Genomic DNA, 115,343 nt, shown 5'->3' with positions numbered 1-115,343 from the left:
ACTCAATTCCGGTATTCTGGCTGGCCCAGCTATTTATTTTGCTGTTTGCGGTTAAACTGAATTGGTTGCCTATAACCGGCCAAATCAACCCGCTGTACAATATTGATAATCGTACCGGTTCCATTTTATTAGATATCTGGTTCAGCGATACCGACTACAAGCTGGCCGCCCTGCGCGATGCCGCACAACATTTGGTCTTACCGGTAGCTGTGCTAGCTATTATGCCGCTCACTATGTTGGTGCGCATAACCCGTACCGCTACCTTAGAAGTGTTGCAGCAAAACTACATTCGCGCTGCTCGCGCACGCGGCTTGTCGGAACCGCACTTGTTGTGGAAGCATGCCCTGCCCAACGCTATGCAGCCGGTAGTATTGCAACTTGGCTTACAGTTCAGCATTTTGATTACGAACACTATTATCACCGAAGCTATTTTCAACTGGCCCGGTATTGGTAGTTGGTTAATTAAAGGGATTTATGAGCGTGACTACCCGGTTATTCAGGGTACTTTGCTCACTCTTGCCGGCTTAATTTTGCTGGTTAATGTATTGGTTGAACTCTACCACGCCTGGCGTTACCCCCAGGTACGGAAAGAACTTTATGCCGAACACTAAATTGTACTTTCAATACCGCGAACCGTCGCCATTAATGCAGGTTTGGATTAACTTCCAAAGCAATCCCTTTGCGTTGTCCGCGCTGTACTGTTTCGGCTTTATTACGCTCATGATGATACTGGCTCCAGTGGTATCACCCTTTGATGCAAACCAGCAGTTCAGCGACCTTACTTCATTGCCGCCGTCATGGGATGACGATGGTAAAATGCGCTACTTTTTCGGCACCGATGACTTAGGTCGCGACATGCTGTCGCGCATTATGCATGGCGCCAGATATAGCCTGGGCTATCCCATTCTGATTGTATTATTTGCTGGCATTATAGGTACGGCGCTGGGTGCCGGTGCCGGCATGACACGTGGCCTGAAATCCTCGACACTGAATCACCTGCTGGACGTATTGCTGTCGATACCATCGCTGCTGTTAGCACTAATCATTATTGCTATTTTAGGTCCGTCACTGGAAAACGTGGTGATTGCGCTGTCGTTAGTGTTAATACCCCAGTTTATTCATGCGGTACGAAACGCCGTACACGATGAGATCTACAAAGATTATGTGGTAGCCGCAAAACTGAACGGCTGTTCCACCTGGTACATTCTTACCCGGGTTATTCTGCCAAACATCACCACTGTTATCGTTATGCAAACCACCTTGGCGCTGTCTACCGCCATACTGGATATAGCCGCGCTAGGTTTCCTTGGCCTTGGCGTACAACCACCAGCACCCGAATGGGGTACTATGCTGGCGCGCAGTCTGGATCAAGTGTACTTATCACCCTGGCTGATGGTTCTGCCGGGGCTGGCGCTGTTTTTAACGGTGTTTTCTATTAACGTAATCGGTGATAGCTTGCGGGCGGCCATTCAAGAAAGGATCCGCAACTCATGAACTTGCTTGATATCCGCAACCTCAGTATTGAAATGGACACCAGCCAGGGGCCAATCAAGGTGCTGGATAAAATGAGCCTGCAATTACGCGAGGGCGAAATCCACACCTTAATTGGTGAGTCCGGCTCAGGTAAAAGCTTGCTAGCTAAAGCCATATTAGGTTTTATCAATCCTCGCTGGCGCGTCATAGCTGACCGCTTGTGGTGGAATGGTAGCGACCTGCTCAGCATGACCCCGGCGCAACGCAGAACTATTACCGGCCGCGATATGGCTATGATTTTCCAAAACCCCCGTAGTTATCTGGACCCAAATAGTACGGTTGGCGAACAGCTGCGGGAAGCTATTCCAAGCGGCGATTTAGAAGGGTTATTCCTGCGCCGGCGGGCGGACCGTAATACCCGTGTAACCCGCTTGCTGCATCGGGTTGGGGTGAAAAATCACGACGATGTCATGAATAGCTATCCGTTTGAGCTTTCCGACGGTGTGGCACAAAAAGTGACTATCGCCATGGCTATAGCGCACAAACCCAAACTACTAATAGCTGACGAACCTACCACTGCCATGGAGCCCAGTACCCGCGCCCAAATTTATAAGCTGCTGGAACGCCTGAGCGTAAGTCAGGGTATGTCGGTATTAATGATTACTCAGGACATGGGGAGTATTATTCCGCAAAGCGAGCGTATTAGTCTGGTTTATTGCGGTCAGTTAATGGAAAGCGGTCCGCTTGAAGAAGTTACCAAAACACCGCGTCATCCATATACTCAGGCCATGTTAAGTATGTCGCTGCACGACACCGACAAAATGGAGCCTAAACAGCGCTTAACTGGCCTGTCGGGCGCTATTCCAACCTTGCAGCATTTACCTATTGGTTGCCGGCTTGGTCCGCGCTGTCCTCGTGCTCAAAAAAAATGTGTACAACAACCGCGGCTGGATAAAGTGCAAGAGCAATTATATGCCTGTCACTTTCCGCTAACCTATAAGCAATCCGACGACAAGCCAGACGCTCCTACCCAACCGAAATCATCTGATTCTGATAAGGAGCAATAACGTGAGCTGCTTATTAGAAGTAAAAGGCCTGTATAAAAATTACATTCATAAAAGTGGCTGGTTGCCGGGTAAGCGCGTGTGTGCGCTGGAACCCATAAGCTTTACGCTGGCAAAAGGCGAGTCGCTAGCAGTTATGGGTGAAACCGGTTCAGGAAAAACCACCTTAGCTAAACTGATAGCCGGAGCTGAACCGCCATCGGGTGGTGAAATATTATTGAACGGAGAACGCCTGGAAACCGGCAACTATCGCCAACGATGCCGCCACATTCGAATGATTTTTCAGGACAGCTTAGGCTCACTAAACCCGCAAACAACAGTGGGTCAGCAACTATTAGAGTCACTTAAGTTCAACACCGACTTAAGTAATCAAGAGCAAGTCGATCGCGTAAATGAAACCTTGATGAAAGTTGGGTTACTACCCGATCACTTCTTTTTCTATCCGCATATGCTCTCCAGTGGCCAGCAACAACGGGTTTGTATTGCCCGCGCTATTGTTATTAATCCGCAGATTATTGTAGCCGATGAAGCCTTGGTAGGACTGGATCCATCAGTTAGAGCTCAAATCATTAATTTGCTGCTGGATTTGCAGCAAGATATGGGAATTTCCTTTATTTTCATATCACATTCGCCGGAAATCGTTAAACACGTTGCAGACAAGATCTTGATAATGCATCGTGGTAAAATGATTGAGTTTGGAAAAACGTCTGAGCTGATCAAGAACCCAACGGAGCACGTAACAGAGTTATTGTTGCAATCCGGAATAATTAAAAATCAGCTGTAATTCTCAAGCACTAGGGAGTCAACACATTGGAAACAGGTACACTTATTTCGCTTGCCCTTTATTTTATCGCGATGATGGGCATTGGTTTATATGCGTACAAAAAGTCGACCGATAGTATTTCCGGCTACATGCTCGGTGGCCGTCAATTAGGCCCCGCTGTAACTGCATTGTCGGCCGGCGCCTCAGACATGAGTGGTTGGATGCTCATGGGCTTGCCCGGCGCTATCTATTTGTCTGGCGTATCGCAGTTGTGGATCGCGGTAGGTTTGGTGGTTGGTGCTTATCTTAACTACTTAATTGTAGCGCCACGCTTGCGCACCTACACCGAGGTCGCGAATGACTCAATAACAATTCCTGACTATTTTGCGAACCGTTTTAACGACAAAGGTCGTCGCCTGCGCATTTTCTCGTCACTGGTTATTATTGTGTTTTTCACCCTTTACACCTCAGCCAGTCTGGTTGCCGGCGGTAAGCTATTCGATAGCTCATTCGGCCTGGATTACACCACCGGGTTATGGGTAACCGCCGGTGTCGTTTGTGCATACACCCTATTTGGCGGCTTCTTAGCCGTAAGCATGACCGACTTTGTGCAGGGCTGTATTATGTTCGTGGCACTGGTACTGGTTCCCTTGGTTGCTTTTGCTGACCTGGGCGGATTCACCAGCGTGACTCAGCAAGTCAGCAATTTAGACCCGAATTATCTGGAGTTCTTTAAAGATGCAGCCGAGTCTGATCCCATGTTGGCGAACCTGTCCTTCTTAGGAATCATATCCCTGCTCGCCTGGGGTTTGGGTTACTTCGGTCAGCCGCACATTATTGTTCGTTTTATGGCTATTCGTTCAGTTCGTGATATCAAAAAAGCGCGTCGCATTGGTATTACCTGGATGACGGTATCTATTATCGGTGCCATGGCAACGGGTTTCGTAGGTATTGCCTATGTAGAAAAAACTCAAATGCAATTAGCCGATGCTGAAACTATCTTCATTATATTTTCACAGTTTCTGTTTCATCCGTTAATTGGTGGTTTCCTGTTAGCCGCTATTCTGGCAGCTATTATGAGTACTATCTCATCACAGCTACTGGTTACCTCCAGCTCACTAACAGAAGACTTTTACAAGGCATTCCTGCGTCGCGACGCCAGCCAGCGCGAACTGGTTTTCGTCGGCCGTATGTCAGTACTGCTGGTGTCTATTGTGGCCATCTTACTGGCGCTTGACCCGGATAGCTCAGTATTGAATCTGGTTAGTAATGCCTGGGCAGGCTTCGGTGCAGCCTTCGGTCCAGTTATTATCTTCAGCTTGTTCTGGAAACGCATGAACCGTAACGGTGCGTTGGCCGGTATGCTGATAGGTGCAGGCACGGTATTGTTCTGGATTTATGGCCCAACCTTGAATGGCCAGCCGCTAGGCTCGTACGTTTATGAAATCATTCCAGGCTTTATCTTGTGTAGTATTGCCATTGTGGTGTTCAGTAAACTAACCGCTGAACCTGATACGGCGCTGCAGGATAAGTTTGACGAAATGGAACGTGAACTGAAGAAAAACACTGCTTAAGCTTTAACTAGCCGTAAGCAAAAAAAAGCCGCACTTAACAAGTGCGGCTTTTTCATATCCATAAATCTAACTTAACCGACTTTCAAATAACTCGATTTCAGATTCGATCAATTCACGCATGCGAATGGTGGTTTCATAACCAATATCAATAGCTTCATCGCCGCGCTCAAATTCAAGAATACCAATGTGGCCTAGCTTAGGCTGAATCAATACATCGGCAGGATCACCCGCCATTCGCGCTTTAGTAATACGCTCCTGCATAATATCAATACCTCCAGCCATCACCCCAAAAACCCCCGGAGATTTCTCCTCAGGCCCACTAAATTTCTGTTTTACGCCGTCAAAGTAGTTCTGGCTTTGGCTTAAGAAGTGCTTGAAAAAGCCCTGATCAGGATCTTCCCCTTTCACCCGCTCTTCCTGCACATCTAATGCAGCCTTGTCTTCCTCAGATGGCGGTGACATATTTCGAGGCGACTTCCCGGCGGTTCTGGTGTTTAGCTGTGAATTCAAATGCACAGCAATAACAAAGTCTGCGCCTAAAGCACGAGTTAATGAAATAGGCACCGGATTTACCAACCCGCCGTCGACTAACCAACGCTCGTCGTAGCGCGCAGGCGCAAGTAGCCCTGGCATTGCACAGGAAGCTCTTGCTGCATCGTATACGTCGCCATTGCGTAACCAAATTTCACGTCCTGAGTACAGGTCTGTTGCTACCGCGCCATAAATAATAGGTAGGTCTTCTATATTAATGGCACCGAACTGTTCGCGGGCATGATTAAATACTTTTTCACCGACCACCAGGCCGCCATGACTTAAGCCGAAATCCAGCAAGTTAAAAACCTGCCAGCGATTCATGCCGCGAACCCATTCTTCAATTTCGCCCAAACGGCCAGATGCATAGCCTGCACCTACTAATGACCCAATTGAAGTACCACCGATAATCGAGACTTTAATGCCCATTTCATTTAAGGCTTTAATTACGCCAATATGCGCCCAGCCTCGTGCTGCGCCCGATCCCAGAGCTAACGCAATATGAACATCTCGCATACGTTCCTTTCCTTACAATGTTAATGGTAATATGCTTACTATCATACGCTCAATTGGTGAAGCGAACCAAGCCAGGGTAATTCACAATTATGTTCTTTTACGTTGCCAGACAACCCATTTTAAATCGGGATAAGAGCCTGTTTGCCTACGAATTATTGTTCCGTGACGGCATGAACAATGCGTTCCCCAATATCAGCGCCGATGAAGCCACCTCCAAGCTGGTTGAAAGCAGTCAGTTTAGCAGTGGTATTGACGATTTGACCGGCGGTAAACTTGCTTTCATTAATTTTGCCGAAGAAGCCATTATTAATCAGTTACCCACCTTACTGCCAAACGAAACAGTGGTTGTTGAAGTTCTGGAAACTGTTACTCCGAATAAAAACCTGGTTCATGCATTAACCACATTGAAATCCAAAGGTTATACCATAGCTTTGGATGATTTCATTTATGATGAAGCATGGAATCAAGTGTTCCCACACGTAGATATTATCAAAATTGATATTCAAATAAGTGGGCTGTCAGAAATTAACGAGCTTCGCCGTAAACTAAAAGATTATTCGTTTAAATATCTTGCTGAAAAAGTGGAAACCTATGAAGAGTTCCAACTAGGTTCAACCTTAGGCTTTGACTACTTTCAGGGTTACTTCTTTTCGAAACCGGAAGTTATTCAAAAGCGAGCGTTGAACCCTTCTCAGATTGCCTTCGCGGATTTATTATTTGAAACCAGCAAACTCGACATGGATGTAAACAAAGTTTGCGCCTCTATTGAACGCGACGTTGGCCTTTCATATAAGTTACTGCGGTTTGTTAATTCATCAGCCTTTCATCGCTCACGTAAAATTGAAAACCTGAAACAAGCGATTGTGTTTCTGGGGCAGCAGGAATTACAAAAGCTAGTGGCCGTTATTGCCGCCGCCCAGTTAAGCGACAACAAACCTAGTGAGCTGATGCGACTGTCTATTACCCGGGCTCGATTCTGTGAACATCTGGCGGTTTTATACGGACGCAAAGATGACGCACCTAAAGCTTTTTTAACCGGCTTGATGTCACTTATTGACGCCATTATGGACGACGAGCTCAAGAATATTTTGGACCGTATTCCATTGAGCCAGGACATTTATGATGCCCTGATAGATAAGCGTGGCGTATTGGCTTATTTACTAGCTTTGGCCGTAAGTTACGAGAATGCAAACTGGGCTCGTACCTCACAAATTGCGAAGAAGTTGAAAATAAGCGAGGCTGATTTACCAGACTTATATTTAGACGCCACCAGCTGGGCTAACGCCTATAGCGAGTTTGACGAAGAAGAATAAAAAATGACCATGGTTCATTTACAGTAATGAATCACGGTCACTTAATTGAGAGCTTAACTCAAGCGGCATAAGCCGCTTTATTAAATTAGGTCTTCGTTTAACTCTTCACCAGGTGATGCTTTACCTGCTTTTCCTTTCGCAGGCTTCGCTGATGCTTCTTCTTTGTCACCACCTTTTACCGGTTTCGCCAGTAACATGCTGCGCAGGTTCTTTTCAATTTCATCAGCAATTTCAGGATGCTCAACCAAATACTTCATGGAGTTGGCTTTACCCTGACCAATCTTGTCGCCTTTATAGCTATACCAAGCGCCCGCTTTATCAACCAGCTTATGCTTCACGCCTAAATCGATTAGCTCACCGTTTTTAGAAATGCCTGAGCCATACATAATTTGGAATTCAGCTTCACGGAAAGGTGGTGCAACTTTGTTTTTAACCACTTTAACCCGAGTTTCGTTACCGACAATTTCATCGCCCTCTTTCACCGCACCAATACGGCGAATATCAAGCCGAACCGAAGCATAGAACTTCAGTGCATTACCACCGGTAGTAGTTTCAGGGTTGCCGAACATAACACCAATTTTCATACGTATTTGGTTGATGAAAATGCACAGGCTGTTTGATTTCTTAATGTTTGCCGCTAGTTTTCGAAGCGCCTGTGACATTAATCGTGCCTGCAGACCCATGTGGCTATCGCCCATGTCACCTTCAATTTCAGCACGAGGTGTTAGCGCTGCAACCGAATCCACGATAACAACATCAATAGCCGCCGAGCGAACCAACATGTCACAAATTTCCAACGCTTGTTCGCCGTTATCTGGTTGAGAAACCAGTAATTCGTCAACATTCACGCCCAGTTTGGCAGCGTAAACCGGATCCAAAGCATGCTCAGCATCAACGAACGCACAAGTTTTACCTGCACGCTGAGCTTCGGCAATAACCTGTAACGTTAAAGTTGTTTTACCGCTGGATTCAGGACCATAAATTTCAACGACCCGTCCGTAAGGTAAGCCACCAATGCCAAGCGCAATATCGAGGCTTAATGAACCAGTTGAAACCGACTCCACATCCATGGCATGGTTATCGCCCAGACGCATAATTGAACCTTTACCGAACTGACGTTCAATTTGACCTAAGGCCGCGTCTAATGCTTTTTCTCTATCAGTACTCATGTTGTGCTCCAATATATAAACTGTGGTGGCCACACTTAATTCGATTTCCAGTTAGTATACTGTGTATTTGTACAGTATCAATAAAAACTCCGAATTTTTTTGGAAATTACGGCTAACTAACTGTTAAATATGTTTATTTAGTGTTTCCATTCTCATCTAAATGACGCTGGCAACGAAGCGCTTCCAGTATAGTTGCGGTTCGTACCTGATGCCGATTGCCTTCAAAATGACGTGACCAGGACGTTACCCCGGTGGTGGTCGCCAGGCCAAACCAGACCAACCCGACAGGTTTACCTGGCGTGGCTCCGCCCGGGCCGGCAATGCCCGTTACCGCAATGCCAACGTGAGCATTTAATGATTGCCGAACGCCAGTGGCCATTGCTTCCGCCGTAGCCGCAGATACTGCGCCCTGGTCGTCAAGAATAGTTGAGGAGACGCCGAGCTGTTGTTGCTTCACTGCATTACTGTACGAAATGATGCCACCGTGGAACCAGTCAGAACTTCCCGCTATAGCGCTGATGGCGTATCCTATACCTCCGCCGGTACAGGACTCTGCGGTGGCTATATGCAATTTCCGTTTAGAAAGCCACTGCCCCAGTTCAGCTGCGGCTTGTAGTACGATAGAATCAACCATTGTTTGAACTCCTAGAACAAGGCGCGCAGGAAAATGGATACCAATACGCATGTCTGAATCGTTACGCTCAGCTCCAACACAGTCTAATCATACGCCCATGATGCAGCAATACTTACGCATTAAGGCGGAACACCCCGATATTTTATTGTTCTATCGCATGGGTGACTTTTACGAATTATTCTTTGATGATGCAAAACGTGCCGCCGACTTACTGGATATTTCCTTAACCAAGCGCGGCAGCAGTGCCGGTGAACCTATTCCAATGGCTGGCGTGCCCTACCATGCAGTGGAAAACTATCTGGCCCGGCTAGTTCAACAAGGCCAGTCGGTGGCCATTTGCGAACAAATTGGCGACCCGGCAACCAGTAAAGGTCCGGTTGAGCGTCAAGTGGTACGTATTGTAACACCTGGCACCGTAACCGATGAAGCCTTGTTACCCGATCGCAAAGATAACTTACTGGTAGCAATAAAACCCCAATTACACCGTGGCAAACTCAGTTACGGAGTTGCCGCGCTAGATATCAGCAGCGGTCGCTTTACTGTGTCAGAACAAGCCAATGATGAGAGTTTGCAAGCCGAGTTGGCGCGTTTGCAGCCGGCTGAGCTACTGTATCCGGAAACCAACACCACCGAACTCTGGCAAGACTACTGCCGCAGCCTGCGCCGGCGCCCCGACTGGGAATTCGACGCCGACACCGCGCGGCAGCAACTACAACAACAGTTCCAGACTCAGCATTTAGACGGCTTTGGTATTGGCGAACTCGAATTAGCCATTGGTGCCGCCGGCGCTTTATTAACTTATATAAAAGAAACCCAGCGCACCGCCCTGCCGCATTTGCGAACTATTGTGCATGAGTTGCCCGACAGTGCCTTGATTCTGGATTCAGCCACACGGCGGAATCTGGAACTAACGCAAAGCTTAAGCGGCGCGGCTACAGCCGTTGCGGACGTACTGGATAACACCGTATCGGCTATGGGTAGCCGTATGTTTAAGCGCTGGTTACAACAACCTTTACGCGATCAGAGTCAGCTTAAACGTCGTTACGCGGCAGTTGCCGCCTTTAGCGACACCAACATGCGCGATTCCTTACGTACCCAGTTAAAGCAATTGGGCGACATAGAGCGCATTAGTTCGCGCATTGCATTGCGTAGCGCCCGACCAAGAGATCTTGCTCGTTTGCGCGACAGTTTGGCCTTACTGCCTGATATTCGGGCACTACTAACGCCAGCACCACTACAAGAATTTAGTGCGCAATGCCCGCCGTTTACAGAGCTAACAGAAACCCTGGAACGTGCCTTGATTGAGCAGCCGCCGGTGTTGATTCGGGACGGTGGAGTACTGGCAACAGGATACGACGCCGAGCTGGATGAATGGCGGGATCTGGCCAACGGCGCGACCAGTTATTTAGCGAAACTGGAGCAACAGGAACGCGAGCGCACCGGCATTAGTTCATTAAAAATCGGTTATAACCGCGTGCATGGTTATTACCTGGAGGCCAGCCGCAGTGCCTCCGCTTCAATTCCCGACGACTATCAACGTCGGCAAACGCTGAAAAATGCCGAACGCTACATTATTCCAGAGCTAAAAGAACACGAAGAAAAGGTGTTAAGCAGTCAAAGTAAGGCACTGGCACGCGAAAAATGGCTGTACGAAGAACTATTAAGCTTGTTGCAGCCGCATGTCGCTGAACTTCTGACCATGGCATCAGCCTTAGCGCAACTGGATGTGTTAGCTGGCTTTGCCGACACCGCCGAGCAGCATAACTATATTCAGCCCGAGCTTATGTCTACTCGCGGTATCAACCTGCGCGATGCGCGACATCCGGTGCTGGAACAGTTGCAGGATGACCCCTTTATTCCAAATTCTGTAAGTTTGAATGCAAAGCGTCATCTGTTGCTAATCACCGGCCCCAACATGGGCGGTAAATCTACCTATATGCGCCAAACTGCGCTGTTAGTCATACTGGCACATATTGGCAGTTACCTGCCTGCCAGCAGCGCCACAATAGGTCCTGTTGACCGTATTTTTACCCGTATTGGCGCTGCTGACGATTTGGCCTCAGGGCGCTCTACCTTTATGGTGGAAATGACTGAAGCGGCGGCTATTATGCACAACGCCACCGCACATAGTCTGGTGCTTATGGATGAAATTGGCCGCGGCACCTCAACCTACGATGGTCTGGCTCTGGCCTGGGCCTGCGCAGAAGAACTGGCGAAACAAAATCAAGCATTAACTTTGTTCGCGACTCACTATTTCGAACTCACTGAGCTAGCCGAGCAATTACCCGGCTGTGCCAATGTTCACGTGGAAGCCGCCGAACACGGCGATACCATAACCTTCTTACATAGTATTCAAGAAGGCGCTGCCAATAAGAGCTTTGGTTTACACGTAGCGCAGTTGGCTGGTATGCCACAACGGGTTATGCAAGTAGCCAAACAGCAATTATTGCGCTTAGAGCAGCTGCCGGCGGCCACTCCACAGGCGCAGCAGCAACTGTCGTTACCAACTCAGGTTGAATCTCAGCAAACTAAACCGCATCCGGTTATTGATGCGCTGGCCAAGGTGCAGCCCGATCAATTAAGCCCACGCGAAGCGCTGGATTTAATTTACGCCTGGCAACAGGAATTAAAGGAATAAAAGCCATAAAAAAAAGGTGCCAGCAGGCACCTTTTTTGGTTTATTCAAGAAACTTATTAGCTGGGTGTGAACAGTGAATCCAGCGTCAGCCCCTGATGTTTCAGGTTGTCTCGCAACTTGCGCAACGCTTCAACCTGTATCTGCCGTACGCGTTCACGGGTCAGACCTATTTCACGCCCTACATCTTCCAGCGTAGCTGGCTCATAGCCAAGCAAGCCAAAGCGGCGGGCTAATACTTCCCGTTGTTTCTCGTTTAAGCTTGATAACCAGTCAACAATGTTCGAACGCATGTCGTCGTCCTGCATCACCCCTTCCGGGCCATTGTCGTTCTCGTCAGCAATAACATCTAGCAGTGCTTTGTCATTGTCGCCGCCAATAGGAGTGTCGACCGAAGAAATACGCTCGTTCAGGCGCAGCATGCGGGTAACATCTTTTACCGGCTTATCTAAACTCTCCGCAATATCTTCCGCAGTAGGCTCATGATCTAACTTATGTGCGAGTTCGCGTGCTGCCCGCAAATACGTATTTAGCTCTTTCACCACGTGAATAGGCAACCGAATAGTACGGGTTTGATTCATGATAGCCCGTTCAATGGTCTGCCGGATCCACCAGGTAGCGTAAGTTGAAAAACGGAACCCGCGCTCGGGATCGAATTTCTCAACAGCACGAATCAGGCCTAAATTACCCTCTTCTACTAAATCCAGTAGAGCTAAGCCTCGGTTGGTGTAGCGTCTTGCGATTTTTACAACCAGTCGCAAGTTGCTTTCAATCATTCGTTTGCGAGCGCTCTCATCACCTTTCAGAGAGCGGCGGGAGAAGTAAACTTCTTCTTCAGCAGTAAGTAATGGCGAGAAACCAATCTCACTAAGGTACAACTGAGTTGCATCCATTTTTTTCTGATACGACTGCCGCGAAGCTATGGCTTCTTCCAGCTCGCCGTCATCAGTAGTTTCCTCAGCCGAATCGTCACCGATTTTTTCCAGTGCGTCTTTTTCGTCAATATCGTCGCGAACGTCTTCCTTACCCTGGTTCATCGTTTACCTCCTACTACCTGACTATTGTCAGCTTAGAACAGCCGTCATACCAAAAGTTTCATTGCCGAAGCTTGAAGCCTTTTGTTGTAAGACTCACTGCTTCGGTAAATAATTCCTAGGATTAACCGACTTTCCTCGAAACCTCACTTCAAAATGCAACTTAACGCGGTCGGCGTCGGAACTGCCCATTCGAGCTATTTCCTGACCTGCCGTAACGAACTCTTGTTCTTTCACTAAGAGCTCATCGTTGTGCGCGTATGCGGTTATAAAATCATCATTATGTTTCAATATGATTAAACGACCAAAACCGCGCAACGCGTTGCCAACATAAACTACTTTTCCTGCCGCGGCAGCCACTACCGGGTCGCCCCTGTCGCCGCCAAAATCTAATCCTTTATTCCCTGCTTGCTGCAGTGAAAAGTCACTAATAATCTGCGACTTACTTGGCCACTGCCAGTTTATATCTTCATTCGTTAAAGTTGGTTCGGTTCCAGTTGATGGCACTACCACCTTTGGTGCAGTTTTCTTCCTGGAAACTAACTCTTTACTATTATTTTTAACATACTCTTTCTTTTGTTGCGACGCAACGGATGCCTCGGCGGCTTTACGTGGACTTTTCGATACAGGCTGAGCGGGTTTCGGTGATGGTGTGCTTTTAGCAGTTTGGCCACTGCTCGCAGAGCCCTGTAAACGCAGGGTTTGGCCAGGGTAAATCGTATAGGGTGCATTAATATTATTCAGTTTGGCCAGTTCGCGTACATCTTTGTTGGCGCGAAACGCAATTGAATAGAGTGTTTCACCAGGTTCAACCTGATAGCTGGTTGCCGCTAAACTGGCGCGTTCATAATCATAAATGGTTTTACCGGTGTAAACGGAGGCGACTGGCGCAGGCTCGGTGCGTGCACCACAGGCCACCAGGCCAGTGCAAAGCACCAGCATGATGACACGCTGTGATGTTAATCGTTGTACGTTAACGCAACCAAACATAGGCACATACCGCCACAATAACCAGCAACCAGCCAATGGTGTCCACATAACGACGCAGTGCTACAGCCATTTTCGGACCACCGCTACGCATCAGCCAGGCCACTAAGAAAAACCGTAAGCCTCGACTAATAAGTGAGGCTATAACGAACGGAATCAAGGCGATGCCAAGCATACCACCGGAAACCGTGAAGAGTTTGTAGGGTATGGGCGAAAAGCCGGCAATAAAAACAATCCAAAAGCCCCATTGATCAAACCATTGCTGCACCACGGCCAGCTTTGCTTCGTAGCCGGCCCACTCAATCATGGGCATAACCAGAGTATCGAATGCCAGATAGCCAAGGGCATAACCAACCAAAGCACCCAGTACCGAAAAGATGGTGGTAATTGCAGCAAAGTACCAGGCCCGTTTCGGCTGCATCATGGCCATAGGTGCCAGCATCACGTCTGGTGGAATCGGGAATATCACACTTTCGCTAAAGCTTAAGCCTGCCAAAATAGCGGGCGCGCGGCGATGTTGGGTCCAACCTAGCACTTTATCGTAAAGTGCTGAAAATACCTTCACAGCAGTGCTCCTTGCACAAGGGGTACGAATCTGACATCACCAATTCGTTGTTGTTCATAATCATCACCAAAACGCCGAATCACGTACAAGGTTTGTTGTTCAGTACCCACCGGAATAATCATCACACCGCCGTCGGCAAGTTGTTCAAGCAAGCGCTGCGGCACTTCTTTGGCAGCCGCAGTAACGATAATGCCATCGAACGGAGACTTACTTGACCAGCCTTCCCAACCGTCACCATGGCGGGTCATTACGTTGTGTAAATCCAGCTGTTTTAAACGGCGCTTGGCCTGGTACTGCAAGTGAGAAATCCGTTCAACCGAATACACTTTATCAATAAGCTGCGCCAGTATTGCCGTTTGATAGCCAGACCCGGTGCCAATTTCCAGCACTTTATGGCAATCATGCTGCAACAATAGCTGCGTCATCGTTGCCACCATTAGTGGCTGCGAAATGGTTTGGCCGTTGCCAATGGGCAACGCCGTATTCTCATAAGCCTTATGCACCAGCGATTCCGGCATAAACTTATGGCGCGGCGTTTGCTCAATAGTGCTCAGCACGGCATCATTGGCGATGCCCTGTTGCTTCAGTAAGGTGGTCAGGCGTTTTGCCATACCTTGGAAATTATTCATTATCATGAGGTTTTCGTTAACCACTCCTGCAAACGATCCTGATGCGACTTCGCTGTCATGTCTAAACTTAGCGGCGTAATAGAAACAAAGCCTTTGTTAACGGCGTCAAAGTCAGTGCCCTCGGCATCATCCTGATGCCCACCAATAGGACCGTACCAAAATATATGACGACCAAAGGGGTCTTTGTCCTGCACCATAGTATCGGCGCGATGACGGCGCCCTAAACGCGTAACCCGGGTCCCTTTCAATTTATCGTAATCAACCGCTGGCACGTTAATATTTAAAATGGTATCTAGCCGCAGTGGCTGTTCGTCCATTTTGCTTACCACATCAGCAACTACCTGCGCGGCAGTGTCGTAGTAATCATGCCCACGGCTACCCATAGAAACCGCAATAGACGGTAGGCCCATATAACGGCCTTCCATAGCGGCTGCCACTGTGCCTGAATAAAGCACGTCATCACCCATATTAGGCCCGTCGTTAATACCGGAAACCACCAAATCGACGTTTTCAGCAAACGGTGAATTGGTGCCCAAATGCACGCAGTCGGTAGGCGTACCATTGAGTGAATAGAAACCATTTTGCAGCTTATGCAACCGCAGTGGATTATGCAGTGTCAGTGAGTTGCTGGCACCACTACAGTTGCGATCTGGTGCAATAACCTTCACGTCAGCAACTTTTACCAAAGCCTTGTATAAAGCTTCAATGCCAGGTGCGTGCACCCCGTCATCATTACTCAGCAGAATTTTCATCATTTTGGTAATCAACTATGGTTATTAGTTCACGAATAATACTGGTGGCAAAACAACCAGTAGGTAAATAAAAACTCAGCCAACAGTTGTTCGGGTTAGCTTCATCAGGCGTTAAACTGGCTTGCTCTAAGCCCAGTAAAAGTGCCCGGCGTTCTTGTTTCAGGCCATGTTGTTGCAGGCCTTGCGCCAGTATTGGGTGTGCCTGTGCACAGCTTAATTCTAACTGGTGCACCGCACCTTCTGAAGGTGGTTCGCCCACGCCCCATAGTGGTGCTGTTAAGCGTATATCGCCACTATTAAAGCGTTCCAGCAAGGTTTCATCCAGTTCGCTGGCAACAAAGAACGAACGACTACCCGCCAACTGCATCACGTCACCAGCTTCTGCGGCTAAACGCTGCTGTGCAACGCGTTCAGATACCACCTGATTAAAAATAAATGAACGTGCTGCGGATAGTAACAAACCTTGTTTATGCCGACTAACCCGGCGCTTACGGCCAGCCTGAAACCAACGCTGGGCATCGCTAATATTCCGATAGCCATGACCAAAGCGCTGGTCACCAAAATAATTAGGTACACCGCTGCTGCAAAGTTTTTCAAACCGCTGTTGCAGCGCCGCCATGTCGCTTACATCTCGCAAACAAATACTAAAGTGATTGCCTTTGTGGCTGCCGGTTTTTAGTTTGCGCGATTGTCGACGAGTCTCTAACACCCGAAACTCTTGGTGCTCAAGTGCTTGCCAGTCGAGCATATCTTTGCCCGGTAACTGAATAGAAAACCACTGCCGGGTAACTGCCTGGCGATCTTTCATGCCGGCAAAACCAACATCTCGCTCCTGCACCCCAGCAAAAGCAGCCAATTGATCGGCCACGTAGCGCGTGTTCGCGCCCCGCTTTTCTACCCATAACCACTGATGCTCGCCGGGCTCATCAGGCGCAGGGCTAAAGTCTTCAGTGACCTGAAAATCTTCCGGCTGCAACTTAAACTGTGCGCTAACAGCAGGCTTACCATGCAAAAATGCCCACTCAGGGGCGCCTGCTGCAGTCTCTTCTTTTAATTCTGTCATTCCACCAACCGTTTTGTAATCAGTGCTACACAATGGCACGCTATGCCTTCTTCCCGGCCAACAAAGCCCAGCCGTTCGGTGGTAGTTGCTTTCACGTTCACCTGATCAACCTCGGCGTTCAACATACCGGCAATACGCTCCCGCATCTTGCCAATATGAGGTGCCATTTTCGGCGCCTGGGCCACAATAGTGACGTCCAGGTTACCCAATTGCCAACCGCGCTCGCGAATCAAGCCAAACACGTGCTGCAACAATACGGCGCTGTCGGCACCTTTAAATTTTGCATCGGTATCGGGAAAGTGCTGACCAATATCACCTAATGCCAGTGACCCCAATAAGGCATCAGCTACTGCGTGCAGCACCACGTCGCCGTCTGAGTGCGCCACCAGCCCGGTGCTATGGGGAACTGTGACACCACCCAGAATTAATGGCTGCTCGCTACCGAATTTATGTACGTCGTAGCCATGTCCAATTCGCATTACTGCTCCCTACTTAGTTCCAGGTATAGCCGCGCCAGCTCTAAGTCCGCCGGCCGGGTAACCTTAATATTGGTTGCCGAACCCGATACCAACTTAGGTTTATAACCACACCGCTCAACTGCCGAAGCTTCGTCAGTTAAGCCAGGATCATCTACGCCTATTTGCTGCAGTGCGCGCTGCAAAATATTGGTGGCGAAAACCTGAGGTGTCATGGCGCGCCATAACTGATTGCGATCTAGCGTCGCTTCGCTATTGTCAGTTGCGTCAGCGCGTTTCAAAGTATCATCCACAGGTAACGCCAATAACGCCCCTGCTTCACTACTTAATCCCGCAGTAATAACCCGCTCCAGGTCGTCAGTGCGTAAACACGGACGAGCGGCGTCATGCACCACCACATGGCTGTACCCGGCCGCAGCGGCAGCTGCCACGCCAGAGGCTACCGAAGCAGCACGGCAATGGCCCCCGGCTACTCGCGTTAGTGGCCAGTGCCCGGGAAAGTCCAAACTTTGATACCAGGGGTCGTCACCGGCCACTGCAATAAACACATGCTTAATACGTGGGTCGGTAAGTAACGCCGTGAGCGTATGTAGCAGTATTTCCTGCCCCGCTAAGCGTAAATACTGTTTAGGTTTGTCGTGCTGCATGCGGCTGCCGTAACCGGCAGCAGGAACAATAGCCGCCACTGCGGTAGTTGCCGTCATATTAATTTTTCACCGGAACAATTCGAAAGAAGGTTTCGCGCTGTTTAATCAGGCCAAGCTCGTTACGGGCGCGTTCTTCCAGCGCCTCTTCACCATCGCGCAAGTCGGCGATATCGGCAGCCAGCAACTGATTACGCTGACGTAAACGTTCATTGGTTTCTTGCTGGCGGGTCACTTCTTGCTGCAGCCGCCAGTAATCGGGCACACTATTCTTCCCCAACCACAAACGATATTGCAGCGCTAGAAACAAGCTCAGCAGTATTAGCATAACCAAACGCATAGCTATTCTCACGGCGAAAACTAGCGTCATTATGAAGTGTTAATGAGTGGCTGAAAAGTGCTTTACCCAAATTGTACGAAGATTGTTGCAAGAACCCGTTAACGAAGGTCTAAACTTGGTCGGGAATACGCAGAACCTGACTGGGGTTGTCCCAGTTCAAAGTCGCCGCCAATAACACTTCACGTAAACTTAAAGTACGCGGATCCGTGCGGCCTTTATGGCTCCATTGATGGCCACAACAAGCTGCGGTTAAATTGATTTTTTCCGGTTTCACCAGCGTAATAGAAGCCCCCTGCATCGGTTCCGCCCGACCGCTTTGGTCGTCGTCCGCCTCATGAATAGATTCACCACTATAACTGAACCAACCCCATTCATTTAAATGAATGCGCTGTTCTTGCGTATCGATGCGATCTATAGAGTCCAGCAATACCCGTTGCTGAATGGGTGTGGCCACAATAACCGGAACCACTAAACCAAGCGCAGCATGACGTTGGAGCCATTTTTGCGTGCGCTCTTGCTGGGCAGGAGTCACTTTCAATTGTTTCTTCTGGGGGGCGTGCCAACTGCCGTTTTGAACATCCAGTTGCAGTGGCGACTCAGTGGCAAGCATGCCACGGGCGGCACGGCGAATATAGTAGGGTAAGCTGCGTAAACGTGCCTGGAACCAACGTACCGTAACGGCGTTAGCAGGCACAGATTGGGCTAAATAAGCGAGTTCACGTTCGTACAACACGGTGCAAAGCTCAGCATAATGGCTATGCTGTGCCAGAGGCTGGAAAATATCCGCTTGATCAACCATGCCTCTGCACCAGTGTCTGAACCATCATCTAGCCCTCTCACCTTTGCAGCCAACCGCAATTACGCCATTGGCTGCAAATTTACGTCCGTTTGGTTGTTACGCTTAGCCTTTAGCCGCAACAACTTCAGCACGACCGCGGTAAGCAACATCACCGAGTAACTCTTCTTCGATGCGCAACAACTGATTGTATTTTGCGACCCGGTCAGAACGGCATAACGAGCCCGTTTTAATTTGACCAGCCGCGGTACCTACAGCTAAATCAGCAATGGTTGCATCTTCAGTTTCACCGGAGCGATGCGAAATCACAGCAGTGAAACCAGCCTCATTCGCCATGCGAATAGCCGCTAAGGTTTCCGATAAGCTACCAATTTGATTGAACTTAATCAAAATAGAATTACCGATTTTTTCACGAATACCGCGTTCCAGTATGGCTGTATTGGTAACAAACAAGTCGTCGCCAACCAACTGTACGCTATCGCCCAAGCGCTCGGTCAGTATTTTCCAACCATCCCAGTCGCTTTCATCCAAACCGTCTTCAATAGAAATAATCGGATAGCTTTCGCAAAGCTCGGCCAGGTAGTTGGCAAAACCAGCCGCATCAAACGACTTACCTTCACCGGCTAAGTTATATTTACCGTCTTTATAAAACTCTGACGCGGCACAATCCAACGCTAAGGTAATGTCATCACCCATGCGATAGCCGGCTTTCTCAACGGCCTCAACAATAACAGTCAGGGCTTCTTCGTTTGACGCCAGATTCGGTGCAAAACCACCTTCATCGCCAACAGCAGTGCTTAAGCCACGTGCTTGCAGTACCTTTTTCAGCGCGTGGAAAATTTCCGCACCCATGCGCAGGCCTTCTTTAAAGCTGGAAGCGCCTACTGGCTGAATCATAAACTCTTGAATATCAACGTTGTTGTCTGCGTGCTCACCACCGTTAAGAATGTTCATCATTGGCAGCGGCATGCTGAATTTGCCAGGCGTGTTATTCAAATCGGCAATGTGAGCGTACAAAGGTATTTGTTTGCTTGCTGCAGCCGCTTTGGCAACCGCCAGCGACACTGCCAGAATGGCATTGGCGCCAAGCTCAGCTTTGTTTTCAGTACCGTCTAAGTCAATCATCAACTGGTCAATATGTTGCTGATTGGTCGCGTCCTGACCTAACAATACCGGGGTGATTTTTTCTTTAATATTGGCAACGGCAGCTTGTACGCCCTTACCTAAATAACGTTGCTTGTCGCCGTCACGCAATTCCAGCGCTTCACGGGATCCGGTAGAGGCACCGCTTGGTGCCGCAGCGCGGCCCCAGTATCCACCTTCAACAAAAACATCAGCTTCAACCGTTGGGTTACCGCGTGAATCCATAATTTCGCGCGCGACAATTTTAGTAATCACTGCCATGACTTTACGTAGCTCCTGCAATAAAAATTAGCGCCGCTTAACCGCGGCGATCTTTTTGATAGGCTTTTGCAGCGGCAATAAAGCCGCCAAACAATGGATGTCCGTCACGTGGGGTTGAAGTGAACTCCGGGTGGAATTGCGCTGCAACAAACCAACGGTGTGATGGAATTTCAATAATCTCAACCAGACTATTGTCATGCGACAAGCCAGTAATTTTTAAACCAGCCGCTTCCAGTGTTTCAACATAGGTGTTGTTTACTTCATAGCGGTGACGATGGCGCTCTTCAATAATGTCCTGGGCATAAAGTTCACGTGCTTTGGAACCTTTCACCAGATTACATTGCTGTGAGCCCAGGCGCATAGTGCCACCTAAGTCAGAGTGCTTATCACGCAACTCTTTCTGGCCTTTCGCGTCCATCCATTCGGTAATCAAACCAACCACCGGATGTGGTGTGTTTTCGTTGAATTCAGTACTGTCGGCGCCTTCAAGTTTGGCCACGTTGCGAGCAAACTCAATCATCGCAATTTGCATACCTAAACAAATACCTAAGTACGGGATATTGTTTTCGCGGGCATACTGCGCGGCCATAATTTTACCCATGATGCCACGCTCACCAAAACCGCCGGGGACCAAAATAGCGTCAACATCAGCTAATTTAGCAACACCTTTGGTTTCTACGTCCTGCGCATCAATGTAACGAATATTCACCGTTAAACGGTTCTTCAAGCCGGCATGTGCCAGCGCTTCATTCACTGATTTATAGGCATCGGGTAATTCAATGTACTTACCCACAAAACCAACGGTGACTTCACCGCTGGGGTTGGATTCCTGATACAACACTTGTTCCCACTCGGATAAATCCGCGGGCGGGCAATCAAGCCGGAAGCGTTGTACCACAATCTCATCCAGCCCCTGGGATTTCAAAATGGCTGGAATTTTATAAATACTGTCTACGTCTTTTAAGCCAATAACTGCGCGTTCTTCCACGTTGGTGAACAAGGCAATTTTTGAACGCTCCTGAGATGGCAACGAGCGATCGGAACGGCATACCAGCACATCTGGCTGAATACCGATAGAACGCAGCTCTTTCACAGAGTGCTGCGTTGGCTTGGTTTTTACTTCACCCGCCGCGCCTAAGAATGGCACCAGGGTAAGGTGCATAAACAGGGTGCGATCACGACCTACTTCAGTGGCTAACTGACGAATAGCTTCTAAGAAAGGTTGTGATTCAATATCACCAACGGTGCCGCCAATTTCGATAATAGCCACATCAAAGCCGTCGCCACCTTCAACAATACGGCGTTTAATTTCGTTGGTAATGTGCGGAATAACTTGAATAGTAGCGCCAAGAAACTCACCTTTACGCTCGCGACGAATAATATCTTCGTACACGCGGCCAGCGGTAAAGTTGTTCTTTTTGGTCATGCGCGTGCGAATGTAGCGCTCGTAGTGCCCTAAATCCAAATCGGTTTCTGCACCGTCCACAGTCACGAACACTTCGCCGTGCTGAATAGGACTCATAGTGCCGGGGTCGACATTAATATAAGGATCTAGTTTAAGAATGGTCACGGATAAACCGCGTGCTTCCAGAATTGCCGCCAGTGAAGCTGCTGCAATGCCTTTGCCCAGCGAAGATACAACACCGCCGGTGACGAAAATATAATTAGTTGCCATGAGAAACCTAAGTCGTCAGGGTAAATTGGGAATTGCGTTTTCAGACGGGAAAACAGTATACCCGATAGGCTGCCGTCCGACAATTATTTCTCCTGTTGCTTCACCGCCTGCCACTCTTCTTCCAGCCCCGCCAAGGTCAGCTGCTGAGGATTTTGCTCACGCTCACGCAAGCGTTCTTCAATGGCCTGAAAGCGCCGTTTAAACTTGCTGTTCGCGCTGCTTAAGGCGTGCTCGGTATTCACACTTAAATGACGGGCTAAGTTGGTTACCGCGAATAATAAGTCTCCCACTTCTTCCGCAATCGCAGCTTGGTTACGCTCGGAACGATGCAATTCAGCTTCTACTTCTTCCAGCTCTTCACGAATTTTTGCAATGACTGGCTCGGGATCAGGCCAGTCAAAACCAACGGTTGCGGCGCGCTTTTGTAGCTTAGTGGCCATTAATACCGCTGGCAGATTGCTTGGCACACCATCAAATACACTGTGAGTTTGACCTTTGTCGGCGCGTTCCTGCTGCTTGATTTGCTCCCAGCGTGCTTTGATTTCAGCATCAGTGCTGGAGGTTTCGTCACCAAATACATGTGGGTGCCGACGAATCAGCTTTTCCGCCATACCAGCGGCTACCGCATCAAAATCGAACCAGTTCTGCTCAGCAGTTAAATGGGTATAGAACACCACCTGGAACAGCAGGTCGCCCAACTCGTCTTTAATTTCGGCCGGGTCACCTTCGGTTAACGCCGCGGCAACCTCGTAGGCCTCTTCAATGGTATAGGGAATCAAACTGGTCAGGGTTTGCTTGAGATCCCAGGGACAGCCACTATCAGGGTCGCGTAAACGCGCCATAACTTGCTGTAATTGCTGAATACCCGAAGAACTAGCCGCTGTTGTCATAATATTCCTGTTGTTTGGTTTACCCACTTTAGTGCCTGGTGGTTAATGCGTACCAGAGCGGCGAACCTGCTGCACGCCTGACAGCTGACCTAGCCGTGACATAATGCGCTGCAAATCGTCGCTGTCTTGTAACATCACCCCCAGCGAAACAGTTGCTAATTGGCTTTCTTCATCAGAAAAGCTATCCAATTGCACCACACTGGCTTTCTCATTCGCTAACACACTGGTGATATCGTGCAGCAAACCGTGCCGATCCAGTGCCGAAATGCGTACATCTGCACGGTACTGCCCAGTTTGCTTACGGCGACTCCAGGACACATCTATGGCCCGTTCCGGATGTTGTTGTAGTAAATGCTGCAACTGCTCACAGTCGCGTCTATGTACCGACACGCCGCGGCCTAAAGTAACAAAGCCCATAATGTCCTCACCCGGCAATGGCTGGCAACATTTGGCAAATTGCATTAGCAGGTTGCCAATACCCTCAACCGTCACATCGCTGCTGGGTTTACGCGCTTTTTGTGGGCGCCGTTGAGTTAACCGCTCCAGCCGTTCGGCAGTAGTGTCGGTGTCCGGCTTCAGTTGATTCACCACCTGATGCAAACGCACGTCGCCAGCACCAATACCGGCTAACAAATCATCCAGATGTTGCACATTAAACTTGCTCAGAGCTTTCTCTGCATGTTGCAGAGTTAAACTGTATTTTTGCAGTTCGTGCTCAAGCAAATCTTTACCCGTGGCAATATTTTTATCGCGATCGAGCTTTTTAAAATAGGTTTGTACCTTCGCCCGCGCCCGTGCCGTTTGTAAGTAACCCAACTGCGGATTCAACCAGTCGCGCCGTGGCTGCGCGGATTTTTGCGTCAGGATTTCAATGCGGTCACCGTTTTGCAAGTGGTAGGTGAACGGCACAATACGACCGTCAACCTTGGCACCCACACAACGATGACCAATTTGACTGTGTATGTAATAAGCAAAATCCAGTGGGGTCGAACCGGCCGGCATATCAATGACTTCACCCTTAGGGGTAAATACATACACCCGATCTTCGAACACCTGCGAGCGAATCTCGGCTACCAGGTCGTCGTTCTCGGCCATATCGTCATGCCAGGCCAGTAACTTGCGTAACCAGGCAATTTTCTCTTCAAAGCCCTGCCCGCGCCCGCTTACCGCACCTTCTTTGTACAGCCAGTGTGCGGCTACGCCCAATTCGGCGTCTTCATGCATATCACTACTACGAATCTGAATTTCTACGTGTTTGTCTTCCGGCCCTACTACTACGGTGTGAATAGACTGATAGCCGTTGGCTTTTGGCGTGGCTACATAGTCATCAAATTCAGAGCCTATATGCCGCCACCGGGTGTGCACCACGCCCAGCGCGCCATAACAGTCTTTCAATGAGCGGGTAACAATGCGAACCGCACGAATATCAAATAGCTGATCAAAATGCAGATGCTTTTTCTGCATTTTTCGCCAAATGGAATAAATGTGTTTGGGGCGACCATAAACTTCGGCGTGAATATCCTGCGCTTGCAAAGCCTGCTGCAGGTTGCTTACGAAGGTATCTATGTAATTTTCGCGATCGACCCGACGCTCGTGCAGTTTTTTCGCAATATCTTTATAGGTAATGGGGTGCAGGTAACGGAATGATAAATCTTCCAGTTCCCACTTTAACTGACCAATACCCAGGCGGTTGGCCAGTGGTGCGTATATATCCTGACATTCTTTGGCGGCTAATACGCGGGACTCTTCGTCAGCGTCTTTTACTTCGCGCAGAAAACAGATGCGCTCGGCTAGTTTTATTAATACCGCCCGAACATCGGCCACCATCGATAGCAGCATGCGCCGCACATTATCAATTTGCCCGCTGTCAGGGGTACCATGGCGGAAGTGCTGCAAGGAGCTAATAGTTTGCATTTGCCGCACGGCTTGCAGCAATATTGGCAGGTCTGGTCCACCCCACTGGCTGGCTTGTTCATCGCTCACTAAACCGGCATCCGCAGCCGGCGTATAAAGCGCAGCAACCAGAGAATCAGTGTCCAGATTAAGGCTAACCAGTATTTCGACCATTTCCTGGCCTTTTAACAACAACTGCGGGTCATTCTTACACAGCTGCTGCAGCCGCTTGGCATGCGCAGTCAAAGCTTCAGTCTTTGTTTCAGACTGCAAACTTGCTAACCAATCCCCTTGTTCAACTGAGGGATTATCCACATGCGTACTGCGGATATGCACCATCGGCCACCACTCCTCTTATGCGATTTTATCGCCACTTCAGACAGTATTAACCTTACCGCAGCAGAGCTAAAAATATCCAGCGTTAATGCACTTAATGTGCTTCAAAGCATGCCATGGTTTCAATGTGGTGGGTTTGCGGAAACATATCTACAATGCCGCAGTGCTGAAGCTGGTAGCCAGCCTCGGCTAGCAGCCTGGCATCGCGGGCAAAAGTGTCAGGCGCGCAGGACACGTAAACAATACGCTGCGGCCGATTCGGCAATTTCAGTAGTTCGGTTAGTGCCTGCTGGGCACCGGCACGTGCGGGGTCCAACAACACCTTATCAAAGCTTCCCATAAGCAGCTCGGGAGCCCACCAGGTGCTATTTAAGTCAGCACTTAACGCGCTGATATTGGTAATGCCGGCTTGCCGGGCATTGCGCTGTAACTGCATAGTCATGCGCGAATCACCTTCCACGGCCAGCACACTTGCAGCAGCAGCGGCCATGGCCAAAGTGAAGTTACCAGTACCTGCGAAGAGCTCCAGAATCCGGTCTTGTGGTTGCGGATCCAGCCACTCTAAAGCTTGTGTAACCATAGCTTCGTTCAAGCCGCTATTGGCCTGAATGAAATCGCCCGGGGTAAAAGACAGCTCGCGACTGTGAACTTGATAAAGCGGCAAAGGCGATGATTCTGCTAGTGGCGCTACTTGGTTGTCATGGTGCTGTAGCCATATGGCGACCGACTCTTGCGCGTGCTGCCATTCAAGCAACTGGTCCCGGTCTTGCTCAATCACCGGTGTAGTCAAACGCAGCAGCACTATTGGATGTGGTGCTGCCAACAGTTCCACATGCCCCAGCGTGGCCGCTAGGTGCAATTTATTAAGTAGTTGGCTTAGTTCCGGCAACAAGGCTGCTAATGGCTCACTAAGCACCGGGCATTGCTGCAATTGGACAATGTCATGGCTTTGCTGAGCACGTAAACCCAGCGTCAATTTGCGTTCGCGCTTATGCCAATGGCACGCCAGGCGGGTACGCTGACGATACTGCCAGGGCTCACCGGCAAGTGGCGTCGCCCATTGCTGCGGTTGCAGTTGCGCAAACTTTTGCAGCAACTCGCTCACCACCTGATCCTTGTGTTCACGCTGGTCGTTAATAGTCAGATGTTGCAAATCGCACCCGCCACAGCGCCCGTAATATGGGCAAGGCGGGTCTACTCTGGCCGGACTGTCATTGTGGCGATGCTTAAGCTGCGCTTGTGGCGGTTTTTGCAAGATGGCATCAATGCGTTCGCCCGGTAGCGTATTGGCCACAAAATAGGCGCGTTGTTCATGCCGAACTACGCCCCGACCCTGATGATCGAGCGCACTTACGGTCAGGTTTTGAATGCTCTGACGCGGTTTAAGTTTTGGTTTGGGTTTAAAAAACTGAGCCATAAAACGTACTAATCACCAGCAGTTTCAAGTATGACGTAAGCCAGCGCATACTCACGTTCGTCACTAATACTGATATGACTGGCGGTAATGCCAAATTCGTGAGCAAGATTTTTAGCTGCTGCTGACCATTCAAATAGTGGCCGACCGAGCGGATCGTGCGTAATGGTTATATCCTGAAAGCTAAGCTGCTGCCCAATGCCAGTACCAAACGCCTTAGCGCAGGCCTCTTTGGCTGCAAAGCGTTTGGCCAGAAATGCGGCCGGTTGCGCCGCCTCGGCAAACTGCTCTAGCTCCACCGCCGTGAGTACGCGTCGCGCCAAAGCATCGGAGCGCTGTAGCGACTGCCCGATGCGTTTTACTTCAACAATGTCTGTACCAATACCAAATATGGCCATGCTACAACAAGCCTATTGCGAACACTGGCGAGCTGCCAGCATCAACTGCTTCATATCGCGCACCGCGGTGTCCAGACCTACCAGCGCCGCCCGGGCAATAATGGCATGGCCAATGTTTAATTCAAGCAACTCAGGAATAGCGGCTACCGGCGCGGTGTTGTGGTAATGCAAACCATGCCCGGCATTTACCTTTAAGCCCAGGCTAACCGCATAACGGGCAGCTTCAGCGATAGTTGCTAAAGCGTCTTGTTGCGCTTTAGGGTCGCTCTGCTCGGCATAATGTCCCGTGTGTAATTCAATAAACGGAGCACCCGTTGCGGCAGCCGCCTCAAGTTGCGCTTTATCGGTATCAATAAATAATGAGGTTTGAATACCAGCAGCGGTTAACCGGCTTACGGCGTCGGTAATTTTTTGCTGTTGGCCAGCAACGTCCAACCCACCTTCAGTGGTTAATTCTTCGCGTTTTTCCGGTACCAGACAGCAAAATGCCGGCTTTATGCGCTCGGCAATGCCAAGCATTTCGTCGGTTACCGCCATTTCCAAATTCATTCGCGTTTGTAGCGTTTGAGCCAGCACTTCAACATCGCGGTCGTTAATATGACGGCGGTCTTCGCGCAAATGAATGGTAATGCCATCGGCACCCGCTTGCTCGGCAATGGCTGCCGCGGCAACAGGATCAGGATAGTTCACCCCACGCGCATTACGAATGGTAGCGATGTGATCAATATTCACACCCAGCAAAATTTGATTTCCAGCAACTAACATTCCAACTGCCTCCAAGTAACTGGCGCTTCTTAAGCCAGCGGCTGTGTGTAATTTTTAAATAATTCACGGCTGCGCAAAGGTTGATCACCGAGATATGGGGCCAGTGCCTGACGCATTAATCGTTTGAGTAGTTCTAATTGTGCCAGCGAACTGATTTCTAAATCTACCAGTTGGGCAATATCTTCTGCATTATAGTGCCGTTGCCGATGTTGGCCGCCTGCCTCTGGGCCAGACTGATGGGTTAGCTTTCCACTTAATTCAGCAGTAAACCCCTCACCCGGACGAAACTCTACAATACCCTGCACCGGCAGGGGCGCATTCGTTAAGCAGTCCGTTGACCAGTCAAAAGCTAAGCCCAAATGGTTGAGCAGTTGCCACTCAAAGCGCCGCAGTAACGGCTCAACTTGCTCAACATCACGCAATTGCAGCAGGGTTTGGGCATACTCTTCGAATAAGCTTTCGAACGACTGGTGCAAACGGGTTAACCGCTGTACCAGTTCATTCAGATAAAAAGCACTGTAAAGCTGAATGCCGTTAAGCGCCGGCAATAAAGGGTTCACAGCTTCCGCATGCGTGAGCGTTTGTAACTCACTACGGCCACGGTACTCAACCTGAATGGGAGCAAAGGGCTGTAGCACACTCCGCCAGGGACTTTTAGGCCGCCGCGCGCCCTTTGCGATAACCCGAACCCGACCTTCCTGACGTGTTAATAAGTCGCACATCAGGCTGGATTCCTGGTACGGCCAGCGATGTAACACATAGGCCGTGTCCATACTGCTTAGTCCTCGTTGTAACCCAGGCTTCGCAGTGCGCGCTCGTCATCCGCCCAGCCAGATTTCACTTTTACCCACAATTGTAAATGTACTTTACTACCAATCAGTGGTTCCAGATCTCTGCGGGCTTCAGTACCAATGGTTTTTAATTTACTACCACCCTGGCCAATCACCATGCGCTTCTGGCCTTCACGTTCTACCAGAATCAAAGCGTGAATGTGCGTGGTACCACTAGGTGCCGTTTGAAATTGTTCAATTTCAACCGTGGTCGCATACGGAAGTTCTTCACCCATAAATCGCATGAGCTTTTCGCGAATAACTTCAGCGGTCATAAAGCGGATGGAGCGATCCGTCACATAGTCTTCCGGGTAATGGTGTTGACCAGGACGCGCATAGGTTTGTACAACTTTACGCAAACTATCAACATTATCACCCATTTTCGCCGAAACTGGCACAATTTCAGCGAAGTTAAAGCGCTCAGACAGCTGCTTAATGTGTGGTAATAAGGTATCGCGGTCAACAATCTGATCGATCTGATTCACCACCAAAATAACCGGGCGATTCGCTTTGGTTAGCTTTTCTAAAACCAGTTCGTCATCCGCTTGCCAACGTACACCTTCAACGACAAACAAAACTGCCTCAACGCCACCAATAGAACTGGACGCAGCACGATTCATTAAACGGTTAATGGCTTTCTTTTCGTTAGCATGCAAGCCCGGTGTATCCACGTACACAATTTGGCAATCGCCTTCGGTTTCAATACCTAAAATACGATGCCGGGTAGTTTGCGGCTTTTTCGAAGTAATACTGATTTTTTGACCCAAAATGCGGTTCAACAGCGTTGATTTACCCACGTTCGGTCTACCAACAATGGCAACAAAGGCGGTTGACTGATCATCGTTCGGAACATGCGGGGTCTGCTCGCTATCGTTGTCGGATGCGATATTTAACTCTTTCTTTAATTCGTTTAAATCAGGCGTCGTGGCCATAACTTTCCTTTATCTTTTGTAGCAACTGCAAAGCGGCTTGTTGCTCGGCTTTGCGGCGGCTGGTGCCGGTAGCCAATTCTGGCTCCGGAAAAATTTCAGTGCGGCAACTTACCGTAAACTGTTGATTATGCGCCTGCCCCTCGGCCGCAATGACCTCATATTCAGGCACAGGCATTTGGCGTCCCTGTAAGTATTCCTGCAGTCGGGTTTTTGGGTCTTTTTGCCCCTGCCCCGGCTTTATTGTTGTTAGTGTTTGTGCATACCAGCCACGCACTACTTCAGTGCAGGTGGCCATATTGGCTTCCAGATACATAGCACCCAGCATAGCCTCTAAGGTATCGGCGAGAATTGACTCGCGGCGGTTACCACCACTTTTCATCTCACCGGGACCTAGTATTAAATAGTCGCCCAAGCTGAAGCTTTTCGCCAGTTTCGCCAGTGCTTTTCCACATACTAGCGTAGCGCGCATACGGCTTAAATCGCCTTCAGGCACCTCGGGAAACTGCTCAAACAGTGCTTCTGCAACAATAAAACCAAGAATAGAATCGCCTAAGAATTCCAGCCGCTCATTGTGTTGGCTGTCGGCACTGCGATGCGTCAACGCCTGCTGTAGACGTTGCTTGTTGTTGAAGGTATAACCAAACGCTTGCTCTAACTTGCGTAACGGCGGTTTTGGTAGACTCACGTCTGCTCCCGCTTTTATTGAACCGAACCAAGGCGCTGCCAGCGAATTCCGGTTGGAATCCAAGCTGGTAACCAGCTATCAGCGTCACGATCCATATCGAAACTCATCCAGATAAACACCGCACGACCAACCAGCAAATCTTCGTGTACAAATCCCCAGAAGCGGCTGTCTTCAGAATTGTCGCGGTTGTCGCCCATCATAAAATAGTGACCTTCAGGAACAATCCACTCGTCTGAGCCAGTACCTGCTTGCTTGTAATAGTTCTGACTGTAAGGCACATCGGCTGAATCAACCAGTATTTCATGGCTAACGTCACCCAAGGTTTCCGTGTAACGGTCCAGGGGATACGGGCCACGGAAGTACTCGGCACGGCCGGCAATTTCCTTATTAACTACTTCCAACTCAGCACAATCGCTCTGGCCTTCGGCGCAGGCAGGTTCAATGTACAACGTCTTATTGCGATAAATAATACGATCGCCAGGTAAGCCCACAATACGTTTAATGAAATCAACGCTCGGGTTCGGCGGAAATTTAAATACTGCCACTTCACCACGCTTAGGTTTATCCATAGTCACGATTTCGTTGCGCGCCAAAGGATCGCGCAAGGCGTAGCTAAACTTTTCAACCAGAATAAAATCGCCACGTAACAGGGTTGGCATCATCGATCCTGATGGAATTTGAAACGGTTCATACAGGAAGGTGCGTAATATCAGCACCGCTGCAATAATTGGAAAAATTGACTGAGAGTATTCAGCCCAGACTGGCTGAGGCGCCAGTTGCTGACGCATGTCTTCACTCAGCTCAGTATTCAGTCGTTGTGCTTCGTCCTGCAGTTTCTGCTTTCTTGCCGGGCGAAATTTCCAGGCATCAATAGCCCATAGAATGCCGGTTAAGACAGTGATAACTGTTAGAAAAATAGAAAAATAATTGGCCATAGCGTTACTCGCTTATTTACCCACTTTAAGTACTGCCAGAAACGCTTCCTGCGGCACTTCCACATTGCCTAACTGCTTCATCCGTTTCTTGCCTTCTTTTTGCTTCTGCAACAATTTCTTCTTCCGACTCACGTCACCGCCGTAACATTTCGCGGTTACGTTTTTACGCAGTTGCTTCACCGTAGAGCGAGCAATAACGTGATTGCCTATGGTGGCCTGAATGGCAATATCAAACATCTGCCGTGGTATCAGTTCACGCATTTTGTCTACGACCTGACGGCCACGCGTTTGCGAATGTTCGCGGTGCGTAATAAGCGCCAGTGCGTCAACACGCTCGTTGTTGATCAGTATATCAACCCGCACCATGTCGGCTTCCTGAAAGCGCTTAAACTGGTAATCCAATGACGCATAGCCACGACTGGTTGATTTTAACCGGTCGAAAAAGTCCATAACCACTTCAGCCATTGGCAACTCATAAGTTACCGCTACCTGCTTACCGTGATAGTTCATGGAAGTCTGTACACCACGCTTGTCCACACACAGTGTAATAACATTGCCCAGGAACTCTTGCGGAACCAGAATATGTGCTTCCACAATAGGCTCGTAAATCACGTCGATGTCATTTACCGGTGGCAGGTTTACCGGGTTATCTACACTGACTTCTTTGCCATCGGTACGCAGCACTTTATAAACTACCGTAGGTGCTGTGGTAATTAGGTCAATGTCGTACTCGCGTTCCAGCCGCTCCTGAATAATTTCCATGTGCAGCATTCCTAAAAAGCCACAACGGAAACCAAAACCAAGTGCAGAGGAATTTTCAGGCTCATAGAATAGAGAGGCATCATTCAGAGAAAGTTTACCCAGCGCATCACGGAAGTTTTCATAATCTTCCGACGAGATCGGGAACATGCCGGCATATACCTGCGGTTTTACTTTTTTAAAGCCCGGTAAGGCGCCCACAGCGCTGTTTTTGGCCAACGTTAGAGTGTCCCCTACCGGAGCACCCAGAATGTCTTTAATACCGGCAATCACGTAGCCCACTTCGCCGGTACGCAAAATACCGGTTTCCGTTGCTTTCGGTGAGAAAAAACCAACTTTATCAATTTGGTGAACTTGTCCGGTGGACATTACTTTCATTTTGTCGCCGGCACGTAAAATACCGTTTTTCACCCGCACCAATGACACCACGCCCTGATAGTTGTCGAACCAGGAATCAATAATCAGTGCCTGCAGCGGCGCTTCGGCGTCGCCACCTGGAGGTGGAATTTGGCGAACAATACGTTCCAGTACATCATCAATACCAATACCGGTTTTAGCCGAGCATTGCACGGCATCAACAGCTTCAATACCAACAATGTCTTCAATTTCTTCAGCAACGCGCATGGGGTCGGCTTGTGGTAAGTCGATTTTGTTTAAAACCGGTACCACTTCCAAATCCATTTCTATAGCCGTGTAACAGTTAGCCAGGGTTTGTGCTTCTACCCCTTGCGCCGCATCTACTACCAGCAGAGCGCCTTCACAACCGGCCAGGCTGCGCGATACTTCATAGGAAAAGTCAACGTGGCCCGGAGTATCAATGAAGTTCAGCTGGTAACTTTCGCCATCCGCAGCGTTGTAATACAAGGTCACACTTTGCGCTTTAATGGTAATACCGCGCTCACGTTCTAAATCCATGGAATCCAGAACCTGTTCGGCCATTTCACGATCGGCAAGGCCGCCACAATGCTGAATCAGACGATCGGATAGCGTGGATTTACCGTGGTCAATGTGCGCAATGATAGAGAAGTTACGAATATTACTTTGCTTGAACGCCCGTTCCGGCATTAGATACCTCAGAAAACGTTAACTAATAGTGAATCAACAACATGAAAAACAGCTGCTGATCATACTTAGATTATGCGCTAAAACAAAGGACTTTCGCCGTTCACAGCAAGCGGATATCTACACCTTGCTGCAATTTCACGTCACGCTGACGTAAATAGCGACGCAAACCACGAAAAGTTAACCACATGGCAGCAAATGAGAAGAGAATAATCAGGCCTTCGGGAAGCGTGCTCAGGCTTTGCAATAGCGCGGCTACAACGGCCAGGGAGAGTATCGGTAAACCATACATTAATAACGAAAAACGGGTAATCACTTGCTCAGGAATCAAAAGTTCAACTTGTTGCCCCGGCGTAACGGTAACTGATGAGATAACTTCAAATTGAGCCTGACGGTTGCTAAATACTTTGCTAATAATGCCTGCGCCGCAAACAGATTGCTGTTCGCAACTGCCGCAGCCGGTTTTTAATTCGGTCGACACTGTGATGCGCTGCCCATCAACCGCAACAACTTCGGCAAGTTCTCTAATCATGGCTGCGTTCCGGTACTCACCACAGGTTCAACGGCAATATTTTCGGCAATTCGCTGGGCGGTAGGAACGGGTATGCTACCCACCACGGTAACCACAAACTCATTGTTTTGCAGCGAGTAAAGCGAGTCAGAGCCACTAATGGCCACCGGCTGCATTGGCGGGGCGTCAGCTTCCGCAATATACACGGAGAACTCCGTTAGCCCATCGCTAAACAAGAAATAATCAGCGCGTATGCCAGTCATAGCTAACCGGTGATGATTGCTACGTAGCAATTTAAACCCTTCTGGTAACCAACCCGGCAACAATTTATAGCGCACCTGCATTAACCTGTCGGTGTCATACAGTAATGGCGGACGCGGTACATCACGCAGTTCTTCTAAATTGGCCGGAAAGCGTGGATGAATAGCCAGCGACGTTAACTGAATTTGTTCTACAACGTCACCCTGTGGAGTCACCATGGCACTTTTCAACAACATGCCGGTTTCTTTATCAAGCCACAGCGAGTAACCAAATCGTAAGTTGTCACGACTAATCACGCGAATGTGCTGAGCATCACGATCGGCAACTCGCGCGCCACCGACAGGTAGTGCCCGGTAGTAATCAGATAACTGATCAAAATTTTCGTAAAAGCCGGCAGGAATCAAGCCGTGCACCACATTCGAGCGCAAACTATAAGAGTTAGATGCCGGTTGATAATAAGCGGTTTGGTCGTCAAAGCGCAGAACCCGAAAGTCTGGTCCGTTTAAGCGCATCACTAATTCAACTTCTTGCTGGCTTTCATCAAGCCCATGTAACCAGCGTAGCGGTTCAATGCGGTCGTCTTGCACATGAACTAAGGCCGCATCAAAGTTCAGCTGCCGCAAAGCCTGAGCCATGCGGTTATACCAGCTAGCACCAATGTCTTCGTATTCGGCCCGATCGGCTTCGGAGGGCTCTTCTACCTGAATAGCTGCTGAGGTATTCGGATCCGTTGCTTGCTGGGGAAGCGCAAGCACAGGCGCCGAGGAGAAGCTAAATAGCAGCCCGGTTAACAGCAGTGGCGCCACAGTGGCATACTTAATCGTCATTGCGGCGGCTGCGACTCCGGTGTAGTTTCTGGTTCTGCTTGCTGACGCAATTGCAGCTGCTGCTGATGGTCAATCAAATAAGATTGCAGTTGACGCCGCTGTTGTTGTTGCGCGTCGCTGCCAGGCGTTGCGACAGCTTTATTAGCACCCGGGCTACCAACTGAGTTGTAGCTAACCGGATTACGTCCACCTAGTGGATTAGTAATAAGCGCAGGTTCCATACTTTGCCCTGAGCTTTCGCTACCCGGCATTGGTTGGTTCCACTGCTGTACCGATAGCACTGCCACAATGGCAACGCTGGCCGCAACGGCTGCACTGGCAGCTGGCTTTAACCAACGCATAGCAGCTTTGGTGCGAGCACCACCGGCGGCCACTGAAATACCTACAACCGAACTTTCTGTTGTATCTGAAGCGGCTTCTGCAGCCACCCGCGCGGCTACTTGTGCGCTAATGTCTAGTGGTTGGCCTACTTCAGCATCACCACGTAACACGCTTCCTACTAATGCATAGCGCTGCCACAAAGCTCGCTGCTCTGCGGTTAGCACCTCTGTTAGCGAATCCGTGTTAACGGCAGCGCCTGCGGCAGAGGTTTCAGTTTCCGCTTCATGCAGGCTTGACGCTTCGTTGTCCAGCCATGCTGAGGTTAACTGTTGCTTTGTAAATGACATATATTGCTTCCCCAATGGTTACCGTTCCAGTAACGGCCGCAATTGACTATCAATTGCTTCACGAGCCCGAAAAATTCGTGATCGAACTGTACCTATAGGACAGTCCATTTCGATCGCAATTTCCTCATAACCCATACCTTCTAGCTCACGTAGAGTAATAGCTCTACGCAAATCTTCCGGCAGTGCATCGATAGTTCGCATCACCACATCGCGGATTTCATCTGTTAACAACAGACTTTCCGGCGATGCGCTATCTTTTAACGCGCCACTGCCTTCGTAAAACTCTGCATCATCCGCATCAATATCTGATGAGGGTGGTTTACGCCCTTGCGAAACCAGGTAATTTTTCGCTGTATTTACCGCTATGCGATAAAGCCAGGTATAAAATGCACTATCGCCACGGAATCTGGGCAACGCCCGATAGGCTTTCAAAAAAGCTTCCTGAGCAACATCTGCCACGTCACCGGGCTGCTTGACATATCTTGATATCAAGCTCATTACCTTGTGTTGGTACTTCTTTACCAGTAAATCGAAAGCAGCCTGATCTCCTTGCTGTACTCTTTCGACCAACATCTTATCGGTTTCCTGTTCGCTCATCCGAGCCTGATCTCCCCAACTTCTTGTGCACACTCAGACGGGCATTGCTAGCGTTACAAGTTCTGACCGAGGGTGTGTTAAAAAGTTCGCATTAATTGTTTAAAAGAGTAAAATCCTTTCGTATTCAAAGTCCAGTTTGGTATTTCGCTCGTATCACCAAACCCTATCCGACGATTCATTAGCCGCTAATTCATGCAACAACTTATGCAACAAAAACCAACCTATGAAACAGATGTACTTATCATCGGAAGCGGCGCTGCCGGACTAACACTAGCATTGCACTTAGCTGAGCACGCGCGCATTTTGGTGCTAAGTAAAGGGCCGCTGACAGAGGGCTCTACATACTACGCCCAGGGTGGTATCGCTGCTGTCTTTGATGAAGATGATAGCATTGATAGCCATATTGATGACACTTTGGTTGCCGGTGCCGGCTTGTGCAGTCGTGAAGCGGTAGAATACACCACCCAAAACGCCCGGGCTAGTTTACAGTGGTTAATTGATCAAGGGGTTGGCTTTGATCAAATAGATAGTAATGCGGGCGCGCCCCGTTATCACTTAAACCGTGAAGGTGGACATAGTCACCGCCGTATTTTGCATGCTGCCGACGCAACCGGTAAAGCAGTGCAAACCACCTTGGTCGACCGCGTTCGTCAACACCCTAACATTCAGCTGTTAGAACGCTTTAATGCCGTTGATTTAATTACCAGCCGGCAAACTGGCAGGCCACACGCGGTTTATGGTGCCTATATATGGAACCGTAAACATGAGCAGGTAGAAACCGTTGCCGCCAAGTTTGTGGCTCTAGCAACCGGTGGTGCCAGTAAAGTGTACCAGTATACCAGCAACCCTGATGTTGCCAGTGGTGATGGTATTGCCATGGCATGGCGCGCAGGTTGTCGCACCGCCAATATGGAATTCAATCAATTCCACCCGACCTGTCTATACCACCCCGGCGCGCAAACTTTCTTATTAACCGAAGCATTGCGTGGTGAAGGTGCGCTGCTGAAACGCCCCGACGGCAGTCGCTTTATGCCGGAGTTTCACGAAGCTGCGGAACTGGCTCCGCGCGATGTCGTAGCACGCGCCATCGATTACGAAATGAAACGTTTGGGCGCTGATTGCATGTATCTGGACATTTCGCATCAACCTGCCGATTTTATTAAGGAACACTTCCCCACTATTTATGAGAAGTGTTTGGCGCTTGGTATTGATATGACCAAAGAGCCGCTGCCGGTAGTGCCGGCAGCACATTATACGTGCGGCGGCGTCGTTACCGACTTACATGCACAAACTGATGTTCCTGGCTTATATGCCATTGGCGAAGTGGCCTACACCGGTTTGCATGGTGCTAACCGTATGGCCAGTAATTCGTTGCTGGAGTGTGTGGTGTTTGCGCAAGCGGCCGCCAAACACATTATTCAACGATTGGATAAAGTACAAATTACGACTCAATTACCAAGCTGGGATGAAAGCAAGGTAAATGACTCTGACGAAGAAGTTATTATTCAACATAACTGGCACGAGTTACGTTTGTTTATGTGGGACTACGTGGGTATTGTTCGCACCAATAAGCGCTTAGAGCGAGCACTCAGACGGATTGAAATGCTACAGCATGAAATTCATGATTATTATGCCAACTTTAAAGTTAGTAATAATCTGCTGGAGCTTCGCAATCTGGTGCAAGTGGCAGAACTTATTGTGCGTTCCGCCATGGAGCGTAAAGAGAGCCGTGGCCTACATTACAACCTGGACCACCCCGACCTGCTGCCGGAAGCTGTGCCTACGCTACTAACGCCAGCTCAGTTCCGTACCAACCCGGGTAATACGGCGTAAGCGTCGAAACTCAGTACGTGTTAAGCCGAACGACCATAGCCATAACCAGCAATGTTGTTGCTTATGGGTAAGGCGTATACAAACTAACCAGGGCAATATCAGCGCTGGTGCCGACAGTTGCCAGCAATTGGCCGCTGGCAAAAAATACCAGCGCTGGGCCAGTTCATCGGTAGCAACTACGCGAGTAGTCGCCTGAGCGCGCCAGGGCAGTTTATAGCGAAACTGCCACAAGCGTGGCTGCATATTAAACTTTCACTCGCGCCAGCAGCACTTGAATAATTTCTTTCAAGCCTTCGTCTTCACATTTCTGATGACCCATTATCCAAGCAAACAAATCAGGATCGTCACAAGTCAGTAAACGCCGGAATAACGCTTGTTGGCGTTCATCTAAATCATCATAAACTTCTTCAGTAAATGGCAAAAACAACACATCGAGCTCCACCATGCCACGGCGACAAGCCCAGCGCAGCCGACGCTTATCTTTCAATATTTCTTCCGATTGTTTTAGCTCGAACATGCCATTGCCTCTTCTTATATAGAACGATTTCAAAGCCAGAGAAAGATTCTCTGCCAGTTAACCCTTGTAAACGAATTCACTGCCCCAATAATTATGGGTAACATTCATTACTGAGGTTGAAACGTGTTAGCGACAGAGTTTACCAAAGCTGCCCCTGAATACGTAACGGTTTCGTTATCTGATTATGGTGCCATTCAACTTTCTGGCGATCAGGCGGAAACTTTTCTGCAAGGGCAAGTGACTTGTGATGTACGCCAGCTTACCAAAGATCAGTGGCTATACGGCGCGCATTGCGACAATAAAGGTAAGACTCTCAGTATTTTTCGCATCTGCCGATGGGCTGACAGCTGGTTGTTAATTCAGCCAAAAGCCAGTATTCCGTTATCGTTGCAGGAACTGAAAAAATACGCTGCGTTTAGCAAGGTTGAAGTTACCGATGCCAGTGACGAATACGTTTTCACTGGGGTGTTTGGTCACGCTGCCCCTGCCCGACTCGCTGAACAGTTACAACAGCCCTTAGTTGAGCCGGTTCATCAGACCGACGAACACGTGGTGCTGCAAGTTGGTACCGAGCCTGCTCAGTACTTGATTGTGGGCAGCTCAGACGTCACCGCAAATAGTGAAAAGGCGCCAGAAATTGTCTGGCGGGCACTGGAGATTGAACGTGGTCGTGCTACCCTAGGTAACGAAACTGTGCAAACGTTTGTGCCGCAAATGCTCAACCTGCAGGCACTGAACGCAATCAGCTTCAGTAAAGGATGTTATATCGGCCAGGAGACGGTTGCCCGAATGAAGTATTTGGGCAAACAAAAACGCGCACTGTTTCGTTTAGTCGGAACAGGCTCGCCAGCGGTTGCAGGCGCAACTATTGAAATGGCGATTGGCGATAATTGGCGTCGTGCCGGTACGGTTATTAATGCAGTGAGCCGTACCGATCGTCAGCTGGATCTGTTGGCAGTTATGCCCAGTGACAGCGACAACCAAACCAACTACCGGTTGCAGGGCGATGACGCAAGTCTTCTGGAAATACACTCACTGCCTTATAACTTGGATGAATCATGAGCGAAACTATTAATCAGGATAAAGTCGTAGCCATTAATTACGCGGTTAAAACAGCGGACGGCCAATTATTGGATGAATCAAAAGAAGGTCAGCCGTTAAGCTTTATCTTTGGCCGCGGCATGCTGATCAAAGGACTGGAAAACGCCTTAGAAGACAAGAAAGTTGGCGACAAATTTTCAGCAGAAATTTCTTCAGCAGATGCTTATGGTGAGCGCCATGAAGGCCTGATCCAAAGTGTTCCTCGCAACCTGTTTGGCGATGCTGAAGTAGCTCCGGGCATGCAGTTCCGTGCCAGCACTGACAACGGCGAACAATCTGTTGTTATTGTTGATGTGAGCGAAGAAGAAGTGACTGTTGACGGCAACCACCCATTAGCGGGTGTTGATCTGAACTTTGATGTAGAAGTTCTGGAAGTACGTGCAGCAACAGAATCTGAACTAGAACACGGCCATGTGCACACCGATGGTGAGCACGACCACTAGGGTGGGCTGACGATAAAAACCGCGCCCCGGCGCGGTTTTTTGCCTTTCATTGCAGGTAGCTTACTGAAGAAGGCATAACTAATGTCCCAAGATATAGCTTTACCTCCCGTAACTAATACTGCCCAAGGCGATGAACGTCGTAACGGCATTGAGATTGAACTTAATGGCCTGACGCTGGATCGACTTGCTGAAGTTGTTGCCGATGAACTCAACTTAAAGATTAAACAGACCGGCCGCTATGAGCGCAAGCTGGTTGGTGATGATGCTGGTGACTGGGTGGTGGAAGTCGACTTTCGACTTCTCAAAGAAATGGGTCAGAAACAGCGCGACAATGGCGATTTAGCCGATGACGTAGCTGTATTTGCCGAAGATACGCTAAGCCGGTTAGCTGACCATGTGGTGCCGCTGGAGTTAGTTTCGCCACCACTACCTATGTCACGCATGACTGAAGTTAATAAGCTGGTTGAGGTGTTGCGCAATAAAGGCGCACAGGGAACCTCGGCACGAGCAATTAATGCCTTCGGGTTACAATTTAACCCTGAGGTTCCAAGCACTGAAGCTGATTCCATTGTCCCTTATTTAAAAGCCTTTTTATGCTTAGAGGAATGGCTGATTCAACATAGCGAGGTCAATTTAACCCGTAAATTTACCAGTTATGTGTCACCGTTTCCGAAAACTTACATTAAAAAAGTGATTGCGGCGCGCTACCAACCAAGCCAGCGTGAAATGATTGACGATTATATAGATGACAACCCAACCCGTAATCGGTCGCTGGATTGCTTACCTTTGTTTATGCATTTAGACGAAGACCACGTGCGTGAGCGCTGCTCCGACCCCTTAATAAAATCCAGGCCCACCTTTCACTATCGCTTACCGAACTGTGAAATTCATGTACCTGATTGGGGCATACATCTGGCCTGGCAAGACTGGCTGCAAGTTGAACAATTAGCGAACGACAAGGATCGTTTGCATGCCTGTTGTAAAGCCTATCAGCGGTTCTTAAATAATCCGTTAAAACGTTGGTTCGGTAACTGGGGAAAACAGCTGAAACAGGAGTGGTTGATAACCAATGACTAAACCCGTTATTGCTATTAGTGGCCCGCAAAAGGGCTCCAGAGGTCCGCGCTGGTGTGTAGCTACCGTGGTGAAATGGTTAGGTGCTACCCCGCTACAGTTACGCCCTGAAGATACTATTGATAAAGACTCATACGACGCTATTGTAATTACCGGTGGTCACGACATTGATCCTGTACTTTACGCCGCAGAACCCGAAGTTGAGCCTAAGTACGACAAACAACGCGACGAGTTTGAGAGCGATTTGATCGATCATGCGGTGGCTAACGATTTACCTATGCTAACCATTTGCCGCGGTGCGCAGCTGCTGAATATTCGCTGCGGTGGTGATTTGTTCCAGGATTTGAGTACCAAACGTAAGCGCACCTCGAAACGTCGTTCCATTTTCCCATTTAAAACCTTGTGCACCCAACCGGACAGCCGCGTTGCCAAAATCATGGGTTGCACCGACTGCAAAATAAATACGCTACATAATCAGGCCATTAATAACTTAGGTGATGGGTTGGTTATTGTGGGGCGCGATCAAGACGACATAGTGCAAGCGATTGAGGCACCCGACGCCACCTTTCGTATTGGCGTGCAGTGGCATCCGGAATTTCTGATTTATATGCGCCGTCAGCGCGCGTTATTTGCCGCTCTCATTGCTGCCGCAAAACAGCGCAACGGCAGTAGGCAAGTAACTTAAAGCGTGCTAACGTGCTGCGCATTCTCTGACCACGCAGGTTGTTAAATCATGAACAAAAAAGCATCTGAACAAACCCTGGTAGCACAAGCACTAGGCCACATTGACAAAGAAACTCAGGCCGTTGTTTTGCCCATACATATTGCTACGACTTACCTGCGTGGCGAAGACAACAGCTACCCTTCCGGTAATGTTTATTCCCGTGACAACAACCCAACGTACAAACCAGCAGAAGAATTACTAAGCACGCTGGAACAAGGTGCGCAGGCATTACTTTTTAGTTCGGGCATGGCGGCGGCGGTAAGCGTATTTCAGGCGTTACGCCCGGGCGACCGCGTACTTATACCTAAAGTCATGTACTGGGCACTGCGCAATTGGTTACTTACCTTAGGCCGCGATGGTGGGCTTGAAGTAGTCAGTGTTGATATGACCGACACCGACGCAGTAGCAGCTGAGCTCAAAGCCGCACCAACGCGTTTGCTCTGGCTGGAAACACCGGGCAACCCGCTGTGGAGCGTAAGTGACATAGCCGCTATTAGTGCTTTAGCCAAACAACAGCAAACTCTGATTGCGGTAGATTCCACTTGTGCCACGCCATTGCTGACGAAACCGCTGACCTTAGGGGCCGATATTGTGATGCACTCGGCCACTAAGTATCTGAACGGTCACTCTGACGTGATTGCCGGTGCGCTGGTATGCGCCAAGGGCACCGAGCAATCTGAGTTTTGGTTACGGGTGCGCCAGGTGCGCTCGCAAGGTGGTGCTGTGCCAAGCCCACACGATGCTTCGCAATTGTTACGCGGTATGCGGACTTTATTTTTACGAGTTCGGGAAAGCTGCAATAATGCCATGATGTTAGCCACCGAACTGGAACAACACCCACAAGTATTGGAAGTACTCTACCCGGGGCTTCCCTCTCATAGCGGTCACGCCATTGCCAAGCAACAAATGCACGGCGGCTTTGGCGGCATGTTGTCGGTACGTTTAAAAGGTAACGAGCACTTTAGCGGCGAGCAGATTGCCATTCGTACCGCTGCCAAAACCCAGATTTGGAAACGCGCTACCTCGCTAGGCGGCGTGGAAAGTCTGATTGAGCACCGTGCCAGCGTAGAAGGTGAAGGTACCCCCTGCCCGCCTGACTTACTGCGACTGTCAGCCGGTATTGAAACGGCTCAGGACTTGCTCGACGACTTAACTCAGGCGATGACGGCGGCCGCTAAAGCTAATTGATAAACTTAAAAGGTGAAGCTATTACTAGCTTCGCCTTTTACTTATGAGCCTACCAACCTTACGAACCTTCGAACAAGTAACGATCAATAAAGAAATCAGCGGTCAGTGATTCTAGCTTATCGCTAAAGCGCTCAGTGGCATTAGCAGGCACTTTCCAGCCCAATGGGGTCATGGTGAGTAGCTGCTGGCAGGTGGAAGAATCCGGTGCAATAGTTAACGTCAGGCGTTCGCGCTGCTCATGCCTAAGTTGTGGGTATTGGGTAACAACATCGCTATGTAGTTGCGGCTCGGCGTACAACGCTTGTTTAAACTCAAACAAATGCTTAGGTGCCGGAGTGACCGTGAACAGTTGCCCACCGGGTTTTAAACACCGCGCTATTTCATCAGCGTCTGAGGGCGCATACACCCGCATAATCAAATCAAAGCTATTCGACCAGTAAGGGAGCTGGTAAGCACTAGCCACGGCCCAGTTAAGTTCACTGTAGCGCTTAGCCGCCAGCTTCATGCCAGCTTTGGCAATATCCATACCGTAGCTGTCGCTACCGGCGGGTAATACCGAGGAAATATGCTTCGTGTAGTAGCCTTCACCAGCACCAATATCCAGTAAGCGGATACCATTGCCAGATTCAAACTTTGGGAGTTGATCAGCAACGAGTTGCTGTAGTGCTTGTACCAGCGGCGCATAGTGGCCGGCTTCCAGAAAGGCTCGACGAGCTTGCAGCATGTCTTTGCTGTCACCCGGGTCCAGCGAATTCTTTTGCTGCACTGGCAGCAAATTCACATAGCCTTCCCTGGCTACATCAAAACTATGGCGCTTATCACAGCGCCAGCTGCGCTCGGTCAGCACTAAGGGTTGCTGACAGAGCGGACATTGATAACAACTAGCCACGCGGACGCATGTGCGGGAACAACAACACGTCACGAATAGTTGGCGAACCGGTTAGCAGCATCACCAGACGGTCAATACCGATACCCTCACCCGCGGTTGGCGGCATGCCGTGTTCTAATGCGGTAATGTAATCTTCGTCATAGAACATGGCTTCGTCGTCACCAGCTTCTTTTTGCTGCACTTGTTCCTGGAACCGCTGCGCCTGATCTTCGGCATCGTTCAGCTCCGAGAAACCATTGGCCAATTCACGGCCACCGGCAAAGAACTCAAAGCGATCGGTAATAAACGGGTCGTTGTCATTGCGGCGAGCCAGCGGAGAAACTTCAGCTGGGTAGGCCGTAATGAACGTTGGTTGCAGCAACTGGTGTTCTGCCACTTCTTCAAAAATTTCGATTTGAATTTTACCCAAGCCCCAGTTGGACTTCACTTTAATACCTAAGGTTTCAGCAACTGTAGTGGCTGATTCCAACGTACCAAGTTGTTCCACCGTGACTTCTGGTAAGTATTTCAAAATAGCTTCCAGCACCGTCATGCGTTCAAATGGACGCCCGAAGTCGTAGGCAACGCCCTGACTTTCAAAGCTGGTGGTACCGAGAATTTCTTCGGCCATACCGCGCAGCATCTGCTCGGTCAGGTCCATCAAATCCTGATAGTCGGCATAAGCCCAGTAGAATTCCAGCATGGTGAATTCTGGGTTATGACGAGTTGAAAGGCCTTCGTTGCGGAAGTTACGGTTAATCTCGAATACTTTCTCAAAACCACCCACAACCAGACGTTTCAAATAAAGCTCCGGCGCTATACGCAAATACAGCTCCATATCCAGCGCGTTGTGGTGCGTGACGAAAGGTCGTGCCGCTGCGCCACCTGGAATGGTTTGCATCATTGGCGTTTCCACTTCCAGAAACTGCTGCTGGTTTAAAAAGCGACGAATGTAGTCCACTACTTTGGAGCGAACAATAAAGGTTTCGCGCGAGCTTTGGTTGGTAATCAAGTCCAAATAACGCTGACGGTAGCGGGTTTCCTGATCGGATAAACCATGGAACTTGTCGGGTAACGGACGCAGCGCCTTAGTTAGTAAACGCACATCGTCTACCTGTACGCTAAGCTCACCAGTATTGGTTTTGAACATGATGCCGCTAGCACCAACGATGTCGCCTAAATCCCATTTTTTAAACTGTTCGTTATAAAAACCTTCAGCCAGATTATCGCGAACCACATAAAGCTGAATTTGTCCGGACATGTCCTGCACGGTCGCAAAACTTGCCTTACCCATAACCCGCCGGGTCATCATGCGGCCGGCAATCTTCACGCGAATAGCTTTTTCGGCCAGTTCGTCTTTACTGAACTGGTCGTAAGTTGCATGCAAATCTGCAGCAACCTGATCGCGGCGAAAGTCATTTGGGAATGCAACGCCCTGCTCTCGCAGCGCGGCAAGCTTGGCTTTGCGCTGGGCGATCTGCTCGTTTACGTCCAACTCTGCTGCTTGCGTTTTATCTGTCATGTTTCCGGTTCCTGTGTCGTCGTCTTACTTACCCAAAAGGTTTCGTAGTTTAGGTTCGGCTTAGGCTGTTACAGCCCTGATTTTAAGCTTGCTTCAATAAAGGGGTCTAAGGCGCCATCTAACACGGCTTGCGTATTGCGATTTTCAACGCCGGTGCGCAAGTCTTTAATGCGTGCATCGTCCAGTACATAAGAACGAATCTGACTACCCCAGCCAATGTCAGACTTGGAATCTTCCATGGCCTGCTTCTCAGCATTTTGCTTTTGTAATTCCAATTCAAATAATTTCGCGCGTAATTGCTTCATGGCAGCATCACGGTTTTTATGTTGCGATCGGTCGCTCTGACACTGCACCACCGTATTAGTAGGTTCATGCGTAATACGAATCGCTGAGTCCGTTCGGTTTACGTGCTGACCACCGGCACCTGAGGCACGGTAGGTGTCTATGCGTAAATCGGCCGGATTAATTTCAATCTCAATGTTGTCGTCTACTTCCGGGTACACAAACACCGACGCAAATGACGTGTGGCGGCGATTACCGGAATCAAAAGGTGACTTACGCACTAAGCGATGCACCCCGGTTTCAGTACGTAACCAACCGAATGCATACTCACCCGGCACGCGTATGGTTGCTGATTTAATACCAGCCACATCGCCTTCCGACAGTTCTGTTATTTCAGCTTTGAAATCGTGCGCTTCTGCCCAGCGCAAATACATGCGTAACAGAATATTTGCCCAGTCCTGTGCTTCGGTACCACCGGAGCCTGACTGAATATCTACGTAGCAATCAGACGCATCATGGTCACCTGAGAACATGCGACGAAACTCAAGGTCTTCCAGCCGCTTCTCCAGCCCTTTCAACTCGGCACAGGCCTCGTTATAGGTTTCTTCATCTTCGGCTTCAACGGCCAGATCTACCAGACCTTCAACATCGTCCAGACCTTGCTGTAAACTGTCTAAGGTTTCTACTGTTTGTTCTAATGCCGCCCGTTCTTTACCAAGCGACTGCGCGCGCTCCTGATCGTCCCACACTTTCGGGTCTTCAAGCTCACGAGTTACTTCCTCTAAGCGCTCAACCTTGTCGGAGTAGTCAAAGATACCCCCGAAGCGAATCACTGCGTGACCGCATATCTTTTATGGCGACATAAGTTGCATTAGTTTCAAACATAAAGTGAATTCACCTGTTCGTCAGTATAGGTTGATAACGACTTGTCTAATTTCATTATACGAAAGCGCGATATTCTAACGCAAAGCGCTGAAATGCTCTACCAACAACTGCACCGTTGTACGGCCCCGGAAGGTATTTAATTGGGGTTTGTAAATACAGTGAATACGATCACAGGCTAAATTCGGCCACAGCGTGGTATCAACATTAAAGCTTATGGCATCAATGCTAATATTATCAGCGGTGTGCAGCACCATTTTCAGATGTCGTTCGCCAACAATACGCTGATTCACCAGACGGAATTCATCATCAAATAAAGGTTCGCTAAAACCCTGCCCCCAGGGACCGGCTTGCTGCAATTGCTGTACGAAACTCTCATGTAACTCAGTTGCGCCTAAACCGCCATCAGACCATAAGGTACGGGTTAACTGGGCTTCACTTAAGTGACTTGCAGCTACTTCTGCGGCTACTTCCCGAAACGCTGACAACTGCCCTACCGGTAAGGTTAAACCCGCCGCCATGGCATGCCCGCCAAAGCGGGTAATCATGCCCGGGTGCAGGCTGTGAATACGTTCCAGTAAGTCACGAATATGTAAACCGGGAATGGAACGCGCCGAGCCTTTCAACTCGCCGTCGCCAACCTCGGCAAAAGCAATTACCGGGCGATGGCATTGCTCTTTCACCCGTCCTGCCACTATGCCAATAACACCCTGATGCCAATTGGCTTCAAATAACGTAATTAACGGCGGTAATGAACCCGAATCTTCGGCAAAACCAGCTACATAAACCTCGGCTTCTTCACGCATTTCGGTTTCAATGCTGCGGCGCTCGCGGTTAAGCGTGTCTAGTTGATTGGCCATGTCCATAGCCGCCGGGTAACTTTGGGTAAGTAAACATTCAATGCCCAGACCCATGTCATCCAACCGACCCGCCGCATTAATGCGTGGTCCTACGGTAAAACCTAAATCGCTGGCCTGTAGCTTGGCCGCCTCGCGTCCGGCAACTTGCAACAATGCCTGAATGCCCGGCCGGCAAGCGCCCGCGCGAATGCGTTGTAACCCCTGTTGCACCAAGATGCGGTTGTTACCGTCCAGTTGCACCACATCAGCAACAGTGCCAACGGCAACTAAATCCAGCCAGTCTGCCAGGTTTGGCAGGTCTTGTTGGCCCTGCTCACGCAGCACATTGCGAAGTGCCAGCAGCACGTAAAATGCCACGCCAACACCAGCTAAGTTCTTGCTCGGAAAGTTACACTCAGGATGGTTCGGATTCACAATTACATCGGCATTTGGTAACTCATGCCCGGGTAAATGGTGATCGGTAACTATCACCTGCATGCCCGCGTCTTTCGCAGCCTGCACACCAGCGTGACAGGAAATACCATTATCCACGGTAATCAGCAGTTCGCTGCCTAACGCCTGCGCCTGCTGCACCACCGATTCCGACAACCCATAGCCATCGGCAAACCGGTTTGGTACCAGATAATGCACCTGCTGGGCACCAAAGGCTTGCAACGCAGACACCATAAGCGCGGTGCTGGTGGCACCATCGGCATCAAAGTCGCCACAAATACAGATAGATTGTTGCCTGGCAATGGCGCTGGCCAGCAGCTCTGCCGCGGCTCGGGAACCATGTAACTGGTCGAAGTGAGTTAGCCGGGCGGCTTTTAGCTCAAGCTCGTCAGCAGATTTTACGCCACGACGCGCATAAATTTGCCGAATCAGCGGATGCAACTGATTCGGCAAATGGTCATCGGGTAATTGCGGGTAACGCTTTACCACATAATCAGCAGTCATAATGATTTACTGTGGCTGGCTGGCAGCGCGTTTCTCAATTTCTTCCAGCAAAGCACGCGGCGGCATAGCGCCTGCTATTAATTCGCCATTTTCAGTAATAATAGCGGGGGTACCGCGAACACCAAATTTACGGCCCAGCAGAAAGTGTTCTTCAACCGGATTGGAACAAGTGGTTAGCGCAATATCTTCTTCAGCTTTGGCTGCAGTTAATGCGGCTTTTTTGTCAGCTGCACACCACACGGCCTGCAATTGTCTGCCACCAGTACCTTGCATACCATTGCGTGGAAACGCCACATAGCGCACTGAAATACCAAGATCTAAATAGTCGTCTATGCGAGCGTGAAACTGCTGGCAATAACCACAAGTAGTATCGGTGAAAATAGTGACTTCATGCTTCTGCTGCGGCGCTTTGTAAACAATCATGGAGTCTTCGATTTTAGCTAAATCACTGCGCCGCATAGCCGCCATGTTCTGTTCGGTTTTATTGACGACTTCGTCGCCCGTGATATCAAACATACGGCCACTCACTAATAAAGTACCGTCAGCTGATACGTAAAACAGCCCTTCCGAGGTAATGATTTCGTACAAACCTGACACTTCAGTGGCACGTACCGATTCAACCTTCATACCTAACTTGGTTAAATGAGTTGTATCAAGTTCCCCTTCACTACCTTGGGCTGCGGTCATAACCAGTAATCCAAGCCCGAGCAGACATGCGCGCATCAACATTAAATTAGCCTTTAATTGTGTTCAAAATAGGTTGTTACAGTACCTCGGGAACCCCTGAATTGCAAGGCGCGCAGGGCTTTTAGGCACGCGGATGATGGGTGCTGTGCAGCTGTTGCAGACGCTCCCGGGCAACATGGGTGTATATCTGTGTGGTAGATAAATCACTATGCCCAAGTAGCATTTGTAATACGCGCAAATCGGCGCCGTGATTCAATAAGTGCGTCGCGAATGCGTGCCGTAACGTATGGGGCGACAAATGCGTGTGAATATTCGCGCGTTGGGCGTAAATTTTAATGCGATACCAAAATGCCTGACGACTTAATGGGCCGCCACGATTGGTAATAAACACCCACTCACCACCATTGGCATGAATGGCCGGGCGTGCCTGCCGTAAATAAAGTTGGAGCCATTCCAGTGCATCTTCGCCCAGCGGAACTAAGCGCTCTTTATCGCCTTTACCTACTACCCGCACTAATTCCTGCTGCATACTTAACTGTTGCAATGACAGTTGTACCAGTTCAGTCACCCGTAGCCCGGTGGCATAAAGCACTTCCAACATAGCTCGATCACGCAACTCCACTGGCAACTCGGTGTTTGGTGCTGCCAGCAATTCCAGCACATCGGTTTCAGTAAGTGAATGGGGAATAGCAGCAGGTTGTTTCGGACGTTGTAAGTTCGCGGTGGGATCAATTTGCATACCCAGTTCAGTGCGGGCAAATTGAAAGAACTTCTTCAAGGCACTAATAAAACGCGCTGAACTGCGCGGTGAATACTGCTGTTGCCGACGATAGAGTAAATAGTCTTCTATTTCAGTAACGCTAATATCAGGTAAGTAGGTACGCTGCTGGTCCTGCAGAAAACGCTGAAACATTCGTAAGTCAGTTCGATAGGCACTACTGGTGTGCTGACTAACGCTCTGCCGTAACCATAGTAATTCGACAAAGCGGTCAATTAAGTCATCTACCTGCGCATCAACATTCTTCGTCATGCCAACTGCCTATGCTGCCAATCTTACTCAGCCTGATGCTGAATTCGTATAATTAGCTTATCACACAGGTTCCGGTTTCGATTGCATTAAATCGCCGCTAAACGCCTTGAGCGCCTGTTCTGCCAGTTCACCTAAGTCATGTTCCTGATACTGGCGGGGTGGACTGGTCGCGCCTTCACGGCGTTGCTTTTCCCGGCGCTGCGCTTGCCAGCCCAGATTTTGCCAAACATGCAAGGGTATATAATCAGCTGACGCATCCAGAACCAGCGCTTGTGGGTGCAATGCGTCCTGCAAACGATGATCAGCCAGATCACTGCTGGACGAGAGGCCGAAGCGTTGTACCTGATCATTAGCGGCCGCCAAAGGGCGGGCCCTGGCGGCACCTAACAAACGCTCCCAGTTAACCGGTTCGGCTGGCAATGGGTTTTGGAGGTATGGTTGTTCAGTTACATCAGCGGAAAAGGTTGCCAGCCATAAATTGAAGTCAGCCCGGTCGCCACGCCCAAGCGCAGACGACAAATGCACGTCTGAAGCCGGGTTATAACCAATTGGATCAAAAAGCTGAGCCGTAGCTGCTGCACTCATAGCCGAGTTCCGAATGATGACTGAATAATTCAGTTATCGGCCTCAGCTAATAAATATTTACCGCTTTTTAGGGTTTACAGACCGGGCTAATCTGCTATCATGCGCGCTGCTCGAGTGGAGGGGTTCCCGAGCGGTCAAAGGGATCAGACTGTAAATCTGACGGCTCAGCCTTCGCAGGTTCGAATCCTGCCCCCTCCACCACTTTTTCTAGTTACTAGCTACTCCTTAGTTAGTCTGCTGCGGGCACCTTCAGAAGTACTTTCCCAATATTTTTATCCGCACTGACATAATCATGCGCATCATCCACTTCATGTAACTCAAATACTTTATCTAATTGCGGTTTAATGCTGCCCTGCGCAAGTTTTGGCCATACCTGTTTATGCAGTTGCTGCATGATGTCGGTTTTCACCGCCACCGACTGATTTCGCAAGGTGGAACCAATAATACGCTGGCGTTTCATTAACACCCGCCCCATATCAATTTGTGCATGGCGACCACCGAGTAAGCCAATAACAATCAAACGTCCGTCGTCATGCAGCACTTGTTGGTTGCTGGCAAAGTAATCGCCGCCAACAGGATCCAGAATTACATCAGCACCACCCCAGTCGTTCACTGCCTCAACGAAGTCACCATCATGGCGATTCCAGCCCCCGCTGGCACCCAGCGTACGGCAGTGCTGCAATTTTTCCGCACTACCAGCAGTGACGTAGCAGTCGGCCGCAAACTCATTACACAACTGCACGGCGGCAGTACCTACCCCACTAGCCCCAGCATGCAGCAAAACTCGCTCATGCGGCTGCAGCTTGGCCAGCATCATTAAGTTATACCAGGCGGTGGCGAACGCCTCCGGCAAGGTAGCTGCTAATTTTAAATCTGATCCTTTTGGTATCGGCAGTACTTGCCCGGCAGGCACTGTTACCGACTTCGCATAACCGCCGCCGGTAAGCAGCGCGCACACCTCATCGCCTGATTTAAAGTCACTGACATCCTTACCAACCTCATCTATCACTCCGCTTACCTCCAGACCCAGTACATCGCTGGCCCCCGGCGGCGGTGGATAATGACCGGCACGCTGCACTAAATCAGCCCGGTTCACTCCCGCGTAAGCAATCTTGATGGTAACTTCATTGGCTTGCATACTGTCCTCCATAGCTGGCTGCTAACACCTGCTTGTGCACAAAAACACCGCGTATAGCACGGCCTACTCTTGCATTCCGGTACCACTGCTTTATGCTCATGATATCTAATCATTATAACGCCAGTTACTAGCCTAGCATGTCGGCATCAAAATGCCGTGCGAAAGGAATAAACGCCTGAATGAGTCAATCGCTTGAATTAAGTGACAGCAGAATCCTGATCATTGACGATCAAAAACCATTCCAGGTAATGCTGAAGGGCTTACTACATACTATGGGAGCGCGTCAGGTTACCGCTAAATCAACCGGCGAATCCGGCGTTGCCGCCCATACCAATCAGCCCTTCGATATTCTGTTGGTAGATTACAACCTCGGGCATGGCAAGAATGGCCGCCAGGTACTGGAAGAGCTTCAAGTACGCCAGTTAGTGCGCGACGACACTATATTTTTCCTCATCACGGGCGATAATTCACGCCCAATGGTGTTGAGTGCGCTTGAGCTACAGCCCGACGACTACTTAATGAAACCCTTCTCGCAGGGGTTATTGCGCACTCGCTTAGTTCGCGCATTTAAAAAGCGTAAAGCCCTTAAAACTATTTACCAAACGCTGTACCGGCACCAGTACGCAGATTGTATTAAAGCCTGCCAGGAGCATATTGATGCTAAAGGCCATTACAGCAATTATTGCCGCAAACTTACTGCTGAGCTGTTTCTCAAACTGGGACAGTTCGACGAAGCTGAGCAGCGTTTATTAGAGTTATTGGAAGAGCAACGTTTCACCTGGGGCGTGATGACTCTGGCCAGAACCCGGTTGTTGCAGAACAAGCCGGACGAAGCCATTGAGTTGGCCCGCGAAGTACTATCCAAAAATACCAATGCTGTTGATGCGCAGGATTTAATTGCTGAATGTCACGTTCAGGCTGAGCGCTTAGGCGATGCTCTGGAGTCAGCGCGTAAAGCAGTCGGACTAGCGCCGTTTTCCATTGAACGGCAGTCAAATTTTGCACGCATTGCTAGGGACAACGCAGAGTTTGAGCTTGCTCGCCAGGCAATGCACCATGTTTTAGAAATTAGCCGCAAGTCAGTGTTTCGTGACCCCCGCCATTTATGCACTTATATTCGCAGTATTCTTGATGCCGCCGAAAACGCCGATGAACCGCGTCAGGTTGGCAAGTATCAAACCGAAGCAACCATCGCACTGCAGCGCGCTCGTTATGACGACAATCTGGTTTATTCAGAGCTGGAGTATCAGGAGCTGGAACATGTGGTTATGGCGAGAATAGAGTCTTTTAACGGCCGTTTCCGCGAAGCTCAACATCATCTGAATGAAGTAGTAGGCCAATCCTTAGCACAACAGAGTGATATTTCGCCGGAACTGGCACCCGACGTATTGTCGGTATTATTGGATTTAGGCGAATACGAGAAAGCCAATCAGCTCAGTGAGCGAATGGAGCAACAACATCAACTGGATGACTATAGCCAGCGCCTGTTAAAGCATCGCTTCGAGAAAAGCGAAGAACGCCAGGCTTCATTTTTTGAAGCGAACCGGGCCGGAATTAGCGAGTACAAAAATGGTGACTACGGTGCTGCTATTCAGAGCTTCACCACAGCTCTGCAACATGCACCAATGAATAGTGGCGCTGCTTTGAACTACATTCAGGCGGCCATAAAGGTGTTAGGCGACAGCGACAAACCGAATCCTGAGTTCATTAAAGAGTGCAAACGCTGCTTCCGCACTCTGGAAGGTATGCAATTAAGTGAAACCCACCAAAAACGTTACGCCCGACTGCACGAAGAAGCTCGTGAAGCCGGGGTATTTAAGTAAGGCACCCTTACTTCGGTTAGATCATTTAGGCCGCGCCCAGCCGCCCGGCCTGATAATCCCGTAACGCCTGTTCAATTTCGTGCGATTCATTCATCACAAAAGGCCCGTATTGCACTATAGGTTCGCCAATAGGCTCTGCGGCCAGCAGAATAAACGCAGCGCTTTCGTCGCTGGTCGTTAATTCCAGCGTGGCTTCCTGATCTAGCTGCAGTAACTCACCGCGCTTCACACTTTCGCCGTTCACGGTTAACTCACCTTGATAGACGTAAGCCAGACGCTGACGTTGATGTTGTGATTCAATAGCCGTACTAGTGTTGGCATCGAGGCGCACATCAGCCATTAGGAAACGGCGCTCCGGCTGTTGAATCGGCCCTTTTTCGGACTTGTATTCACCCGCAACCAAACGTATTTCGGCACCATCCTGAGCAATCACCGGAATGGAATCAGACGGATGGTCGGCCCATTCAGCCGGTGTCATTTTGTCTTTTGCAGGTAAATTCAGCCATAGCTGAAAGCCCCACATTAACCCTTCTTCCTGCTTCGGCATTTCCGCGTGAATAATACCCTTGGCAGCCTTCATCCACTGCGCACCGCCGGCTTCAACCACGCCGGTGTTACCAACCGAGTCCTGATGCTCCATACGCCCAGCCAACATGTAGGTTAGCGTACAAAACCCGCGATGTGGGTGCGGCGGAAACCCGGCTATATAATCGTTCGGATTATCTGAAAGGAACTCATCCAGCATCAAAAACGGATCCTGATGTTTCAATGAGGGTTGATTAATAACCCGGGTTAATTTAACTCCGGCACCGTCTTGTGCCGGAATTCCGCGGAAGCGCCCTTTAATTGCCTTAGTCATGACAGCTCCTTACGATTGTGCGTGGCGTTGAAATCAAGTTCCGGTCCCACCGGCACTATACCCGTTGGGTTAATGGTTTTATGGCTACCGTAGTAATGGGTTTTAATATGATCCATTACCACAGTTTCTTCCACACCCGGATACTGATACAAAGCTTTCAGATAATTCCAAAGATTCGGGTAGTCAACAATTCGCTTCAGGTTGGTTTTAAAATGTCCTACGTACACCGCATCGAAGCGCACCAGAGTGGTAAACAAACGCCAATCTGCTTCGGTCAGTTGCGCACCGGCCAGGAACGGCTGTTTCGCTAAAATAGCTTCAACCTGATCCAGGGCATCAAACAGCTCCCGGAAGGCTTCCTCGTACGCTGGTGCTTTGGTAGCGAAGCCACATTTATATACGCCGTTATTAATGTTGTGGTACACCAGCTCGTTTATATCGTCAATTTGCTGCTGTAGCTCAGTTGGATAATAGTCGTCGTGATTACCGGTTAAATCATTAAAAGCGCTATTAAACATACGAATAATATCCGCTGATTCATTGCTTACTATAGTTTGGGTTTGTTTGTCCCAAAGCACCGGCACTGTCACCCGACCGCTGTAATTAGGATCAGCCTTCAGATACACCTGATACAGAAAATCGTAACCATAAAGCGGATCTTGCAAGGGTTTGTCAGCAAATTCCCAACCGTTTTCAAGCATGAGCGGATGCACTGCCGAAACTGAAACATGTGACTCCAGCCCCTTTAGCTTACGAAATATCAACGTTCGATGAGCCCACGGACACGCGAACGAAACGTACAAATGGTAGCGACCACTTTGTGCCGGAAATTCAGCGTCCGCTGAATTTTCAATATGATTGCGAAACTGTGCCGCGCTGCGCTCGAACCGACCACCGGTTTTGTCGGTGTCGTACCATTTGTCATGCCAAACGCCGTCAACTAAAAGTCCCATGAGTGCTCCCATTACCTGGTAAGTTTATGAGTTTAGTTTAGTACGAATAAATTGGTTTTATTAGCGCTAAATATTGGGGTTACATTTCTATTTTTTAGAAAGGTAATTAATCACAACCTGCGCAGCTAAGGTACTGGCGTTGCAACGCAGTTGCTCATGAATAGCGCTGAACTGCTCATGGAGCTGTGGTGGCGGTGTGTCTAACAGCTGGGTTAGCTCTGCTGCCAGTCGCTGGGGTTGCGTTTCTTCCTGCTTTAACTCAGGCACTATAGCTTTACCAGCAAGCAGGTTAGGTAAGGAAAAATAAGCCGCTTTAAATAACCGTTTCATTAATTGATAACTAAGCCAGCTAAAACGATAAGCCACCACCATGGGGCGTTTAATTAGTAAGGCTTCCAACGTAACAGTACCAGAAGTGAGTAACAGCACATCACTGGCAGCCATAACTGTGCGCGCCTGGCCGTCAATCAAGGTAACCGGTAGCTCAGGTGCTAAGCGCTCTTGTAGTTCAGCAAACTGTGTTTTACGAGCCTCACTGATCATAGGTGCTACAAAGCATAACTGCGGATTTTGTTGCCACAAACGTTGGGCTGCTTGTAAAAATACCGGCCCCATGCGCGCTATTTCACCTGCCCGGCTGCCAGGTAACAAACCAACTACTTTCTCCTGTTCTGCAATCCCCAGCTCGGTGCGGGCATCTGCTTGGGACCAGGCCATTGGAATGTCATCAGCTAACGGGTGTCCCACAAAAGTTGCAGGCAAACCATGTTCATCATAAAAAGCTTTCTCGAAAGGTAACAAGCACAGCATGTGATCAACCGACTTCTTAATACCTTTAATACGCCCTTGCCGCCACGCCCAAACCGAGGGGCTCACGTAGTGCATGGTCGTAATACCAAGGGCTTTTAAACGTCGGGCAATAGGTAAATTAAAATCGGGGGCATCAATACCGATAAAAATATCCGGCTTTGATTGGGTTAGTTGCTGAACTATATGTTTACGGTGAGCAAGCAAGCGAGGTAAATGGGTAATGACCTCGGCCAATCCCATTACCGCCAAATCGTCCATAGGCACCAGACTATGCAAGCCCTCAGCTTGCATTAGCGGGCCGCCAACGCCAATAAAACGAGCATTTGGGTAAGTCGTACGAAGTGATTTCAATAATCCGGCACCGAGTAAATCACCGGAGTGCTCACCGGCTAGAACGGCTATAACCGGGCTTTTGTCAGCTTGGTGCTGGTCGGTCACGGCCGAATAATTCCCCGTGAACTCTGTTGCACAAAGTCAATTAACGGCTGTACTTCTTCCGCATTCTGCGCCTGTAGTTTTTCCACAGCTTCGGCAACAGTCAGGCCTGAGCGATACAGCGTTTTGTATGCTCGGCGTAGATTCATAATTTGCTCTTTACTATAACCACGGCGCTTTAAGCCTTCCGAATTGATAGTTCGTGGTGTGGCGTTATGGCCTTGCGCCATAATGTACGGCGGCACATCTTGAACTATCACTGAATTCACTGCAGTAAAGGCATGAGAGCCTATATGGCAGAACTGATGCACGCCGGTAAAGCCGCCCAGAATAACCCAATCACCAACCACCACATGGCCAGCCAGAGTCACTGCGTTTGCAAGAATGTTGTTATCTCCGACGATACAGTCATGGGCAACATGCACGTAAGCCATAAACAGATTATTGCTGCCAATGGCAGTCAAACTGTTATCTTGCGTGGTGCCACGATGCACAGTGACACACTCGCGAAAGATATTGTTGTCGCCAATTACCAGTTCGGTAGGTTCGCCGGCGTACTTCTTGTCCTGACAGTCTTCACCAATAGAAGCAAACTGAAAGATGCGATTATTCTGGCCAATGCGGGTAGGCCCCTTCACTACAACATGAGAGGAAATAACTGTGTTGTCGCCAATCTCAACATCAGGGCCTATGTAGGTCCAGGGACCTACTTGTACATTGCTTCCCAATTTGGCAGAAGCATCAATAATTGCCGTTTCGTGAATCACTTAAAGCTCTCTTCTGGCGCAAATTATGTCGGCACTGCAAGCTAGTTTACCGTCCACTTCTGCACGCCCTTTAAATACCCAAATGCCGCGACGCTCTTTCTCGAAAGTCACGTGCAAATGCATAGTGTCGCCCGGCAGTACCTGGCGTTTAAAACGTGCATTGTCGACCCCGGCAAATAAATACAAATCATTTGCGGCAGGCTTGCTAGAGGTAATCTTAAAGCCAAGTAGGCCGGCAGCCTGAGCCATAGCTTCTAAAATTAATACGCCCGGAAAAATAGGATTTCCAGGGAAATGACCATTAAATATAGGTTCGTTAATAGTCACATTTTTAATGGCATGAATTACTTTTTCACCGTCACAGGCAAGTACCCGATCAATTAATAAAAATGGATACCTATGAGGTAATAAATTTAGTACTTCGTCTATATCAAATCCGTTCAGCTCTGTAGACAATGGTTGTCCCCCACCTAGTGTTATGAGTTCTTTTGTTCTTTCTCAAGAGCTTTAACACGATTAAATAAATCATCCAGCTGACGGAATCTAGCTCCGTTTCGACGCCATTCGCGGTGCGGTGCAGCCGGTATTCCGGAAGCATAAACACCAGGTTCGCTAATACCCTTAATAACCATTGAGAACCCACTGATTTGAACATCATCACAGATTTCAATATGGCCGTTAATAGCTGAAGCGCCACCTATCAAACAACGTTTACCAATGTGCGAACTACCAGCTAAAACAGTACAGCCAGCAATAGCAGTGTCTTCATCAACAAAAGCATTGTGAGCAATTTGGCATTGATTATCGATAATACAACCAGACGAAATAATAGTATCGTCTAAAGCACCACGGTCGACTGTGGTATTGGCACCGATATCAACCCGATCACCAATCACAACCCGACCTAGTTGGGGTATCTTAACCCATTTTGAGTTTTCAGTGGCCCAACCAAAGCCGTCGGCTCCTATAACAACGCCGGAATGAATGACACATTCCTTACCAATAACGCAATTGTGGTAAATAGTTACCCGTTGCCAAATCTTGGTATCAGCACCTACTACAGTGCCTGCGCCTATATAGCTACCAGCGCCTATGATGACATTGTCACCAAGCTCAGCACCTGCTTCTATCACTACGTGATGGCCAAGTTGGACGTTTTTACCTAATTTAGCCGATGGTGCTATTTGTGCCGTAGCGGCAACACCTTCGGCTGGATTCGGCGTGGTGTCCAGCAACTGCGCTACTTTCGCAAATCCTAAATACGGATTTTTGGTAACCACAGCCACTATATGATCGGGCACCTCGGTTCCGGGTGCCACAATCACCGCGCTCGCTTTGGTTGTTTCCAACTGCGCTTTGTAGCGGGCATTAGCCAAAAAGGCTATTTGACCCTGCTGAGCTGAAGCTAAGGTAGCAACAGCAGCAACTGACAAGCTCTCGTCGCCTTGTACTTCCGCGTCAATATGCTCAGCCAGTTGCGCTAAGGTATAAGCCTGCATGCTGTTATTGTCCAGACGTCATCGCCTGAATAACTTCATCTGATAAATCTGCGCTATCGCTGATATAGGCCACAGCATTGCTTTGCAATACGATGTCGAAACCTTCATCTTTGGCAATTTTGTCAATCACTTGCTGAACTTCCATTAACAAGCGGTTACGCTCTTCGTTCTGACGACGACGCGTATCTTCGTTTAGCGCTTTACCTTTCAGTTGCGCTTCTGCAGCCAGAGTTTCAAGCTCACGGTCTACTTGAGTTTTCTCAGCATCAGACATAATTGACGCATCACGTTGCTGCTTAGCACGTAACTCATTTACCCGAGTTTCAATACGACGCATTTCTTCAAAACGCTCCTGGAACTCACCTTGCAACTGCTCAGCAATTTGCTCACGCTGAGGTAATTCCTGGAATACCCGCATAACGTCCACCACGCCAATGCGCTGTTGAGCTTGCGCTGCAGTAGTTAGCATTGCTGCACTCATAGTTAATGCGATTAGTGAGTTCTTAATTAATTTATTCAAAATCGACTCCTTGCTGCTGTTGCAGTTATTAAAGTTATATAAATCAAAATTTACGAATGATAATTAAAATGTCGTACCTATATTAAAGGTAAAGGTTTGCGTTCTGTCACCAGGAGTTTCACGTATCGGACGACCTAACGAGAACGTTAGTGGGCCCATAGGCGAAATCCATTGCACCGAAATACCTGCCGACGCACGATAGTTACCAGGATCGCTATAGTCATTCAACGGCTCAGTTTGCTGTGCTCTGGCCAGACTATTGTAATAATCGTAATCGAACTCAGTATCCCACACAGTACCAACATCTAAAAATATACTGGTTCTGATGGTGTTTTCAAAGCCTTCTGACATAAAGGGTACCGGGAAAATAAGTTCCAGGCCGCCCACTGCCATGGCGTTACCACCAACCGACAGGCGGGTAACTTGCACAGTGTCAGCGCCAGGGCCAGCCGGAATACCAACCGGTTGACCGGTTAAGTCCGGCGGTCCGCTAATGTCATTAGCAAAACTGTAAATGGCTCGCGGGCCTACTGTATTGGCTTCGAAACCACGTAAGTTCTGATTGCCACCAATGCGGAAGTTCTCGAAGAACGGGAACAAATAATCGTTACCGTTATCGTCACTACCGTAACCATTACCGTAGCCCACGGTCATGCGGCTTAATAAGGTCCATTTATGGTCATCAGTAATTGGCTGATAATATTTAAAGTCATAGGTGGTACGGAAGAAATTCACATCACTGTTTGGTGTGGTGATGTCAAGACTCACCCGGTTTGACGTTCCCGAGGTTGGGAAGGTACCGCGGTTTAAGGTAACCCGAGCCAAGCCGAAGCTGACTTCAAAAATATCAAAGGCAACGCCTGAAGTTGGATCTTGCGGATCAATATAGGGAGCATAGAAATTACGAATCTGCTCGTACCCATCTACGTTACTTACTTCTTCATTCTTATAGGTTAAACCAGTACTAAAGCGCGTGTTCTGATTTATTGGGAAACCTACCGAGGTGCCAACACCATAAGTACGCTTGTTATAGCGCGCTAAGTTACGCGCACTACCCGCATCAAACTCATTCAGGAACACGTTACCGCTTAAGCTGACACCGTCTTTGGTGAAGAACGAATCGGTATACGACATGTTCACCGATTTTTGAAACTTGTTAGTACTTACGTTAAACGCAGCCCGGTTACCTGTTCCCAAAAAGTTATCCTGTGAAATACCAGCGTTTAGCTGCAAACCAGAATAATCGCCGTAGCCAATACCGGCGTTGAAGGAACCTGACGGCTGTTCCACCACGTCAAAATTAATATCGACTAAGTCTGAGCGGCCATCTACGCGTTCAGTACTGGATTCCACAGTTTCGAAGAAACCAAGGCGTTCCAGTTCCACTTTACTATTTTCAACGCGTTGCTCAGATAACCAGGAACCTTCCATTTGCACCATTTCACGACGTAAAACTTCATCTTTGGTGGTTTGGTTACCGCTAAAGTTGATCCGGTTTACATAAACTCGTTGCCCCGGATTCACCGAAAACACGATATCTACTTCGTTATTTTCTTCGTCAATTTCAGGAATTGAGTTAATTTCCGGATAGGCATAGCCTAAGTTGCCGTAAAAACGCGCAATGCTTTCTTCAATAAAAGTAATTTGAGCAGCGTTATACAGCGTACCTTCTTCAATTTGTGCAATACGTTCAACAATTTCCGTATGGCCAGCCAAATCACCAATCACCGAAGTTTCACGAACATTAAACTGCTCGCCTTCAGTAATATTTACGGTGATATAAATACCTTCACGATTTGGCGTTAACGACACTTGCACCGACTCTACTGCGAAAGTCAGGTAACCGCGGTCTTTATAAAAGCTTTCCAGCGTTTCTAAGTCGCCCGTTAACTGTTGTTTCTGGTAACGCTTTTCGCCAATAAAGTTGTACCACGGCAAGCTATCTTTAAGCTCCAGCCGCGCCAGAACTTCAGCTTCACTGAAAACTGTGTTACCAACAATATTAATTTGTTCGATTTCGGCCGCATCACCTTCTTCAAAATCAATGCTCACCCGAACCCGATTACGCGGCAGGTTCTCAATATTCACGTCTACCTTAGCGTTGTATTTACCAACGCTGTGATAGAAATCTTCCAGGCCTTTCTCAATATCAGAAATACTGGTCAGATCTAACGACTCGCCTTCAACCACCCCGGAATCATTCAGGCTGGCGGTTAGCTGCTCGTCTTCGATATCGGAGTTGCCATCGAATTCAATTTCACTAATGGTGGGTCGTTCGCGCACCACAAATACCAGGGTATTGCCTTCCCGGCGAGCCTGTATATCAGCAAAGTTGGTTGATGAATAAAGCGAACGAATACTTTGGCGGATTTCGTACTCATCCACCTCATCGCCTACCCGAACCGGTATGTAAGTTAATGCGGCACCCAACGCAACACGCTGTAGCCCCCGCACTCGAATATCTTCTACGACAAATAATTCTTCGGCTTGAGCCGGAATAGTGGCCCCTGCAACCAGAGTGCCGATTAACAGCTTTTTAAACGTCATTCTGCAGCTACTTTATGTTTTGTGTAATTATAAATCAGAGCGATAAACGCGTGATGTCGTTGCCTATAGCAACCACCATCAGGGCAAAAATTAGCGCACCACCAATGCGGTAACTAATTTCCTGAACCCGTTCGGAAACAGGTTTGCCTCGTATCCACTCAATGACAAAAAATACTAAATGACCACCGTCAAGAATCGGCAATGGTAACAGATTTATGATGCCGAGATTAACACTGATCAATGCTAAAAAGCCGAGAAAATAAACCAACCCATAACTAGCGGTGGTTCCCGCACCTTCAGCAATACTAACAGGTCCACTTAAATTACGGACTGAAACGTCACCGGTAACAAGTTTTCCAATCATTTTCACACTTAGAACCATCAGATCCCATGTTCTGGTAGTTCCTTCCCACAGCCCTCCAAGCAGGCCATATTGATGCGTAAATCGATATTCTTCCGGGTATGGCATCACTTTCGTTTCAATCCCCAGAAAGCCTATGGTTTCGCCGTTAAACTCGCGTTCCCCAATAGCTACCGGAATTTGCAGCTGCTCATTGTTGCGTACCAGGTCAAAAACCAAGGTATCGCCAGCAGCGGCAGCAATCCGCTCCCTTATTCGGCTCCAATCGGGATTAAGAGTTCCGTCAACACCAACAATTTTGTCATTTTCCTGTAAACCCGCTTGCTCTGCAGGTGAATCTGGTGCCACATAACCAATCTCAGTAGTCACTTCAGACTGATAAGGCTGAATTCCAAGACTACCGAACGTGGACTGTTGCTCGTCAAATTCCCACTGGCTTAAATCAAGTTGATAGCGCTTTGAGGATTCATGGCGATCGGCTAAATCGCGTATTTGCAACTCAGCTTTATCATCGCCAATAGCGCTTACCAGCGCCATGTTTACTTCTTGCCAATCGCGTGTCTCTTTCCCATTTACTGCCAGCACTTCAGCCGGAGCCGTCACTCCAGCTTCAGCGGCAACACTCTGGTGGGCAACCTTACCAATAATAGGCTTAACCGACGGCACGCCAATAACCAGCATGAGCCAGAGCACACCAATAGCCAGCACAAAGTTTGCGATGGGACCGGCCGCAACAATAGCCATACGTTTGCCAACCGGTTGAGCATTAAAGCTTTGCGGCCATTCTTCCGGGCTAACGTCGTCTACGCGAGCATCCAGCATGCGCACATAACCACCTAAGGGAATCATACCAATTTGGTACGAGGTGCCGTCTGCAGCCTGACGCTGCCATAGTGGTTTACCAAAACCGACCGAGAACGTCAGCACTTTCACGCCGCATCGGCGGGCTACCCAAAAGTGCCCAAACTCGTGAAAGGTCACCAGAATGCCAAGCGTGATAATAAAGGCGCCAAGTGCCCAAAGAATTTCTAGCATGCTCGTTGTTTCCTTACTTGTTGTGTTGCTAAAGCACGCGCCTCAGCATCTAACGACAAGACTTCCGGAATAGAGTTCAACTGCTGCGGTGGTACAACAGCCAATACTTCTGCACAAATTCGGGCAATATCCGTAAATTTTATCTGTTCTTGCAAAAATGCTTCTACCGCTATTTCGTTCACTGCATTCAGCGTGGTGGTTGCCCACTGCCCGCTCCAGCATGCATCCTTAGCTAGTGCCAAACATGGAAAACGCTCAGCTTCTGGTTTGCCAAAAGTTAATGCCGCCAGTTGCGTAAAATCAAGGTGACTAACCCCGCTCGCGATGCGATCCGGATAAGCCAGGCATGAGGCTATAGGCGTACGCATATCAGGTTGCCCAAGCTGAGCAATAACTGACCCGTCGCGGTATTGCACCATGGAATGAATAACGCTTTGTGGATGTAAAATAACGTCTAATTCATGCTGTTGGCAGCCGAACAGCCAACGCGCTTCAATGTATTCCAGACCTTTGTTCAACATGGTTGCTGAATCTACCGAAATTTTCCGGCCCATTTCCCAGTTTGGATGGGCGCAGGCTGCGTCTGGTGTCTGTTGCGCTAATTCAGCTAATGGTAGCTCCCTAAAGGGCCCACCGGAACCGGTAAGTAGAATTTTATCAATGCCATGGTCACTCAGCGACTGCTGCCCTAATGGGTACTGTAATGCTGGCGGCAAGCACTGAAAGATCGCATTGTGCTCGCTATCTACCGGCATGAGTTCGGCACCGTACTCGGCGACAGCGTCCATAAACAGCTGACCACTCATCACTAAGGCTTCTTTATTCGCCAGCAGTACCCGTTTGCCGGCTTCTATCGCAGCCATAGTGGGCAGTAAACCAGCGCCGCCAACTATGGCGGCCATGACAATATCGGTGTCGCTGGACGAAGCAACCAGCGCCAGTGCGGTACTACCACTCAACACTTCAATGTTTAGCTTTTCGGCCTGCAACTGCTGTCTCAGCTCCGTCGCTGCGTTTGCATCCACCATCACCGCAATAGTTGGTTTATGCTTGCGACAAAGTTCCAGCATAGCCGCCACATTGGAATATGCGGTAAGGGCATAAACTGGATAAGCATCAGGGTTTTCAGCAATAACCGCCAGGGTATTTTGACCGATGGATCCGGTGGCTCCCAGCACACAAATACGCTGTTGTGGTGTGGCATTAATTTGCATTAGTGAAGAAACCAGATATAAGCCAGAGTAAACACCGGAAGCGCAGCAGTTAAGCTATCAATACGGTCTAAAATACCACCATGGCCCGGTAAAATAGAGCCGCTGTCTTTCACTCCGGCGCAACGCTTGAACATACTTTCGTTTAAGTCACCAAACACCGATGCAATAACGGTTAACAAGCCGGTTAAGTAATAGCCGGTGAACTGATCGGCGGGAATTTTCGCCCAGTGCGCAACCACCATCATCACCACAAAGGCCAAACTGATACCACCACAAAGGCCTTCCATGGTTTTGCCTGGGCTAACCGCGGGCATCATTTTGTTGCGACCATAACGAACGCCAGCGAAATAAGCACCGACATCGGCTGCCCATACCAACAGTAAAATAAACAATACGGTAAAACCGCCCTGCAGCGGATTTATCTCATATTCAATAGAGCGAATAGCCACCAATGCGGCCCAGGCTGGTACTAATGTTAACAAACCAAAAATACCGACAATAATACGCGAGCGCGACCACATGCGACGGCTACTGGGGTAATTAACAATTAGCCCTAATGCAATAACCCACCACACCCCACCGGCAATAATGGGATACAACATGCTCTTGACCAGACCTAAGCCTTCGGGATGCCATAAGTCGGTTATGGGGGTAATGTAAGTAAGGCTACTGATAATGACACCTACCAGCAGCGTGTAGGCGATACGGCTAGATAAACGATGCAAGCCCATGAGCGGGGACCATTCCCAGGCGCCCAGCATAAGTAGAACCTGAGCAAAAATAGCAAAGCCCGCTAACGGCAATAAAAACACGCAGTAAAGTGCCAGAGGCAGAAGGACCAGAGCTGTAATTATTCGTTGTTTTAACAAAATCAGTCCTCAGTTTGGCCGTTTAAATCCATCATCATACTGTGGATTTGTTGGCTGGTTAAGCCAAAACGGCGTTCTCGAGTTGCATAATCAGCAATCGCAGCGGCAAAATGCTCGGCACTAAAGTCCGGCCACAATACATCCGCAAAATAAAACTCAGCGTAAGCAAGCTGCCACAGCAAGAAATTGCTAATGCGGCGCTCGCCCCCAGTTCGAATCAATAAATCAGGTGTTGGTTGATCAGCAAGCTGCATATATTCCGCCAGCACTTGCTCGTTAATCTCATCAACTTGTAAATCACCTTTTAAAACCGCGCTAGCAACTGCTTTGGTGGCTTCTTTTATGTCCCAGCGACCACCATAGTTAGCCGCTATATTTAGCGTTAATGAGCGGTTTTCTGCAGTTAGGGCTTCAGCGTCCTGAATGCGCTGTTGCAGACGCGGTGAAAACTGCGCAACATCGCCAATAATTCGAAGTTGAACGCCGTGCTTATGCAGTTTTTTTACTTCCCGTTGTAACACGGTCAGAAATAACTCCATAAGTACCGATACTTCTTCTTTGGGCCGTTTCCAGTTTTCACTGCTAAACGCAAACAAAGTTAACGACTGAATACCTGTTTTTCGCGCAAATGCTACTGCATTACGCACGGCCTCCGCACCAGCCTTATGACCTGCGGTACGACGCTTCCCGCGCTGTTGCGCCCAGCGCCCGTTGCCATCCATAATGATAGCAACATGTTGCGGAACCAAATCCTTAGTTTCAGGGACTGCCATATGTTCTGCCATTAAATAAAAACGCCGTGAGAGTATACCTGACACGGCGCCTTCGACCAATCAGCAAGCTGCTGACTCGGTTAAACTTCCAACAAATCTTTTTCTTTGTCTTCTAAAAGCTTATCAATTTGACCAATAAAAGTGTCAGTAAGCTTTTGGATTTCGTCGGTTGCTTTACGCTCATCGTCTTCGGTAATTTCTTTTTCTTTCAATAAATCTTTCAAATCACCATTTGCATCACGACGAATATTACGAATTGCTACCCGGCCCTGCTCAGCTTCCGAGCGAACTATTTTAACCAGGTCCTTACGACGCTCTTCGGTTAATGCTGGCAATGGTACCCGAATAACAGCGCCGGCCGCCGCTGGGTTTAAGCCCAGGTCAGAAGTCAGAATAGCTTTCTCAACCGCGCCACTTGCCGATTTATCAAATACCGTTAGCGCTAATGTTCTTGAATCTTCAGTCGTAATGTTAGCCATCTGGTTCAATGGTGTTTCAACGCCGTAGTAAGGCACCGTTATACCATCGAGTAAGCTTGGGTGAGCGCGTCCGGTGCGAACTTTGGACATTTGTGAACGCAGAGACTCCACGCTTTTTTCCATGCGGCTTTTCGCATCTTTTTTAATATCGTTAATCACTTTATTTTCCTTTCTCTGCTTGATTCTGCTCAGTCGAATCAGAATTTACGAATTCAGGGCCACGATCAATCAGGGTGCCTTCGTCAGATCCCATAATAACCGATCGTAACACGCCCGGCTTATTCATATTGAATACCCGGATTGGTAAGCCATGGTCTCGAGCCAGCGTAAATGCAGCCAAATCCATCACTTTTAATTGTTGATCCAGAACCTCATTATAACTGATGTGGCTATATAATTTAGCATCCGGATTTTTAACCGGATCGGCTGAATACACGCCATCAACTTTGGTACCTTTCAATACCAGTTCAGCTTCAATTTCAATGCCGCGCAAACAGGCTGCTGAATCCGTGGTAAAAAATGGATTACCGGTACCGGCACAGAAAATAACAACCCGCCCTGATTTCAGCAAGCTGATAGCCTCAGCCCAGTTGTAACTGTCGCACACGCCATTCAGTTCAATAGCGGACATGAGGCGGGCATTCACAAAAGCCCGGTGTAAGGCATCCCGCATAGCTAAGCCGTTCATTACCGTTGCCAGCATACCCATGTGGTCACCCACTACGCGATTCATACCCGCTTTCGCCAGACCTTCACCACGGAATAAGTTACCACCACCTATTACGAGGCCAACTTGCACACCAAGTTCAACCAGCTCTTTAATCTCTTGCGCCATTCGGTCCAATACTTTCGCATCTATACCAAAGGCCTCGTCTCCCATTAATGCTTCGCCACTTAATTTAAGTAATACTCTGCGGTAATTTGGTTTGGCGGGGGTAATCATGGGCCGGGCTCCTTATGCTGGACGAATCAATTATTTTAATAGGTGTAGCATGCCACATTCGGGCAAATGCGCACACAAAAAAAACCGCGGCTTGCAGAGCAAGTCGCGGTTTTTTATCAGTTTCTTTTAGCTGGTAGCAACGTCACTGGCGTTAAGCCTTTTTCGCTGCAGCCATTTGCGCTTGCACTTCGGCAGCAAAGTCTTCGCTCTTACGTTCAATACCTTCACCCACTTCAAAGCGAATGAAAGTAACAACGTCGGCGCCAGCATCTTTCAGTAATTGACCCACAGTAATCGAAGGATCTTTTACAAATGCCTGACCAGTCAGACTGATTTCACCGGTAAACTTACGCATCCGGCCTTCAACCATCTTCTCAGCGATTTCTTGTGGCTTACCGCTTTGCATGGCGATATCCAACTGAATTTGACGTTCTTGCTCAACAACTTCAGCAGCAACATCTTCAGGTTTAACGAACTGCGGCGCGCTAGCTGCAACGTGCATAGCCAAATCTTTAGCTAATTCAGCGTTGCCACCGGTGATTGCAACAGCAACACCAATACGGCCACCGTGTACATAAGTTTCCACCAGGTCACCACCAGTAATGGTAGTAACGCGACGTACATTCATGTTCTCACCAATTTTCGCAACCAGGTTTTCACGCGTTTCTTCAACGCTTAAACCTTCAAGGTCAGTCGCTTTCAGTTTTTCAACGTCGTTTTCTTTATTAGCAAAAGCAGCGTTAATAACTTTCTCACCGAAACCCAGGAAGTTCTCATCACGAGCAACAAAGTCAGTTTCGCAGTTCAGCTCTACCAAAGTACCGGTATTGCCTTCAGCTTTCGTCAAAATCACACCTTCAGCGGCAATTCGACCTGCTTTCTTAGCTGCTTTTGCCTGACCGCTTTTACGCATCAGTTCAATTGCTGCTTCGATGTCGCCATTGGTTTCTTGCAAAGCTTTTTTGCAATCCATCATGCCAACGCCGGTGCGCTCACGTAATTCTTTTACCAGAGCTGCTGTAATAGCCATTTTGGTCTTTCCTCTAAATTTGTTTCGTACTAAATCTAATTCAGCTCAGCTTACTCAGCGTCAGCTTCAACGAAGCCGTCTGCTTCTTTCGCTTCAACCGGCGCATTGCGTGATTCATTTGCTGCTGCCGCTGCTGCGTTCAGATAAAGCTGTACCGCACGAATCGCATCATCGTTACCTGGAATGACGTAATCAACACCATCAGGGTTAGAGTTAGTATCTACTACTGCGATTACCGGAATACCTAAGTTATTCGCTTCTTTAATGGCAATGTGTTCATGATCAGCGTCGATCACGAATAACACGTCAGGCAAGCCAGCCATATCTTTAATACCGCCAAGGCTCTTTTCTAACTTTTCCATTTCGCGAGTGTTAACCAGTGCTTCTTTTTTGGTTAATTTTTCGAAGGTACCGTCCTGGCTCATAGTCTCAAGCTCTTTCAAACGCTTGATAGACTGACGCACAGTTTTCCAGTTGGTTAACATACCGCCTAACCAACGGTGATTTACAAAGAATTGCTTACAATCACGAGCCGCTTGTTGAACTGGCTCAGATGCTGCACGTTTAGTACCAACGAACAGAATTTTACCTTTGTTTGCAGACACGTGGCTGATAAAGCTCAGTGCGTCGTTAAACATAGGAACTGTTTTTTCTAAGTTGATAATGTGGATTTTGTTACGTGCGCCAAAAATGAAAGGCTTCATTTTTGGATTCCAGAAACGAGTTTGGTGACCGAAATGGACACCAGCTTTAAGCATGTCACGCATTGACACGTTAGCCATAATAATTTTCCTTTGAATAAGGGGTTAAGCCTCCATACATCCCATGTTCCGACCTTTGAAGGCACCCCGGCGCATGTGTCGATGTATGTGTGTGTTTAGTTTTACAAACCCGATCACGGATTTGCGGTGCGCTTTATACCACGAAAACATTGCCCGGCGCAACTTTAACGGCGAATTTAGAGCATTCTCAGCAAATCCTTTTCGTGCCGCAGCCCGACTGATAAACTAGACTCATATTTTGCCTTAATAAGTTAATTTTCAGGGACCATACACAGCTATGACGTTTTCGATTAAAACGGCCGACGAAATTGAAAAAATGCGTGCCGCGGGTAAATTAGCCGCAAGCGTACTTGAAATGATTACCCCGCACGTACAGGCGGGTGTTACCACCGACGAGCTGAATACGCGTTGTCACGACTACATTCTCGCGAACAACGCTATTCCGGCGCCGCTAAATTACAATGGCTTTCCCAAGTCTATTTGTACTTCGGTGAATCATTGTGTGTGTCATGGTATTCCCAACGACAAGCCACTAAAAGACGGCGACATTGTGAATATTGACGTAACCGTCATCCTTGATGGTTATCACGGTGATACCTCGAAAATGTTTATGGTTGGCAAGCCCAGCATTCTGGCCGACCGACTGATTCGCGTTACTCAGGAATCGCTGTATAAAGCCATTAAAATGGTTCGCCCCGGTTTACGTACCGGTGACTTTGGCGCGGCTATTCAACAGCATGCAGAAAGCAATGGTTATTCGATTGTGCGTGAATATTGCGGTCACGGTATTGGCGCGGTATTCCACGAAGACCCGCAAATTCTGCACTACGGTAGCCCGGGCACCGGCGACTTATTAGAAGCAGGCATGTGCTTCACTATCGAACCTATGGTTAATGCCGGCAAGCGTCACACCAAATTAATGAAAGACGGCTGGACAGTGCTAACGAAAGACCGCTCGTTAAGTGCACAGTGGGAACACACACTATTGGTTACTGATGACGGCTGCGAAATTTTGACCCTGCGCAGTGAGGAAGACATTCCTCGCGTTATAACTGCCTCGGCCTAACTGCTGTGAACCAAACCACCGCCATGTTCAAGCCGCACTGGCCAGCACAACTGGCGGTGGCCGGTTATAAAGAGCAGTTGCAGAATTACCACGCCTGGGCTGCAGAGCAATTTATTACCGCCGACATTGAAGCGCTGGTGGTTGACCGCGCTAAATTCTTTGATTCGTTAATTACGCACCTGTGGCAGGAATTCGACCTGCCCACCAAAGATATTTCAGTATTAGCTGTAGGTGGTTACGGTCGTGGTGTATTGCACCCAGGGTCGGATATCGACTTGCTGTTCTTGTACGACGGCCAGCTCATTGATACCACCATTCAAAAAATAACCGCCATGACTACCCTGTTATGGGACATCAAGATTGACCTGGGTCACAGTGTTCGCACCCCCACCGAATGCTTCAAGCTAGCCGGCAAAGATATTACCGTAGCGACCAGTTTAATTGAGCATCGCTATTTAGCTGGCGACCCGGCCCTTGCCGATCAGTTGCATTACGACTTACAGAATCACTTCCCCTGGTCCAGCCGTGACTTTTACCATGCCAAAGTGGCCGAACAAAATGAACGGCATCAGCAATACCACGGCACCTCGTACAATCTGGAGCCGAATTTAAAATCCAGCCCCGGCGGCCTGCGCGATGTGCAAACCATTGGTTGGATAGCGAAACAGCACTTCAAAACCCAAACCGACGAAAGTCTGGTGGAATACGGGTACATGAGTGCCGACGAGCGGCTGGAACTGCATGAGCATACCTTGTTGTTATGGCGCATTCGCTACGCCTTACATTTGGAAGTGGGTAAACGCGAAGACCGGCTACTGTTTGATTACCAGCCCGGTGTGGCCGCCCGGTTAGGTTACGGCACCAACGGAAAGCCAGCCGTTGAAGCGATGATGAAAGACTACTTTAATGCGGTGCTTGGCGTGAGCGAATTAAACCGCATGCTGCTGCAGTTTTTCGAGCAAGCCATTTTAGGCGGCTACGACTTCAGCGAAGAGTTTATGATTGATCAGGATTTCAGCATCGTGAATGGGTTAATTAATGCTCGTCACGATCAGGTGTTCACCGACGATCGCCATATTATGAAGTTCTTTCTGGCCATAGCTCAGCACGACTCCATAACTGGTATTCATTCGCACACTATCAGGCTGTTACGCGAGTCGCGTGAACGCTTACAGCACCCATTGAGTGACAACCCTGAATGCCGGGCTATGTTTATGCAGTTGCTAAGGCATCCACGGGGTTGTGGCAAGGCTTTTGAACTGCTGCATCGCAGTCGCATCATTGCCCATTATCTGCCACAGTGGCAGCACATTGTCGGCCAAATGCAGTTTGATTTGTTCCACGCCTATACGGTGGACGAACATACCTTTCGGTTAGTGCGCAATTTACACCGCTACAGCGAGCCTGAGTTTGCCGAAGATTTTCCACTGTGCACCGAGTTAGTAGCAAAAATGGAAAAACCAGAGCTACTGTACCTGGCGGGTATATTTCACGATATAGCCAAAGGCCGTGGCGGCGATCACTCGGAATTGGGCGAACTGGATGCTCGTAACTTCGGCTTGCAACACCAGTTATCGGACAAAGACACCGATTTAGTGGCTTGGTTGGTACGCCAGCACCTGTTGATGTCGGTTACCGCGCAAAAGCGTGACATTCATGACCCCGAAGTGATTCAACACTTTGCTGGCGAGGTGAAAACACTCAAACGGCTGGATTATTTATATTGTCTGACGGTGGCCGATATTCGTGCCACCAACTCGTCGCTGTGGAATAACTGGAAAGCCAGTTTGCTGGAAGAGCTGTATCGGGCTACCGCGCAGCACCTGAAACAGGATGAAGAAAACGCTGCCGCGTCAATGCGTAAAAATATCAGTAACCACAAAACTCATGCCATGGGCTTGTTGCTAAGCGCCGGCTTTGATCATAAAGAAGTGAATGAGCTGTGGGGCCGTTTTACCGCCGACTATTTTCTCCGCCACCGCGCTGAACAAATTGCCTGGCATTCACAACATATTCTGCAATTAACCGACGATTATGCACTGCCGCTAGTGTTAGTTGGTAATGAAAGCCAACAAGGCACCACTGAACTCTTTATTTACCATCAGGAACAAACCCATTTATTTGCGGCTGTGGCGGCGGTACTCGACAGCCAGCGCCTGAATATTCACGATGCCCAGATTTTGGCCACCCGCGATGGCTTTGTCATGGATACCTTCGTAGTGTTGCAACATGATGGCAAGCCACTAACCGATGTGAACCGTATTGAAGAGCTTAAGCAAGTGCTTTACGACGTACTACACAAACGCCAAAGTCTGCCGGGTAATCAACGGCGCTTACCACGCCGGTTACGACATTTTAATGTTCCTACCCACATTGAATTTTTACCACAGCGCAACAAGCGCCGCACCACCATTGAGTTAACCGCATTGGATCAGCCCGGGCTGGTAGCGAAAGTGGCGCGGGTATTACAAGACATGCAACTAAACCTGTTAGCCGCTAAAATAACGACCATAGGCGAGCAGGCAGAAGACTTATTTATCCTGTCTAATGACCAGCAAAACGCGTTAAACGACGAACAAAAGCAAGAACTTACTGCTAGAATAACCGCAGCTCTTAAATCATGACCACGGAAGCAATTATGGACTCTTTGAAAACTATTATCGGCGAAGCCTTTGAGCAACGCGCTGAACTCACCCCAAAATCAGTTTCGGCCGACTTGCGTAACGCCGTTATGGAAGTGATTAACCTAATTGACAAAGGTGAACTCCGTGTAGCTGAAAAAATCGCCGGTGAATGGGTTGTTCATCAATGGTTGAAGAAAGCCGTATTGCTGTCGTTCCGGTTACACGACAACCATTTAATGCATGGTGGCGAAACGCGCTTTTTTGACAAAGTTGACAGTAAATTCGCCGGTTACGATGATGCCCGTTTTCGTGCCGAAGGCATGCGTGTAGTTCCGCCAGCTATGGTTCGCAAAGGCGCTTACATTGGCCGTAATGTGGTACTAATGCCGTCTTACGTCAACATCGGTGCTTTCGTAGATGAAGGCACTATGGTGGACACATGGGCCACGGTTGGCTCTTGTGCACAAATAGGTAAGAACGTGCACCTGTCCGGCGGCGTTGGCATTGGCGGCGTGTTGGAACCACTGCAGGCAAACCCAACCATTATTGAAGACAACTGCTTTATTGGCGCGCGTTCGGAAATTGTTGAAGGTGTGATTGTGGAAGAAGGCGCCGTTATTTCAATGGGTGTTTATATTGGCCAAAGCACCCGCATTTATGACCGTGAAAGTGGCAAAGTTCTGTATGGGCGTGTTCCTGCCGGCTCAGTTGTAGTACCAGGCTCATTACCAGCGAAAGACGGTACCCATAGCCTATATGCTGCCATTATCGTGAAACGCGTGAATGCCCAAACTCGCGAAAAAGTAGGCATTAACGCGCTCCTGCGCGGTGCCGAGTAAGCTTAGTTGTCGGTAGCGGCCAACGGGTCGCTGCCGCTTAACAGAATATCCAGCTCGCGTAATGTCTCTACCAGTTGTTCATATTGTTCCAGCTTCGCACTGTACACTTGCGCGGCCATGGGGCTTACGCCGATATTCTTTGGCAGTGGTCGTTGACCTTCTACTAACGCATGCATGCGCGGTAGAAAAATAAACTGCAGCCACTGATGAAACGCCAGAGTGTCCACCGCAAAGGGTTGCTGGCTAGCCAGTCGTTCAGGCTCTGGATAATGCTCTTGCCAAAGTTCATGATGTTTCAGTTCAGCTTCAATTCGAAGTAACAGTCGATAAGTCCGTTGTTGCACGTATCACCTTTAGTTTGTAAAGCAGGGTTAAACAGAAAATTCAGGTCGAATCGAAACCCGACAGAGCCTATAATGGCGCTCATCTTTCCCGATTCAAGTAGCGAATGCAAGTTAGGAACCACCGCCATGATGATTTCTCTGACGGAGTTATTGCAACGAAGCAGCGCCAACTACCTTATTTACGACTTAGGCCGTCGCCTGAGTGCAATAAGTCAGCAGCAGTTTGCCGATATTGAAGCACAAAAACAGCCCTACCCGTTTCCGCTTCAGCAGCACGCTTGTTTTGCCATTGCCTTTTGGCAGGAAGCCGACCAGCCCTTTATCTGGTTTTTAAAGTTTCCTGTAGATGAACGTGGCCTGCTCGATTTAAGCACGCGCGACCAATTCTGCCACAACGTGATTACCCTGCTGGGCAATCAAATAACCGAGGCGCTGTCTGATGAACAACAGCAGCAACTGCAGAACGCACCGGGTTTATTCACTCCGGGTGATGACAAGCGTGCGGCATTTAACGCCCGGTTGAAACTAGACTTAGCCCAACCACCATCGATTTATTTTGAAAGCGCACAATCCTATTTACGGCAACCTGAGCCATTGGACTCCTGGCAGCAGCTAGGGCTACAAGGTATTCACGATGTGGTGGCTCGTTTGCGGCAGGATGAAGCAACCTGCATGGCTATTACCAACAACCTGCAAAACTATCCGGCCGAGTTGTGGCAACCTTTGGCTATTGCCATGGAGCATCAGGATCTACCAGCTTCGCTGTACCATTACCTGGCAGCTGAACTGGACCAACAGGTTAGCAACCCAAGCGATGATGTGACGCCCCGCCTGCATGCGCTTCGCGCGCTTGCCGGTAACCACACCCCAGCCTTTGGTGAGCAACTAGAAAACTGGCTAAAGAGCTACCAGCAGCATCCACTGACCGATGATGAGTTTATTATTATTGCTGGTCGACTGTATCAACAACTGCATGATCATCAGTTGGTAATGGTGTTCTTTGAAGCACTGGCGGAACACAACAATCAGGCACTGTTGGTTGGCTTGTTTACGGATCTGGTAAGGTTGCCATTGTTGCGACCACAACTATTAATGATGCTGCAAAGCAGCGACCTGGCTAAGCCTTTGTTTAAGGCCCTGCAACAGCTGAAAGGGAATCGTTCATGATACTGGGTGATGTGGTGCTGCTACTACTTCTGCTTGGCTGCGCGGCGCTGTTCTGGCAATGGCGTCGTCAGGCCGAATTAGCCGGTGTGTTTGCAAAACGTTACTGCCAGCAGCATCAATTACAATTACTGGAAATTCATCGCGCCAGTGGCAAACTCTCATGGCGCCGAAGCGCGCCGGGATGGTCGGCGCGGTTTATTTTTGACTTCAGTAGTGACGGCGAATCACGCTATCAGGGCGAACTTTGGATGTTTAATACCTATTTGCAGAACGTTGAAGTTCCACCCTATCGGCTGCCCGAAGCTAGCGCTTAATCGCTGGTGTTCGGTTGCTTGGGAAACTCCCGCTTCTTGCCGGTAAGCAAATAAACCCAGGCATCTTTATACATTACCCAGTCGCCCATCAGGCTGTACCAAGGATGTTTAAAGGTGGCCGGCCGGTTGTGCTCAAACGCAAAGTGACCTAGCCAGGCAAAACCATAGCCAATTACCGGCACTAACAGCAGCGCCCACCAGCTTTGCGTAAACAGCACATAAGCCAGTACTAACAACACTAGAGAACTACCAATGTAGTGCATGATGCGGCAGGTTTTATCAGCGTGCTCAGCTAAGTAATACGGGTAGAATTCTTTGAAACTATTAAATGTCATGCAAACACCTCATGATAAATCGGCTACGGCTTCAGTTTTTGAGCAAAATAATAATTTACCCGGCACGCCTTCCACTTCCAGCTTTTTCACAACAGTGAATTGGTGCTGCTGAAACAGCGGTAAATAAAAATCGCGAGTAACATACACACCTACCCCGGCAGAATCCTGATGTTCAACCACCAGAGTATTTACCGCACGGATTAATAAGTCACCCAGGCCTTGCTGTTGGTAGCGTGGTGCCACCGCAATAAATGCCAGCATGTGATAGTTTTCGTGTGGAATGGCTTCCTGAATCAGTTGCTCTTTTGCCAGCAGTTGACGCGTACTAACATAGCCAGCGGTTAGCAGCATTTTTAAACGCCAATGCCAGTAACGCCCAGGACCAAAATTTTTTCCCGGTTCACTAACGCAGGCCACGCCTTTTAATGTATCGCCATCGAACAGCCCGATAATGGGTTGACCAGCTTCCCAAAACGCATTCAGCTCTTCCCGAATAGCTGCCCGCAGACGCTTTTCGTAATCAGGTTTATTGCCCTGAAACAACGACATAAACACTTCGTCGTCGTGATACGACTGATACAGCAACGAGGCTGCCAGTTTAAGGTCTTCAGCCACCAGATAAGTTACCTGAGTATTGGTAGCCTGAGCTGATACTTCTGCCGCTGCCGTTGTCATTGCTACTTCCTTCTGAGCCATAAAAAAACGAAATCCCATTAACCCTCAAGTTAACGGAATTTCGTTGCAAAGGAAAGTAGCCGCATGAACCAAACTGGCCGGGGCTAACTTAAGTTAGCTTAGTTCAATGAAGACAGCGCCAATTGGCCCGTGCCTATTAGCTGACCATCTTTAAATACCAACGGTGTGCACTCGTCGCGCGTAGTTTCGCCATCGCTTTTAACGCGATGAGTGCGATAGTACAACACTTGATACAAGGCATCGTCTTTCTTCAGGGAGTCACTAAAATCGGCAACGCCAAGTTTGGTTCGCACTGATTCAATAGTGGTATCAGCTTCTAACCCGGCAATAGCGGCCCGGTTGTCTCGCTCCAGTTCCTGCCAGTCGCGCTGGCTATAGCCGTCTTTGCTATCCCAGTCATGATCACCTTCGGTGACTATCACACAACCGCTCATAGCGAGCACTACGGGAACTACCAGAGCAGCCATTAATTTTTGTTTTGAATTGGTCATTACGACTCCTTGCTTGACTCAAAATGAAGCACCAGTATTGGCGCCTGTTAATTAATAAATAGGTGTCTATTCACAAATTACTTCCACCAGAATCACAGCAAGAGTCAGGCCATAGTTTTAACTTGTTGTATTTAAACAACTTTAATTAAATCAGGTTTGTTTAAGGTAAGCGTTTTCACTAACAGTTAGGCAATTTCACCGCCTAAGTTAGTGAAGTTGGCGACACGCCATTTAAGAAATCGGCTAAATTATCAGCAAGTTGCTCATGCTGCGGCTTACCTACCCACTCCAGACCAATGGCACCAGTACTGTTATCCATAGTCACTAATAAATCGTCTGCTTCATCGGCTAACCCCAAAAACAACGTGGGCGGCTGCTTTAACCGACGCTTCATTAAAATATGACCAGCCATATTCACCTGCAGCTGCTCGGCATCTTCGGGCCCCATCACCTGCAACAATAGCAACGGATGTTGCTGCCAGGTTACTAGTAAATCTGCCGCAAACCAGCGTTGATAATAAACCGCAAAATCTGGGTGGAACGGCTGTTCCAGGGCGTTTTCTAAATCATGAAAGGCGTGCGGTTGAGCTTGCCGAACCGGTTGCCACACCACTTCATCATCACTATGTGCTGCTACCACAATGGGGCATTCCCAATCCGGTACAACCGGAGCCAGTAACGGCTGTTGGTGTTCCTGATAATAGCGTTCATAGCGCTCGATCAGATTGTCTATTGCGGTGGTGGCGGCCTGGTTGGTTGCGGTCATGAAAACATCCGTAAGTAAGTGAGTTACAATGCCGGTGGTGCTGGCGAATTAAACGCGTAAAGCCTACAATAAGCACTCATTTTGGCTAGTTTAACACAGGCTCGCATGCATTCGACCGACGACTTAAACCACTTGCAACTGGGGCAAACCACCACCTACCCCACCACCTTTGATCCAAGTTTATTACTGGCAGTACCACGGGCTCTTAATCGTGATCCTATCGGCATCGCTGCTAACGAACTGCCCTTTCACGGCACTGACTACTGGAATGCGTATGAGCTTTCCTGGTTAAACAGTAATGGCTTACCACAAGTGGCTGTAGCCGAGTTCAGTGTTCCGGTTACCAGTCCAAATCTGATTGAGTCGAAAAGCTTTAAGCTGTACTTGAATAGTTTGAACGAGCAACGCTGGCCAAACTGGCAGCAGGTGGAACAACAGCTGGGGCAGGACTTGTCGGCCTGTGCCGGCGCGCCGGTTAGCGTGCAGTTGCATGCCTTGCAAAGCAATCAGGCACCGCAGTTTGGTTTACTGCAGGGACATTGTATTGATGATCAGGATATCAGCATTGACTGTTACGACTACAATCCGGATTTATTGCAGCTGAATCCACAGGCCGCGGTGGTTCGCGAACAACTATATAGCCATTTATTGAAGTCGAACTGTTTAATTACCAATCAACCTGACTGGGGCTCGGTGTACATAAACTACGAAGGGCCGCAGCTTAATACCGAAAGCTTGCTGCGTTACTTAGTGTCATTTCGTCGTCATAACGAATTTCACGAGCAGTGTGTAGAGCGTATTTTTATGGACTTACGCCGGGTTGGCATCAGTAAACTAACGGTTTATGCGCGCTACACCAGACGCGGTGGCCTGGATATTAATCCATTTCGCTCGAACTTCGAGCAGCCACCGGCCCAGCAACGCCTGATCCGTCAATAAGTGTTACTTGGCATGGGGGTGGTCAAAGCCAAGCCATGCCTTAAACTGTGCCCGTTGAGCACGAGTAGGTTCAGCCATTGGTTTAATAACCATCTTATCTACCGGACGTGAGGCTAGCTCCAGGGTTTTAGTCGCTAGCTTGTCGCGACGGAAGTAACTTACAGTTACGGTTTCCTTATGCTGATGCTCATTCAGTTGCTCCTGCAAACGATCCGCAGTAACTCGCTGACCATCAATCGCAACCACGAAGTCACCTTCCGTGAAGCCGGCATCCCAAGCTGGGCTATGACGATCCACACGAGTTAACTGCACACCGCTTTCACTAGTTTTGGTACGCCAGCCAACCCAAGCTTCCTGCTTGTCGCGGGGTTCAATGGCTAAGCCTACTTGTTTCAGCAAAGCTGCCGCATCAACCTGATGCGGTTGTTCAACATGTTCCTGCCACCAGTTGTCCCAGTCCTGACCCGTTAGTTCCGCCAGAATGGTTTTTACGTCGGCACTGGTAAAGCCGGTTTCTGTAGCGTCAAACTTCTCGTACAGCGCATTATGCACATCGCGAAAGCTTACTTTGTTGTCAGTCGCCTGCAATAGTGCAAAGTCCAGTGCCATCGAAATAACCGCACCTTCGGAGTAAATATTTACCGAGGCATTGTGTGCCCGCGGCCCGCCTTCAGCAATCCAGTGATTGAACGACGCTTCAGCAACCGACATAGTGTCAGTGCCTGGTTTCTGTTCATGCGCGTCCAATCGTTGCGCCAGGTTGCCCAAGTATTCTTCTAGCTTCATCACCTCGGCTTTCAGCAGTAAATGATCCTGAAAATAGCTGGTAGAACCCTCAGCTATCCAAAGTAAATCGGTATAGTTTTCGTGCTGATACTCGTACGGAACTAACCCATCGGGACGATAGGCTTTTACATTCCAGGTGTGCACGAACTCATGTGACGCGGTAGACATAAACGACAGATAATCTTTACGCGACGCATAACTGAAGCGTGGCCGCTGAATAACGGTGGAATTCAAATGCTCAGTGGCGCCGCCAGCACCGTCGGTGGCATGAATCATAAACACATAACGTTCAAACGGGTAGCTGCTCCAGATATGGTCGCCCGTGCGTACCAATTTGCGTAAGTCAGCAACGGTTTGTTCTGCGTCGTAGTTGCCTTCACCCCAGAACACCACTTCGTAATCACGCCCCTGCTCAGTAAAGCTGTAAGCATCGTGAATACCGGTTTCAATAGGTGAATCCACCAGAATGTCCCAGTTGTCTGCCACAAAGGTATGGGCCGCAGTGCTATTCATACCGGACACGCTGCGCCAGTCAGCGGGAACCTTTAGCTCTACCTGAATCGGTTGCTGGCGCCACTGATCGGCGTACATAAACACGGCCGATGCATCCAAGTACGCGTGGGTGTCATCAATGTGACGGCTGCGACGACCAAGTTCGTTGGCGTAAACCTGATAGCTCACTTGAGTTGGCTGGTCGTCCTGCAACCGGATTCGCCACGTGCTTTTATCTATTTTACTGGCTTCAAGGGCAGCGCCTGAAGCACTTTTTGCTTCAAAATGACGCACGGCTTTAGGCAGATTCAGAATGTTATAAAGCCCGGTTCGCCATACCGGCATTTGAATATCAAGATAAGGTTCGTTAGTGCCCGGGAACTCAATTTCAACCTGACCCAGATGATGCTCATTCTGTGTTAAATCAATGTAGTAACTGACACCGTTAGTAACACTTTTTACCGCGGCCTGAGCCGGTAAAAACAGCATTATGGTCACTACAGCGATTAAAAATCGGTTTATATTCAGTCCAGTCATATTCAGGTGTCCGCCTAAAAGTTTGTATGAGATCAAAGTGTTAATGTTATTTTATGCGCTACTATACCATATTGAAAGGTTACTCATGACTACCGCATTCAGATGTAAAGATTGTGGGGCTTCATTACGCTAAACAACACATAGTCTAAGCACCCTCAATAAGGTAGAATATGCATCTAATTGAGCTTTTTTTCGTCACTTGAACGTACCAAGCATTAACCGGCGTTGACTCTTAAACCACAATCCGTTAATTCTGATGTATCTGGATAGATAGGAAATTCTGTGAACAACAGTCGAACAGCAACCGAGCAGCTAGATAAACTTGGGAAACGACTTCAAGAAGTTATTGAGTCGCGTAAAACGCTCGAGAATCATTACGAGCGTGACGTTACGACTCTGTCCCACTTTATTAGTCGGCTTAGTGCTGCCTGTCGTGGTATGGACGACGAGCTTGATCACCGTTTAAATAAACTGCGAGCTGAACTTCAAAAGAAGCCGGATATCGAGTTAGTTACCCCACTGTTTGATGAAATCAGCCTGTTGCTTCAACAACAAGGCTTTAAGTTGCAGCAGCAATTACGCTCAACTCAGGAAGGCGTTCTCAGTGCGGGTACATCCTTACAAAAATTGAAAGGGCTGACCAAAGAGCAGCGCGATGAACTACGTGCTCTGGTTAGCGGTGCCGATGGCCCGAGCGCATCCCTAAATAAATACTTACCGCTACTGCTGCAACTGTTGGGCTTATATGAACGAGTAGTTCAGACTGGCAATGCCGCGAAAAACAGTGCCGGTGAAGCTATTACAGCTAAGACAACTAGTGGCAACACTGCAGACCTTGACGAAACCCGTGAAGAACTTATTAATTTATTAAGTGTGGTAGATTTTAACGGTACCGCGGCCAATGCCATTCAGGCGGTTCGGCAACAGCTGATTACGGGCTGTACCCAGCGCGAGTTACTGAACTACTGCATGCAGATTATCCGGCTGATTGTAAAAAGCATCAGCGAAGAGCGTAAATCTGCCCAAAGCTTTTTGGCCGAACTGAACGACGCGCTCGGCTCGGTTCATAAAGTAATATCAGAATCTTTAACAGAAAATAACTCTGCCAACTTAGCAAAAAATAAGGTCACTGCCAGTTTGCAGCAAAGTGTGTCGAAGCTTTCTATGTCTGTAGAAAAAGCCTCTCACATTGATCAACTGAAAACCGAAGTAAAACATCATGTTGGCGAAATTTTGCTGGCTATTGAAAAACGCCAGAAAATGGATACCGACGAGCATCTTAAGCTAGAGACCAACTTAAAAGAGTTACAGAGTCGGCTGCACGAGATGGAAAAAGAAGCGGCGAGTTATAAGAAAAAGCTGGCCGAGCAGAAGTTTAAGAGTTTGCAAGACGCGCTTACCCGGTTACCAAACCGCACTGCGTTTGAAGAACGTCTTGAACTTGAATATAAGCGTTGGCAACGTTACGGCACTGAATTAACCATCGCCGTTGCCGACATAGATCATTTTAAGCGAATTAACGATAACTACGGCCATATTGCCGGTGATAAAACCTTACAAGTCATCGCAAATATGTTGCAAAAGGCATTACGGGATACTGACTTTGTGTGTCGGTTTGGCGGCGAAGAATTCGTCATCATTTTTCCACAAACAACCCTAAGCCAGGTTCAGGAACCATTAGAAATAGCACGTAAGAAAATAAAACAAATTCCATTTAAGTTCCGCAATGAAGATATCAGCATTTCGATTTCGATTGGCGCGGCAGGTTTCACACAAAAAAGTGATACCACCTTAAGTGTGTTTGAACGTGCAGATCGCGCACTTTACAAAGCAAAAGAACAAGGGCGTGACGTAGTGGTACTGGATGAGCAACGCTAGATAGTTACCGCTGATTTGCTTTCAAGGAGAGAAAACACGAATGCGAACAGCTATTTATCCGCAAGGAAGTATGTCCTTGCTATCACAACTTGAAATTGAACGGTTACAGTCATCCAGCGATGAAGAACTCTACAAATTATTCCGCAACTGTTGCCTGGCGGTTCTAAACGCAGGCAGTAAAACCGACAGTAGTGCCGAAATCTACGACCGTTTTAAAGACTTCGAAGTAAACCTGATCCGCCGCGAACGTGGCGTCAAACTTGAACTGATTAATCCGCCTGAAGAAGCCTTCGTTGATGGTCATCTGATTGCCGGTATGCAGGAACTGGTAGAAGCCGTTCTGCGCGACATCCTGTTTACTGGTGAACGTTATTCCCGGCAAATGCTCGAGCAGGCAGATACCGACACGCTAACTCACGTTGTATTTGATATTCTGCGAAATGCCCGCACCATTAAACCTTCAACTGAACCCAATATGGTGGTTTGTTGGGGTGGTCACTCGATTAACGATATTGAATACCAGTACACCAAAGACGTGGGCTATCAAATTGGTTTGCGTACCATGAATATATGCACTGGTTGTGGTCCCGGAGCCATGAAAGGCCCCATGAAAGGCGCCACCATAGGCCATGCCAAGCAACGCTTTAAAGATGGCCGTTACCTTGGCCTGACAGAGCCGGGTATTATTGCCGCCGAGCCACCCAATCCGATTGTTAATGAACTGGTTATTCTGCCGGACATTGAGAAACGTCTGGAAGCTTTTGTGCGAGTTGCACATGGTATCGTGATTTTCCCGGGCGGTGCGGGTACCGCTGAAGAGTTACTCTATTTGCTCGGTATTTTAATGCACCCGAAAAATGCCCAGCAGAAATTCCCGGTGGTGTTAACCGGACCTGCCTCCAGCAAAGCTTATTTTGAAGCTTTAGATGCCTTCATTGGCGACGTGCTGGGCGAGCAAGCTCGTGAGCTATATACCATTATTGTGGCCGACCCAGAAGAAGTAGCCCGTTATATGAAAGCCGGTGCACAACAGGTGAAAACCTACCGTGAACAGGCTGGCGATGCCTACCACTTTAACTGGTCGTTATATATCGACGATGATTTCCAGCGTCCGTTTGCGCCAACTCATGAGAACGTTGCGAATCTGAATTTGCATCGTGATCAGGAGCCTGCCAAACTTGCCGCTGATATGCGCCGCGCATTCTCCGCTATTGTGGCGGGTAATGTGAAAGATGAAGGAATGCGAAATATTCGCCAGCACGGGCCATTCAGCATTCATGGTGAGAAAGACATCATGAAAAAACTCGACCAGTTATTGAAAGCTTTTGTTGAGCAAGGCCGCATGAAGTTACCTGGCTCTGTTTATCATCCTTGTTATAAAGTGATCACTGATTAATTTCGCCAGACAATAAAAACGCCACGGAGCACAGCGAGCCATGAATACCAAAGTTATTAAGATTATTGCAGTTGGATTTTTGGTATACGTTGGCTTTGCGGCGGTTATATTGCATTTCTATCAGGCTGATCCCGAGAGTATGAACTGGCAGGAACGGGAAACCTTTAACCAAAAACAAATCGGCACTTTGAACCTGGGCGTTACCAAAGACGAAGTGATTCGGTTACTGGGCTCACCTGATATTAGCGAAGCTAAACAAATCGATGGTGGTGAAGTGCAAGTTTTGTTTTACCGCACCCATCACGTGAAATCCGATGGCATTACCACGCGTGACGAATGTACCCCCTTGTTATTTAAAGATGACAAGCTAACGGCCTGGGGCGCTGACGCCTACAGCGACTATCAGTCGTATTAGTAGTGTTGTGTCCAGCAACTGGCAACAACAACTAGCCGCCACGCTAGCCCAACCCAAAGCAGCTGAGGTATGGCAGCTCATGCACGAGCTACGTGACCACCTGCTGCATACGCCCACAAGCTGGTATGCCTGCGTTCAGCAAGCACTAACGAACTCCTCGACCGACTCGGCCAAAGCTTTTATTGCGGTGCTACAAGTATTGCGTTTAAGCCTGGTGCTGCGTTTTCAACCCAGCACTCAGTTAAGTTTAATGGCTGCCTGCGCCACCCAATTTGTAGCCATCAAAACACCAACCAACAGTGTGTGGCGCGAGTTACGCAAACAACTTCGAAATCCGGTGCGCGAACAAGCTGAATTAACCCGGCTAGCTGCATTTGCCCTGCACTGCAGCACCCAGCTTTGTAACGGCCAGAGCGAGCGCAACAGTTGGCAGCAATGGTTGCTGAAATACCCCTATGGGGCAAGCTGGAGCTGGTGTGCTCAGATCATTGAGCAAAGCTCTGCAACTATTCAGGCTGAGGCGGAACTCATTCCAGCTTCCTCAACACCTTGGTATGGCCAGCCGTTAACTAGCGCTGACAATGCCGATGACGAAGCTCTACTGCAACAACAGCAGAACTTTATGGCGCCACTGCTGGCCAACTACCGGCGTAGTTTGAAGCTGCAGGCTCCACGCAAGTTACTGCAAGCTTTACGCGACTACGGTGCCGGTAATGGCCAGTTAACCCCATTAGTGAATGCCATTAGCAAACGTCCGGGGCTAGTCAGCGCCGTGCAAACCGAAGCGTCACGGGATAAGCCTCATGCGGCTGCCATGGGCCTTAAGCAGAGCTTGCTGTGGTTAGGTCCGAAGCGCGTTGCACCTATTGTTGCTAATACACTTTTGCACGAGCAACTCACCAATTATCATGGCCCCTATCATCATCAACTGCTCAGTTATAATCAGCTATTTCAGCAGCTACTACGCATATTTCTGGCCAGCACAGCAACCGCACCACTTAAAATACCCGTGCCGTTATTCTGTATGGTGTGGAACGCGGGCCTGTTCCGCCACACCAAAGATTTCGCCCACCTGCGGTTAAGCGTACCTGACACTATTCCCGGCTGGCATTCTTGCCATTGGTTCCAACCCGCCAACAACGCGGCAAGCTACCGCCAACTGGGTGAACAAATAGTCAGCCGTTGGCAATTGCCACCTGATGCTATTTCGCAAGTGAATACTGAACATATCAACAACAGTATTAGCGCTGCCGTGGTACTGGCAAGTGCTGGGGTATGGGCCTGTTTTGCACCCCACAGCGAACCATTACCAGCCGCCAAAGAATGTTTCCAAAATGCACTTAAGATTATGAATATGAAAGAAAAATCATGGCAAGCAAGAGTACAAATAGAAATCACCAAGCAATCAGCACAGTGTTGCTGGCCGCGCTTCTAAGCCACTGTTATCAGGCGGTTTAGCGCCAATACCCGGGCTTACCGAAACTGGCAAAAATACCCCTTCACTGCTAAAATTCGCGCGTTCTGTAGTGCTTTTGCAGCACCGCCCTAATTACCCTGTTGCGGGTAATATGACTATCCCTTAATTGTGACGCAAAGCTAGATAAGGTAACCCTCATGACAAAAACTATTACCGTGATTCCAGGCGATGGCATCGGCCCGGACATTATTGATTCTGCAATTAAGATTCTTGATAAAGCAGGATGTGATTTTAACTATGAATTTGTCGAGGCAGGCCTTACCGCGCTTGAGAAAACAGGTGAATTGTTACCAGAGGCAACGCTTGCAGCAATTAAGAATAACGCGGTTACCTTGAAAGGCCCATTAACCACCCCGGTTGGTGAAGGTTTTACCTCTATTAACGTGAGCTTGCGCAAGCAATTCAATTTGTATGCGAACCTACGCCCGGTGAAATCGTTTAAAGGCACCAAAGCACGCTATGACGACATTGATATTATTACCGTGCGGGAAAACACCGAAGGTATGTACTCAGGCTTAGGTCAGGTGACCTCGGCTGATGGGAACGAAGCTGAAGCTATGAGTAAGGTGACTCGAACCGGCGCTGAGCGTATTGTGCGCTTTGCTTACGAAACCGCTCGTCGTGAAGGTCGCAAAAAAGTAACGGCAGTGCACAAAGCAAACATTTTGAAATCTACCTCAGGCCTGTTCCTGAAAGTAGCGCGCGAAATCGCCAAAGAGTATCCGGAAATTGAATCCGATGAGATGATCGTTGATGCGGTATGCATGAAGCTGGTCATGAATCCTGAACAGTTTGATGTGATTGTAACCACCAATTTGTTCGGTGATATTTTGTCAGATTTATGTGCCGGTTTAGTGGGTGGTTTGGGCATGGCTCCGGGCGCCAACATTGGCGAAGATTGCGCCATTTTTGAAGCTGTACACGGCTCCGCTCCTGATATTGCAGGTCAGAATCTGGCCAACCCAAGCTCGGTTATTTTAGCTTCCATTCAAATGCTGGAATATTTAGAGATGGGCGATAAAGCGAAAAAGATTCGGGCGGCCTTAGCGGACGTTATTGCCTCTGGCGACCGCACCACCCGTGATTTAGGTGGCAGCCACGGCACGACCGACTTCACTCAGGCTGTGATTGACCGTTTATAAGAAGTAACTATCGCGTTGGTTGTAGCCGAGCGGCTACAACCAACGAATATGAACGGTAATTTCTTCACGGTCATGGTAAAGCTGCTTGGCCTGCAACTCAAAACGACCATGCCCATGTTCAGTAAGCTGTTCAGTCATTTGAGTTAAGTATTCCTGCACCAGCGCATAGCGCTTTTTCATAGGTAGCTTCAGGTTAAAAATGGCTTCCTTGCAGTACTCTTCCAACAACCACTGAGTCATTAACTCGCCTACCCGTGCTGGTTTCTCAACCATGTCGCACACCAACCAGTGAATATTTTTCTTCTTCGGACGGAATTTAAAGCCGTCTTCCCGAATGTGTTTAACCTGACCGGTCTCCATCAGGCTTTCAGCCATAGGTCCGTTGTCTACCGCTTGCACCATCATGCCGCGTTGCACCAATTGGAACGTCCAACCGCCGGGTGCTGCACCAATATCGACCGCATTTAAGCCCGACTGCAAGCGCTCTTCGCGCTCGTAAACAGGTACAAACACCTGAAAGGCCTCGTCCAGCTTCAAGGTAGAACGGCTAGGCGCTCCTGCCGGCATACGTAAGCGTGGAATGCCCATCAACCAGGGTGACTGGTTGTAGCTATAGGAATAACCCAGCAGCACGCTCTGACCGGACAGGAAAAAGGCATGTAAGGTTGGCCGGCGGTCGCTCTCGCGCTCAGTTAGCCAACCGGCTTTGCGCAGCCCCTGGCGCAATGGCACCGTAAACTTACGACAAAACTTGGATAGCTCTTTGCCGTCGTTGGTGTCTGGTGTTTCAATGCGCAGATCACCCAGCGGCTTAATTTCCGACGGGCTTTCCAGCAGCGCCATAGCTATAGCGCTCACTCGATCGGTTGGAGCCAGCTCGGTTAGTTCTGCTAAAATCACCACAAATTGACGGCAAAACACTAAATCCTTCAGCGCAAGTTTGCGGCCTAAATGATCGGCTTCTTCGGCCTGACAGCGATAAATCACATACCCCTGATTGGCTTGCGTTTGGCAGTATCCGAAAACACCAAGTGCCCCACTTTTGTCCTGCAGCTCGGCTGCACAATCGCCCTCAAAACCGGGCCGACAATAGGCTAAAAGTCCGTTCATCATTGCTTAATGCTCCTGAAATTTTACGATGGCGGCAATCGCCAGGCTCAGCCAACCGGCCATTAAACACAAGCCACCAAGCGGAGTTATAGGGCCAAACCAAGACTGCCCGGTAAGAGCAAGCAAATACAGGCTACCGCTGAACAGAATCATTCCCGCTACAAACAGCCAACCGCTAACAAGTAACCATCGGCTTGGCATCTGAATCAGTAATAAAGCCACCATGAATAATGCCAGGGTGTGATAAAACTGATATTGAATACCAGTTTGCATGGCGTTAAATAACGGCTCTGCCAACTTGCTACGCAAGGCGTGCGAAGCTGCAGCGCCCAGCACCACAGCCGTTAAGCCGAACAATGCTGCAATAATAATAAATAGATAACTCACGGCCTAACTCCTAATGCTTAACGCTGCGCAGCAGCACTGTTGTCGGCAATAAATGCAGCTATCGCATCAACCGCCTGCTGCCAAACATCAGCCGTAGCTAAACCACTGCGTTTAGTCGGCTGTAGGCTGTGGTCGGCAAAAGCTAACCACTGCACTCGTAGATTATTGGGTAACTCATACCCGGCAACTTCGTCCGGTCGCCCCATGCTGTCACGCTCACCTTGTAGCACCAAGTTTTGTGGGCAGTCGTTGGTGAGCTCATGCACGCGCAGCTTGTCTGGCTTGCCGTTCGGATGAAATGGAAAACCTAAGGCAATGGCGCCCAGCGCTCCCACCCTGTCAGCAATTTGGAAGGCAACCCGGGATCCCATCGACTTGCCTATAACAAACAACGGCTTATTATCGGTAAATTGCTCACACACGGTGATCATGGCATGTTGTAGCGCAGGTTGCCGATCCGGTGGCCGACGGCGTCCGGTATCAACAAATTTTTGCCAGTAGGGAAAATTAAAACGCACCACTTCGATATCATGCACGGCCAGAGCCAGCGCGACGTATTGCATGAAATCACTTTGCAGACCGGCGCCAGCGCCGTGGGCGAAAACCACTCGGGTTGCGCCGGCGGGATTATCTATCTGAACCGCAACGCGGGTATCGGTCACAACGAAAAATCGTCCTCTTCTTCTTCCACAATCGACAACAGCCAATTTCTGAAGGTCGCAATTTTACCTATTTCCGCCTGAGAGTCACGACAAACCAGATAAAAAGATTTATCGCGCGGCAGTGCTTCGGGGAAAACTCGAATTAAGTGACCGGAATCAATTTCCGGTTTCACCAGTACATTATTTGCCAGCGCAATGCCCTGCCCGTGTACTGCCGCTTTTAACGCGAGGTTAGAATGACTAAATACCGGCCCATTATCGCCTTTGTCTTTATCTATACCAACCAGCTTAAACCAGTCTTTCCAGGCGTTGCGCGTTTCATCATGCAGCAAGGTGTGGTTCAATAAATCACGTGGTTCACGCAGCGGCTTATTGCCGTTTAACAACAAAGGTGAACAAACTGGCAGTAGATATTCTTTGTGTAATTTGTATGCGGTAAGCCCTGCCCAATGGCCGGAGCCGTAGTAAATAGCAACATCTACATCGTCGGTCAGTGAACTGTCCACTTCGTCTACCGCTCGAATGCGTACATCAATTTCAGGATAAGCTTCACGGAAGCGACTCAAGCGCGGCACAAACCATAAAATAGCAAAGCTTGGCGGCAGTGATATCGTCAGTGAACCCACTTCAGTAGACTGCTTCAGGCGCGACGTGGCCTGCACTATATCGTCAAATATCTCTTTCAGATCGAGAAAGTAACTTTGCCCTTCGGCAGTAAGCAGCAAGGAACGGTTGCGACGCACAAACAGTTTGGCGGCCAGGTATTCTTCCAGTGCTTTCACCTGATGGCTAACTGCTGCTTGCGTAACAAACAGTTCTTCGGCCGCCTTGGTGAAGCTTAAATGCCGGGCAGCGGCTTCAAAAGCCTTCAAGGCATTAAGCGGCGGTAGCTTACGCATTATTTCCCCAGAGCTTTAGCGAAGCGATCTAAAGCGTCGATATATTTTTCGCGCGGAAGGGCCTCTGCCATTACGGTTAGAAAATGCTTTAAGTTACTCATTAAAGAGGAGATAAAAATGCGCTGGCCGGACTCAGTGACCACCACAAACGAGGCCCACAGATTGTTATAATCAATGCGCTCAACCTGTTGCCAGTCAATGCGTTGCACCCGGTGAAAACTCTTCCGCACCACCAGATGGGAGGCATTAATGCCAATGCGAGTGCGGAATACTTCTAAACTCAACCACGCTACCAAAGTAGCCAGCACCATCACCAATAAACTAAAAATAAACCAACTGGTAAAATTATCCGGTGGTGCCAGCACCGCCGCAAATAAAATTGCGGCCAACGTGACCCAGGCACATACCGGAACCAATTTGATCATGCCGTGATAGCGTAGTTGCATGTTTTGTTGCCTTATAAACGAACCCCACCGTCAATTTCGACGACACGTCCGCTGAAGAAATCATTTTCAATAATATAGCGCGCCGAGTGCGCAATTTCATCTGGTTGGCCCCAACGACGTAATGGCACCATTCCTAACGCACGCTCAACCGCTTCTGGTTTCATTTGTGCGGTCATTGGCGTTTCAATAAAGCCAGGTGCAATGGCACCACAACGAATACCAAACCGGCCAAGTTCACGCGCCCAGGTTACTGTCATAGCAACCACACCAGCTTTGGTCGCCGCATAGTTAGTCTGACCCATATTGCCCGCACGCGCCACACTTGAAATGTTAATAATGACGCCTTTTTTGCCAGCCTTCGCCATTTGCGCTGCGGCTTCACGGCCACACAGGAAAGTACCGGTCAGGTTTACATCAATCACGGACTGGAATTGTTGCAGTGGCATTTTGTGCGTGATTTCACCGTCTTTGTACTTAATCAACATGCCGTCGCGTAAAATGCCGGCATTGTTAATTAACACGTCGATACCAGTGAACTCGTCATTAATTTTCGCAAATACTTCTTCAACCGCTGCTTCATCAGTAATGTTGATGTTGTAGCCACGGCTGTCGGCCGCACCTAACTTTTTACACTCAGCTACCGCGTCCTGCAGCATGTCGTCATTCATATCAATGAGTGCCAGTTGCGCACCCTGGCGGGCGAAGTCTTCCGCCATAGCGCGGCCTAAGCCTTGGGCGCCGCCAGTAATTACAATAGTACTGTTTTTAACTTGCATGGTATGAATCCTGTTTCGGTATTATTTTTTTGGCTGCAAAAGTTTGAAAATGCTGGAAAAGTCTTCTCTTCCGTGACCCATTTGCGACCAGCTCTGATAAAGATTATGGGTTAATGAACCCATCGGGGTGGTAGCACCGCTAGCCAGCGCTGTTTTCTGCGCCAGGCCTAAATCTTTACTCATCAGGTCAACCAAAAAGCCACCCTGATAGTCGTTACTTGACGGCACATTATCCATCACACCGGGGCATGGATTATATACTTCTAAAGTCCAGTTACGACCTGAGCTTTGCAGCATGATTTCGGATAATACTTTCGGGTCCAGACCATTGGCCTGACCTAATTGCAGCGCTTCTGCGGTGCCAGCCATTAACACCGACAACAACATGTTATTGCAAATTTTGGCAATTTGTCCGGCACCAATGTCGCCAGCCCGAAACACGTTCTTACCCATGTCATTTAACACGTGGCCAGCGTGTTCAACATCGCCGTCAGAGCCACCGCAAATGAAGGTAAGGGTGCCCGCTTTAGCACCAGCAACGCCGCCAGAAACCGGTGCATCGATAAAGCGAATGCCTAACTTACTTAGCTGGGCACCCACATCAACCGCGGTATCACTGGAAATAGTGCTACAATCAATGGCCAGAGTCGTTTTGGCCAAACTCTTAGCAATGCCCTGCTCACCAAAGTACACGTTCTGAACGTGCTTGTCGGCTGGCAGCATGGTGATAACAAAATCAGCGCCTTTCACCGCACCAAGCGGGTTATCAGCACGCCGGCAGCCAGCTTCTTCAGCAGCTACTAAGGCCGGTTCTGCCAAGTCAAACACCTGCACCTGGTGACCGGCTTTAACCAAATTGGCAGCCATAGGGCCACCCATATTTCCTAATCCAATAAATGCAACCTGAGCCATCTGTATTACTCCTGTTGTTCTGTTATTGCTGTTCTATTGTTGTTCTAGCTGACGTAACGGATGCGTATCCGCTGACCAGGGCGAGGTAAAGAAACCATCCAGCTCTTCACTGGTTACGGCTGCAACGCTTTCGTGTTGCCACTTAGGTTGCTTGTCTTTATCAATTAACAGCGCCCGAATTCCCTCGGCAAAATCACCACGCACTGCACAGTTGGTAGACAGTGTTAGTTCCAGTCGGAAGCAATCAGCCAGGCTTAAGTCGGCACCATGTTGAATCTGATTCCAGACAATATGAGAGGTAATAGGACAACCATTCGCCAGGTTAGCCCGTGCCTTGCTCAGCCACTTATCGTCGTTACTGTCAGCAACGATGCGCTCAACGATATCAGCAATGTTGTCACCACGGGTGAGGTCAGCAATATGCTTGCGATTGCTTTCCACCTGGCCGGCCGGACGCTGGGTATTATCAGCTGAAGCCAGTTCAGTAAGCGCGTCGGTCACTTTCTTTTTATTCAACGATTGGGTGTCACCCCACTCAATGTCTTGCAAGCGACTTAGCGCCGCTTCCTTATGCTCGCTACCAATAAAGTTATCGGCTAGCTGCAGGAACAGAGCGTCGCTGGCATTCATAGTGGCGCCGGTAATGCCTAGGAATAAACCACAGCGATCAGGCATGTTATTCAGAAAATAAGTGGCGCCTACATCGGGGTACAAACCAATGGTAACTTCCGGCATAGCTAACAGCGAGCGTTCAGTCACAATGCGGTGACTGGCGCCATTCATTAAGCCCATGCCGCCGCCCATAACAATGCCGTGGCCCCAAACTACGAAGGGTTTCGGAAAGGTCTGAATCAGGTAATCCAGTTGATACTCCTGGCCGAAGAAATCGGCCACTTCATCAACCAACACGCCCGGCTTTTTCACCATGGCTTTGTACATAGCAACGATGTCGCCACCAGCACAAAAGGCTTTTTCACCAGCACCCTGTAGCCATACACAAGCCACAGAGTCGTCGTCGCGCCAGGCTTTCAGCTTAGGTAATAACAACTGAATCATATCCAGGCTCAGCGCGTTTAACGATTTTTCTGAATTCAGCGTAGCAATACCAATGACTTTGCCATTGGCAGCAGATCGTTCCTCAAATAACACAACGTCCGACATTGCATGAGCTCCTTATTAAAGAATTTCGCGGTCCATGTCACTTAACAAGCGACGACCAATGATGACACGCATAATTTCGTTGGTGCCTTCAAGGATCTGATGCACGCGTACATCGCGCACATGACGTTCCAGCGGATATTCTTTGATGTAGCCGTAGCCACCGTGAATTTGCAGGGCTTCGTTACACACCTGGAAACCTACATCGGTAGCAAAGCGTTTTGCCATAGCGCAGTAAGTGGTTTTGTCAGCGTCGTCGCTGTCCACTTTAAAGGCCGCCAAACGCACCATCTGGCGCGCTGCAACCAATTCGGTTGCCATGTCGGCCAGCTTGAACTGCAATGCCTGAAACTGAGCAATAGGCTTACCAAACTGCTCGCGCTCCAGCATGTAATCACGTGCGGTATTCAGCGCCGCCTGGGCGGTACCTACCGAGCACACAGCAATGTTAATACGGCCGCCGTCTAAGCCCATCATGGCAAACTTAAAGCCTTCGCCCTCTTCACCCAGCAGATTTTCTGCCGGAATGCGTACATCTTCAAAAGTGACCAGGCGAGTTGGCTGCGAGTTCCAGCCCATTTTGGCTTCTTTCTTACCGTAATGAATACCTTCAGCATCGGCTGGAACCACAAAGGCTGACACGCCTTTTGGACCTGCTTCACCGGTACGCGCCATAACCACCATCACGTCGGTGCTACCAGCGCCGGAAATAAACATTTTAGAGCCGTTCAGCACATAGCTGTCACCGTCTTTTTTTGCCGACGTACGCAGGTTGGCAGCATCTGAACCAGCACCAGGCTCGGTTAAACAATAAGAACCCAGCTTTTCACCTGTTACCAACTCCGGCACCCACTTTTCGGCTACTTCCGCTTTAGCAAACGAGCCAATCATCCAGCTCACCATGTTGTGAATGGTCATCATGGCGGTGGTTGAAGTACAGCCCATGGCTAACTGTTCAAAAATCAGCGCTGAGTCTAAGCGGCTCATGCCGAAGCCTCCAGCGTCTTCCGGGGTATACATACCCATAAAGCCCATTTCACCGGCTTTCTTAAACACGTCTAGTGGGAAGTGCGCTTCTTCGTCCCACTTCGCCGCATTCGGCGCCAGCTCTTTTTCAGCAAAAGCGCGGGCGGTGTCGACAAAAGCTTGTTGATCTTCGGTTAAGTTGTAGTTCATAACTCAGCTCACCTTATTTTAAATCAATGGTCATGTTTGGCGCATTGGCATCGGCAATATCGCTTTCAAACCAGCGGGCAGTAATAGTTTTAGTTTCACTATAAAAACGCACCGCTTGCTTACCATAAGCATGCAAGTCACCGAAGAACGAACCTTTCCAACCAGTGAATGAGAAGAATGGCAGTGGTACCGGAATTGGAATGTTAATACCGACCTGACCCACTTCAATTTCGTGTTGATACTTACGCGCAGCGGCGCCGCTGGCAGTAAAGATAGAAGTACCATTACCGTATGGGTTGGCATTTACCAGCGCAATGGCGTCTTCCAGACTTTCAGATTCCATGGTGCACAGCACCGGACCGAAAATCTCCTGCTTATAAATTTCCATGTCACGGGTTACGTTACCGAATACGGTTGGGCCTACCCAGTTACCATCCGGGAAACCATCAACTGTGCAGTTACGGCCGTCAACCAACAGTTCAGCGCCTTCTTGCTCGCCCTGAGTAATGAAGTTTTCAACCCGTTGCTTGGCTTGCTGACTAATTAGCGGACCAAAACCAGCTTGCTTGTCGTTCCAGCCACCTGGTTTTACTTTGGCAATTTCAGCGGCAATTTCAGGAATCCAGTCACGCGCAGCGCCAACAAATACAGCTACCGAAATAGCCATACAACGTTGCCCTGCAGCACCCACAGAAGCACCAACTAAGTTATTAATAACCTGGCTCTTATTCGCATCTGGCATAATTACACAGTGGTTCTTCGCGCCAGCAAAGGCTTGTACACGCTTCATGTTTTCAGTACCACGGCGATAAATGTACTGACCTACCGGTACTGAGCCGACGAAAGAGATAGCACGCACAGCAGGCTCGTCCAGAATAAAGTCGACCTGATCTTTACCACCATGCAGAACCTGCAGCACGCCTTTTGGAGCGCCAGCTTCTTCAAACAATTCAACCAAACGCGTTGGCGTTAGCGGATCTTGCTCAGAAGGCTTCAGAATGAAGGTGTTACCGCAAGCAATAGACAGCGGGAACATCCACAGCGGAATCATGGCCGGGAAGTTAAACGGAGTAATACCAGCACAAACGCCCAGCGGTTGGGTGTAGCTGTAGCTGTCAATGTTACGCGCCACGTTTTCAACGGTTTCACCCATTAACAGTGACGGCACATTACAAGCATGTTCAACAACTTCAATACCACGCCACACATCGCCTTTGGCGTCGTCAAAAGTTTTACCGGTTTCGCTGGCCAGAATTTCGGCTATTTCGTCATGATGCTCTTTCAGCAATGCCTGATAGCGCAGCATAACGCGCGCTCGTTCAGATACCGGCGTTTCTTTCCAGGTTAAAAACGCTTCTTTCGCGCTGGCAACAGCAGCTTCCATTTCCGCCTGAGTGGCGCATGGAACTTCGGCAAGAACTTCCTGAGTGGCCGGGTTGGTTACCGAAATCCACTCAGCTGATTTGGACTGTACGAACTCGCCATTAATATATAGCGGTACACGTTTGATATTTTTCTGACTCATAAATCACCTGTGTTGTTGTTCTACTCAGCTGCGCTTACGTCAGCTAAATCTTTAAGACTAAAATTCATGTCGTGCATTAGAGCAGACATCGCCATGCTTTAACATTCATAAAACGGACTCTATAATGGACAAAATTGTCATTTTGGAGCCGCTATTGAGCTTGCCATCGAATTGGCCCTTGCCGGCCGGTAGTTCCCGCGTGGTGTTACCGCATGAACTAACCCAGCAACTGGCGGTACATCCGCTCGCCAGAGATTTATATCCAGTGGCATTTGGTCACTATGTCACTGCGCTTGGGCACCAAATTCAGCGCCAGCAACATACCGATTACTTACTTATATTCTGTCACGAAGGCCGCGGTTCATTTCAAACTACCCACGCCAGTGGTGATTTACAAGCTGGTCAGCTATTGCTGTTACCCAGCGGCGTTAGCCACTCTTACCAATCCAGTAACAACGAGCCATGGAGCATTTACTGGGCGCATTTTCGTGGTCACGCTGCAGCCGCATGCATGGACTATTTAGGGGTTACTCACCAACAGCCCCGCTTAACTCTGAATAACTGGCAGGCGCTACTGCCTGACGTTACCCGGTTACTTAACCTGCAGCATCAACGCCCTACCACCAGCAGCGGCATACTAGCTGCAGCATTGCTAAAACAACTGCTGGCACAGCTACCTGAACTGATACCAACGACCGGTCAGTCGCAACACGCTCAACCCGGCGGTTTTCACTTACCGGCACTGGAGCGTTTTATGACCGATAATCTGCACAAGACTCTGAGCTTAGCCGACCTAGCCAATTTTGCGGGCCTGTCGAGCCATCATTTCAGTAAAAAATTCCGGCTTAGTACCGGTACCAGCCCGTTGCGCTATTTCAATGAGCTGAAAGTTCAATACGCTTGTCGATTGCTGGACAATACCGCACAATCGGTACGTGAAATCGCTCAGGCACTCGGGTTTGATGACCCTTACTACTTTTCGCGATTGTTCAAAAAAACCATGGGTGTAGCACCGCGTTACTATCGCTCAAGCTATCATCCCCGCGCCGATACAACGAAGAACCCCGGGCAGGAGAACTAAATCATGTGGATGTTATGGCTTATTACGGCTGTTTGGGCAGCCTCGTTTTCACTTATTGGTGAATTTCTGGCTGGCCAGGTGGACAGCTACCTTGCCGTTTTTATCCGCATGTTATTAGCCCTACTACTATTTCTACCCCTGTTGCGCGTACGGCATGTGCCTTTTGCTAAGCAACTTATGCTGATGGCCATTGGCGCGGTTCAAATTGGCCTTATGTATTTATTGCTGTATCAGGCCTTTCTGTATTTAAGCGTGGCCGAAGTATTGCTCTTTACCATTTTCACACCGCTGTACGTGACTTTGGTGGACGAACTGGGTTTCCAGCGTCGCCACCTACCCTGGCAATGGTGGTTAGCAGCTGCTATTGCCGTGCTTGGCGCCGCGGTGATTCGCTACGATGGCCTTAGCAACTCATTCCTAACCGGCTTTTTATTTATTCAGGGCGCTAACCTGTGTTTTGCCGCGGGTCAGGTATTTTACAAACGCTTACCACTAGGCAGTACCCTGCAACAAACTCACACCTTTGCACTCTTCTTTGCCGGCGCTGCCTTATTAACAGGTATTGCCGCATTGCTGTTCGGTGATTTCACCGCAGCCCCAACCACGAGTTTGCAGTGGGGTATTTTAATTTGGCTAGGCTTAGGTGCATCAGGTTTAGGTTACCTGGGCTGGAACCTGGCCACTAAGTGGGTAAACACCGCACAACTGGCAACCATGAACAATATGCTTATACCGGCCGGTTTGCTGGTGAACTTCCTGTTCTGGGGACGTGACGTTAACTGGTCGCGGCTGGCAGCCGGAGCTGCCATTTTACTGTTATCCGTTTGGCTGGCGTCACGTCGACGCCAGCCGGTTCACTAAGTGTGATTAAAGCATTTCAACTGCTACGGCTACAGCTTCACCACCACCAATACAGAGTGAGGTAACACCGCGCTTTTTACCGCGTTGCTTCAAGGCGTGCAGCAAGGTTACCAACAAGCGTGCGCCACTGGCGCCAATTGGGTGGCCAAGTGCACAAGCACCGCCGTGAACGTTTACTTTGGCATGGTCGATGTCCATTTCACGCATGGCCAGCATAGTAACCATGGCAAAGGCTTCATTGATTTCCCACAAATCTACGTCGTCTTTTTGCCAGTCAATTTTCTTCAACAACTTCTGCATCGCGCCAACTGGTGCAATAGTAAACTCAGCTGGTGCTTGTGAATGAGTGCTATGGCCAACAATACGGGCCAGCGGCTGTAAGCCTTTGGCTTTGGCTTCGCTTTCACGCATCAATACCACCGCAGCGGCGCCGTCTGAAATGGAGCTTGAGTTGGCGGCGGTAATAGTACCGTCTTTCTTAAAGGCTGCGCGTAAGCTTGGAATTTTTTCCGGCTGAGCTTTACCTGGTTGCTCATCAACACTCACAGTAACCTCGCCTTTGCGCGTGCTGTAGGTAACTTCGGTAATTTCTTCGTCGAATAAGCCGTCTTTAATGGCGGCTTGTGCCCGGCGCAGTGATTCTAATGCAAACTCATCCATAGCTTCGCGATCAATACCGTACTCATCGGCGGTAGCCTGAGCATAAGTACCCATAGCCTGGTTTTCGTAGGCGTCTTCAAGCCCGTCCATCATCATGTGATCTAATACCTGACCATGACCCATGCGATAGCCGCTACGAGCTTTCGGCAACAGATAAGGAGCGTTCGACATACTTTCCATACCACCAGCCATAACCACACCGGCTGAGCCAGCAATAATCAAATCGTGACCAAACATGGCAGCTTTCAAACCTGAGCCACATACTTTATTAATAGTAGTAGCGCCAGTGCCGCGCGGTAGCCCTGCGTGCAACATAGCCTGCCGAGCTGGTGCCTGACCTAAGCCCGCCGGTAGCACATTACCCATAATGACTTCCTGCACGTCTTCCGGCTTCAGGCCACTGCGCGATAATGCCGCTTTAATTGCAGCCGCACCTAAATCCGGCGCACTAACATCACTTAACGCGCCCTGAAAACCACCCATTGGGGTTCTGGCGGCACTAACTATTACAATTGCATCACTCATGAGAGCTCCTTTAATTAAGTCATTAACCTAAAACAGAGTCAGGCGGCCAACGGCTATTTTTCCGTAAGCTCTTGCTGTAAGCACTAGATTCCACTTTACGTTAACGTAAGATACTTTACGCTGGCGTCAACTTGATCTAAGCTTAGCTCCCGAACCGTTACTAATGCAAGCGCAAATGAACCAAATAACCACATTTTCAATCGGCGAACTGGCACGGGAATTTGACATTACCACCCGTAGTATTCGCTTCTATGAAGACCAGGGACTGCTGGCTCCGGCCCGGCATGGTCAAACGCGTTTATATACCAACCGCGACAAAGTGCGGTTAAAGCTGATTCTGCGCGGCAAACGTTTAGGTTTCTCACTAGCCGAAACCAAACGCCTATTCGATTTGTATGATGCTGATAGCAGCAGCGAATCACAGTTACACAAAATTTTGGAGCTGATAGACGAGAAGAAAGTTTCGTTGAAGCAGCAATTAGAAGACATCAAAGTGCTGTTGGTGGAACTTAGCAACTTAGAAGATCGCTGTCGCGATGAGTTGCTGGAAGTTACTGCCAATACAACCACAGTTCAGGAGTAGTCATGATTAACCACTTTTCTTCGCTCAATTTCGGATTAGGCGAAACCGCAACTATGATCCGCGAGTCAGTAAACGCATTTGCCCGTGACGAAATCGCTCCGCGCGCTGCAGAAATTGATGAAAAAAATGAATTCCCAAATGAGCTGTGGCGTAAGCTTGGTGATTTAGGTGTGCTGGGCATGACGGTTCCCGAAGAGTTCGGTGGTTCCGGCTTAGGGTATCTTGAGCATGTGATTGCCATGGAAGAAATCAGCCGTGCCTCGGCTTCGGTTGGCTTAAGCTACGGCGCGCACTCTAACCTGTGTGTAAACCAGATTGCGCGTAACGGTAACCAACAGCAGAAAGAAAAGTACCTGCCGAAACTGTGCAGCGGCGAACACGTTGGTGCTTTGGCTATGAGCGAACCGAATGCCGGCTCTGACGTGGTTGCGATGAAACTAAAAGCCAAGCGCGACGGTGACCACTTCATTTTGAACGGTAATAAAATGTGGATTACCAACGGTCCTGATGCACACGTACTGGTGGTTTACGCAAAAACGAATCCTGAGAAAAACTCGCGCGGCATTACCGCGTTTATTATCGAGAAAGACTTCCCGGGCTTCTCAACCGCTCAGAAGCTGGACAAACTGGGCATGCGTGGCTCGAACACCTGTGAACTAGTATTCGACGATTGCCGGGTACCCGTTGAAAATGTACTGGGTGAGATCGACAATGGTGTGGAAGTACTGATGAGCGGTCTGGATTACGAGCGCGCCGTATTGGCTGCTGGCCCACTGGGTATTATGCAGGCCTGTTTAGACGTTTGTGTGCCTTACGTGCACGACCGTAAGCAATTTGGCAAAGCCATTGGTGAGTTCCAACTGGTACAGGGTAAATTAGCTGACATGTATACCGGCACTAACGCAGCCCGTGCTTATGTGTATGCGGTAGCCCAGTCCTGCGACCGTGGTGAAACCACCCGTAAAGACGCAGCCGGTGCTATTTTGTATGCAGCCGAGCTTGCCACTAAGCTGGCCTTAGACGCCATTCAGCTATTAGGCGGTAACGGTTACATTAATGAATACCCTACCGGTCGTTTGTTACGTGATGCCAAACTGTATGAAATCGGTGCTGGTACCTCTGAAATTCGTCGTATGCTGATTGGTCGTGAATTGTTCACTGAGTCCAACTAAGCTGAGCTAGTCAATCAACCTGGAAGGAGTTGCTTGTGGCCGTGTTCACCAGCAAGATCAATACCAAAGACGAAACCTATGTAGCTAACCATAAGGCCATGAGTGCCGCGGTAGCTGAGGTTTCAGAAAAAACCGAACAAATAAAACAAGGTGGCGGCGAGAAATATCAACAGCGCCACCTGGCGCGCGGCAAATTACTTGCCCGCCAACGCATTGATAAATTATTAGATGCTGGCTCACCCTTTCTGGAAATTGGCCAGTTTGCCGCCTGGGAATGTTACGACGACTATGTACCTGCCGCTGGCGTAGTAGCAGGTATAGGTCAGGTTGAAGGTGTGCAATGCATGGTGGTGGCGAATGACGCCACCGTAAAAGGCGGAACTTATTATCCGCTAACGGTTAAAAAGCACCTGCGCGCACAAGAAATTGCTGAGCGCTGTCACTTACCTTGTATTTATCTGGTTGATTCCGGTGGTGCTAACCTGCCCCGTCAGGACGAAGTATTCCCTGACCGTGATCACTTCGGCCGGATCTTCTTTAACCAGGCCAATATGTCGGCCAAAGGTATTCCACAAATAGCTGTGGTTATGGGTTTGTGTACCGCCGGTGGTGCTTATGTACCAGCCATGGCCGACGAAAGCATTATCGTAAAAGAGCAAGGCACTATCTTCTTAGCCGGACCACCGCTGGTGAAAGCGGCTACAGGTGAAGAAGTGAGCGCCGAAGAGCTTGGTGGTGCCGATGTACACACGCGTATTTCCGGTGTTGCTGACCATTTCGCCATGAATGACGAACACGCACTGGCATTAGCGCGTCGTTCTGTTGCTCGGTTAAATCACGAACCAGCCAATCCGGTGCGTCAGCACGAGGTGAAACCACCCCGCTACGCCGCCGATGAAATTTACGGCATTGTGGGTACCGACTTGCGTAAGCCTTACGACGTACGTGAAGTGATTGCCCGTGTGGTAGACGACTCTGACTTTGATGAGTTTAAACAGAATTACGGCAACACTCTGGTAACCGGCTTTGCCCGCATTCACGGCTATCCGGTTGGTATTATTGCCAATAACGGTATTTTGTTCTCGGAGTCGGCCCAAAAAGGTGCCCACTTTATTGAGCTTTGTGCCCAGCGCAAAATTCCATTGGTATTCTTGCAAAACATTACTGGCTTTATGGTTGGTAAAAAGTACGAAGCCGAAGGTATTGCCAAGCACGGCGCCAAAATGGTGACCGCCGTAAGTTGTGCCAAAGTACCTAAGTTTACCGTACTTATTGGTGGCAGCTACGGTGCTGGTAACTACGGCATGTGTGGCCGGGCGTATGATCCAACCCTAATGTTTATGTGGCCGAATGCGCGCATTTCAGTCATGGGTGGTGAGCAAGCTGCTGGCGTAATGGCACAGGTAACCAAAGACAACTTAGCCCGCAAAGGCGAAGAGCTTAGTGCCGACGACGAAGCCAAGCTAAAAGAGCCAATAGTTGAGCAGTATGACAAGCAAGGGCATCCGTTCTATGCGTCAGGTCGCCTGTGGGACGACGGCATTATTGATCCGGCCAACACCCGTGAAGTGCTGGGCCTGAGTATTGCCGCCGCCATGAATGCACCTATTGAAGACACACGCTTTGGCGTGTTCCGCATGTAAGCAGGAGCAAAGCTGTGACTGAATTTACGACCTTAGATATTGCCGAGAACGGCGTGGCGCGACTCACCATGAATCGCCCCGACGTTCACAATGCATTTAACGATGCCATGATTGCCGAGTTACTGCAGAAGCTGGCTCAGGTTGATCAACATCCGCGCGCCCGCGTGTTGGTGCTGCAGGCCAACGGCAAAAGCTTTTCTGCTGGTGCCGACTTAAACTGGATGCGTTCGATGGCCGAGAAAGATCGGGCCGAGAACGTTGCCGATGCCAGTCAGCTCTCGCTGTTAATGCAACGTTTGGATGAGCTCAGTAAACCGACTTTTTGTCTGGTGCAAGGCGCTGCTTTTGGCGGTGCGGTGGGGCTTGCTGCCTGCTGTGATATAGCCCTGGCCACACCACGTGCAAGCTTTTGCCTGAGCGAAGTGAAAATTGGCCTGATTCCGGCCGTTATCAGCCCCTACGTTATTCGCGCTATGGGCGTACGTCAGGCACGTCGTTATATGCTTACGGCTGAACGTTTTGATGCTGAAACCGCACGAGCCTGTGGTTTAATTCACACAGTTGCCGACGATTTAGAAGAAGCACTAGCGCCGCTGCTGGACGCTATTCTGGCGAATGGCCCGGCGGCATTACAGGCGTGTAAAACATTGATAGCACAAGTGGGACTACAGCCCATTACTGCCACCGTACGGCAAACCACCATTGAACACATTGCCGACATTCGCGTGTCCGCAGAAGGACAAGAAGGCCTGGCTGCTTTTTTAGAAAAGCGCAGCGCCAACTGGAGCCGGGGTTAACCTATGTTAAATAAAGTTCTTATTGCGAATCGGGGCGAAATCGCCTGCCGTATTATTAGTACAGCGCAACGACTGGGCATTGCCACAGTTGCTGTTTATTCCGATGCTGACCGTCAGGCTCGCCACGTAAAAATGGCCGATGAAGCGGTTTATATTGGTGCGTCGCCAAGTGCCGAAAGCTACCTGGTAATAGAAAAAATTATTGCCGCTGCCAAGCAAACCGGCGCGCAGGCTATTCACCCGGGCTACGGCTTTTTGTCGGAAAACGAAACCTTTGCTGACGCCTGTGCCGACAACAACCTTATTTTTGTTGGCCCACCGGTAAATGCTATTGCCGCTATGGGCTCTAAAAGCGCCGCTAAAGCCATTATGGGCGAAGCAGACGTACCTTTAGTGCCTGGCTACCACGGCTCTGACCAAGACCCTGAGTTTTTAGCGCAAGAAGCCGAAAAAATTGGCTTCCCGGTGCTATTGAAAGCAGCCTACGGTGGTGGCGGTAAAGGCATGCGTATTGTTGAAGCCGCGAACGAGTTTCACGATGCACTGGCCTCGGCCAAACGTGAAGCCAAAGCGTCGTTTAACAACGACCGTATGCTGATTGAGAAATTCATTCGTCATCCGCGTCACGTTGAAATTCAGGTGTTCGCTGACGAGCACGGTAATGCCGTGTATTTAGCCGAGCGCGATTGCTCAGTACAGCGTCGCCACCAGAAAGTAGTAGAAGAAGCACCGGCACCAGCGGTTACCGAAGCTACCCGGGTTGCTATGGGTGAAGCTGCAGTTCGTGCCGCCCAGGCCATTGATTACGTTGGTGCTGGTACGGTGGAGTTCCTGCTGGATCGCGACAACAATTTCTACTTTATGGAAATGAATACGCGCCTGCAGGTAGAGCACCCGGTTACCGAAATGATTACCGGTCTGGATTTAGTGGAATGGCAACTGCGTGTAGCCGACGGCGAACCACTGCCACTGGCACAAAATGACGTAAAAATTCACGGCCATGCGTTTGAAGCCCGTATTTATGCGGAAGATCCAGACAATGAGTTCTTACCTTGCACCGGTGTACTAAAACACTTACGTCCACCGGAAACCGGTGAGCATGTGCGCGTCGACACCGGTGTTTTAGAGGGTGATGAAGTAACCGCCTTTTATGACCCTATGATTGCCAAACTGATTGTTTGGGGTGAAGACCGCACTATTGCATTGCGCCGTCTTAACCGCGCCATAGACGCTTACCGTATTGCTGGTTTGCGTACGAACATTGATTTCCTGCGTCGCATTTGTCGCCATCCCCAGTTCCAGCAAGCGGAACTAAGCACGCAGTTTATTGAACACCATGAAGACACCCTGTTTGCTGACCAAGGTGCGGCCCAGGCCGATGACGCCGCGGTTGCTGCACTGGCTATTATTGCTGGTTTGCAGAAGCCAGCATCAAGCAACCCCTGGCAAAGTGGTTCGGCACTGCGTTTAAACCAGCCGGCTACCTACCAGTTCAGCTTGCAAACCACCACGTCAGATGAGCCGTTTCAGGTCACTTTTTACCAGCACAGTGCCACTCAACCGGGTATCTGGATTGAGCAACGTGACGACACTGAGTACCACTGGCAGGTTAGCAGCCATGATGATCAATTAACGGTAACCCGTAACGGTGCCCAGCGTAAGCTGTTCGCTCATGTTGACAGTCATAGCGTAAGCTTATTCGATCAGCACGCCACGCTTAACTTCCAGCGCGAGCGCATTGCCGATACATTGAACGAAGACACCGCGCAGGGTAGCCTTACCGCACCTATGAACGGTACTGTAATTGAAGTATTGGTGAAGTCAGGCGACAACGTTGAAAAGGATCAGGCGGTGTTGATTATGGAAGCCATGAAAATGGAATACACCATTCGCGCACCACACGCTGGTGAAGTTACTGACACTTATTACAGTGCCGGTGATTTGGTTAGCGACGGCGCCGAGCTATTAACCATAGTGGCGGCCGAAGAAGCGGAGGCATAATGGCATTACCCGAACGCGTTAAAATTGTTGAGGTAGGCCCTCGCGACGGCTTGCAGAACGAGCAAGCGGTGCCTTTGGCCGCCAAAATTGCCTTAGTCGATGCACTCAGTAACAGCGGCTTGGACTATATCGAAACCGGCGCCTTTGTGAGCCCCAAGTGGGTTCCGCAAATGGCGGCCAGTGGTGAGGTATTTGCAGGCATTCAGCGCCAGTCGGGTATTACCTATGCCGCCTTAACACCCAACTTAAAAGGCTTCGAAGCAGCTATGGCTGCCGGTGCTGACGAAGTAGCTATATTTGGTGCAGCCTCCGAGGCGTTTAGCCAGCGCAATATCAATTGCAGCATTGCCGAAAGCCTGGACCGTTTCGCACCAGTGCTGGAAGCAGCCAAAGCCCGTAACATTCAGGTTCGTGGCTATGTATCCTGCGTGCTAGGTTGCCCTTACCAAGGCGAAGTACCACTGGAAGATGTGGTCTTTGTGGCGCGCAAGCTTCACGAAATGGGCTGTTATGAAGTGTCGCTGGGCGACACTATTGGCGTTGGCACACCGCTGCATGCACAGCGCATGCTCAGCGATGTTGCCGATCAGGTTCCTATAGAACAGCTCGCCTTACACTTTCACAATACCTACGGTCAGGCACTCGCCAACATCGCCAGTTGCTTACCGCTGGGCGTAGCCACCATTGATAGTGCCGTAGCTGGCTTGGGCGGTTGCCCGTACGCCAAAGGTGCCAGTGGTAATGTGGCCAGCGAAGACGTGCTCTACATGCTACAAGGCATGGGCATAGAAACCGGCGTGAATTTGGATGCCTTAGTACAAGCTGGTGCAGCCATTTGTGAACATTTACAGCATTCCCCGCGCTCACAAGTAGCACTGGCGGAATTAGCTAAGCAGCAAACAACAGGATAGCGCGTTCATGACTACTTCAAGCAATGCGATGATGTGGCAACCTTCAGCAGACACAATTGCGGATGCCCGCATGACCGATTTCCTTCAACACATTGATAAATCCTACGACTTGGGCTTAGCCAACTACGCGGACTTGCACCAATGGTCGGTGCAACATAAAGAAGACTTCTGGTCACAGGTTTGGGATTACTTTGATGTTGTTGGCGACAAGGGCAAAACCATTCTGGAGAATGGCGATAAAATGCCCGGCGCCAACTGGTTCCCGCAAGCCAAACTGAATTTTGCGGAGAATTTACTACGCCACAAAGACGAGCACTTAGCCCTGATATTTCGCGGTGAAAACGGTACTCGCCAACAACTAACTTATGCCGAGCTTTATGGCGAAGTTGCAGCCTTAGCCGCCAGTTTCCGGGCGCATGGCGTGCAAGCCGGCGATCGTATTGCCGGCATGCTGCCAAATTGCATTGAAACTGTGGTTGCTATGCTGGCCACTACTAGCATTGGCGCTATCTGGTCGTCGTGCTCGCCTGACTTTGGCGTGCAAGGCGTGCTGGATCGGTTCGGTCAAATTGAACCTAAGCTTTTTATTACCGTGGATGGCTATTTTTACAATGGTAAAACCATTGATTTAGCAGACAAAACGGCAGCTATTTTAGAGTCGATTGAGAGCATTGAACAAACTCTGGTAGTGAACTTTACCGGCAATTACCAAGGCTCTGAGCAGAGCAACATGCATGCCTGGCAGGAGTTTCTAGACGCCGACGCCACCAGCATCGATTTTGCGCCAATGAACTTTAACGATCCGCTGTATATTATGTTCAGTTCGGGCACCACCGGGGTACCTAAGTGCATAGTGCACGGCATTGGTGGCACTCTGCTTCAGCATTACAAAGAACATGGTTTACACACCGATTTAGATCGTGACGACACCCTGTTTTACTTCACCACCTGCGGCTGGATGATGTGGAACTGGCTAGTGTCAGGACTAGCATTAGGTGCCACTCTGGTGTTATTCGATGGTTCTCCGTTTGCACCTAAACCAGAAGTACTTTGGGACATTGCTGACGAAGAAGACATTAGTGTGTTCGGCACCAGCGCAAAATATTTGTCAGCCTTAGAAAAAGCCGGCGTAAAGCCAGCTGAAAGCCACCAGTTAGAATCCCTAAGAGCGCTGTTAACAACAGGATCCGTGCTTCCACCGGAAAGCTTCGACTACGTATACCGCGACATTAAGCAAGATGTCTGCTTGTCGTCGATTTCCGGTGGCACCGACATCGTTTCCTGCTTTGCCTTAGGCTGCCCTATTCTGCCGGTTTACCGCGGTGAGCTGCAGTGTCGGGGACTTGGTCTGGCAGTTGACATTTTTGACGACAACGGCAACCCGGTACGCCAGCAGAAAGGCGAACTTGTTTGTACCCAAAGCTTCCCTTGTATGCCTATTGGCTTTTGGAACGATGCCGACGGCGAACGCTATTACAACGCCTACTTTGCTCGCTTCGATAATATCTGGGCGCATGGTGACTATGCCGAGCTAACCGAACACAACGGTGTCATTATCTATGGTCGCTCCGACGCAGTGCTTAACCCGGGTGGCGTGCGTATTGGTACGGCTGAAATTTATCGGCAAGTGGAAAAAGTAGATGCCGTATTAGAAAGCATTGCGGTAGGCCAGCAACACGACGACGATGAGCGAGTAGTGTTATTTGTGAAGCTGCGCGACGGCATTCAACTGAACGAAGAACTACAACAAGAAATCCGCCGCACTATCCGCGCCAATGCGACGCCCCGCCATGTTCCGGCAGTAATTGCGCAAGTTGATGATATTCCTAGAACTATTAGTGGAAAAATTGTTGAACTTGCAGTGCGCCAGGTCATTCATGGGGAAACCGTTAAAAATACCGACGCATTAGCCAACCCCGAGGCGTTGGAGTTGTTCAAAAATAGAACTGAACTCGCATAACAATGCAGTTTTTTGCCGATTTTATCTGTTCCAGTGGTGCGAAACCCTTGCACCACTGGGATGAATCGGTAATTATGGTTCCCATATAATAATTATAAAATTCAGCGCTGATGTTACACTGTGACCGCGGCGCTAACTCAATGGTACAGAACAAGCTTATGAGAAACCTCTCGGGATCGAGACAAGCTATTATTGCGGCCATCGTAGGAACGGCGCTCACTGTTGCGTTTTTTCTGTTTTTAAAACATGAAGAAGACCAACAAATACGTCAGAACCTTGCCACTGAAGCCTTTAATATTCAGCGTGAAGTTCGCCAAAACTTAATCGCTCATGTATTTATGGCCGAATGGGTAGCCCGTGATTGGAGCAACAGCGACAAGCCACTTGAGCAACGCTGGAAAAAAGAAACCGACACTATCGCTTTGTACTATCAAAGTGTTCGCAACATGGTGTGGTTATCGCCCAAGTTGCAAGTACAACTGGTAGCGCCTGAACAAGGCAACTATTCCAAATTAAACACGACCTTCAATCAGTCACCCCTGGTGTCTGTACTGTTAGACTCTGAAGACAATAGCCACGCTATGGTAGGTCCGGCCGGCTCACTGGCGGAGCAAAAAACCGATATAGCTATGTTCGTGCGAGTGAACAATCCCGAACGACCTGGCTTCTTTGGCAGCATTATTAGCCTGCAACAGCTGTTTAATAGCATTGTACGAACCAATATTACCGAAGGCTATCAGCTGGTCATTACCGATCAGGGTAATACACTTTACGAGTTTCAGGGCGAGCAAACCCAACGCGCGAGCTGGAACACCAGCACCTCATTACAAGTACTCGGAAATGCCTGGAAGCTTGAGCTATGGCCAACGACGCAACGCCTGTCGGAGCTTCGCTCAGGTGTTCCTGTGGTCGCCCTGCTTGCTGGTCTGGTTGCCACCGGCCTGTTGACCTTTGTATTTTATGTGCTGGGAATGAGCCGTTTCCGGGCGCAAGAGCTAGCCGATACTAACCTTGATTTATATGCCGAAATTGAAGAGCGCGAGCGCGTAGAAAAGAAAATGGCCTATTTGGCCGAACACGATGGCCTAACTGATTTGGCCAATCGTAATGCGTTAATGCGCTTCTTAGAAAAGTATTGCTCCCAGTCAGCCACCAGCGACGAGCTACTGGTTGTGTTCTTTATAGACTTAGACAGATTTAAAGAAGTAAACGACGCGCTCGGTCACACAGTTGGCGACGATTTGCTAAAACGCGTGGCTCGCCGCTTAAGTAAAATCATTCCTGAAGAAGGTTATTTAGCCCGTACCGGTGGTGATGAATTTGTGCTGGCTATTCCGCATATGGAAGATCGCGAAGCGGTTGAAGGGTTAGCCAACCAATTACTGATAGCGCTCGACACTCACTTCTTTGTTGATGCCTACGAAATATTTATCTCAGGTTCCATTGGTATTGCTTATGCCAATGACGCAGGCTTCAGCGCCGAAACGCTGATACGTAATGCTGATACTGCCTTGTATCGCGCCAAAGAGAATGGCCGTAACACTTTCCGCATTTATACCAAAGACTTGCATCACGACTTAACCGAAAAATTGGAAATGTTGAAGCGGTTACGCCACGCCATTGAACAAGAAAAACTCGTGGTGTATTACCAGCCGAAAATTGATTTTAACAGTCGCCGCATTATTGGTATGGAAGCGCTGGTACGTTGGATTGAAGACGACGGCACCTTGATAGGCCCGGATCAATTTATTCCAATTGCCGAAGATACCGGTCTGATTATGCCTATTTCAGATTTCGTGATGCGCAGTGCCTTAGCGCAATTGCACGAGTGGCGTGAGCTTGGTTTCACTGATTTAACCATGGCTATTAACGTTTCCGGTAAGCAATTACACTCGCCGGACCTGGTCGATAACGTACTGGACGCTATTCGCCGTGCCAAAGTTCCGGCTAATCGCCTGGAGCTGGAGCTTACCGAACAAGTATTTATTGAGAACATTCAGTCGCATACCAACTTTATGCACTCTATTCGTGAGCACGGTATTTCGCTGGCCATTGATGACTTTGGCGTGGGCTACTCATCATTGGCTTATTTGAAGAACTTCCCGGTTACCTCACTAAAAATTGATCGCTCGTTTATTCAGGATCTTCCTGGTGACAAAGACGATGCGACTATTACTCAAACCATTATTAATCTGGCGAAAAACCTTGATATCAATATAGTTGCCGAAGGTATTGAAACCGAAGAGCAAGTAGACTTCCTGCTCGAGCGCGACTGTAATATTGGCCAGGGATTTTTATTCAGCCGCCCTCTGCCTGCAGAAGAAATCACACGCTTACTCGAGCAGTATCAAGGGCTGATACCTATTCAAATCGCCTGATAAAATTAGCAGTAGGAGCAGATGATGCAACGCGAAAGTATGGAATTTGACGTCGTTATTGTGGGTGCAGGCCCTGCCGGCCTCGCCACTGCCTGTCGATTAGGCCAGTTGGCTAAAGACAACGAGCAAGAGTTAATGATTTGCGTGGTCGAGAAAGGCTCTGAAGTTGGTGCTCATATTTTATCGGGTGCGGTATTTGAACCGCGAGCATTAAATGAACTATTTCCAAAATGGAAAGAGCTTGGTGCGCCGTTAAATACCGAAGTTACCGGTGACGACATATTTCTCTTCAATAACGCCGAAAAGGCTACACGCCTGCCGGGAATAGCCACACCGAAAACCTTTCATAACAACGGCAACTACATTGTTAGCATGGGCAACGTTTGCCGGTGGCTGGCAGAACAAGCAGAACAGCTTGGCGTAGAAATATTTCCCGGCTTCCCGGCCGCAGACATTATTTATAAAGAAGATGGCAGTGTCGGCGGTGTGATTACCGGTGACATGGGTGTTGCCGCCGATGGCGAGCAAAAAGGCAGCTTTGAACCCGGCATGGAACTACGTGCCAAATACACTATTTTTGCTGAAGGCGCGCGCGGGCATTTAGGCAAGCAACTCATTAGTAAGTTTGAGTTAGATAAAGACGCTACGCCACAACACTACGCCCTTGGTTTTAAAGAAATCTGGGATGTTCCGGCCGACCAGCATGAACCGGGTAAAGTCGTTCACTCCGCGGGCTGGCCATTAGATGACGAAGCCTCTGGTGGCGGTTACCTGTACCATGCCGAAGACGGTCAGGTGTACGTTGGCTTAATTGTTGACCTGAATTATCAAAACCCACATTTGAACCCATTTGCTGAATTTCAGCGCTATAAAACTCACCCGGAAATAGCCAAAGTATTAGCCGGAAGCAAACGCGTTAGCTATGGTGCACGCGTTATTACCAAAGGTGGTTTCCACTCGCTGCCTAAAATGACGTTCCCCGGTGGCTTATTAGTTGGTTGTGAAGCCGGAACTCTGAACTTTGCCAAAATAAAGGGTAATCATACCGCCATGAAATCGGGAATGATTGCCGCTGAAGTTCTGTTTGATGCCTTAAAAAATGAATCGGCTAATACCGAATTAAATGAATATACAGAAGCCTTCAAATCTTCCTGGATATATAAAGAACTTTACGGCTCACGCAATTTTGGACCGGCCGTTCATAAATTCGGGACATTCTGGGGTGGCGTTTATAATACTCTGGATCAAAACTTCTTTGGCGGTAAATTACCTTTTACATTCAAAGATTGGGAACCCGACCATTCGCAATTGGTAACCGTAAAAGATGCGAAGAAAATTGATTATCCGAAACCTGATAATAAATTAATGTTTGATCGTTCGTCGTCGGTTTATTTATCGAATACCAACCACGAGGAAGACCAACCTTGTCACTTAAAACTAGCGGATAAGAGTATTCCTATTCAGGTTAATTTACCCAAGTACGCTGAACCCGCGCAACGTTACTGCCCTGCCGGTGTGTACGAGGTAGTAGAAAACGATAAAGGTGAGTCGGTATTCCAAATAAATGCGCAGAACTGTATTCACTGTAAAACCTGCGATATTAAAGATCCGCAACAGAATATTACCTGGGTAACTCCAGAAGGTGGTGGCGGCCCCACTTACCCTAATATGTAAAGTTTGAAAATATGTAACAAATAAAAATAAAAGGTAGCTTCGGCTGCCTTTTTATTTGTGCGAGATATCTTCGACAAATTTAAGACAAACGACTGACTTATATTTAAGCGTTTATTAAAGTACTATTTAAAAAAATATAATTAACTAAACTAAAATTGTGTTTTAAACGTTTATTAAGCCTATCGATTGTCGAAAATTATAAAGGAAAAGAATATGAGTGACTTTACTGCAATTCTGACTCACGCCCGCCGTTTAAAAGCATCCGTTAAAGAACTTTCGCTAGATGAATTACGTGACGTTCAAGCTAAGTTAGAAAAGGTTATTACCGATCGTGAAGCCGAAGAAGCTGAGTTGCGTCGCGCGGAAGCTGAAAAAAGTAAAAAAATTGCCGAAATAAAACAAGCTATGGAAGCTGCTGGTGTTGATATTGCAGACTTTGTTGAACAAGAAGGCGTGCCTGCAACCAAGCGCAAAACGGGCACCAAACGTGCCCCGAAACCACCTAAGTATGCTATTGTCGATGCAAATGGAGAACGCGTCACCTGGACTGGTCAAGGTCGTATGCCAAATGCATTGAAAGATGCCCTCGCCAAAGGGCATAATCTGGCTACCTACCTGATCAAATAATAAAAGGGTAAACACAGAGCATGACTTTAACTGTCGTTGTACAGAGGCTGATTGCGGTTGGTCTATTAATAAGCCTTGCCGGCTGCAGCAGTCAAAATATGGGTTACGAAAGCAATCTCGATAGTGAGAATATTCGCAACTATTTTGGCAGTCGTAGCATGGACGTGATCGAGCGTGGTGAAACGGTAGCACAGCCTTATAAAGTCATCAGCATAGTTACCGGCGACAGTTGTCAGCGTTCTCGCCAGGATCCGCCGGCTTCGGCAAGCGAAGCGCGCAATCAAATGCGCGCTCAAGCCTATCAGTTTAAGGCGGATGCCATTATTTTAAGTCAGTGCTATCAGCTTCCTGCCGATAACGAGCACGTGTGCTACAGCAATTACACGTGCTTTGGTCAGGCTGTTCAATGGTTGCGCTAACCCTGAGTTAGCGCGCATCTATTGTAAAAGACACTTCACCCACACCAACATCACCGCTGATGCGCGCCGAACCATTACCGCGAGCTTCTGACTCAGAAGCAATAAACGCACGTTCAGTGGTGGCATTGGCATTGCGAATACTAGTTTCACCAATACCTGCGTTAGCAGTAATGCGGTCGTAGTCGGTACCAAACAGTGTCATTTCAATAGCACCTACGCCAACATCAATACTGGCGTCAGTAGTCCAGATTTCACCACTCACTTCCCCTACACCTAAATCGGCGTGCAGCGTACTTACGCGCGGCATATGAATAGTCCAGCGCAATTCAATGTTATCCTCATGCTCAACTTCCAGGCTAAGTGAGTCACCATTCTGGCGCGCTGATAATTCAGTTGCTTCAACGTCACCGTCTTTCCACACCGAGTCGTCATCGGCAGTAGCAACTACGCGAACGGAAATAACATCACTATCGCCCCGCACAAACTCTATGCTGCCGACACCAGATTCAACCGACAAACGAACTTCGCTCGTCACATCATATTCCGCAGTAATCACTTTCTCGCGCTCTGCTGCGGCGGCACTTAAACTTACCAAGGTAGAACCGGCGACCATAAATACGGCCATTGGCCAGACTAATCTTTTTGCTGTTGCCATTTTCTTATTCCTTCTTTTGGATTGGCTTAATTAAAAACTAAATAAGTTGTTTTGCTTTAACTTTACAAAGCAAAACCAGTGCCAATATTTTTATATATAAATATCAATAACTTAATCGAGATCGTAAAATTCAGGATAAGATTAAACTCATCAAAATAGCCTTACTCACTAATTTGTGGTGAAATTCACACATCAACTTGTTAGGAATCAAGGCTTCAATGCAGCACACCCTGGAAACTATCGGTTATGTTCAATCGCCCTATCCGGAAAAGTTCGCAGTTCCGCGCCAACCTGGGCTGGTTGATGCTGCCAAAATTTATATTGAGCTAAGCGCACCATACGACCACCCGGACACCGTTCGTGGTTTAGACGCTTTTAGCCACATTTGGGTTACTTTTATTTTCCATAAAACTCTGGCACAAGGCTGGAAGCCCCTGGTTCGCCCACCGCGATTGGGTGGCAACCAAAAAGTGGGCGTGTTTTCCACCCGCTCCAGCTTTCGCCCCAATGCCTTGGGTCTGTCGGTGGTTAAACTGGAACAAGTACTGGTAACCAAAGGCAAGGTGCGCCTGCAGGTAAGCGGCGCCGATTGGGTAAATGGTACGCCAGTAGTGGATATCAAACCCTATATACCATACGCCGATAGCATAGCCGATGCCGATGGTGCCTTTGCGGCCGCAGCGCCCACGCTGATGCCGACGCAATTTAGTCCCGCAGCGCAGCAACAACTGCAGCAGCTAACCACTAGCTATCCGCAACTCGAACAGCTCATTACCCAAGTGCTGGCGCAAGACCCTCGCCCGGCCTACAAAACGAATTCTGAGGCTGATCAGAGCTACGGCATGACGCTTTACGACCTGAATATTCGCTGGCAGGTAAAAAATGGCGAAAATCTGGTATTAAGTGTGGGCTAATGCTTTGTTGCTGGCCTTGGTACTGATAGAATTTCTGCTTAATTAAAGCATTAGCGGAGAACTCATGCGTACCAGCCAGTATTTACTGTCCACTTTAAAAGAAAACCCTGCTGACGCAGAAGTCATTAGTCACCAACTGATGTTGCGCGCCGGCATGGTTCGTAAAGTTGCCGCTGGCCTTTATACCTGGACACCAACCGGACTGCGCGTACTGCGCAAAGTTGAGCAGATAGTGCGTGAAGAAATGAACCGCGCTGGTGCTTTAGAAATTCTAATGCCGGTAGTGCAACCTGCAGATTTATGGCAGGAATCTGGCCGCTGGGACGACTACGGCCCGGAATTACTGCGCCTGCACGATCGTAACCAGCGTGACTTCGTGCTGGGCCCAACCCATGAAGAAGTTATTTCTGAGTTGGTGCGCAAGGAAGTAAGCAGCTATAAACAGTTACCGCTCAACTTGTACCAAATCCAAACCAAATTCCGTGATGAAATTCGCCCTCGCTTTGGCGTCATGCGCGCGCGTGAATTCCTGATGAAAGATGCCTACTCCTTTCACCT

113 protein-coding genes and 1 tRNA gene (2 of these 114 only partly in view) are annotated in these 115,343 nt (G+C 48.9%); 41 read left to right on the top strand and 73 right to left on the bottom strand.

Annotated elements, in window-relative coordinates; translation table 11 throughout:
* The 5 genes in view from CCE91_RS05445 to putP are tightly spaced (at most 26 nt apart) and all read left to right on the top strand, a layout consistent with a single transcriptional unit that may run on beyond the window.
* Positions 1-611 carry the 3' portion of an ABC transporter permease gene (locus tag CCE91_RS05445; RefSeq protein WP_086434206.1) on the top strand. 421 nt of this gene lie to the left of the window's left edge, so 611 of the gene's 1,032 nt are visible here — the last part of the coding sequence; the start codon falls outside the window, past its left edge; it ends in the stop codon at positions 609-611.
* A complete protein-coding gene (locus CCE91_RS05440; protein ID WP_086434205.1) occupies positions 598-1,494 on the top strand; it encodes an ABC transporter permease subunit in 897 nt (298 codons plus the stop codon). The genes CCE91_RS05445 and CCE91_RS05440 overlap by 14 nt, the downstream gene beginning before the upstream one ends.
* The gene (locus tag CCE91_RS05435; RefSeq protein WP_086434204.1) at positions 1,491-2,540 is read left to right on the top strand and encodes an oligopeptide/dipeptide ABC transporter ATP-binding protein; all 1,050 of its coding nucleotides are present in this window, start codon (positions 1,491-1,493) and stop codon (positions 2,538-2,540) included. Before CCE91_RS05440 ends, CCE91_RS05435 begins: the two co-directional genes overlap by 4 nt.
* 1 nt (position 2,541) lies before the next feature.
* Complete coding sequence (locus CCE91_RS05430) at positions 2,542-3,321, top strand: ATP-binding cassette domain-containing protein (RefSeq protein WP_086434203.1); 780 nt, start codon at positions 2,542-2,544, stop codon at positions 3,319-3,321.
* 26 nt (positions 3,322-3,347) lie between these two features.
* Positions 3,348-4,874, top strand: coding sequence for a sodium/proline symporter PutP (gene putP, locus CCE91_RS05425; protein ID WP_086434202.1), 1,527 nt, complete (start codon positions 3,348-3,350; stop codon positions 4,872-4,874).
* 66 nt (positions 4,875-4,940) lie between these two features.
* On the opposite strand, the gene rssA is transcribed toward putP, so the two are convergent.
* Positions 4,941-5,921 carry a patatin-like phospholipase RssA gene (rssA, locus tag CCE91_RS05420; RefSeq protein WP_086434201.1) on the bottom strand — a complete coding sequence of 327 codons (981 nt, stop codon included), beginning with the start codon at positions 5,919-5,921 and terminating at the stop codon, positions 4,941-4,943.
* Between the two features lie 89 nt (positions 5,922-6,010).
* Here rssA and CCE91_RS05415 point away from each other — a divergent pair, with 89 nt between their 5' ends.
* Entirely contained in the window at positions 6,011-7,234 is a 1,224-nt protein-coding gene (locus CCE91_RS05415) for an EAL and HDOD domain-containing protein (RefSeq protein WP_086434200.1), read from the top strand.
* Between the two features lie 80 nt (positions 7,235-7,314).
* On the opposite strand, the gene recA is transcribed toward CCE91_RS05415, so the two are convergent.
* Positions 7,315-8,403 carry a recombinase RecA gene (recA, locus tag CCE91_RS05410; protein ID WP_086434199.1) on the bottom strand — a complete coding sequence of 363 codons (1,089 nt, stop codon included), beginning with the start codon at positions 8,401-8,403 and terminating at the stop codon, positions 7,315-7,317.
* Between the two features lie 133 nt (positions 8,404-8,536).
* A complete protein-coding gene (locus tag CCE91_RS05405) occupies positions 8,537-9,037 on the bottom strand; it encodes a CinA family protein (protein WP_086434198.1) in 501 nt (166 codons plus the stop codon).
* Between the two features lie 49 nt (positions 9,038-9,086).
* On the opposite strand from CCE91_RS05405, the gene mutS reads away from it, so the two are divergent.
* Positions 9,087-11,675, top strand: coding sequence for a DNA mismatch repair protein MutS (mutS, locus tag CCE91_RS05400; protein WP_234996265.1), 2,589 nt, complete (start codon positions 9,087-9,089; stop codon positions 11,673-11,675).
* 56 nt (positions 11,676-11,731) lie between these two features.
* Here the strand turns inward: mutS and rpoS are convergent, their stop codons facing one another.
* The 26 genes from rpoS to rpoE all read right to left on the bottom strand — a co-directional run bounded on the left by rpoS (position 11,732) and on the right by rpoE (position 35,800).
* Positions 11,732-12,709 (bottom strand): RNA polymerase sigma factor RpoS, encoded by a 978-nt coding sequence (gene rpoS, locus CCE91_RS05395; protein WP_086434197.1) that lies wholly within the window; start codon positions 12,707-12,709, stop codon positions 11,732-11,734.
* A gap of 93 nt (positions 12,710-12,802) precedes the next feature.
* Positions 12,803-13,648 (bottom strand): peptidoglycan DD-metalloendopeptidase family protein, encoded by an 846-nt coding sequence (locus CCE91_RS05390; protein ID WP_234996264.1) that lies wholly within the window; start codon positions 13,646-13,648, stop codon positions 12,803-12,805.
* Positions 13,649-13,679: 31 nt separating this feature from the next.
* Positions 13,680-14,258 carry a YqaA family protein gene (locus CCE91_RS05385; protein ID WP_086434195.1) on the bottom strand — a complete coding sequence of 193 codons (579 nt, stop codon included), beginning with the start codon at positions 14,256-14,258 and terminating at the stop codon, positions 13,680-13,682.
* Complete coding sequence (locus CCE91_RS05380) at positions 14,255-14,887, bottom strand: protein-L-isoaspartate(D-aspartate) O-methyltransferase (RefSeq protein ID WP_234996297.1); 633 nt, start codon at positions 14,885-14,887, stop codon at positions 14,255-14,257. Before CCE91_RS05380 ends, CCE91_RS05385 begins: the two co-directional genes overlap by 4 nt.
* A gap of 2 nt (positions 14,888-14,889) precedes the next feature.
* Positions 14,890-15,642, bottom strand: a complete 753-nt coding sequence (gene surE / locus CCE91_RS05375; protein WP_086434193.1) for a 5'/3'-nucleotidase SurE — start codon at positions 15,640-15,642, stop codon at positions 14,890-14,892.
* Positions 15,620-16,702, bottom strand: a complete 1,083-nt coding sequence (gene truD, locus CCE91_RS05370; protein WP_086434192.1) for a tRNA pseudouridine(13) synthase TruD — start codon at positions 16,700-16,702, stop codon at positions 15,620-15,622. The genes surE and truD overlap by 23 nt, the downstream gene beginning before the upstream one ends.
* Entirely contained in the window at positions 16,699-17,181 is a 483-nt protein-coding gene (gene ispF / locus CCE91_RS05365) for a 2-C-methyl-D-erythritol 2,4-cyclodiphosphate synthase (RefSeq protein WP_086434191.1), read from the bottom strand. Before ispF ends, truD begins: the two co-directional genes overlap by 4 nt.
* A complete protein-coding gene (ispD, locus tag CCE91_RS05360) occupies positions 17,181-17,882 on the bottom strand; it encodes a 2-C-methyl-D-erythritol 4-phosphate cytidylyltransferase (RefSeq protein ID WP_086434190.1) in 702 nt (233 codons plus the stop codon). Before ispD ends, ispF begins: the two co-directional genes overlap by 1 nt.
* Before the next feature lies 1 nt (position 17,883).
* Positions 17,884-18,162 carry a cell division protein FtsB gene (ftsB, locus tag CCE91_RS05355; protein ID WP_086434189.1) on the bottom strand — a complete coding sequence of 93 codons (279 nt, stop codon included), beginning with the start codon at positions 18,160-18,162 and terminating at the stop codon, positions 17,884-17,886.
* Between the two features lie 109 nt (positions 18,163-18,271).
* Positions 18,272-18,961: a hypothetical protein gene (locus tag CCE91_RS05350; RefSeq protein WP_086434188.1), complete on the bottom strand. Its 690-nt coding sequence runs from the start codon at positions 18,959-18,961 to the stop codon at positions 18,272-18,274.
* A 102-nt stretch (positions 18,962-19,063) separates the two neighbouring features.
* Positions 19,064-20,362, bottom strand: coding sequence for a phosphopyruvate hydratase (eno, locus tag CCE91_RS05345; protein WP_086434187.1), 1,299 nt, complete (start codon positions 20,360-20,362; stop codon positions 19,064-19,066).
* Between the two features lie 37 nt (positions 20,363-20,399).
* The gene (locus CCE91_RS05340; protein WP_086434186.1) at positions 20,400-22,037 is read right to left on the bottom strand and encodes a CTP synthase; all 1,638 of its coding nucleotides are present in this window, start codon (positions 22,035-22,037) and stop codon (positions 20,400-20,402) included.
* Between the two features lie 83 nt (positions 22,038-22,120).
* Entirely contained in the window at positions 22,121-22,927 is an 807-nt protein-coding gene (gene mazG / locus CCE91_RS05335) for a nucleoside triphosphate pyrophosphohydrolase (RefSeq protein ID WP_086434185.1), read from the bottom strand.
* Positions 22,928-22,969: 42 nt separating this feature from the next.
* A complete protein-coding gene (relA, locus tag CCE91_RS05330; RefSeq protein WP_086434184.1) occupies positions 22,970-25,159 on the bottom strand; it encodes a GTP diphosphokinase in 2,190 nt (729 codons plus the stop codon).
* Positions 25,160-25,250: 91 nt separating this feature from the next.
* The gene (rlmD, locus tag CCE91_RS05325) at positions 25,251-26,573 is read right to left on the bottom strand and encodes a 23S rRNA (uracil(1939)-C(5))-methyltransferase RlmD (RefSeq protein WP_086434183.1); all 1,323 of its coding nucleotides are present in this window, start codon (positions 26,571-26,573) and stop codon (positions 25,251-25,253) included.
* Between the two features lie 8 nt (positions 26,574-26,581).
* Positions 26,582-26,968, bottom strand: coding sequence for a holo-ACP synthase (gene acpS, locus CCE91_RS05320; protein WP_086434182.1), 387 nt, complete (start codon positions 26,966-26,968; stop codon positions 26,582-26,584).
* 12 nt (positions 26,969-26,980) lie between these two features.
* On the bottom strand, positions 26,981-27,733 hold the full coding sequence (gene pdxJ, locus CCE91_RS05315) for a pyridoxine 5'-phosphate synthase (protein ID WP_086434181.1): 753 nt from the start codon (positions 27,731-27,733) through the stop codon (positions 26,981-26,983).
* 29 nt (positions 27,734-27,762) lie between these two features.
* Complete coding sequence (gene recO / locus CCE91_RS05310) at positions 27,763-28,506, bottom strand: DNA repair protein RecO (RefSeq protein ID WP_086434180.1); 744 nt, start codon at positions 28,504-28,506, stop codon at positions 27,763-27,765.
* A gap of 5 nt (positions 28,507-28,511) precedes the next feature.
* Entirely contained in the window at positions 28,512-29,495 is a 984-nt protein-coding gene (gene era, locus CCE91_RS05305; protein ID WP_086434179.1) for a GTPase Era, read from the bottom strand.
* Positions 29,479-30,180: a ribonuclease III gene (gene rnc / locus CCE91_RS05300; RefSeq protein WP_086434178.1), complete on the bottom strand. Its 702-nt coding sequence runs from the start codon at positions 30,178-30,180 to the stop codon at positions 29,479-29,481. Before rnc ends, era begins: the two co-directional genes overlap by 17 nt.
* Positions 30,181-30,194: 14 nt before the next feature.
* Positions 30,195-31,115: a signal peptidase I gene (gene lepB, locus CCE91_RS05295; RefSeq protein ID WP_086434177.1), complete on the bottom strand. Its 921-nt coding sequence runs from the start codon at positions 31,113-31,115 to the stop codon at positions 30,195-30,197.
* 12 nt (positions 31,116-31,127) lie between these two features.
* A complete protein-coding gene (gene lepA, locus CCE91_RS05290) occupies positions 31,128-32,939 on the bottom strand; it encodes a translation elongation factor 4 (protein WP_086434176.1) in 1,812 nt (603 codons plus the stop codon).
* A 100-nt stretch (positions 32,940-33,039) separates the two neighbouring features.
* Positions 33,040-33,468, bottom strand: coding sequence for a SoxR reducing system RseC family protein (locus tag CCE91_RS05285; RefSeq protein ID WP_234996263.1), 429 nt, complete (start codon positions 33,466-33,468; stop codon positions 33,040-33,042).
* The gene (locus CCE91_RS05280; RefSeq protein WP_086434175.1) at positions 33,465-34,535 is read right to left on the bottom strand and encodes a MucB/RseB C-terminal domain-containing protein; all 1,071 of its coding nucleotides are present in this window, start codon (positions 34,533-34,535) and stop codon (positions 33,465-33,467) included. Before CCE91_RS05280 ends, CCE91_RS05285 begins: the two co-directional genes overlap by 4 nt.
* On the bottom strand, positions 34,532-35,203 hold the full coding sequence (locus CCE91_RS05275; protein WP_086434174.1) for a sigma-E factor negative regulatory protein: 672 nt from the start codon (positions 35,201-35,203) through the stop codon (positions 34,532-34,534). The genes CCE91_RS05280 and CCE91_RS05275 overlap by 4 nt, the downstream gene beginning before the upstream one ends.
* Positions 35,204-35,221: 18 nt before the next feature.
* On the bottom strand, positions 35,222-35,800 hold the full coding sequence (gene rpoE, locus CCE91_RS05270; RefSeq protein WP_086434173.1) for an RNA polymerase sigma factor RpoE: 579 nt from the start codon (positions 35,798-35,800) through the stop codon (positions 35,222-35,224).
* A gap of 204 nt (positions 35,801-36,004) precedes the next feature.
* On the opposite strand from rpoE, the gene nadB reads away from it, so the two are divergent.
* Positions 36,005-37,633, top strand: a complete 1,629-nt coding sequence (nadB, locus tag CCE91_RS05265; RefSeq protein WP_086434846.1) for an L-aspartate oxidase — start codon at positions 36,005-36,007, stop codon at positions 37,631-37,633.
* On the opposite strand, the gene CCE91_RS05260 is transcribed toward nadB, so the two are convergent.
* Entirely contained in the window at positions 37,589-37,876 is a 288-nt protein-coding gene (locus CCE91_RS05260) for a hypothetical protein (RefSeq protein ID WP_086434172.1), read from the bottom strand. The genes nadB and CCE91_RS05260 overlap by 45 nt on opposite strands.
* 1 nt (position 37,877) lies before the next feature.
* Entirely contained in the window at positions 37,878-38,150 is a 273-nt protein-coding gene (locus tag CCE91_RS05255) for an FAD assembly factor SdhE (RefSeq protein ID WP_086434171.1), read from the bottom strand.
* 123 nt (positions 38,151-38,273) lie between these two features.
* Between CCE91_RS05255 and ygfZ the strand changes: the two genes are divergently transcribed.
* From ygfZ to CCE91_RS05230, 5 genes are all read left to right on the top strand, one after another.
* Positions 38,274-39,212 (top strand): tRNA-modifying protein YgfZ, encoded by a 939-nt coding sequence (ygfZ, locus tag CCE91_RS05250; protein WP_086434170.1) that lies wholly within the window; start codon positions 38,274-38,276, stop codon positions 39,210-39,212.
* Positions 39,209-39,694, top strand: coding sequence for an FKBP-type peptidyl-prolyl cis-trans isomerase (locus tag CCE91_RS05245; protein ID WP_086434169.1), 486 nt, complete (start codon positions 39,209-39,211; stop codon positions 39,692-39,694). The genes ygfZ and CCE91_RS05245 overlap by 4 nt, the downstream gene beginning before the upstream one ends.
* A gap of 81 nt (positions 39,695-39,775) precedes the next feature.
* Positions 39,776-40,771 (top strand): amidoligase family protein, encoded by a 996-nt coding sequence (locus CCE91_RS05240; RefSeq protein WP_086434168.1) that lies wholly within the window; start codon positions 39,776-39,778, stop codon positions 40,769-40,771.
* Positions 40,764-41,453: a gamma-glutamyl-gamma-aminobutyrate hydrolase family protein gene (locus tag CCE91_RS05235; protein ID WP_086434167.1), complete on the top strand. Its 690-nt coding sequence runs from the start codon at positions 40,764-40,766 to the stop codon at positions 41,451-41,453. The genes CCE91_RS05240 and CCE91_RS05235 overlap by 8 nt, the downstream gene beginning before the upstream one ends.
* Before the next feature lie 48 nt (positions 41,454-41,501).
* Positions 41,502-42,680, top strand: coding sequence for a trans-sulfuration enzyme family protein (locus tag CCE91_RS05230; protein WP_086434166.1), 1,179 nt, complete (start codon positions 41,502-41,504; stop codon positions 42,678-42,680).
* 58 nt (positions 42,681-42,738) lie between these two features.
* Here CCE91_RS05230 and rlmA read toward each other — a convergent pair whose 3' ends face one another.
* The 7 genes from rlmA to CCE91_RS05195 form a co-directional block, all read right to left on the bottom strand.
* A complete protein-coding gene (gene rlmA / locus CCE91_RS05225; protein WP_086434165.1) occupies positions 42,739-43,569 on the bottom strand; it encodes a 23S rRNA (guanine(745)-N(1))-methyltransferase in 831 nt (276 codons plus the stop codon).
* Positions 43,562-45,070: a lysine--tRNA ligase gene (gene lysS / locus CCE91_RS05220; RefSeq protein WP_086434164.1), complete on the bottom strand. Its 1,509-nt coding sequence runs from the start codon at positions 45,068-45,070 to the stop codon at positions 43,562-43,564. The genes rlmA and lysS overlap by 8 nt, the downstream gene beginning before the upstream one ends.
* A gap of 68 nt (positions 45,071-45,138) precedes the next feature.
* Positions 45,139-46,237, bottom strand: a protein-coding gene (gene prfB, locus CCE91_RS05215) for a peptide chain release factor 2 (protein ID WP_126797147.1) whose coding sequence is annotated in 2 segments (ribosomal slippage) — positions 45,139-46,161 and positions 46,163-46,237 — 1,098 coding nt in all. Because the reading frame shifts where the segments join, the coding sequence is not laid out codon by codon here.
* Positions 46,238-46,311: 74 nt separating this feature from the next.
* Positions 46,312-48,030: a single-stranded-DNA-specific exonuclease RecJ gene (gene recJ / locus CCE91_RS05210; protein ID WP_086434163.1), complete on the bottom strand. Its 1,719-nt coding sequence runs from the start codon at positions 48,028-48,030 to the stop codon at positions 46,312-46,314.
* Between the two features lie 6 nt (positions 48,031-48,036).
* Entirely contained in the window at positions 48,037-48,717 is a 681-nt protein-coding gene (dsbC, locus tag CCE91_RS05205) for a bifunctional protein-disulfide isomerase/oxidoreductase DsbC (RefSeq protein ID WP_157984130.1), read from the bottom strand.
* A gap of 121 nt (positions 48,718-48,838) precedes the next feature.
* Complete coding sequence (gene xerD, locus CCE91_RS05200) at positions 48,839-49,747, bottom strand: site-specific tyrosine recombinase XerD (protein WP_086434161.1); 909 nt, start codon at positions 49,745-49,747, stop codon at positions 48,839-48,841.
* A gap of 60 nt (positions 49,748-49,807) precedes the next feature.
* A complete protein-coding gene (locus CCE91_RS05195) occupies positions 49,808-50,332 on the bottom strand; it encodes a VC2046/SO_2500 family protein (RefSeq protein WP_086434160.1) in 525 nt (174 codons plus the stop codon).
* 116 nt (positions 50,333-50,448) lie between these two features.
* On the opposite strand from CCE91_RS05195, the gene CCE91_RS05190 reads away from it, so the two are divergent.
* Positions 50,449-50,533: transfer RNA gene (locus tag CCE91_RS05190), tRNA-Tyr, on the top strand.
* A gap of 28 nt (positions 50,534-50,561) precedes the next feature.
* Here the strand turns inward: CCE91_RS05190 and CCE91_RS05185 are convergent.
* A complete protein-coding gene (locus CCE91_RS05185) occupies positions 50,562-51,470 on the bottom strand; it encodes an NAD(P)H-quinone oxidoreductase (protein WP_198677979.1) in 909 nt (302 codons plus the stop codon).
* A 179-nt stretch (positions 51,471-51,649) separates the two neighbouring features.
* Between CCE91_RS05185 and CCE91_RS05180 the strand changes: the two genes are divergently transcribed.
* On the top strand, positions 51,650-53,293 hold the full coding sequence (locus CCE91_RS05180) for a tetratricopeptide repeat-containing response regulator (protein WP_086434158.1): 1,644 nt from the start codon (positions 51,650-51,652) through the stop codon (positions 53,291-53,293).
* A gap of 25 nt (positions 53,294-53,318) precedes the next feature.
* On the opposite strand, the gene CCE91_RS05175 is transcribed toward CCE91_RS05180, so the two are convergent.
* The 16 genes from CCE91_RS05175 to rpsB form a co-directional block, all read right to left on the bottom strand.
* A complete protein-coding gene (locus tag CCE91_RS05175) occupies positions 53,319-54,152 on the bottom strand; it encodes a pirin family protein (protein ID WP_086434157.1) in 834 nt (277 codons plus the stop codon).
* Positions 54,149-55,105, bottom strand: a complete 957-nt coding sequence (locus CCE91_RS05170) for a glutathione S-transferase family protein (RefSeq protein ID WP_086434156.1) — start codon at positions 55,103-55,105, stop codon at positions 54,149-54,151. The genes CCE91_RS05175 and CCE91_RS05170 overlap by 4 nt, the downstream gene beginning before the upstream one ends.
* A gap of 87 nt (positions 55,106-55,192) precedes the next feature.
* Positions 55,193-56,353, bottom strand: a complete 1,161-nt coding sequence (gene lpxB, locus CCE91_RS05165; protein ID WP_086434155.1) for a lipid-A-disaccharide synthase — start codon at positions 56,351-56,353, stop codon at positions 55,193-55,195.
* Complete coding sequence (lpxA, locus tag CCE91_RS05160) at positions 56,350-57,117, bottom strand: acyl-ACP--UDP-N-acetylglucosamine O-acyltransferase (protein WP_086434154.1); 768 nt, start codon at positions 57,115-57,117, stop codon at positions 56,350-56,352. The genes lpxB and lpxA overlap by 4 nt, the downstream gene beginning before the upstream one ends.
* Complete coding sequence (gene fabZ / locus CCE91_RS05155; RefSeq protein ID WP_086434153.1) at positions 57,118-57,573, bottom strand: 3-hydroxyacyl-ACP dehydratase FabZ; 456 nt, start codon at positions 57,571-57,573, stop codon at positions 57,118-57,120.
* 20 nt (positions 57,574-57,593) lie between these two features.
* Positions 57,594-58,616, bottom strand: a complete 1,023-nt coding sequence (lpxD, locus tag CCE91_RS05150) for a UDP-3-O-(3-hydroxymyristoyl)glucosamine N-acyltransferase (RefSeq protein ID WP_086434152.1) — start codon at positions 58,614-58,616, stop codon at positions 57,594-57,596.
* 4 nt (positions 58,617-58,620) lie between these two features.
* The gene (locus CCE91_RS05145; RefSeq protein ID WP_086434151.1) at positions 58,621-59,136 is read right to left on the bottom strand and encodes an OmpH family outer membrane protein; all 516 of its coding nucleotides are present in this window, start codon (positions 59,134-59,136) and stop codon (positions 58,621-58,623) included.
* 63 nt (positions 59,137-59,199) lie between these two features.
* On the bottom strand, positions 59,200-61,683 hold the full coding sequence (gene bamA, locus CCE91_RS05140; protein WP_086434150.1) for an outer membrane protein assembly factor BamA: 2,484 nt from the start codon (positions 61,681-61,683) through the stop codon (positions 59,200-59,202).
* A 34-nt stretch (positions 61,684-61,717) separates the two neighbouring features.
* Positions 61,718-63,079: a sigma E protease regulator RseP gene (gene rseP, locus CCE91_RS05135; protein WP_086434149.1), complete on the bottom strand. Its 1,362-nt coding sequence runs from the start codon at positions 63,077-63,079 to the stop codon at positions 61,718-61,720.
* Complete coding sequence (gene ispC, locus CCE91_RS05130; RefSeq protein WP_086434148.1) at positions 63,073-64,293, bottom strand: 1-deoxy-D-xylulose-5-phosphate reductoisomerase; 1,221 nt, start codon at positions 64,291-64,293, stop codon at positions 63,073-63,075. The genes rseP and ispC overlap by 7 nt, the downstream gene beginning before the upstream one ends.
* The gene (locus tag CCE91_RS05125; RefSeq protein WP_086434147.1) at positions 64,293-65,162 is read right to left on the bottom strand and encodes a phosphatidate cytidylyltransferase; all 870 of its coding nucleotides are present in this window, start codon (positions 65,160-65,162) and stop codon (positions 64,293-64,295) included. Before CCE91_RS05125 ends, ispC begins: the two co-directional genes overlap by 1 nt.
* Positions 65,163-65,164: 2 nt before the next feature.
* Positions 65,165-65,947 carry a polyprenyl diphosphate synthase gene (gene uppS, locus CCE91_RS05120; RefSeq protein WP_234996262.1) on the bottom strand — a complete coding sequence of 261 codons (783 nt, stop codon included), beginning with the start codon at positions 65,945-65,947 and terminating at the stop codon, positions 65,165-65,167.
* A gap of 68 nt (positions 65,948-66,015) precedes the next feature.
* Positions 66,016-66,537, bottom strand: a complete 522-nt coding sequence (frr, locus tag CCE91_RS05115) for a ribosome recycling factor (RefSeq protein WP_407681280.1) — start codon at positions 66,535-66,537, stop codon at positions 66,016-66,018.
* Positions 66,538-66,574: 37 nt separating this feature from the next.
* The gene (pyrH, locus tag CCE91_RS05110) at positions 66,575-67,357 is read right to left on the bottom strand and encodes a UMP kinase (protein WP_086434145.1); all 783 of its coding nucleotides are present in this window, start codon (positions 67,355-67,357) and stop codon (positions 66,575-66,577) included.
* A 151-nt stretch (positions 67,358-67,508) separates the two neighbouring features.
* Positions 67,509-68,387 carry a translation elongation factor Ts gene (gene tsf / locus CCE91_RS05105; protein ID WP_086434144.1) on the bottom strand — a complete coding sequence of 293 codons (879 nt, stop codon included), beginning with the start codon at positions 68,385-68,387 and terminating at the stop codon, positions 67,509-67,511.
* A gap of 50 nt (positions 68,388-68,437) precedes the next feature.
* The gene (gene rpsB, locus CCE91_RS05100) at positions 68,438-69,169 is read right to left on the bottom strand and encodes a 30S ribosomal protein S2 (RefSeq protein WP_086434143.1); all 732 of its coding nucleotides are present in this window, start codon (positions 69,167-69,169) and stop codon (positions 68,438-68,440) included.
* Between the two features lie 277 nt (positions 69,170-69,446).
* Here rpsB and map point away from each other — a divergent pair, with 277 nt between their 5' ends.
* Genes map through dapD form a run of 3 tightly spaced genes read left to right on the top strand, consistent with a single transcriptional unit; the run spans position 69,447 to position 73,698 of the window.
* Positions 69,447-70,235, top strand: a complete 789-nt coding sequence (map, locus tag CCE91_RS05095; protein WP_086434142.1) for a type I methionyl aminopeptidase — start codon at positions 69,447-69,449, stop codon at positions 70,233-70,235.
* Between the two features lie 23 nt (positions 70,236-70,258).
* Positions 70,259-72,859, top strand: coding sequence for a [protein-PII] uridylyltransferase (glnD, locus tag CCE91_RS05090; protein WP_086434843.1), 2,601 nt, complete (start codon positions 70,259-70,261; stop codon positions 72,857-72,859).
* Positions 72,860-72,873: 14 nt separating this feature from the next.
* Complete coding sequence (dapD, locus tag CCE91_RS05085) at positions 72,874-73,698, top strand: 2,3,4,5-tetrahydropyridine-2,6-dicarboxylate N-succinyltransferase (RefSeq protein WP_086434842.1); 825 nt, start codon at positions 72,874-72,876, stop codon at positions 73,696-73,698.
* A 2-nt stretch (positions 73,699-73,700) separates the two neighbouring features.
* On the opposite strand, the gene CCE91_RS05080 is transcribed toward dapD, so the two are convergent.
* Complete coding sequence (locus tag CCE91_RS05080; RefSeq protein WP_086434141.1) at positions 73,701-74,042, bottom strand: YqcC family protein; 342 nt, start codon at positions 74,040-74,042, stop codon at positions 73,701-73,703.
* A gap of 126 nt (positions 74,043-74,168) precedes the next feature.
* Between CCE91_RS05080 and CCE91_RS05075 the strand changes: the two genes are divergently transcribed.
* Positions 74,169-75,209 carry a DUF3549 family protein gene (locus CCE91_RS05075; protein ID WP_157984131.1) on the top strand — a complete coding sequence of 347 codons (1,041 nt, stop codon included), beginning with the start codon at positions 74,169-74,171 and terminating at the stop codon, positions 75,207-75,209.
* On the top strand, positions 75,206-75,523 hold the full coding sequence (locus CCE91_RS05070) for a DUF3301 domain-containing protein (RefSeq protein WP_198677980.1): 318 nt from the start codon (positions 75,206-75,208) through the stop codon (positions 75,521-75,523). The genes CCE91_RS05075 and CCE91_RS05070 overlap by 4 nt, the downstream gene beginning before the upstream one ends.
* On the opposite strand, the gene CCE91_RS05065 is transcribed toward CCE91_RS05070, so the two are convergent.
* From CCE91_RS05065 to syd, 4 genes are all read right to left on the bottom strand, one after another.
* A complete protein-coding gene (locus CCE91_RS05065; protein ID WP_086434139.1) occupies positions 75,520-75,858 on the bottom strand; it encodes a DUF962 domain-containing protein in 339 nt (112 codons plus the stop codon). The two genes, CCE91_RS05070 and CCE91_RS05065, sit on opposite strands and share 4 nt — an antisense overlap.
* Positions 75,859-75,867: 9 nt before the next feature.
* A complete protein-coding gene (locus tag CCE91_RS05060) occupies positions 75,868-76,533 on the bottom strand; it encodes a GNAT family N-acetyltransferase (RefSeq protein ID WP_086434138.1) in 666 nt (221 codons plus the stop codon).
* Positions 76,534-76,652: 119 nt separating this feature from the next.
* Positions 76,653-77,045 carry a DUF3192 domain-containing protein gene (locus CCE91_RS05055; protein WP_198677981.1) on the bottom strand — a complete coding sequence of 131 codons (393 nt, stop codon included), beginning with the start codon at positions 77,043-77,045 and terminating at the stop codon, positions 76,653-76,655.
* A 202-nt stretch (positions 77,046-77,247) separates the two neighbouring features.
* Positions 77,248-77,811 (bottom strand): SecY-interacting protein, encoded by a 564-nt coding sequence (gene syd, locus CCE91_RS05050; RefSeq protein WP_086434137.1) that lies wholly within the window; start codon positions 77,809-77,811, stop codon positions 77,248-77,250.
* Between the two features lie 105 nt (positions 77,812-77,916).
* Between syd and queF the strand changes: the two genes are divergently transcribed.
* Positions 77,917-78,750: an NADPH-dependent 7-cyano-7-deazaguanine reductase QueF gene (gene queF, locus CCE91_RS05045; RefSeq protein WP_086434136.1), complete on the top strand. Its 834-nt coding sequence runs from the start codon at positions 77,917-77,919 to the stop codon at positions 78,748-78,750.
* A gap of 3 nt (positions 78,751-78,753) precedes the next feature.
* Here queF and CCE91_RS05040 read toward each other — a convergent pair whose 3' ends face one another.
* Entirely contained in the window at positions 78,754-80,565 is a 1,812-nt protein-coding gene (locus CCE91_RS05040; protein ID WP_234996261.1) for a M61 family metallopeptidase, read from the bottom strand.
* A 282-nt stretch (positions 80,566-80,847) separates the two neighbouring features.
* Here CCE91_RS05040 and CCE91_RS05035 point away from each other — a divergent pair, with 282 nt between their 5' ends.
* From CCE91_RS05035 to CCE91_RS05015, 5 genes are all read left to right on the top strand, one after another.
* Complete coding sequence (locus CCE91_RS05035; protein WP_086434135.1) at positions 80,848-82,443, top strand: GGDEF domain-containing protein; 1,596 nt, start codon at positions 80,848-80,850, stop codon at positions 82,441-82,443.
* Between the two features lie 40 nt (positions 82,444-82,483).
* A complete protein-coding gene (gene ppnN / locus CCE91_RS05030) occupies positions 82,484-83,839 on the top strand; it encodes a nucleotide 5'-monophosphate nucleosidase PpnN (protein WP_086434134.1) in 1,356 nt (451 codons plus the stop codon).
* A 40-nt stretch (positions 83,840-83,879) separates the two neighbouring features.
* On the top strand, positions 83,880-84,254 hold the full coding sequence (locus CCE91_RS05025; protein WP_086434133.1) for a DUF3192 domain-containing protein: 375 nt from the start codon (positions 83,880-83,882) through the stop codon (positions 84,252-84,254).
* A gap of 7 nt (positions 84,255-84,261) precedes the next feature.
* On the top strand, positions 84,262-85,689 hold the full coding sequence (locus CCE91_RS05020) for a hypothetical protein (protein ID WP_086434132.1): 1,428 nt from the start codon (positions 84,262-84,264) through the stop codon (positions 85,687-85,689).
* 179 nt (positions 85,690-85,868) lie between these two features.
* On the top strand, positions 85,869-86,873 hold the full coding sequence (locus tag CCE91_RS05015) for an isocitrate dehydrogenase (RefSeq protein ID WP_086434131.1): 1,005 nt from the start codon (positions 85,869-85,871) through the stop codon (positions 86,871-86,873).
* A 33-nt stretch (positions 86,874-86,906) separates the two neighbouring features.
* Here the strand turns inward: CCE91_RS05015 and rlmM are convergent, their stop codons facing one another.
* The 10 genes from rlmM to CCE91_RS04965 are packed head-to-tail and all read right to left on the bottom strand — an operon-like array spanning position 86,907 to position 95,924.
* Positions 86,907-87,983, bottom strand: a complete 1,077-nt coding sequence (rlmM, locus tag CCE91_RS05010; RefSeq protein ID WP_198678007.1) for a 23S rRNA (cytidine(2498)-2'-O)-methyltransferase RlmM — start codon at positions 87,981-87,983, stop codon at positions 86,907-86,909.
* Positions 87,984-87,989: 6 nt separating this feature from the next.
* Positions 87,990-88,370 carry a DUF423 domain-containing protein gene (locus tag CCE91_RS05005; RefSeq protein ID WP_086434129.1) on the bottom strand — a complete coding sequence of 127 codons (381 nt, stop codon included), beginning with the start codon at positions 88,368-88,370 and terminating at the stop codon, positions 87,990-87,992.
* A 17-nt stretch (positions 88,371-88,387) separates the two neighbouring features.
* Entirely contained in the window at positions 88,388-89,032 is a 645-nt protein-coding gene (locus CCE91_RS05000) for an alpha/beta fold hydrolase (protein ID WP_086434128.1), read from the bottom strand.
* Positions 89,029-89,934 (bottom strand): transcriptional regulator GcvA, encoded by a 906-nt coding sequence (locus tag CCE91_RS04995; protein WP_198678008.1) that lies wholly within the window; start codon positions 89,932-89,934, stop codon positions 89,029-89,031. The genes CCE91_RS05000 and CCE91_RS04995 overlap by 4 nt, the downstream gene beginning before the upstream one ends.
* Positions 89,931-90,377: a hypothetical protein gene (locus CCE91_RS04990; RefSeq protein WP_086434126.1), complete on the bottom strand. Its 447-nt coding sequence runs from the start codon at positions 90,375-90,377 to the stop codon at positions 89,931-89,933. The genes CCE91_RS04995 and CCE91_RS04990 overlap by 4 nt, the downstream gene beginning before the upstream one ends.
* Before the next feature lie 11 nt (positions 90,378-90,388).
* Positions 90,389-91,153, bottom strand: coding sequence for an SDR family oxidoreductase (locus tag CCE91_RS04985; RefSeq protein WP_086434125.1), 765 nt, complete (start codon positions 91,151-91,153; stop codon positions 90,389-90,391).
* A 21-nt stretch (positions 91,154-91,174) separates the two neighbouring features.
* Entirely contained in the window at positions 91,175-92,065 is an 891-nt protein-coding gene (mmsB, locus tag CCE91_RS04980) for a 3-hydroxyisobutyrate dehydrogenase (RefSeq protein WP_086434124.1), read from the bottom strand.
* Between the two features lie 33 nt (positions 92,066-92,098).
* Positions 92,099-93,226, bottom strand: coding sequence for an enoyl-CoA hydratase/isomerase family protein (locus tag CCE91_RS04975; RefSeq protein WP_086434123.1), 1,128 nt, complete (start codon positions 93,224-93,226; stop codon positions 92,099-92,101).
* 15 nt (positions 93,227-93,241) lie between these two features.
* Positions 93,242-94,399, bottom strand: coding sequence for an acyl-CoA dehydrogenase family protein (locus tag CCE91_RS04970; RefSeq protein ID WP_086434122.1), 1,158 nt, complete (start codon positions 94,397-94,399; stop codon positions 93,242-93,244).
* Positions 94,400-94,412: 13 nt separating this feature from the next.
* Positions 94,413-95,924, bottom strand: coding sequence for a CoA-acylating methylmalonate-semialdehyde dehydrogenase (locus CCE91_RS04965; protein WP_086434121.1), 1,512 nt, complete (start codon positions 95,922-95,924; stop codon positions 94,413-94,415).
* A gap of 124 nt (positions 95,925-96,048) precedes the next feature.
* On the opposite strand from CCE91_RS04965, the gene CCE91_RS04960 reads away from it, so the two are divergent.
* The gene (locus CCE91_RS04960) at positions 96,049-97,005 is read left to right on the top strand and encodes an AraC family transcriptional regulator (RefSeq protein ID WP_234996260.1); all 957 of its coding nucleotides are present in this window, start codon (positions 96,049-96,051) and stop codon (positions 97,003-97,005) included.
* Positions 97,006-97,008: 3 nt separating this feature from the next.
* Positions 97,009-97,866 carry an EamA family transporter gene (locus CCE91_RS04955; protein ID WP_086434120.1) on the top strand — a complete coding sequence of 286 codons (858 nt, stop codon included), beginning with the start codon at positions 97,009-97,011 and terminating at the stop codon, positions 97,864-97,866.
* Between the two features lie 6 nt (positions 97,867-97,872).
* On the opposite strand, the gene CCE91_RS04950 is transcribed toward CCE91_RS04955, so the two are convergent.
* On the bottom strand, positions 97,873-99,051 hold the full coding sequence (locus CCE91_RS04950) for an acetyl-CoA C-acyltransferase (RefSeq protein WP_086434119.1): 1,179 nt from the start codon (positions 99,049-99,051) through the stop codon (positions 97,873-97,875).
* Between the two features lie 175 nt (positions 99,052-99,226).
* On the opposite strand from CCE91_RS04950, the gene CCE91_RS04945 reads away from it, so the two are divergent.
* The 11 genes from CCE91_RS04945 to rcsF all read left to right on the top strand — a co-directional run bounded on the left by CCE91_RS04945 (position 99,227) and on the right by rcsF (position 113,216).
* Positions 99,227-99,634 carry a MerR family transcriptional regulator gene (locus tag CCE91_RS04945; protein WP_086434837.1) on the top strand — a complete coding sequence of 136 codons (408 nt, stop codon included), beginning with the start codon at positions 99,227-99,229 and terminating at the stop codon, positions 99,632-99,634.
* 2 nt (positions 99,635-99,636) lie between these two features.
* On the top strand, positions 99,637-100,806 hold the full coding sequence (locus CCE91_RS04940; RefSeq protein WP_086434118.1) for an isovaleryl-CoA dehydrogenase: 1,170 nt from the start codon (positions 99,637-99,639) through the stop codon (positions 100,804-100,806).
* A gap of 35 nt (positions 100,807-100,841) precedes the next feature.
* Positions 100,842-102,449, top strand: a complete 1,608-nt coding sequence (locus CCE91_RS04935) for a carboxyl transferase domain-containing protein (protein ID WP_086434117.1) — start codon at positions 100,842-100,844, stop codon at positions 102,447-102,449.
* A 14-nt stretch (positions 102,450-102,463) separates the two neighbouring features.
* Positions 102,464-103,246 carry an enoyl-CoA hydratase-related protein gene (locus CCE91_RS04930; RefSeq protein WP_086434116.1) on the top strand — a complete coding sequence of 261 codons (783 nt, stop codon included), beginning with the start codon at positions 102,464-102,466 and terminating at the stop codon, positions 103,244-103,246.
* 3 nt (positions 103,247-103,249) lie between these two features.
* Positions 103,250-105,247 carry an acetyl/propionyl/methylcrotonyl-CoA carboxylase subunit alpha gene (locus tag CCE91_RS04925; protein WP_086434115.1) on the top strand — a complete coding sequence of 666 codons (1,998 nt, stop codon included), beginning with the start codon at positions 103,250-103,252 and terminating at the stop codon, positions 105,245-105,247.
* Complete coding sequence (locus tag CCE91_RS04920) at positions 105,247-106,158, top strand: hydroxymethylglutaryl-CoA lyase (protein ID WP_086434114.1); 912 nt, start codon at positions 105,247-105,249, stop codon at positions 106,156-106,158. The genes CCE91_RS04925 and CCE91_RS04920 overlap by 1 nt, the downstream gene beginning before the upstream one ends.
* 7 nt (positions 106,159-106,165) lie before the next feature.
* Positions 106,166-108,118: an acetoacetate--CoA ligase gene (locus tag CCE91_RS04915; RefSeq protein ID WP_086434113.1), complete on the top strand. Its 1,953-nt coding sequence runs from the start codon at positions 106,166-106,168 to the stop codon at positions 108,116-108,118.
* A 158-nt stretch (positions 108,119-108,276) separates the two neighbouring features.
* Entirely contained in the window at positions 108,277-110,496 is a 2,220-nt protein-coding gene (locus CCE91_RS04910; protein WP_086434836.1) for a putative bifunctional diguanylate cyclase/phosphodiesterase, read from the top strand.
* A 24-nt stretch (positions 110,497-110,520) separates the two neighbouring features.
* Positions 110,521-112,170: an electron transfer flavoprotein-ubiquinone oxidoreductase gene (locus CCE91_RS04905; protein ID WP_086434112.1), complete on the top strand. Its 1,650-nt coding sequence runs from the start codon at positions 110,521-110,523 to the stop codon at positions 112,168-112,170.
* A 213-nt stretch (positions 112,171-112,383) separates the two neighbouring features.
* Complete coding sequence (locus CCE91_RS04900) at positions 112,384-112,797, top strand: H-NS family histone-like protein (RefSeq protein ID WP_086434111.1); 414 nt, start codon at positions 112,384-112,386, stop codon at positions 112,795-112,797.
* Between the two features lie 98 nt (positions 112,798-112,895).
* Complete coding sequence (gene rcsF, locus CCE91_RS04895; protein WP_157984132.1) at positions 112,896-113,216, top strand: Rcs stress response system protein RcsF; 321 nt, start codon at positions 112,896-112,898, stop codon at positions 113,214-113,216.
* A 7-nt stretch (positions 113,217-113,223) separates the two neighbouring features.
* Here rcsF and CCE91_RS04890 read toward each other — a convergent pair whose 3' ends face one another.
* A complete protein-coding gene (locus CCE91_RS04890) occupies positions 113,224-113,871 on the bottom strand; it encodes a hypothetical protein (protein WP_086434109.1) in 648 nt (215 codons plus the stop codon).
* 218 nt (positions 113,872-114,089) lie between these two features.
* On the opposite strand from CCE91_RS04890, the gene tsaA reads away from it, so the two are divergent.
* Both tsaA and CCE91_RS04880 read left to right on the top strand, forming a co-directional pair.
* Positions 114,090-114,785, top strand: a complete 696-nt coding sequence (gene tsaA / locus CCE91_RS04885; protein ID WP_086434108.1) for a tRNA (N6-threonylcarbamoyladenosine(37)-N6)-methyltransferase TrmO — start codon at positions 114,090-114,092, stop codon at positions 114,783-114,785.
* Positions 114,786-114,849: 64 nt separating this feature from the next.
* Positions 114,850-115,343 carry the beginning of a proline--tRNA ligase gene (locus CCE91_RS04880; RefSeq protein WP_086434107.1) on the top strand. 1,213 nt of this gene lie beyond the right edge of the window, so only the first 494 of its 1,707 coding nucleotides appear in the window; the start codon lies at positions 114,850-114,852; the stop codon falls past the right edge of the window.

It is taken from the genome of Pseudidiomarina planktonica, assembly GCF_900177775.1.
Lineage (GTDB): Bacteria > Pseudomonadota > Gammaproteobacteria > Enterobacterales > Alteromonadaceae > Pseudidiomarina > Pseudidiomarina planktonica.
Note: the sequence above shows the minus strand (reverse complement) of the source record. Positions and strands in the feature narration are given on the sequence as shown.

Excerpts from the sequence above, each read along its gene's own strand:
- CCE91_RS05440 (WP_086434205.1), top strand. The coding sequence starts at position 598 with ATGCCGAACACTAAATTGTACTTTCAATACCGCGAACCGTCGCCATTA.
- CCE91_RS05435 (WP_086434204.1), top strand. The coding sequence starts at position 1,491 with ATGAACTTGCTTGATATCCGCAACCTCAGTATTGAAATGGACACCAGC.
- rssA (WP_086434201.1), bottom strand. The coding sequence starts at position 5,921 with ATGCGAGATGTTCATATTGCGTTAGCTCTGGGATCGGGCGCAGCACGA.
- CCE91_RS05415 (WP_086434200.1), top strand. The coding sequence starts at position 6,011 with ATGTTCTTTTACGTTGCCAGACAACCCATTTTAAATCGGGATAAGAGC.
- recA (WP_086434199.1), bottom strand. The coding sequence starts at position 8,403 with ATGAGTACTGATAGAGAAAAAGCATTAGACGCGGCCTTAGGTCAAATT.
- CCE91_RS05405 (WP_086434198.1), bottom strand. The coding sequence starts at position 9,037 with ATGGTTGATTCTATCGTACTACAAGCCGCAGCTGAACTGGGGCAGTGG.
- mutS (WP_234996265.1), top strand. The coding sequence starts at position 9,087 with ATGTCTGAATCGTTACGCTCAGCTCCAACACAGTCTAATCATACGCCC.
- rpoS (WP_086434197.1), bottom strand. The coding sequence starts at position 12,709 with ATGAACCAGGGTAAGGAAGACGTTCGCGACGATATTGACGAAAAAGAC.
- CCE91_RS05390 (WP_234996264.1), bottom strand. The coding sequence starts at position 13,648 with ATGCTGGTGCTTTGCACTGGCCTGGTGGCCTGTGGTGCACGCACCGAG.
- CCE91_RS05380 (WP_234996297.1), bottom strand. The coding sequence starts at position 14,887 with ATGAATAATTTCCAAGGTATGGCAAAACGCCTGACCACCTTACTGAAG.
- surE (WP_086434193.1), bottom strand. The coding sequence starts at position 15,642 with ATGATGAAAATTCTGCTGAGTAATGATGACGGGGTGCACGCACCTGGC.
- truD (WP_086434192.1), bottom strand. The coding sequence starts at position 16,702 with ATGACAGAATTAAAAGAAGAGACTGCAGCAGGCGCCCCTGAGTGGGCA.
- ispF (WP_086434191.1), bottom strand. The coding sequence starts at position 17,181 with ATGCGAATTGGACATGGCTACGACGTACATAAATTCGGTAGCGAGCAG.
- ispD (WP_086434190.1), bottom strand. The coding sequence starts at position 17,882 with ATGACGGCAACTACCGCAGTGGCGGCTATTGTTCCTGCTGCCGGTTAC.
- ftsB (WP_086434189.1), bottom strand. The coding sequence starts at position 18,162 with ATGCGTTTGGTTATGCTAATACTGCTGAGCTTGTTTCTAGCGCTGCAA.
- CCE91_RS05350 (WP_086434188.1), bottom strand. The coding sequence starts at position 18,961 with ATGGTTGATCAAGCGGATATTTTCCAGCCTCTGGCACAGCATAGCCAT.
- eno (WP_086434187.1), bottom strand. The coding sequence starts at position 20,362 with ATGGCAGTGATTACTAAAATTGTCGCGCGCGAAATTATGGATTCACGC.
- CCE91_RS05340 (WP_086434186.1), bottom strand. The coding sequence starts at position 22,037 with ATGGCAACTAATTATATTTTCGTCACCGGCGGTGTTGTATCTTCGCTG.
- mazG (WP_086434185.1), bottom strand. The coding sequence starts at position 22,927 with ATGACAACAGCGGCTAGTTCTTCGGGTATTCAGCAATTACAGCAAGTT.
- relA (WP_086434184.1), bottom strand. The coding sequence starts at position 25,159 with ATGGTGCATATCCGCAGTACGCATGTGGATAATCCCTCAGTTGAACAA.
- rlmD (WP_086434183.1), bottom strand. The coding sequence starts at position 26,573 with ATGGCTCAGTTTTTTAAACCCAAACCAAAACTTAAACCGCGTCAGAGC.
- acpS (WP_086434182.1), bottom strand. The coding sequence starts at position 26,968 with ATGGCCATATTTGGTATTGGTACAGACATTGTTGAAGTAAAACGCATC.
- pdxJ (WP_086434181.1), bottom strand. The coding sequence starts at position 27,733 with ATGTTAGTTGCTGGAAATCAAATTTTGCTGGGTGTGAATATTGATCAC.
- recO (WP_086434180.1), bottom strand. The coding sequence starts at position 28,506 with ATGGACACGGCCTATGTGTTACATCGCTGGCCGTACCAGGAATCCAGC.
- era (WP_086434179.1), bottom strand. The coding sequence starts at position 29,495 with ATGGCCACGACGCCTGATTTAAACGAATTAAAGAAAGAGTTAAATATC.
- lepB (WP_086434177.1), bottom strand. The coding sequence starts at position 31,115 with ATGGCCAATTATTTTTCTATTTTTCTAACAGTTATCACTGTCTTAACC.
- lepA (WP_086434176.1), bottom strand. The coding sequence starts at position 32,939 with ATGCCGGAACGGGCGTTCAAGCAAAGTAATATTCGTAACTTCTCTATC.
- CCE91_RS05285 (WP_234996263.1), bottom strand. The coding sequence starts at position 33,468 with ATGATTAGAGAACTTGCCGAAGTTGTTGCGGTTGATGGGCAGCGCATC.
- CCE91_RS05280 (WP_086434175.1), bottom strand. The coding sequence starts at position 34,535 with ATGACGATTAAGTATGCCACTGTGGCGCCACTGCTGTTAACCGGGCTG.
- CCE91_RS05275 (WP_086434174.1), bottom strand. The coding sequence starts at position 35,203 with ATGTCATTTACAAAGCAACAGTTAACCTCAGCATGGCTGGACAACGAA.
- rpoE (WP_086434173.1), bottom strand. The coding sequence starts at position 35,800 with ATGAGCGAACAGGAAACCGATAAGATGTTGGTCGAAAGAGTACAGCAA.
- nadB (WP_086434846.1), top strand. The coding sequence starts at position 36,005 with ATGCAACAAAAACCAACCTATGAAACAGATGTACTTATCATCGGAAGC.
- CCE91_RS05260 (WP_086434172.1), bottom strand. The coding sequence starts at position 37,876 with ATGCAGCCACGCTTGTGGCAGTTTCGCTATAAACTGCCCTGGCGCGCT.
- CCE91_RS05255 (WP_086434171.1), bottom strand. The coding sequence starts at position 38,150 with ATGTTCGAGCTAAAACAATCGGAAGAAATATTGAAAGATAAGCGTCGG.
- CCE91_RS05245 (WP_086434169.1), top strand. The coding sequence starts at position 39,209 with ATGAGCGAAACTATTAATCAGGATAAAGTCGTAGCCATTAATTACGCG.
- CCE91_RS05240 (WP_086434168.1), top strand. The coding sequence starts at position 39,776 with ATGTCCCAAGATATAGCTTTACCTCCCGTAACTAATACTGCCCAAGGC.
- CCE91_RS05235 (WP_086434167.1), top strand. The coding sequence starts at position 40,764 with ATGACTAAACCCGTTATTGCTATTAGTGGCCCGCAAAAGGGCTCCAGA.
- CCE91_RS05230 (WP_086434166.1), top strand. The coding sequence starts at position 41,502 with ATGAACAAAAAAGCATCTGAACAAACCCTGGTAGCACAAGCACTAGGC.
- lysS (WP_086434164.1), bottom strand. The coding sequence starts at position 45,070 with ATGACAGATAAAACGCAAGCAGCAGAGTTGGACGTAAACGAGCAGATC.
- recJ (WP_086434163.1), bottom strand. The coding sequence starts at position 48,030 with ATGACTGCTGATTATGTGGTAAAGCGTTACCCGCAATTACCCGATGAC.
- dsbC (WP_157984130.1), bottom strand. The coding sequence starts at position 48,717 with ATGACCGCAGCCCAAGGTAGTGAAGGGGAACTTGATACAACTCATTTA.
- xerD (WP_086434161.1), bottom strand. The coding sequence starts at position 49,747 with ATGACGAAGAATGTTGATGCGCAGGTAGATGACTTAATTGACCGCTTT.
- CCE91_RS05195 (WP_086434160.1), bottom strand. The coding sequence starts at position 50,332 with ATGAGTGCAGCAGCTACGGCTCAGCTTTTTGATCCAATTGGTTATAAC.
- CCE91_RS05185 (WP_198677979.1), bottom strand. The coding sequence starts at position 51,470 with ATGCAAGCCAATGAAGTTACCATCAAGATTGCTTACGCGGGAGTGAAC.
- CCE91_RS05180 (WP_086434158.1), top strand. The coding sequence starts at position 51,650 with ATGAGTCAATCGCTTGAATTAAGTGACAGCAGAATCCTGATCATTGAC.
- CCE91_RS05175 (WP_086434157.1), bottom strand. The coding sequence starts at position 54,152 with ATGACTAAGGCAATTAAAGGGCGCTTCCGCGGAATTCCGGCACAAGAC.
- CCE91_RS05170 (WP_086434156.1), bottom strand. The coding sequence starts at position 55,105 with ATGGGACTTTTAGTTGACGGCGTTTGGCATGACAAATGGTACGACACC.
- lpxD (WP_086434152.1), bottom strand. The coding sequence starts at position 58,616 with ATGCAGGCTTATACCTTAGCGCAACTGGCTGAGCATATTGACGCGGAA.
- bamA (WP_086434150.1), bottom strand. The coding sequence starts at position 61,683 with ATGACGTTTAAAAAGCTGTTAATCGGCACTCTGGTTGCAGGGGCCACT.
- rseP (WP_086434149.1), bottom strand. The coding sequence starts at position 63,079 with ATGCTAGAAATTCTTTGGGCACTTGGCGCCTTTATTATCACGCTTGGC.
- ispC (WP_086434148.1), bottom strand. The coding sequence starts at position 64,293 with ATGCAAATTAATGCCACACCACAACAGCGTATTTGTGTGCTGGGAGCC.
- uppS (WP_234996262.1), bottom strand. The coding sequence starts at position 65,947 with ATGGCAGAACATATGGCAGTCCCTGAAACTAAGGATTTGGTTCCGCAA.
- frr (WP_407681280.1), bottom strand. The coding sequence starts at position 66,537 with ATGGAAAAAAGCGTGGAGTCTCTGCGTTCACAAATGTCCAAAGTTCGC.
- pyrH (WP_086434145.1), bottom strand. The coding sequence starts at position 67,357 with ATGATTACCCCCGCCAAACCAAATTACCGCAGAGTATTACTTAAATTA.
- tsf (WP_086434144.1), bottom strand. The coding sequence starts at position 68,387 with ATGGCTATTACAGCAGCTCTGGTAAAAGAATTACGTGAGCGCACCGGC.
- rpsB (WP_086434143.1), bottom strand. The coding sequence starts at position 69,169 with ATGGCTAACGTGTCAATGCGTGACATGCTTAAAGCTGGTGTCCATTTC.
- map (WP_086434142.1), top strand. The coding sequence starts at position 69,447 with ATGACGTTTTCGATTAAAACGGCCGACGAAATTGAAAAAATGCGTGCC.
- glnD (WP_086434843.1), top strand. The coding sequence starts at position 70,259 with ATGTTCAAGCCGCACTGGCCAGCACAACTGGCGGTGGCCGGTTATAAA.
- dapD (WP_086434842.1), top strand. The coding sequence starts at position 72,874 with ATGGACTCTTTGAAAACTATTATCGGCGAAGCCTTTGAGCAACGCGCT.
- CCE91_RS05075 (WP_157984131.1), top strand. The coding sequence starts at position 74,169 with ATGATGATTTCTCTGACGGAGTTATTGCAACGAAGCAGCGCCAACTAC.
- CCE91_RS05070 (WP_198677980.1), top strand. The coding sequence starts at position 75,206 with ATGATACTGGGTGATGTGGTGCTGCTACTACTTCTGCTTGGCTGCGCG.
- CCE91_RS05065 (WP_086434139.1), bottom strand. The coding sequence starts at position 75,858 with ATGACATTTAATAGTTTCAAAGAATTCTACCCGTATTACTTAGCTGAG.
- CCE91_RS05060 (WP_086434138.1), bottom strand. The coding sequence starts at position 76,533 with ATGACAACGGCAGCGGCAGAAGTATCAGCTCAGGCTACCAATACTCAG.
- CCE91_RS05055 (WP_198677981.1), bottom strand. The coding sequence starts at position 77,045 with ATGACCAATTCAAAACAAAAATTAATGGCTGCTCTGGTAGTTCCCGTA.
- syd (WP_086434137.1), bottom strand. The coding sequence starts at position 77,811 with ATGACCGCAACCAACCAGGCCGCCACCACCGCAATAGACAATCTGATC.
- queF (WP_086434136.1), top strand. The coding sequence starts at position 77,917 with ATGCATTCGACCGACGACTTAAACCACTTGCAACTGGGGCAAACCACC.
- CCE91_RS05040 (WP_234996261.1), bottom strand. The coding sequence starts at position 80,565 with ATGACTGGACTGAATATAAACCGATTTTTAATCGCTGTAGTGACCATA.
- ppnN (WP_086434134.1), top strand. The coding sequence starts at position 82,484 with ATGCGAACAGCTATTTATCCGCAAGGAAGTATGTCCTTGCTATCACAA.
- CCE91_RS05025 (WP_086434133.1), top strand. The coding sequence starts at position 83,880 with ATGAATACCAAAGTTATTAAGATTATTGCAGTTGGATTTTTGGTATAC.
- CCE91_RS05015 (WP_086434131.1), top strand. The coding sequence starts at position 85,869 with ATGACAAAAACTATTACCGTGATTCCAGGCGATGGCATCGGCCCGGAC.
- rlmM (WP_198678007.1), bottom strand. The coding sequence starts at position 87,983 with ATGAACGGACTTTTAGCCTATTGTCGGCCCGGTTTTGAGGGCGATTGT.
- CCE91_RS04990 (WP_086434126.1), bottom strand. The coding sequence starts at position 90,377 with ATGCAACTACGCTATCACGGCATGATCAAATTGGTTCCGGTATGTGCC.
- CCE91_RS04985 (WP_086434125.1), bottom strand. The coding sequence starts at position 91,153 with ATGCAAGTTAAAAACAGTACTATTGTAATTACTGGCGGCGCCCAAGGC.
- mmsB (WP_086434124.1), bottom strand. The coding sequence starts at position 92,065 with ATGGCTCAGGTTGCATTTATTGGATTAGGAAATATGGGTGGCCCTATG.
- CCE91_RS04975 (WP_086434123.1), bottom strand. The coding sequence starts at position 93,226 with ATGTCGGACGTTGTGTTATTTGAGGAACGATCTGCTGCCAATGGCAAA.
- CCE91_RS04970 (WP_086434122.1), bottom strand. The coding sequence starts at position 94,399 with ATGAACTACAACTTAACCGAAGATCAACAAGCTTTTGTCGACACCGCC.
- CCE91_RS04965 (WP_086434121.1), bottom strand. The coding sequence starts at position 95,924 with ATGAGTCAGAAAAATATCAAACGTGTACCGCTATATATTAATGGCGAG.
- CCE91_RS04960 (WP_234996260.1), top strand. The coding sequence starts at position 96,049 with ATGGACAAAATTGTCATTTTGGAGCCGCTATTGAGCTTGCCATCGAAT.
- CCE91_RS04955 (WP_086434120.1), top strand. The coding sequence starts at position 97,009 with ATGTGGATGTTATGGCTTATTACGGCTGTTTGGGCAGCCTCGTTTTCA.
- CCE91_RS04950 (WP_086434119.1), bottom strand. The coding sequence starts at position 99,051 with ATGAGTGATGCAATTGTAATAGTTAGTGCCGCCAGAACCCCAATGGGT.
- CCE91_RS04945 (WP_086434837.1), top strand. The coding sequence starts at position 99,227 with ATGAACCAAATAACCACATTTTCAATCGGCGAACTGGCACGGGAATTT.
- CCE91_RS04940 (WP_086434118.1), top strand. The coding sequence starts at position 99,637 with ATGATTAACCACTTTTCTTCGCTCAATTTCGGATTAGGCGAAACCGCA.
- CCE91_RS04925 (WP_086434115.1), top strand. The coding sequence starts at position 103,250 with ATGTTAAATAAAGTTCTTATTGCGAATCGGGGCGAAATCGCCTGCCGT.
- CCE91_RS04920 (WP_086434114.1), top strand. The coding sequence starts at position 105,247 with ATGGCATTACCCGAACGCGTTAAAATTGTTGAGGTAGGCCCTCGCGAC.
- CCE91_RS04915 (WP_086434113.1), top strand. The coding sequence starts at position 106,166 with ATGACTACTTCAAGCAATGCGATGATGTGGCAACCTTCAGCAGACACA.
- CCE91_RS04910 (WP_086434836.1), top strand. The coding sequence starts at position 108,277 with ATGAGAAACCTCTCGGGATCGAGACAAGCTATTATTGCGGCCATCGTA.
- CCE91_RS04905 (WP_086434112.1), top strand. The coding sequence starts at position 110,521 with ATGCAACGCGAAAGTATGGAATTTGACGTCGTTATTGTGGGTGCAGGC.
- CCE91_RS04900 (WP_086434111.1), top strand. The coding sequence starts at position 112,384 with ATGAGTGACTTTACTGCAATTCTGACTCACGCCCGCCGTTTAAAAGCA.
- rcsF (WP_157984132.1), top strand. The coding sequence starts at position 112,896 with ATGGGTTACGAAAGCAATCTCGATAGTGAGAATATTCGCAACTATTTT.
- CCE91_RS04890 (WP_086434109.1), bottom strand. The coding sequence starts at position 113,871 with ATGGCAACAGCAAAAAGATTAGTCTGGCCAATGGCCGTATTTATGGTC.
- tsaA (WP_086434108.1), top strand. The coding sequence starts at position 114,090 with ATGCAGCACACCCTGGAAACTATCGGTTATGTTCAATCGCCCTATCCG.